This is a genomic window from Nocardia sp. NPDC004415 (assembly GCF_053602435.1).
The window spans coordinates 1-112,835 of sequence record NZ_JBSGDP010000005.1 but is presented as its reverse complement, the minus strand read 5'-3'; the positions used below and the strand labels follow the sequence as shown (position 1 = coordinate 112,835).

The following is a 112,835-nucleotide window of genomic DNA, read 5'->3' as shown; positions in this document are numbered from 1 at the left end:
CGGCATGAATGAGGGGGTCGACCGCAGCCCTCGGGACCACCGGCTCATCCGTACGCCGAGATGAGCATAGGTCAGGCTTACCTAAGTGGTCAAGTGTGCGGGTCGGCGTGTTTCCGGCACGACCGCCGCGGACTACCGTCGAAGCGCATCCAGCCCCACGACCAGGAGGATTCCGTGACCGAGACACACCTGGCCGAGGTGATGGCCGAATTGGCGGCGCTGGAAGATCCCAAGATCCGGGCGGTGAACGAGAAGCACGGGGACGAGCACGGGGTGAATCTCACCCGGTTGCGGGCTGTGGCGAAGCGGTTGAAGACGCAGCAGGAGCTGGCGGTGGAGTTGTGGGGCACCGGGGACAGCTCGGCGCGGTTGCTGGCGTTGCTGATCTGTCGGCCGAAGGCGTTCTCGCGGGAGGAGCTGGATGGGATGTTGCGGGCGGCGCGGACGCCGAAAGTGCAGGACTGGCTGGTGAATTACGTGGTGAAGAAGAGTCCGCACGCGGAGGAGTTGCGGGTGGCGTGGTTCGGGGACGCCGATCCGGTGGTGGCGAGTGCGGGGTGGGCACTGACCAACGAGCGGGTGGTGAAGAAGGCGGAGGGGCTGGATCTGGACGGGTTGCTGGATCTCATCGAGGCGGGGATGCAGGACGCGCCGGAGCGGTTGCAGTGGGCGATGAACCAGACGCTCGCGCAGATCGGGATCGAGCACGCGGAGTATCGCGCGCGGGCGATCGAGATCGGGGAACGGTTGCGGGTGCTGGCGGACTATCCGACCTCGCCGGGCTGCACGTCGCCGTTCGCGCCGGTGTGGATCGCGGAGATGGTGCGCAGGCGGCAGGGCTAGCTTTCGCCGGTTCGCTTGCTCAACACGATCGCAATACTCCATGATCATCGGTACCTCTATGTTTCCGAGGCTTGTGTCGATGTTGAGAGCTCGTTTCCAGGTCGCATCACGGCCGGGGGTGGGCGCGGCGAGAGAGGCAAGATTTCGTGAGTAGTAGTCGTATTCCCCGGTGGGCCGTGCGGGCGGCGATCTGCGCGGCGGCGGTCGGGGCCGCGGTCGCGGCGCCGGTGCAGGCCGAACCGCTGTGGCCGGGCGGGCCCGATGTTCCCGGCGTGCCCGCCATCATCCCCGAGCCCGAACCGGAGCCGGTGGTGGCGCCGTGCAGCGAGCAGGCCCGCGCGTGCCTGCAGCTGTCGACCAACAACGCCTGGCTGATGGACAACGGGAAGGTCACCTTCGGGCCGAGCCCGATGTCGCACGGCCGTCCCGGCTACGAGACGCCGACCGGGGTGTTCAAGGTGGCGTTCAAGAAGCCGTTCCACTGGAGCACCCTGCACAACGCGCCGATGGAGTACGCGGTGTTCTTCAACGGCGACATCGCCTATCACATCGGCCCCACCGAGGAGCAGTCCCACGGCTGCATCCGGTTGACGCCCGAAGGCGCGAAGGCGCACTACGACTGGCTGGAGCCGGGCGACATCGTCGAAGTCGTGCCCTGAGCGCACGCTCGTGACGACGGGGAGGCCGGGACATCCGGCCTCCCCGTTCGCGTTTCAGGCGGCCGAGGGCACCTCGAGCCGATCCTGAGGGGATCCGAAGCCGGTCCCGGCACGGTGACGTCATGACCGAACAGCCGCCCCCGGGTCCGTGTGGGACCTGTGTTGCCACGGCGGCCCGTCTGGCGCGGGTTGCGACCCGGCACAATTCTGGCGGGGCCCGGAAGACCCCACATTTCAGGTATTGCGGCTCACGCCGTGGCGGATCCAGGTACTGCGCGGCCGCGATCTCGTGGCGGGAATACCACCCCAGATCTGGCGCTCTCGGATTGAGCCGGATCGACAATTCCCAACGCCTGCGGAAATCACTGATTCTTCCTGCTGTTACGAAATATCGGCCTTTCTCCAGGTTTCGATCGCGACGCGTGCTGATACGCCGGGCTCACCGAAAAATAGCATCGGAGAACGCTTCGGGGGCGGACTTCACTCAGTCCGTCCCCGAAGTACATTTGCGTCGCAGTCATAGCTGATGAGCATCATCAAGCAGCGATCGGCGAATTGGCGAGAAGTGCCCACCCATCCCGATTCTCGTGCCCCTGAAATCAGGGTCAGCAAGCCATTCGACAACCCACTCCCACCGACGATCACCAACCGGACCCAACACCGCCAGCATGGGACCGACCACCCCGGAACAAGCCCCACCGCCCGGCAGCACATCCCGATCCACCGCAGATCAGAACTATCACCCATCGAGTCCATCCCCATTGACAGACCCACTCGAGAACACCGCCGTTCACCGCGAAAGCCGCCCGAACTGTGCCAGACAGTCGATGCAACCACAGGTCATACCCAGTTCCGCAGCGTTACACCGCAACTGACGAGCTGCTTCCATCGGGAAAGAAAAATATGAACGAATCACCGAGAGTGAAACATTCGGTTGCCACACAACGGCGACGGCGATACGTTACCGGCGTCACAGCAGCCGAGCTGATTGTGGCCAGTATCCGAGGCAAGGAGATCCACTGTGGGTTCACTGGAAGAAATCATGATCGCGGCGATCGCGGGACTCGGTTCCGCGGCGGAAGGCGATGGCCTGCTCGCCGTCTTCCTCGGCTCGGTGGAAGCGTTCTTCCCCTGATCCGGTGCACTCGCACCCGATTCACCTTTCGATAAATCAGGAGTAAAAAATGGGTTCTCTCTACGAACTTCTGCAGACCGGCGCGGGCAGCCTCAGCAATGCCGCGCTGCCCTTCGTGCAGGCGCTGATCACCGCCAGCGGCGGCACCCCCACCCCGGGCAAGTAATCCAAGGCAAGGAGTTCGATCATGGGTTCGCTGAGTGAGTTGCTGACCACGGCCATCGCGGGACTGGGTTCGGCCGCCGAGGGCGACGGCCTGCTGGCGGTCTTCCTCGGTTCGGTGGAAGCCTTCTTCCCGTAGCCACGCGCCGACCGTCGCCAGCCGGCGATCGGGGCCCGGCGGCCGATGCCGCGGGCCCCGTTCGTCATTCAGAGAAGTCAGCAGGCACCATGCACACTCCCCTCCTCCGCGGTCTCGCCGCCGCCGCGTGCGCGGTGGCCGTCGCCACGGCACCCGTCGTCACCGACGCGCCGCGGGCCGCCGCCGCGCCCGGCGCGTACCTGGTGAGCCAGACGCGCACCGGCCAGACCGTGGATCTCGCGGTCTGGTCCCCGTCGATGGATCGCACCATCGCGCTGCGGGTGCTGCGCCCGCTCGACACCGCCACCCCGGCCCCGACGCTGTATCTGCTCAACGGCGCGGGCGGCGGCGAGGATTCGGCCAACTGGCCCGGCCAGACCGACGCGGCGGGCTTCTTCGCCGACAAGCACGTCAATGTCGTGATCCCGATGGAGGGCGCGTTCTCGTACTACACCGACTGGCGGGCGCCCGATGCCGGGCTGGCGAAGAACCTGGAGAACAACGGCCACAACATGTGGACCACCTTCCTCACCCGTGAACTGCCGCCAGTGATCGACGCGGCCTTCGCCACCACGGGCGCCAATGCCCTGGCCGGGATCTCCATGGCGGGCACCTCGGTGCTGGATCTGGCCATCCAGGCGCCGCAGCTGTATCGCAGCGTCGCCTCCTACAGCGGCTGCGCGATGACCAGCGATCCGATCGGGCGTGCCTTCGTCTCGCTGGTCGTGCGGATGGGCGGCGGCGATGTGACGAACATGTGGGGCCCGGTCACCGACGCCGCCTGGCGTGAGCACGACCCGTACGTGCAGGCACACCGGCTGCCCGACATCCCGATCTACCTCTCCAGCGGCACCGGCCTGCCCGGCCCGCACGACACCCTGGCCAACCCGCGCGTGCACATCACCGGCAAGAACGCGAACTCGATCCTGACCAACCAGATGCTCGTCGGCGGCGGCATCGAGGCCGCCTCGGCGATGTGCACCGCGGCCATGGGCCAGCGGACCAGGGAGCTGGGCCGCACGAATGTCACCGTGAACATCCGGCCGACCGGCACCCACTCGTGGGGCTACTGGGAGGACGACCTGCACGCGTCCTGGCCGGTGATGGCGACGGCGCTGGGCCTGTGAACGCCGAACTGCGGGTCGGCGCCGAGCGATTGCGCCCGCGCGACGCGGTGTTCGTCTACGACGAGACCGACCGGCACCTGTCCCATATCGTCGCGGTCTATTTCGCCGACGCCTCCGCGGGCCGCGCGCCGTCCAGCGACGAACTGCTGGACTGGGCGCGAGCGCGGCTCGGGCACGCGGTGCTGTTCCACCGGCGGCTGCGGCGCGTGCCGCTGGACCTGGACCTGCCCTCCTGGGTGCCCGATCCCACGATGACGGTGCGCGAGCACGTGCGGCGCAGCACCGATGTCCACACGTGGGCCGAGGCGCGGGCGCGCATCGCCGAGATCACTTCGGCGCGCATGGATCTCACGCGGCCACCCTGGGAGATCCAGGTGCTCGACCGGGTGGACGGCGTGCCCGCGATGCCGGGCCCGACCACGATCATCGTGCTGAAGTTCCATCACAGCGTCGGCGACGGTGTCGCGACCCGCGCGCTCGAACAGCTCCTGTTCGGGACCGGCCCCGCACCCGCGCCGCGGCTCGACGAGCCGTCCACCCTGCGAACCGTGGCGCGCACCGTCACGGCGCTGGGCACGCAGCCCGTCCGCTTCGTCACCGGGCTGCGGCGTCATCGCCGCGCCGCGACGGAGCTGGCGACCGCGGTGGCGGCGGGTGACATCCACGAACCCGCCGCCCTGCGCCCGGCCACTCGCTTCAACCGCGACATCCGTTCGGCCACGACCTTCCATCTGGTGCCGATCCCGATGGCCGAGGTGCGCGCCGCCAAAGCCGCCGCGCCCCAGCGGGTCACGATCAACGATCTGATGCTGACGACGGTCGCAGGCGCCCTGGCCGACTACCTCGCCGGGCACGGCGAGCCACCCGCCGGCTCGCTCGCGGCCATGGTGCCGAGGTCGATGCGCGGTGTGGCGGACTGGGATTCGCGCAACCGGCTCACCCAGATGATCGTCGAGCTGCACACCGACATCGCCGATCCGGTGGCCCGGCTGGCCGCGATCCGGCAGTCGGCGGACCGGGCCAAGCAGCGCGCCGCCGACCCGGCCGTGCTGCGCGCGGACCGGCTGGTGGAGACCGCGCCCGCGCTGCTGTTGCGCGCCGCGGGCTGGGCCCGCGCGCAACGGCACTTCGACGGCACCGATACCGTGCCGATGTGCAACACGACGATCAGCAATGTGGCGCCGGTGAGCGACACGCTGAGCTTCTGCGGTCTGCCGGTGGTGCGCGCGGTCGGCGCGCTACCGGTGCTCGACGGCGACGGCCTGCGGCACCTGATCACCGCGCAGGGCGAGGAGATCACCCTCACCTTCACCACGAGCGCGGCGATGATGCCCGATCCCGAGCACTACGGCGAGCTGCTCCTGCGCTCGTTCCACACCCTCGCGACCGCGCTCACCGCGTCCGCGAGGAGCTGACTGGCTCAGCGTTGCAGGCACCCGGTCCGGCGCACCGGCAGACCACGCTCCTCGAACGCGCCGAGCAGCAGCTGGCCGCGCCGGGCACCCGCGCTGGCGTCGGCGCGGGCCAGGTCGGGCACGTAGGTGGCCGCGCCGACGACGGATTCGCCGACCAGCGACCAGAACCGGCGCGCGGACAGGCCCGAGCAGCGGCTCAGCACCGACTGCAGCGGGATCAGCGCCGAGGCGCAGCGCTGGGCCAGCCACACCGCCATCGCCGCCTCGCACGGCAGGGCGACGGTGCCCGGCTCGGCCGCCTCCGGATCACCGGCGACGACGCGAATCGTGGTGTCGGACAGGCCCGCCCAGTCGATGCCGCCGTCGTTGTCGTGGTGGATCCACAGATTGTCGCGGCCCGGGTCCCAGGCTTGGGCCGACATGACGAACAGCGCGGTTACGCGGCCGACCACGGCGTGGATCAGCGCGGTCGCCACCACCTCGGCGGCGATGTCGTCGTTGATCATCTCCGCGGCGTGGCGGCGGTACATCAGCTCGACGCGACCCTCGGACAGGCCGGTGGGCACATGCCACCAGCGCCGCTTGCCCTGGCCGACCATCGCCGCCACCGCATAGACCCGCGGATGCTCCGGTTGCAGCGCTTGCAACCGGGCACAGGCGCGGTCGAACGACGCAGCGGTGGTGCGGGACGTAGTGATGATGACGGGCTCGGGCATCGAACCTCCTCGAACGGTTGGTTCCCGTGACGATGATGTCAGGGAACATAGGTTAGGCTTACCAGACTTCACAAGTCGTGTCCGGCTCGAGGCAGGAGAAGTTCGTCGCCGTGATCCACCCAGGCACCGTCAGACGCCGTCGTCTGACCGGGCTTCTACTGCTCGTCGCGCTGCTCACCGTCGCGGTCGTGGCGAGCATCGCCATCGGCACGCGCTCGCTCTCGCCCGCCACGGTGTTCGACGCGCTCACCCACGCGCTCGGCTGCGACGGCGGCCCGTTCAGCTGCCCGGCCCGCTCCACCGCCGAGGAAATCGTGCGTGAGCTGCGTCTGCCGCGCACCGCGCTGGCCCTGTTCGCCGGGATGGCGCTGGGCATCGCGGGCGCGCTCATCCAGGGGTATACCCGCAATCCGCTGGCTGATGCCGGTTTGCTCGGACTCAATGCCGGTGCGGCGTTCCTGGCGGCGCTGAGCGTCTACCTGTTCGGTTTCACCGCGCCCAACCAGTACATCTGGTTCGCCTTCGCCGGCTCGGCGGTGGCGGGGCTGATCGTGTTCGGGGCCTCGTCCATCGGTGGCGGCAAGGCCAGCCCGTTGTCGCTGGTCCTGGCCGGTGCGGCGATGACGGCGTTCCTGCAGGCGATGACCAATGCCATCGTCGTGCTCGACAATGTGGCCCTCGACACCTACCGCTTCTGGGTGGTCGGCACCGTCGCCGGACGCGAGGCCGACGTGTTCTGGCAGGTGCTGCCGTTCCTCGTGGTCGGGCTGGGGATGGCCGTCGCGGCGGCGCCCTCGCTGAACCTGCTCAGCCTCGGTGACGACGTCGCGCGCGGCCTCGGCGTCGACGTGGGCCGGGCCCGCGCGTTCGGGATGGTCGCGGTGGTGCTGCTCAGCGGCGCGGCCACGGCAGCGATCGGCCCGATCGCGTTCCTGGGCCTGGTGGTGCCGCACATCGCGCGCACCATCACCGGCCCGGACAACCGCTGGCTGATCCCCTATTCCGGCCTCATCGGCGGCCTGTTGCTGCTGGTGGCCGACATCGCCGGACGCGTGGTCGCCCGGCCGGGCGAACTGCAGGTCGGGGTCATGCTGGCCGTGATCGGCGCGCCCTTCTTCATCGCGCTGGTGCGCCGCAAGAGACTGGTGAGCCTGTGAGCACGACCACCACCGACAAGTCCGTCGACCTGCGCCGAGTGCGTCCCGCGGTGCGGGTCGGCCCGTTCTCCTTCGTGCTGCGGCCGGTCATGCTGGCCGCCGTCGTGGCGCTGGCCGTGCTGGTGTTCGCGCTGTTCTGCACCGATATCGCCGTCGGCGACACGAATATCGCGCTGGGCAAGGTGCTCGACGTGCTCGGCGGCGGGGGCAGCCGGTCGCAGCGGTTCATCGTGCTCGACTCGCGGCTGCCGCGCGCGCTCACCGCCGTGGTGATCGGGGCGGCGCTCGGTCTGTCCGGCGCGATCATGCAGTCGATCCTGCACAATCCGCTCGCCGGTCCCGATGTACTGGGAATCACCGCCGGTGCCAGCGTCGGCGCGGTCGCGGTGATGGTCGGCACCGGCGGCGCGACCACCGGACTACTGGCCACCGTCGGCGGGCCACTGGCCGCGCTGGCGGGCGGCCTGCTCACCGCGATGCTCATCTATGTCCTGGCATGGGGCCGCGGCGGCGCGGGCGAACGCGGGATCACCGGATTCCGGCTGGTGCTCATCGGCATCGGCGTCAACACCGTGCTCATGTCGGTGATCACCTGGCAGCTCGCCCGGGCCACCCTCACCGACGCCGCCCGCGTGCAGCTGTGGCTCAACGGTTCGCTGAACTCGACCGACATCGCCCGGCTCGTGCCGGCCGCGCTGGCGCTGGGCGTCGTCGCGGTGGTGGCGATCGGCTCGGCCCGGACCCTGGCCGCGCTGCGCCTCGGCGAGGACTCGACCCGGGTGCTCGGCGTGCGGATCCAGTCGCAGCAGGCGCTGCTGATCGGTACCGCGGTGGTGGCGGCCTCGGTCGCGACCGCGGTGGTCGGCCCGGTCGGCTTCGTCGCCCTGGCCGCCCCGCAGATCGCCCGGATGCTGCTGCGCACCCCCGGCGAGCCGCTCATCGCCTCCGCGCTGACCGGCGCCGCGCTGGTCACCGGAGCCGATATCATCGCCCGTGCGCTGCTGCCCGTCGACCTGCCGGTCGGCATCGTCACGGCCGCGCTCGGCGGACCGTTCCTGCTCTACCTGCTCGTCCGCATGAACCGGAAGGCCACCGTCGCATGACCACCCCCGCCCACCGTCTCGCCGCCGAGGCCGTCTCCCTCGGCTACGGCGACCGGCTGATCGTCGACGGGCTCAGTCTCGACATCGCGCCCGGCGTGGTCACCACCGTCATCGGGCCCAACGGCTGCGGCAAGTCCACCCTGCTCAAGTCGCTGGGCAGGCTGCTGCGCCCGCGCACCGGTCAGGTGGTGCTCGACGGCAAGGCCATCTCGACCATGAAGACCAAGGACGTGGCCCAGGTGGTCGGCATGCTGCCGCAGACCCCGGTCGCGCCGGAGGGTCTCACCGTCGCGGATCTGGTCGCGCGCGGCAGACATCCGCACCAGTCCTGGCTGCGGCAGTGGTCGGCCGACGACGAGACCGAGGTCGCGGCCGCGCTGGCCCAGACCGGCATCGCCGATCTGGCCGAACGCACCCTCGACGAACTCTCCGGCGGACAGCGTCAGCGCGCCTGGATCTCGATGGCGCTGGCCCAGGGCACCGACATCCTGCTGCTCGACGAGCCGACCACCTACCTCGACCTCGCGCACTCGCTCGAGGTGCTGGATCTGGTCGACCGGCTGCACGACGAACTGGGCCGCACCGTGGTGATGGTGCTGCACGATCTCAACCTGGCCATCCGCTACAGCGACGAGCTCGTCGTCATGGCGGCGGGCCGGATCGTCGCCCGGGGCAAGCCCGCCGAGATCATCACCGCCGAGTTGCTCGCCGAGGTGTTCGGGCTCGAGGCGACCGTGCTCACCGACCCGGTCTCGGGCAGGCCGATGATCGTGCCGATCGGCACCCGGCACGTGCACGGCGCGGCCGGGTATGACGAATGACACACCAGCAAATCCCCCGTTACGACAATCTGTAGTACGCATCTTTGTCGTTGAGTCCGTAAAATCAGGGGATGGCAGGACTCGGCGAACTCGAAAAAGCGGTCATGGACCAGTTGTGGTCGGCCGACGAACCGCAGACGGTGCGGCAGGTCCACGAAGCACTGGCCGCGCGGCGCGAGCTCGCGTACACGACAGTGATGACCGTGCTGCAGCGTCTGGCGAAGAAGGATCTGGTGGTGCAGCGACGCGACGATCGCGCGCATCGATACGCACCGGTACACAGCCGCGACGAACTGGTCGCGAGCCTGATGGTGGACGCGTTGCAGCAGGCAGACGCCGCGGGCAGCCGCGCCGCCGCCCTGGTGCACTTCGTCGAGCAGGTGGGCAAGGACGAGGCCGATGCGTTGCGCGAGGCCCTCGCCAAGCTCGAATCCGACGACAAGAGCAGTTAGACTCCCTGGCGGCTCTCACAACGACGTGAGCGCCCCTGGCCCCACTACAGCAGTGAGCAGAGTCGATGAACGCAACCGCGGCAGTCTTCGCCGTACTCGCCTTGCTTCTCGCCGGGCCGGTACCGGCACTGCTCAGTCGCGCGAGCTGGGTGCATCGCACACCCCGCGCGGCCCTGGTGTTGTGGCAGGCCATCGCGCTGGCCGCGGTGCTCAGCGCCTTCGGCTCCGGGCTGGCCATCGCCAGCCTGCTGCTCGTCCCCGGCCCCGACGGTAGGCCGACCACCTCCCCCACCCGCGAGATCGACGCCCTCGGTCTGCCGCTGTGGACGGTGTACGTCTTCGTCTTCGCGCTGACCCTGATGGTCGGCGCGCGGCTGATGTTCTCGATCGTGCGCGTGGGCGTGCACACCCGCCGCCGTCGCTCCCGGCATCGCATGCTGGTCGATCTGCTCGACCAGAGCGGACCGGTGCGCCGCGCCGCCGACATCCGCGTGCTCGCCGCCACCGAACCCATCGCCTACTGCCTGCCCGGCCTGCGCCAGCGCGTGGTGCTCAGCGAGGGCACGCTCACCAATCTCGACGACGCCGAGGTCACCGCCATCGTCAGCCACGAGCGCTCCCACCTGCGCGCCCGGCACGATCTCGTACTCGAGGCGTTCACGGCGGTGCACGAGGCGTTCCCGCGGGTGGTGCGCAGCAAGGCCGCGCTGGGCCAGGTCAAGCTGCTGATCGAACTGCTCGCCGACGATTCGGCGGTGAAGGTCACCGGGCCCAAGCCGCTGGCCCGCGCCCTGGTGGCGTGTGCGAAGTCGACGGCGCCGCAGGGTGCGCTCGCGGCCGGTGGCCCGACCACGCTCATCCGCATCCAGCGCCTGGCCGGCGTCAACGGGGACGTGAGAGTCGCCACGGCCGCCTACCTCGGTTCGATCGCGATTCTGGTGGTGCCGACCCTGGCCGTGGCCCTGCCCTGGTTGCAGGAACTCAACCGCCTGTTCCGGGGCTGACCGGGCGATCCTCGGCCGGAGCGAGCCGACCGCGCACGGGTGCGGCCACCCGCTCGCGCCGCAGACACAACCGTTGCCACAATCGGTCGGCTGACCAGCGTGTTTACCCAACCGTGGCCCAACACGCCTATCGTGGGAGTTCGGTCCTTCCTGCTGGGCCGCACCCCGTGCACGCCGTCCGCGTATCCGGGTCAATCGGCGCCGGACCTCTTCCAGCGCGATTCGCAGCCCAACGAAAGGCCATTTTGTCTACTTCCACGCGTCCCGAACCCACGTTCGCCGACCTCGGTCTGCCCGTAGCCCTGGTGCAGGCCCTGCGCAACGCGGGCATCGAGAAGCCCTTCCCCATCCAGGCCGCCACCATCGGCGACGCGCTCGCCGGGCGTGACGTGCTCGGCCGCGGCCCGACCGGCTCGGGCAAGACCCTCGCCTTCGGCCTGCCGATGCTCACCCGCCTCACCGGCGCCTCGGCCAAGCCGGGCCGCCCGCGCGGCCTGGTGCTGGTCCCCACCCGCGAGCTCGCCACCCAGATCGAGCGCGCCCTCGACGAGGCCGCGGTGTCGCTGGGCCTGCGCGTCGCCTCCGTGGTCGGCGGGGCGCCGATCAAGCGGCAGGCCGACCGGCTCGCGCGCGGCGTCGACCTGCTCATCGCCACCCCCGGCCGTCTCGACGACCTGATCAAGCAGCGCGCCGCCGACCTGTCCGACGTGACGATCACCGCGCTCGACGAGGCCGACCACATGGCCGACATGGGCTTCCTGCCCCAGGTCACCCGCCTACTGGACCGCACCCCGAAGGACGGGCAGCGGCTGCTGTTCTCGGCCACCCTCGACGGTGACGTGGACAAGCTGGTCAAGCGCTACATGCACCAGCCGGTCACCCACTCCACCGCGCCGCCGGAGGCGTCGGTGACCACCATGTCGCACCACCTGCTCTACGTGCGCGACAAGAACGTCAAGCGCGCGGTCGCCACCGAGATCGCCGCCCGCGAGGGCCTGACCATCATGTTCGTGCGCACCAAGCACGGTGCCGACCGGCTGGCCAAGCAGCTGCGCGGTGCCGGGGTGGCGGCGGGCTCGCTGCACGGCGGCAAGGCGCAGAACAACCGCACCCGCACGCTGGCGGCCTTCGCCGACGGGTCGGTGCCGGTGCTGGTCACCACCGATGTCGCCGCGCGCGGCATTCATATCGACGGTGTCTCGCTGGTCGTGCACTTCGACCCGCCCGCCGAGCACAAGGCCTACCTGCACCGTGCCGGGCGCACCGCCCGCGCCGGTGAGGACGGCGTGGTGGTCACCCTGGTCACCGACGAGGAGCGCAAGGACGTCGCCGCGATGACCCGCAAGGCGGGCGTGCGGACCGACGGTGTCGAGGTGCGCTCGGGCGACCGCAAGCTGGTCGAGATCACCGGCGCGCGCAAGCCCTCGGGCGTCGCGCTGGCCGCCCCGGCCGCTCCCGTGCAGGCGACGGCGCCGAAGTCGTCGACCGGTGGGCGCCCGCGGCGCGGAAGGTCCGGTGGCGCAGCGGCTTCCGAGGCGGGCCAGGGCCACAGCCGTGGCGGCGGCGCCCCGCGCCGGGAACGTCCGGCGGGCGAGTCGCGCACCCGCAAGCCCGCGGGCACCGGCGGACACGCCCGCAGCGGCGACACGCCGACGAATTCGCGTCGTCGAGCAGCGCGTCCGGCCGGTGCGGCACCCCGCCGCAACCGCACGGCAAACTGACCCGGAACTGAATCACCCCGTGGCCGAACCGATTACGGTTCGGCCACGGTCGTGTTCGGAGACGCGAGGCCCGACTCGCTCACGGCGATGGGGCCTCGCGGGAGATCGATCGGCGACACTGGGCAGGTGACGAACCGTGAGATCGCCACGATCGGGTGCGCGCTGCTGGCCGCGCTCCTGTTCGCAGTGTCCTCGGTGGCGCAGCATCAGGCGGCCGCCGCGGTGCCGCAGGACGCCGGGCTGGTGCGCTCGCTGCTGCGGAACCCGCGGTGGTGGGCGGGGATCGTCGGGGACGCGGGCGGGTACGGCATGCAGGTGCTCGCCCTGGCCTTCGGCGCGGTGCTGGTGGTGCAGCCGATCCTGGTGTGCTCGCTGGTGTTCGCGCTGCCGATGGCCGCGCGGCTGAACCGGCAGCGGATCACCGGCCGGGCCGCCGGGGCGGCGCTGGCGCTGGTCGTCGCGCTGGTGCTGTTCCTGATCATCGGTGACCCCACCGCGGGTGAGGACGACGCCGCGCTGCGGGCCTGGTCGGTGCCGCTGGCGATCCTGCTCGGCATCGTCGCCGTCGCCACGCTGGCGGGCGTGCTGGTCCGCGACCGGGCGGTGCGGGCGCTGTCGCTCGGGCTCGCGGGCGGCGTGCTGTTCGGGCTGGCCGCCGCGCTCACCGACCGCGTGGTCACCCTCTTCGGTGACGGTCCCGGCAGCGTGCTCACCGGCTGGCAGACCTGGGCGCTGGTGACCGCCGGCCTGGTCGGTTTCTACCTGCAGCAGCGCGCCTACCAGGCCGGACCACTGGCCGCCTCGCTGCCCGCCGCGGCCGTCGCCGAACCGCTCGCCGCCGCTTTCCTCGGCCTCACCGCGCTGAACGAGCAGCTGCGCACCGACGGGGCAGGTCATCTCGCCATCGCGGTCTGCGTGCTCGTGATGTGCGTGGCGACGGTTGTGCTCAGCCGGGCCCAAGCCGCGCCACCGGCCACATCCTGAGGTCGCCGAGCGCGCGCACCGACCCGGACACACGTCGCCGACCGTGGAGATCCGACCGGCCGCCCTCCGCGCGGCACGGGCCCCTCCGGCCGCCGGACACCGCCGGGTGCGGTACCGCCCACACCTCGCCGCACACAGCTATCATCGAACGAGTGCGATTTCTTCCGGGACCCCAGCCGCCGTACGACCTCACCTACGACGACCTGTTCCTGGTCCCGAACCGGACCGACATCGCGTCCCGGTTCGACGTGGACCTGGCCACCGTCGACGGCACCGGCACCACCATCCCCCTCGTGGTCGCGAACATGACCGCGGTCGCGGGCAAGCGGATGGCCGAGACCGTGGCCCGCCGCGGCGGCCTCGTGGTGCTGCCGCAGGACCTGCCCATCCCCGCGGCCGCCGAGACCATCGCGTTCGTCAAGAGCCGCTCGCTCACCGCCGACACCCCCGTCACCCTGGACCCCGACAGCGCGGTGTCCGACGCGGTGGCGCTGATGCACAAGCGCGCGCACGGCGCGGTGGTGGTGGTCGAGGACGGCAAGCCCGTCGGGGTGGTCACCGAGGCCGCCTGCGCCGATGTGGACCGCTTCGCGCGGCTGCGCGAGGTCGCGGCCACCGATTTCGTCTCCGCGCCGGTCGACCTGTCACCGCGCGAGATCTTCGACCGGCTCGCCGAGGCGCACGCCCAGCTCGCCGTGCTCACCCACCCCGACGGCACCCTGGCCGGGGTGATGACCCGCACCGGTGCCATCCGCGCCGGGATCTACACCCCGGCGGTCGATGCCGCCGGTCAGCTGCGGGTCGCCGCTGCCGTCGGCATCAACGGTGACGTGGCCGCCAAGGCGCAGGCGCTCGCGGAGGCGGGTGCCGACGTGCTGGTCATCGACACCGCGCACGGCCATCAGACCAAGATGCTCGAATCCCTGCGTGCCGTGGCCGATCTGGGCCTCGGGCTGCCGCTGGCGGCGGGCAATGTGGTCTCCGCCGAGGGCACCCGCGATCTGGCCGCGGCGGGCGCGACCATCATCAAGGTCGGGGTCGGCCCCGGTGCCATGTGCACCACGCGGATGATGACCGGTGTGGGGCGCCCACAGTTCTCCGCGGTGGCCGAATGTGCCGCGGCGGCACAGGAACTCGGCGTGCACGTGTGGGCCGACGGTGGCGTGCGGCACCCGCGTGACGTCGCCTTGGCGCTGGCGGCGGGCGCGTCGAACGTGATGATCGGGTCCTGGTTCGCCGGGACCTACGAGTCGCCCGGTGACCTGCGTGTCGACCGCGACGGCAATGCCTACAAGGAGAGCTTCGGCATGGCCTCCAAGCGGGCCGTGGCCGCGCGCACCGCCGCCGACAGCGGCTTCGACCGGGCCCGCAAGGCGCTGTTCGAGGAGGGCATCTCCAGCTCGCGCATGCGCCTGGACCCCGAGCGCCCCGGTGTCGAGGACCTCATCGACCACATCACCTCCGGTGTCCGCAGCGCGTGCACGTACGCCGGGGCCCGCTCGCTGCCGGAGTTCCACGAGCGCGCGGTGCTCGGCGTGCAGTCCGCCGCCGGTTTCGCCGAGGGGAGGCCGCTGCCCAGCGGCTGGTGATCGTCTCTGCGCGGCGGCCGATCGGAACCCGGGTTCCGGTCGGCCGCTGTCGTTTCCGGAAATTCTCCGTCGTCGCCGTCCGATCACCGTGATCGAAACCGAGTAGTTCAGAATTCTGAACCCACGGGTTCAATCCGGGCCGGAACGGGCCTACTGTTCAGGCATGGCGGCAACGATCACCGAGCGCGGACGCGTCGACAAGCGGCAGGCGATTCTCGACGCGGCGTTCACCGTCTTCGCCCGTCGCGGCTACACGCGGGCGTGTGTGCAGGAGATCGCCGAGGTGGCCGGCGTCGCCAAACCGACGGTCTACAACCACTTCACCGACAAGGACACCCTGTTCCGGCACGCGCTGACGGCCGCCGCCGATGCCGTGCTGGCCACCAACCTGGCCCTGGTCGACCTTCTGCGCGACCCGCAGCCTCCGCTCTCCACGGCCCTGGCCGACCTGGCCTACCGCCTGGCCGAGGGCTGTTGCGACGAGCGTTCCCGCGCGCTGCGCTGGCTCACCTACAGCCAGGTCGCCCGGTCCCCCGACCTGATCGACGAGGTGCTCAGCCGCACCGCCGACCGCCTGGGCGACGCCCTGGCCGACCGCTTCGCCCAGCTGGCCCTGGCGGGCCGCGTGCGCATCGCCGACCCGGCCCGCGCCGCCGAACACTTCCTGGTCCTGATCACCGGCCCGCTGGAAGGCCGCTCCCGGCTGGGCACCCGCCCGGTCCCCCCGGCCGACCTGCGCGCGGTCACCACCGCCGCGGTCGACACCTTCCTGGCCGCCTACCGCACCCCCGACGAGGAACGATGACCACCTCCACCGACCTGCTCGCCACCCTCGACGCCGAGCGCGCGATCCTGCGCACCTTCCACGAGTTCTTCCGCATCGCCGACACCGGCGAGCACGAGCGCTTCACCGAATGCTTCACCCCCGACGCCCTCATCGAATACCGGATCATGCCCGGCCCGGTCCAGCGCTTCCACGGCGGCGCGGCCTTCACCGCGCACATGTGCCGGGTCCCGCGCGCGCGACGCAGCCTGGTGGCCCACGTGATCGGGCAGAACTGGATCGACTGGACCGACGGGCGCCCGCTGCTCACCGCCTACGCGACGGTCTGGCACTGGTCGACCAGCGTCGACGTCGGCCGTCCCGCCGACTGGACCACCATCGGCCTGGTCCGTGACGAGTTCACCGAACACGAGGGCCGGTGGCTGATCTCGCACCGCGACGTGCGCCCGGTCGCCGGTCTGGTCGCCACCGGCCGTGGACCGCTCTGACATGCGCACCCTGGTCATCACCGGCGACACCGACGGCATCGGCCGCCATCTCGCCGACCACTACCTCGCGCGCGGCGACCGGGTGGTGGTCATCGGCCGCGATCCGGCCAAGGGCGCGGCGTTCCGCGCGGCCGCGGGCGCGCGCGGCACGTTCCTGCGCGCCGATCTGGACTCGATCGCGCGCAATCGCGCCGTCCTCACCGAACTCCAGGACAGCCACCCGCGCATCGACGCGCTGGTCCTGTGCGCGCGCTTCTACCGGTCGCACCGCACTCTCACCACCGACGGACTAGAGGCGACCTTCGCGCACTTCTACCTGAGCCGGTTCCTGTTCGGCCACGGGCTGCGCGACGCGCTCGAGCAGACCGCCGACCCGGTGATCGTCAATGTCGCGGGGCCCGGCGCACCGCTGGCGGCGGCCCGGCTCGACGACCTCCAGCTCAGCCACGACTATCACGGCGGCGCGGCGCTCGGGCACAACGGCAAACTCAACGATCTGCTCGGCGTCGCTTTCGCCGAGGAGTACCGGGCCGGACGCACGCGCTATGTCCTGGTCCATCCGGGCGTCACCGCGACCGCGCACACCGGCGCCTACGACGCGCCCACCCGGGCGATGGTCACCGAGATGGCCCGCACGGCGAAACCGGTGGCCTGCGCCGCACGACCGATCGTCGAGGTCCTCGACGCACCCCCGCGCGAGCCGCTCACCGCCCTGGCCGAAGGGCGTCGTATCGCGGTCGACGGCCCCGATTTCGACCCCGCCGCGGCCCGGCTGCTGGCGGCGCGGACGCGGGCTCTGCTGGCCGGGCGGTGACCGCCGCCCCGCGCCGCTGACACATCATCGGTGAGGACCCACTACTATTGGCAGTGCCGATCTCGGCACCGCTCTTTCCCCACCCCGAAAGGATCCAGTTGTCACCCGCGTCCAAGGGCGCCACACAGGAGGGCTCCTCTACGGAGCCGGGTGACAAACCCGGCGTCCTCCTTTCCGCAGCGTCCGTTCGCTCGTCCGTTCTCCCGGCACCCGGGTGGTGCCGCCGATGACCATCGTGCTGACCGTGCTCAGCCTCCTCGGTTTCATCGCCCTCACCGTAGGTACCGCGCTGTTCGTCGCGGCCGAATTCTCGCTCACCGCGCTGGAACGCAGCACCGTCGAGGCCGCTGCCCGCGAGGGTGACACCCGCGCCCGGCTGGTCAAGCAGGCGCACAATTCGCTGTCGTTCCAGCTCTCCGGCGCGCAGCTCGGCATCACCATCACCACCCTGATCACCGGCTTCATCGCCGAACCGGTGCTGGCCCGGCTGCTCGATCCGCTGCTGGCCCTGACCGGGCTCGGCGAGAACGCCGCGCACGGTGTCGCCCTGGTGCTGGCGCTGGTGCTGGCCACCTCGCTGTCGATGATCTACGGCGAGCTGGTGCCCAAGAACATCGCCATCGCCAGGCCGATGGCGACCGCCCGGCTCACCTCGGGCCCGATGATCGGCTTCTCCGCCCTGTTCAAGTGGCTGATCCGCTTCCTCAACGGCGCCGCCAACTGGATCGTGCGCAGGCTCGGCATCGAGCCCGCCGAGGAACTGCGCTCGGCGCGCTCCCCGCAGGAACTCGGCTCGCTGGTGCGCACCTCGGCCCAGCGCGGCGCCATGGACCAGCGCACCGCGCAGGTGATGGACCGCTCACTCGAGTTCGGCGAGCGCAGCGCGGAGGACCTGATGACTCCGCGCGTGAAGGTGGAGTCGCTGGACCGCGACGACACCGTCGCCGATCTCATCGCCGCCTCCGCGCGCACCGGCTACTCCCGGTTCCCCGTCATCGACGGCGATCTGGACAACACCCTGGGCGTGGTGCACGTCAAACAGGCGTTCCTGCACCCGGCACACCTGCGCAAGCAGATCCCGCTGAGCAGGCTGGCCGTCGCGGTGCCGATCGTGCCCGCCAGCCTCGACGGCGACGAGGTGATGGAACGGGTCCGCGCCGACGGCATGCAGGTCGCCCTCGTGGTCGACGAGTACGGCGGCACCGCGGGCATGGTGACCATGGAGGACGTGATCGAGGAGATCCTCGGCGACGTGCGCGACGAGCACGACGAGGAGGAACGCGACGTGCGTCGCGTCTCCGACGGCTGGGACTGCTCGGGTCTGCTGCGCATCGACGAGGTGTCGCGCGCGACCGGCTACGACGCCCCCGAAGGCGAATACGACACCCTCGGCGGGCTGGTCCTGACCCAGCTCGGCCGGATCCCCGCCACCGGTGACGATGTGGTGCTGCCCGCCTCGCGCGGCACCGGCGGCGGCTGGGTCGCGCGGGTGGAACGGATGGACGGACGGCGCATCGACCGGGTGCGGTTGATCCCCGTCGACGCGGCGCACCTGGCGGCACGGGAGCACAATCATGGGTGATCTGTTCGGAATCGTCCTGACGGTGGTGCTGCTGGCGTGCAACGCGTTCTTCGTGGCCGCCGAGTTCGCCCTCATCTCCGCGCGCCGCGACCGGCTCGAGGCCCTGGTCGCCCAGGGCAAGAAGAAGGCGCAGACGGTGATCGAGGCGGGCGAGAACCTCTCGATCATGCTCGCCGCGGCCCAGCTGGGCATCACCATCTGCTCGATCCTGCTCGGCCGGGTCGGCGAACCCGCGATCGCGCATCTCATCGAGCGCCCGTTCGAGCTGCTCGGCCTGCCCGATCAGCTGCTGCACCCGGTGGCCTTCGCGATCGCGCTGACCATCGTGGTGATCCTGCACATCCTGCTGGGTGAGATGGTCCCGAAGAACATCGCCCTGGCCGGACCGGAACGCACCGCGCTGCTGCTGGTGCCGGTCCACCTGGTCTGGCTGCGCATCGCCCGCCCGCTCATCGCCCTGTACAACCTGGCGGCGAACCTGACGCTGCGGATGCTGCGCATCGAGCCCAAGGACGAACTCGACGCCACGGTGTCGACGGTGGAACTGGCCGAGATGATCGGCGAGTCCCGCTCCGAGGGACTGCTCGACGAGGAGGAGCACCGCAGGCTCACCCAGGCACTGGGCACCTCCGACCGGATCGTCGGCGATGTGATGGTGCCGCTGGCCCAGGCGCGTTCGGTGCCGTTGCGCGGCAACGGCACCACCCTCGGTGACATCGAGGCGGCCGTGGCCGAGACCGGGTTCTCCCGGTACCCGGTGCGCGCGGCGGACGGTTCGCTGGTGGGCTACCTGCACGTCAAGGACGTGCTCGACAAGGTCGCCGACGACACCGCCGGACCCGAGACGGTCATCCCGCGCACCGACATCCGGCCACTGCCCACGGTGAGCGCGGGCACCACCCTCTACGAGGCGCTGGCGCGGTTGCGCCGCACCAGCAGTCACCTCGGCCGGGTGGTCGACAGCCGGGGCAACACGGTCGGTGTGGTCGCGCTCGAGGACCTGGTCGAGGAGTTCGTCGGCACGGTGCGCGACACCACCCACCGCAACGCCGACTGAGTCACCGCGGCACCGGCAGCGCGCCCGGTCTAGTCAGGGAACAGCGGGACGATCTCCGCACCGGCGCGGCTCAGCGTCACGCAGGCGTCGCCGGCCTCGGGCACATCCGCGCGATTCACCACGATCATGCGGATGACGCCCTGGTCGGCGTCGAACAGGACATCGCACGCCGAGGTCAGCGCGCCGGGGTCGGCGAGCCTGCGTCCGGTGCGGCCCGCCACCGTCAGCTCGGTGAGAACCGCACCGGCGGCATCGAATTCGGCGGGTCTGCGCGAGGTCGAGTACACCCGCAGGTGCGCGGTGCCCAGCTGCCATTCACAGGCCCGCCACTCGTTCGCGCCGCCGATCGGCTTGCGGGTGGCCGGGTCGGCTCCGGCCCGGGTGAGCGCGTCGTCGGTCACCGTCGTGCACGGATCGAACAACGCGTGCGGCGCGGGTGCCTGCTCGGACGAGCATCCCGTCGTCACGGCCAGTGCCGCGGCCGCGATCGCGATCAGCGTCAGTCCCTGTGTCATACCGTCCTCACCCGTCGACGTCCCCGGCGGTCGAGACGCTACCGCGAACGCGGGCGGGGCCCGGGCGACGGCGGCCGACTCTGCGCGGTATCACCGTCACCCGGCCGCGGGGTTGTGATCCGCGGGGAGGATTTGTGATGTCACACGAAGTCGAGGGCGTAGTGGTGACCGGCGACCATCCGTGGCCGAAGAATTCGGTATCTGCACACTGAGTCACTCAGGACACGGAGGATGGGATGGCCGACAAGGACCTGCCCGGCGGCAGGATCATCCGCGGAACCCGGATCGGCCGCCTGGCCGCGGGCCAGGTCGCCCGCGGGGTCGGAACGCGGCTGGCGATGGTCGGCCGCACCGAGCAGGCCCGTGCCACCCTGCGGCGCCGGTCCTCGCTGCAGGCCGCCCAGCAGATCGTCACCGTGCTCGGCAGTATGAAGGGCGCGGCGATGAAGCTGGGCCAGATGGCCTCGGTGCTGGATCTGGATCTGATCCCCGAAGAGCATCGCGAGATGTTCCGGACCAAGCTCGCCGAATTGTGCGACCGCGCACCGCGACACCCGTTCGCCGAGATGCGCGCGGTCGTCGAGGGCGATCTGGGTCCGATCCGCGAGGTGTTCGCCGAGTTCGACGACGTCCCGGTGGCGGCGGCCTCGATCGGGCAGGTGTATCGCGCGCGGCTGCACGACGGGCGCGTGGTCGCGGTGAAGGTCAAGTACCCGGGCGTGGACCGCGCGATCCAGGCCGACCTGGGCAATCTGCAGTTCCTGCGCCGCCTGTGGAAGACCTTCCTGCCCTCCGCCGGTGACAGCGATGTCCTGCAGGAGGTCTGCGATTCCATCACCGCCGAGCTCGACTACCGGCGCGAGGCCGCCAACCAGCGGCGTGTGGCGAGCAGGTACCGCGGTCATCCGTCGATCGTGGTGCCGGACACGATCGACGCGCTGTGCACCGGCAACGTGCTGGTCACCGAGTTCGTCGAAGGCGTGTCCTTCCAGCACATCCGGCGGCTGCCCGAGGCCGACCGCGCCCGGATCGGCGAGCTGGTGTACCGCTTCTACATCACCGGCATGTTCCGGGACGGGGAGTACTGCGCCGATCCGCACCCCGGCAACATCCTGCTCGCCGACGACGGCCGGGTCGGTTTCGTCGACTTCGGGCTCTACCGCACGATCGAGTCCGCGGCGCTGGAGACCGAACGCCAGGTGCTGCGCGCCGCGGCGCAGCACCGGCCCGAGGAGATCCACCGGATCTGGACCGAACGCGGGATCCTCGGCCCGGACTCCCCCGTCACCGCCGAGGACTGCCTGGAATACGTCTGGGCGGCCAGCGGCTGGCACCTGTTCGACGACGAGCTCACCATCACCCCCGAGATCGCCACCAGCGCCGTGGTGCTGGCGACCGACCCCCGGGCGGGCGAGCACCGCGAGGTCCGGCGGCTGATCCTGCCGTCGGAGCACGTCTTCTCCCGCCGTGCCGAACTGTTCACCCTGACCGCGCTCGGCCAGATCGAGCCGACCGCCAACTGGCATGCGCTGGCCCGGGAATGGCTCTACGACCAGCCGGCGAGACGGGCGTGAACCCACACAGCCCGGACCGCCGAACCGTGGGATTCCAGCCCGGACAATCCGCACCGGCGATAGCGTGGCCGGTCGGGACACGGCACGATCACGACGAACGACGGAGCAGGAAACGAGGACAGTGATGCGCGATCATGGCCGGGTTTCCCGGTGGGCACGGGCGGCCGCCGGGATGGGCTGCGGACTCGTGGCGACGGCGCTGACTACGCAGCCGGTCGCCGTCGCGGCGCCCCCGGGTGCGGAGTATGTCGCCCTCGGCGATTCGGGGGCCGCCACCACCGGCGTGCAGCACCTCGACCTCACCGCGCCGCCGCTGTGCGCGCGCTCGACGGTGAACACCCCGGCCACCATCGCCGAGCAGCTGGGACTGCGGCTCGACGACCGCACCTGCAGTTCGGCCAGGATCACCCACCTGACCAGCGCCCAGGGCGCGGGGATCGCACCGCAGTTCGAGGCGCTGGGTCCGGCCACCCGCCTGGTGACCCTGCACATCGGCGCCAACGACGCGAACTTCACCCGGCACGTGGTCGCCTGTCACCTCGGCACCGTGGCAGGGCGGGACTGCGCCGACGCGGCCTGGGACGCCGAGATCGACGCCATCGCAGGCGACTACGCGGCCGCGCTGCGGCAGATCACCGCCCTGGCCCCCGGCGCCGCGATCTTCGTCGACGGCTGGCCGAGCTACACCGACGGCCGCACCTGCGCGGCGATGCTCGGGCTCGACACCGCGGGCGCGGCCCGGATCCAGGCCGCGTTCGATCGCCTCAACGGCGTGGTGGCGGCGCAGGCGCGCGCCGCGGGCGCCACCTACGTCGACACCGTGGCGGCCGCGCGCGGACACGACATGTGCGCGCCGCCGGGTGTCCGGTGGTTCGAGCCGGTCGTCGCGGATCAGACCCTGGTGCCGTATCACCCGACCGTCGAGGGCATGCGCGGCGTCGCCGAGGTGGTCGTCGCGGCGGTGCGCGCGTCGGGTTTCCGCTGATCAGGCGGTGGCCGCGGGCGGTTCGGTGACGACGAGGGCCGACCGCACGTACCAGACGTCGTGGCTGTCGGTGAGGTCGTATCCGGTCAGCGCCGCGATCCGGCGCAGCCGGTAGTCGACGGTGTTGATGTGCAGCCGCAGCGCGTCGGCCGTGCGCCGCCTGCTCATCTCGCAGTCGACATAGCAGCGCAGGGTGTGGAACAGCTCGGGGTGATCGGCCAGCGGCCGTAGCACCGCGGCCAGCAGGTCGCGGGCGGGACCGGGCCGGGCGATCTGGCATTCGAGCGCGTGATCCTCGAACCGGTGGACCCCGCCGCCGACTCCGCGCCGCCGCAGCAGGGCCAGCAGCTCGTGGGCCTGCCGTCCGGCCTCGGCCATCTCCGTGGGCCTGGCGCGGGTCACCGCGCCGAGGACCGGTGTCTGCGCGGCGCGGGCCAGCGCGTTCATGATCGCCTCCAGGTCACCGGATCTCGTCTGCGGCCACGGCAGCAGCGCGGTGCCACCGGTCGCCGACAACACCGACAGCGCGCGGCCGGTGCCCACCGCGGCGAGTTCGGCCCGGACGCGCGCCACCATCCGGTGCTCGCGTACCCGGCGGTCGATCCCCGACGCCGCGTGCGCGTCCGCGGCGTCGATACCGAGGGCGAGCACCCAGTACTGCTCGGCAGGCTCCACCCCGTATCCCCGGGCGGTCTGCGCGGCATCGGCGCCGGCGAGCAGCTTGCGCGCGAGCGCCTCCTCGGCCGCGACGAAGGTGCCACCGGTCGCCACGAGACAGCGTGCGTAACTTCCCGAGATCGCGGCCGACACCGCACCGAGCGCGGTCGTGAGAGCGGCCGCGTCGATCGCCTGGCCGGGCAGCGGGCGCAACGCGACGCTCACTCCCCGGTGCACGAGGGCCAGGACGGTGTCGACGGGAACCTGGTCGCGCGCCCACTGCGCGGCGTACCGGTCGAGCTCGCCGATCGTCGGCGCGACCGCCACACCGGCATTCAGCCCGTCGACCACCGCCAGGCACACCCGCACGATCGTCGCCAGGTGCCGGTCACCCGGCCCGATCGCCCCGGTCTCCCGGAGTTCCGCCACCAGGGCCTGCCGCAGTTCCGCGGCAGGGAAGCACGGGCCGGGTACCGCCTGCGCGGCACCGGTTCTGCTGTACCCCATCGGTTGTCCCCTCGTCCGGACGGATGTGGGATCGAGCGTGCCCGGCGATCGTGCGTACCGGCAATCGGCAGAACTACGTATTCGCCTCGCCCGAAGCCCGGTCGGGGGTGCGGGCCAGCATCCAGGTCGCGAGCCGGGTGCGATTCGCGATGCCGAGCTTGGCCAGGATGTTGCGCAGGTGGGTGTCGGCGGTGCGCGTCGCGATCACCAGCTCGGCGGCGATCTCGCGGTTGGTGAGACCCGCGGCGACCAGTGCCGCCACCTCGAGCTCGCGGGGAGTCAGCGGCACGGGTTCGGGCGGTTCGGCTTCGGCGAGCGCGAACTCGATCGCCTCGGACAGCGGCATCGTGTAACCCGCGCGATGGGCGCGAGCGAAGGCGGGCGCGCCGAGGGCGTCCTCGGTCGCGGTCCGGTACCGCGTGTGCGGCCGGACCAGGACGACCGCGGCGTGCGCGCCGAGCTTGTCCCAGGCTGCCGCGGCGATCCCGAACAGCGTCGCCGCCCGGTGGTGGCGTTCGCGCGCCGCGGCCACCCAGGCCAGCGATTCGATGTGATAGGCGTCGCCGTAGCGGCTCTCCCACCAGTGGGAGTGCCGCAGGGCCGCGACGGCGGCGTCGGCGGCCGCGTCGGGGTTGCCGCGCATGACCTCGATGAGGCTGATCGAGAACCGCAGCACACACGAGTAGTGGAAGTCCCCGCGCTCGGCGCACCGTGCGACCGCCACCCGCAGTTCGGCCAGCCGCCCGTCCGGATCGTCGGCCGCGGTCGCCAGCACCGCGATGTTCCACGCGCCCAGGGCTTCGCGCTCGTGGCCGTGCGCGCGCAACACCGTCACCGCCCGCTCGGCGAGTTCGGCCGCGCGCAGGTTGTCCAGATCGACTTTGGCCGCGAGCGCGTGGACTGCCGTGATCCGGGCCGCGGCGACCGGATCGCCGGGATCGGCGGCCGCGGCGGCCAGTTCGAGATCGCGCTCGGCGGCCGCGCGGTCCGAGATCGCCAGCGAGTGCAGTGCCGCCACCACCCGGCCACGCGAGGCGTAGGGGCTGTCCGGCGCGGCGGCCAGCGCGCGATGCAGCCACGTGCGGACCTCCCGGTTGGCGCCGGTCATCGTCCAGAACTCGTCGACGCAGGCCACCATCTGCACGGCCGCGTCCGCCTCGCCCGGGGTGTCCACCGACCACTCCAGCGCGCGCCGCAGATCCGGCTGCGCGGTGCGCAACCGGGTGACCAGCTCGTGCTGGCGGTGGCCGAGGAATTCGCGATCCGCCAGCAGCACCAGCTCACGGAACCAGTCACGATGACGACGGGTGAGCTGTTCCTCCAGCCCGGCCGCGCGCAGGTGTTCGCGGCCCAGTTCCCGCATCGACCGCGGGAGCCGGAAGTGCGCGACGTCCTCACCGCGGCGTTCCAGCACGCAGGTGTCCACCAGCGAATCGACGACCTCGTGCATCGGTGTCGCGACATCGGCTCCGGCGCAGAGGTATTCGGCGGCCTCGAGCTCGAACCAGTCCCGGAAGATCGACAGCCGCGTCCACACCGCCCGCTCGTCGGCGGTGCACAGCCGGTAGCTCCATTCCACCGTCGCGCGGACGGTGCGCTGCCGGTCGGGGACACCGTGGGACCAGGCACCGGGCAGCGCGAGCCAGCCGCTCCAGCGGTCCAGGATCTGGCGGGCCGACAGGGATCGCAACTGGGCGGCGGCCAGCTCGATCGCCAGCGGGACCCCGTCGAGCAAACGGCACAGCCGCGCGACATCGGCGGCGTTGTCGTCGGTGACACGGAAGTCCGCCCGGACCGCGCGCGCCCGATCGGCCAGCAACATCACCGCGGGACAGTCGCGCAGTCGCGCGGGGTCGGCGATGTCGGGCCCCGGGACGGTCAGCGGCGGAATCCGGTAGACCTGTTCCCCCGGCACCCGCAGCGATCCCCGGCTGGTGACCAACAGGTGCACGCGGGGGCAGCGGGCCAGCAGCTCGACCGCGACCTCCGCGACGGCCGCGCTCAGGTGTTCGCCGTTGTCCAGGACGAGCAGCACGGCGCGCGGTGCCAGTTGTCCCACCACCCGGTCCAGCGCGGAATCGTCGGCGCCGATGTGCAGCCCGAGCGCCGACGCGAGCGCCGCGGGCACCTCGGCCGCGTGCCGCAGACCGGCCAGTTCGACGAAGCAGACCTCGTCGTAGCCCGGTTCGAGAGCCACCGCGATCCTGCGGGCCAGCCGTGTCTTGCCCATCCCGCCGGGCCCGGTGATCGACACGAGCCGGACGTCGTCGACCAGACGCCGCACCGCGTCGAGATCGGCGTCGCGTCCGACGAAACTGGTCGTCACCGGGTCGAGGTCGTTGAACACCATCTGTCACTTCTGCCGGCAGGGTGCCGCGATACTACCCAGCCGCCGGGCACGACGCCCCCGGCGGTTCGGGTCGGTTCACAGCGTCCCGGCCGATCGCGCACCGAGTTCGACAACGACCGCGCAGAGCGGCCGATTCCCGCGATCGGAGCTCCTATCTTGGCCAGATGTACGCGGTGAAACACAGAGTCCGGACGCAGCTGGCGGTGCTGGCGCTGGTTCCCGGCGCGACATTGCTGGTGATCGGCCTGATCGTCGGCGCGGGGCAGCTGCGCACCGCCGGGCAGATCCGCCAGTGGAGCGAGGACCTGGAACTGATCCGGCCCGCCGCCTCCGAACTGGTGGTCGCGGTGACCGCCGAGCAGTTGCTGTCGGTGCAGGAACTCACCGGCACCGGTCCAGGCCCGGCGGGCCTGTCCGCCGCGCGTAGCCGCGTCGACGCCGGATTCACCGCCCTGATCGGCGCGGATCGGCTGCGCCACCGGCCTTCGTCCGCGATCGCGGCGTTCTGGGCGGACTACGCGCCGAAGCTGGCCCAGGCCCGCCGGGCCATCGACACCGGCGCGCTGCCACCCGCCCAGGCGTTCGCGGTGTTCCGCGCGCCGCTGACGCTGTTCGACTCCGGTTTCCGCGACGCCCAGCGACGCGCGCCCGATCCCGACACCGCGGCCCGGGTGGCGCAGTCGCGCAGCCTCATCGACGGCGTGCTCTCGCTGAGCAAGTCGGTGACGGTCGCGGTGGGATTGGCCGGTTCCGGCGGAACCGCCTTCGACACCGCGGAATTCACCGCCCACCAGGGGCACTACCGCGTCACGCTGTCCGCGCTGGCCGCCGACCTGCGCGGCCCGGAACGGGAGGCGCTGACCACGGTGCTCACCGGCGAGGCCTGGCGGGCCCTCGGTGAGCGGGAATCGGCCCTGCTCACGTGGCTGGCCACCGACCCGTCCGGCCGCCGGTCGGCCCCGGCCGAGGTGGACGAGTGGCGCACCGACTCGGCCGCGGTGCTCACCGGCCTGATGCGGGCGTACGCCGCGCTGCACCGCAGTACCGCCGCGGAGATCGACGAGTCGGTGGCGCGCGAGACCCGCCGCGGTGTGCTGATCGGCGCGTCCACGACCGTGCTCGCCCTCGGCGCCGCGGGGGTGTCGTTGCTGCTGGCGGCCCGGCTCGGCCGGCGGGTGGGCCGGCTGCGCGAGTGGTCGCTCGATATCGCCGACCACGAACTGCCCGCGCTGCTCGCCGCCGCGGGGGCGGGTGACCCGGGCCCGGCTCGCGCGGTGTCGGCGCCGCAGGTCGGCCGCGACGAGATCGGTGAGGTGGCGAAGGCTTTCGAGCACGCGGCCGACGCCGCCCTGGGCGCCGCGGTGGCCCAGCTGCGGTTGCGCGAGGGCACCAGGGCCGTCTTCGTCGACATGGCCCGGCGCAGCCAGGACACCGTCCACAGCCAGCTCCGGATTCTCGACGAGGCCGAACGCGACCAGCAGGACCCCGACGTGCTGGCCACCCTGTTCGCCCTCGATCACCTCGCGACCAGAGAGCGGCGCAACGCCGAGAACCTGCTGATCCTGGGTGGGGTCCGTCCGGGCAGGCAGTGGAGCAGACCGGTCGCCCTGGGCGAGGTGGTCCGCAGTGCGATCGGGGAGAGCGCCGACTACCAGCGGGTGCGCATCGGCCGCACCGCCGAGGTGGCGGTGCCGGGCGCGGTCGTGGCCGATCTCGCGCACCTGCTGGCCGAACTCGTCGACAACGCCACCGCCTTCTCCCCGGCCACCACCCGTGTCGACGTCACCAGCCGGGTCACCGGAACGGGCGCGCTCGTCGAGGTCGTCGATCAGGGCATCGGCATGTCACTCGAGCGTCTGGCCGAATGCAATGCCGAACTGGCGAACCCCCCGCACTTCGGCGTCGACATCCTGGCCGAAGACAGCCGCCTCGGCCTGCTGGTCGTTGCCCACCTGGCCGCCGAGCACGCCCTGTCTGTCCGCCTCCACGAGTCCCCGTACGGCGGTGTCCGCGCCGAGGTATGCCTTCCCGCCACGCTGCTCGTCACCCGGTCCTGACACCGGATGACGAGAATCCGCACGACACCGCCGCAACCACCGGGTACTCGGCACCCCCGCTACCGGCTGCTCGGCACCGCGGCGAGGTCCGCCGCGATCATGTCGACGGTCTGGGCGGCACACCGCCGGTTCTCGCCTAGTCCACCTCGGCCACCGCGCTTCGCCCACCCGACCACGTAGAGTCCCGCGATCGGCACGCCGGTCGCGACGTCCACGACCCTGCCCTCCCGATTGCTCACGGCGCCGTCGGGACCCAGCGGCACTCCCGGCACCGGCTCACAGGTGAATCCCGACGCCAGAACGACCGAGTCGGCCGTCACTTCCACGTCACCCGAGCCGGTGCGCTCGGTGTCCACGCACAGGCGCCCGGCACCCGGGCGCACCCCGGTGACGGTGCGCCCGAAGATCACCTCCACCGGCAGTCCCGACAGCCGCGAACGCCGATCTGGTCGCGCGAGTTCGGTCAGCAACTGGTCGAGGGGAGCCGACGTGGCACCGAGGCGAGCACCGCCGGTGTCGACGGTGATGTCGACGTCGAGCTGCCGCAGTTCGTGCAGCGCCGAGAAGGTGAACGACGGCCGGGAGACCGGCGAGCGGGCGAGGACGACCACCCGGGCGATCGGCGCACCCGAGCGGTCGACGATGCGCCGCCGGGCGATGTTCGCCACCACATCCAGCGCGACATTGCCGCCACCGGCGATCGCCACCACCGGTCCCGTCACCGTGACGGCCGGGACGCCACCGTCCCGCGCGACGGCGTTGGCGGCGGCCACCAGGTCGATCGCCTGGTGGACATCCGGCATCGCCGCCCCCGCGACCGTGCGCGGGGTGGTGGCGCCGAAAGCCAGGATCACCACGTCGAATCGGTCGCGCAGGGCCTCGATCGTCACGTCGACGCCGACACGGGTCCCGAAGCGGCTCTCCACCCGCGAGTCCGCGAAGGGCACATCGAACAACCGGGTCAGCTGCCCGATCCCCCGATGATCCGGTGACACCGCCGTCCGCAGGAGCCCGCCCGCCCGCGCACCACGCTCGAACACCGTCACCCGGACCGCGCTGGATCGCTGCAGGAGTTCCCGGACCGTGTACATGGCCGCCGTCCCGGCCCCGACGACCGCGATGCGCAGCTGGCCCCGCCCGGCATCCAGAGCGATGGGGATCTCGGGCCTGCCCGTGCGCCGCGCGCCCGGCAGCTCGTCGCGGGAGCCACCGGTCTGCCGCGCGTACACCCGCTCGGTGTCGGTCAGCGCCGCTTCGGGTTTGATCGCGGCCACCGGGCAGGCGTCCACGCATGCCGAGCAGCCGATACAGGCGCTCGGGTCGATGGACAGCTGCTCGGCGGCCGCGAAGTCCGGGTCACCGGGCGTGGGGCCGATGCAGTTCTGCGGACAGACCCGCAGACAGGACCCGTCCTTGCAGCAGTGTCCGAGAATCACGAAACTCACTGTCGGCGGTCCCTTTCACAGGAGGTTCGACTTGCGGTAGATGCTCCGGGCGAGACCGTTGAGCAGCCCTTCGCGGTCGAGGAATTCCACCAGCGGCGCGGTGGCCCGGCGGAACATCATCCGGTGGTGCTCGTTGCGGCCGATCTCGGTCCTGGCCACCTGCCAGTCCAGCCCGAGCCCGCGGTAGACGCCCTTGTTGATCAGGCCCTTGGCGATGATGTGCGCGCCGAAGGCGATCAGCACGGCACTGACGTAGCGACGCACCCGCGAGACCCCGCGCAGGCGGTCGCGCATCTTCTGGCGCGCGAAGCTCATGTGCCGCGACTCCTCGACCACGTGCACGTGCGAGCTGCGGCGCACTGCGGGCGCGACCCGGTCGTCGATGGACCAGTCGCGCTGCATCACGTCGAAGACCTCTTCGCCCGCGAGCACGATGCCGTAGGCGACCTCCTCCCAGGCGAAGGTCCGGAACACCCAGCCCATCAGGATCATCACGCGATCGAGGGGGCTGTGGCGTTCACCGAGGCGCTCGATCGCGCCGACGAACATCAGCGAGTGCAGGTTCTCGTCGGCGCATTCGTTGAACAGGAATTTCACGTCGGGCCGGGTCGGGTCGGCGCTGTGGTTGCGGCGCAGCAGCACGATCTGCAGGGCGATCTCGAGCCAGATGGCCACCCCGAGGAAGTGGGTGACTTCGCGCCGGGTGAGCCGTCTGCGCTCCGGTTCGCTCATCCGGGTCCAGGTCGGGGTGCCGTAGAGCGGGGACCACTCCGGGGTCATGCCGTACCGGTCGGCGTCGTCGGTGCCGGTCTGGTAGTCACGCAGGTCGAACGACAGCCGGCGGGCCGAGTCGAGCAGTTCTGCGTACAGCGTCGCGGAATCCTCCGGCTCGGGCAATGGTCGACTCCCCGGTGATATCGGCGCCGAGACTGCGACCGGGCGATCGAGCCCGGGTCCAGGGCGGTGATCTGCAACTCCAGAGCGAGATGGTGCCGACAAGTGTATCCGCGCCGGCCTGCGGAAACGGGTTGCGACATAGAGCCGTTCATGGTCGTGTCGCCTCGAGGTAGTTCCGCAACCAGCGTCACTGTTGGATACACTTCCACATTTAGAAGCTATTCCACTACAGTGAGGGGATGACCCGAACAGACGTCACCTTCCCGTCCGGCGACGGCACCTGCGCCGCCTGGCTCTACACGCCCGCCACGGACGAATCGCGGCCCGTGATCGTGATGGCCCACGGTGTCGGCGGGGTGAAGGAGATGCGCCTGGACGCCTTCGCCGAGCGCTTCGTCGCCGCCGGGTACATCTGCCTCGTCTTGGACTACCGCCACTTCGGGGCGAGTTCCGGCGAACCGCGTCAGCTGCTCGACATCGGCAAGCAGCTCGAGGACTGGCGCTCCGCCATCACCTACGCGCGCGCGATCGACGGTGCCGACCCCGACCGGGTCGTCGTGTGGGGCACCTCGTTCGGCGGCGGGCACGCCATCGTCACCGCCGCGCACGACCACCGTGTCGCCGCCGCGATCGCCCAGTGCCCGTTCACCGACGGCTTCGCCTCCGCGTTCGCCATCCCGCCGCTGAGCTCGGCGAAGGTCACCGCTCTCGCCCTGCGCGATGTCGTCGGTGCCCGATGGGGGCGGCCGCCGGTCATGGTCCCGACCTACGGGCCGCCCGGCTCGACCTCGCTCATGGCCACCCCCGACAGCGTCGCCGGTGTCACCGCGCTCATCCCCGAGGGACTGCACGTCCCCACCGACGTGGCCGCCCGCTTCGGCCTCGACATCGTGCGCCACTTCCCCGGTCGCCGCGCCCGCGAAGTGACCTGCCCGATCTTCTTCGCCATCTGCGAACGCGACACCGTCGCCCCGGCCCGCCCGACCCGGAAATACGCCGCCCAGGCCCCACGCGGCGAGATCGCGCTCTACGACGCGGGCCACTTCGACATCTATGTCGGCGCGGACTTCGAGCGCAATGTCACCGACCAGCTCGACTTCCTCCGCCGCCACGTACCCGTCACCCGTCCTCTTGGTTGAGGTTTCTACTGTTGGAATCCGCTTACACTGACGAGGTGTCCAGTACCGAAACCCGCACCCAGCGCCGAGCGGCGGCCAATCGCCGGGCCGTCATCGAGGCGGCCAGGGAGATCATCGCCGCGCAGGGCACCGGCGCGCTCACTCTCGAGGCGGTGGCCGAGCGCGCCGATGTGGCGGTGCAGACGATCTACAACCGGGTCGGTGGCCGGGCGGCCCTGCTCACCGCGGTCGCGGAACTCGCCATGGAGGAGAACCGCACCTATATGGACGCCGCCTACGCGACGCCGGGCTCCGTCGAGGAGCGCCTGCTGCGCGCGGCGGCGGAGTACGCGCGTTTCGCCCGGGAGCGCCCCGACGAGTTCCGCATCCTGTCCGATCCGCCGCACGAGCCGCAAACGCTCGAACGTATCGCCGAGCTGACCCGGGAGCAGAACGGCAAACTCGCCGCCATCCTGCGCGACGCCGTCGCCGACGGCACGGCCCGCGCGGACCTCGATCCCGATCGCGTCGCGACCACCCTGTGGGCCGCGTTCAACGGCATCCTGTCGCTGTCCTGGCGCACCGACAGCCTGCGGGCCGACAGCGACGAACTCGACCTCCTCGTCGCCACCTTCAGCACCGCCGTCGCCGACGGCCTCAGGACACAGCGGCCCGTTGACGGCCGCGACGCGTAGTACTGCGGCGCCGCGGCCGTCACCGGCTCAGGCGCGCGTGAGCGCGGGCGCGAACGCCGACCGCTCGAAGCGGCCCGCGGGCTGGAACCGGCCGAGCACATCGGCGGCGGGCACCCCGGTGACCTGCTCGATGTAGGCGCCCGCCGCTTCGGCCGAGTCGACCCCGAGGAAGGGCTGCGGATGGTGCAGCAGCCCGACCAGCGCGCTCGCGAAGCGCGGCTCCACCGCCGCGGCGGCGAAGAACTGCCCGCCGATATCGGCGAATTCCGGGTCGCTGAGGAACAACCGGGTCACCTTCGCCGCCGCATCGCTGCGGGCGGCGAGGAACTCGGCGTACCGGGCGGCGATCCAGGCCTCGTCGAACGCGCCGTCGTGCACCGCCGCGGCGGCGACCAGCCGTTGCGCCTGGATCAACCCGCTCTGCGCGCCCTGTCCCGCGATCGGGTCGTAGGCGACGGAGGTGTCACCCAGCGAGGCCACCGGATGACCACCCGCGGTGCGCCCCACTCCCTCCCGGACCACCGGCCGCACCGCGCCTTTGAGCCACGAGTGCGGATCGTCCTCGATCACCCGGGTGGCCAGCACCTCGGGCAGATCCCAGTCGATGTAGTCGCGGTACAGCTCGGTGACGATGCGGTGCGCCGACGCGGCCGAATCCGCGGCGCCGAACCGCTTCTCCCAGTCGCTGCCCGGCCGGGCCCAGCCCAGGAACGCCCAGCTCGGCCCGGCGTCCTTGTGCAGGTACGGACCCCACCAGCCCTCGCCCTGGTCGGCGAAGATGGAGAACCCGCTGTGCCCGCCACCGGCCGGGCTGCGGTGGGCGAACACGCCCGGATCGTGGTCGAGACCGGTCACCGTGACGGTGAGCAGCGACCGTTGGGGCGCGTCGTAGACGGTGCGCGCGGTGTCGACGGCGAACAGGTCCGACAGACCGCCGCGCCCGGTGGCGACGAGGGTCAGGTCGTGGGCGGCGGCGATGCCGTCGAGGGTTTCCGGGGTCACCTGTTCGACGACGAACCGGCCACCGCGCTCACGGAAGGCGGTCAGCCGCTCGTCGGCCTTGAGCCGGGTGTCGACGGCGACGCCGACATAGCCGTCGAAATCGCCGTCGAAGGCGATGAGTTCGTTGCGCTCGGGGTCGGCGATGCGGACGCTGAGCCCGGTGTGCCGGGGTGCCCGGGCGGTGTAGGTGTCCAGGCCGAGGGCCAGCTCGGCCTGTTGCGCCACCCCGAATTCCAGGGCGGTGCCGGTGGCGGGAACGTCGTTGCGGAGGGCCGGCTGGTCGCGGTCACTGTAGAGCGTGACCTCGAAGCCGGCATCGAGCAAACCTAGCGCCGCGGTGACGCCGGTCTGTCCGGCGCCGACGATCGCGGCCGAACGCGTGGAACGTGAAGCGGGATTCTGCGATGTCATAGCGAAATGGTGCGCCTTTCCGTGCGCGAGGTGCAGGGTTGCGATCAGCGGGAATCAATGGCTGTGAGCCGCACCTCCGACTCGGGCAGGGCCGTCGAATTGCGGCCGCCCACCCGGTAACTCGCGCCCCGGTGCTCGTCCGGCAGCCGGTCACCCGCGCCGAACAGCGCGTGCCGCAGCGTCCCCGGCTCGTACTCGGTGGCATAGACACCACGCGCGGTGAGCACCGGAACCACGTGGCGCACAACGTCTTCGAAGCTGCCGGGGGTGATCGCGTAGGCCAGGTTGAAACCGTCGAGGTCGGTCTCGGCGGCCCAGTCCTGCAACTGATCGGCCACGGTCTCCCCCGAGCCCACGAACACCGGCCCCATCCCGCCGATCCCGGCCCAGCGGCCGATATCGCGCACCGTCCACTCCCGGCCGTCGTCGTCGAACTCCTGGAAGGCGGCGACCGCGGACTGGATGGCGTTGCTGTGCACCTCGCCGATGGGGTCGTCGAGGCTGTAGCGCGACAGGTCGATGCCCATCCAGCCGGACATGAACACCAGCCCGCCCTCCACGCTCGCATAGGACAGATAGTCCGCGTGTTTGGCGTGCGCGGCCTCGTCGGTGGCATCGGTGACGATGGTGGCCAGCGCGTAGATCCGGGCGGCGTAACGGTCGCGACCGGCCTGTTCGAGCGCGTCCCTGATCCGCGAAACAGTCTGGGCGAGCACCCGTTTCGACGGCCCGGCGACGAAGATCGCCTCGGCGTTCTCGGCGGCGAAACGAACCCCGCGCGGGGAGGCGCCCGCCTGGTAGATGACCGGGGTGCGCTGCGGTGACGGCTCGGACAGGTGGATGCCCGGCACGGTGAAATGCCGTCCGCGGTGGCCGATGTGGTGCACCTTCGCCGGGTCGACGTAGACGCCGCGCTCGGCATCACGCACCACGGCGTCGTCCTCCCAGGACCCCTCCCACAGCTTGTAGAGCACCTCGAGATACTCGTCGGCCTGGTCGTAGCGGTCGTCGTGGTCGAGCTGGTCGTCGGCGCCCATATTGCGTGCGGCCGAGGGCAGGTAACCGGTGACCACGTTCCAGCCGATCCGGCCGTCGGTGAGATGGTCGAGGGTGGACAGCCGCCGGGCGAACGGGAAGGGATGCTCGAAGCCGGTGCCGGTGGTGATGCCGAAACCCAGATGCTCGGTGGCCGCCGCCATCGCCGTCACCAGCAGCAGCGGATCGGCAACCGGCACCTGCGCGCCCTGGCGTAGCGCGGCGACGTCGTCCCCGCCGTAGGCGTCGTAGACGCCGAGCACGTCGGCGATGAAGATGCCGTCGAAACGCCCGCGTTCGAGCAGCCGCGCCAGCTCGGTCCAGTAGCTCAATTCCTTGTACCGGTGCGACTGGTCGTCGGGATGGCGCCACAGCCCGGGTGACTGGTGGGCCACACAGTTCATGTCGAACGCGTTGAACCGGATCCGCCGGGTCATCTCAGTGCTCCCCGGCGGCCGGAACCCGTTCGCCGGCACTCCAGCCGAACGGCAGGTCGGTGCCGTTGAGCAGGTGATCGCCCACCGTCCTGGCCTTCTGGATGGCGGGATTGTGCACGGAGATGGTGCGCGCGTTGCGCCAGTGCCGGTCCAGACGCAGCTGTTCGGACACGATCGAGGCCCCACCCACCTCGAACAGCAGACTCGTCGCGGGCAGCACGATATCGATCACGGCCAGCTGGGCCTGCGCGGCCGCGAGTTCCACGGCGGTCAGCGCGGCGGTGTCGGTCGCGCCCGCGGCGAGCACCTCGTCGAGCAGATCGGCCACCGCCAGCACGCTCGCGCGGGCGGCGAACGCGGCCGCCGACAACTTGCCGATCACCTGCTGCACCAGTGGATCGTGGCGCGGCAGATCGGCCGCGGAGTGGGTGTAGCCGCGGGTGCGTTGCGAAACCCATTCCCGCACATCGGCTTCGGCACGCTGGGCGATGCCGGCGAGCACCGCCAGCTGGACCAGTTGCAGGTACCCGGTCGCGTAGGTGGGTCCGGGCACACCGTAGCCGGGGCCGAGGATCTGGTCCTCGCCGACGAGCACACCGGTGAATTCGGTGGTGCCGCTGGCGGTGAGCCGCTGCCCGAAGCCGTCCCAGTCGTCGTGCTGGCGAACACCGTCGGCTCGCGCGTCGACCAGCACCCCCACCCGTTCACCGTCACGGTCGGCGGCCACCAGGATGTGGTCGGCGTAGAGCGAACCGGTGCTGTAGTACTTGGTGCCGTCCAGGCGCCAGTGCTCACCGTCGCGGGTGAGCCGGGTCCGGTACCGGTCGACCGCGCCGACCCCGGGTTCGGTGATCGCGTTGCCCACCAGGGTGCCGTCGGCGACCGCGCGCAGCCACTGTTCGCGCGCGGCTCCCGGCGCGGCCAGCAGCTGGTCCTCCACGAAGGACCAGTGCACCCGCAGCGCCTGCGGGAGGTTCGATTCGGCGGCGGCGAGGTCGATGAGCAGCCGGAACAGCTGCCGCACGCTCGCGCCGTACCCGCCGAACTCCACCGGGACCCGCAGCGCGCCGAAGCGGGCCGCGCGCAGGGCGTCGATCTCGGCATGGGCGAGTTCGCGGCTGGTCTCGCGGGCGACGGCGCCTTCGGCGATGCGGGCGAAGATCGGGCCGAAGACGTCATCCAGTTCGGAATCGGCCACGCGTTTCGTCTCTACGGATGTCATTCACCCACCATGACGCCGTCCGCCCGCGGGCTCACCGGTTGCGCGCAGCGGGATCGCAATAGCCCCTAGCGGGGCAGCGGCTCGGCGGGTGTCGTCGCGCCGCGCGAGCCCGCCAGTGAGCGGTGCAGATCGGTGCGCAGGGTGGTCAGTGAGTCCAGCACGTAGTTCTGGCGCACCCGCCACGGCGCCCGGTCGCCCTGCCGCGGGAATTCCCCGATCGAGCGGGTGACATACCCCGAGGACAGGTCGAGCAACGGCTGTTCGGCCAGACCGGGCTCCGGGCGCGGCTCCACGATGGTGTGCCCGGTGCGCTGCATCCAGTCCAGGACCTTGCAGACCAGCCGGTGCGTCAGATCGGCGCGCAGGGTCCACGAGGCGTTGGTGTAGCCGACGCAGGTCGCGAAGTTCGGCAGCCCCGTCACCATGGCACCGTTCCACACGAACTGCTCCGCCAGCGGCACATCCCGCCCGTCGACACGCGGAGTGATGCCGCCGAAGGGCAGCAGCCGCAGACCGGTCGCGGTGACCACGATGTCGGCGCGCAGGACCTCGCCCGAGGCGAGCCGGATGCCGTCCTCGGTGAACCGCTCGATCCGGTCGGTCACCACCGTGGCCGATCCCGATTTCACCGCCCGGAACAGGTCACCGCTGGGCACCGCGCACAACCGCTGGTCCCACGGATCGTAGGACGGGGTGAAGTGCTCGGCGACCAGCGCCGGATCGCCGAGGATCCGCTCGTTCATCCGGGTCAGCAGGGCGCGGGCGCGCTGCGGGCTGCGGCGGCAGAACTGGTAGAACGCGGTGCTGAAGGCGATCTTGCGCCAGCGTGTCAGCCGGTGCGCCACGGTGGCGGGCAGCAACTCGTGCAGCCGCTCGGCCGCGCGGTCACGCGACGGGACCGCGCTGATCCAGGTGGGGCTGCGCTGCAACATGGTCACCTGCGCCGCGGCGCCCTCGCCCGTCAGCATGGCCGGAACCAGCGTCACCGCCGTCGCGCCGGAGCCGATGACGATCACCCGCTTGCCGCGGTAGTCCAGCTCCGCGGGCCAGAACTGCGGGTGCACCAGCGTGCCCCCGAAGGACTCGACGTCCGGGAACGCGGGGGTGTGCGGGGTGTCGTAGTCGTAGTATCCGGCGCACGAGTAGAGGAACCCGCAGGTCATCGTGCGGCGGCTGCCGTCACGGGAGTCCTCGATCTCGAGCCGCCAGCGCGCGGCCGCGGTATCGAAGTCCGCGGCGACGACCTTGCTCGAGTACCGGATGTGGCGGTCGATGCCGAATTCGGTGGCGGTCTCGCGGATGTAGTCCAGGATCGAGGCGCCGTCGGCGAGCGGCTTCTTGCCCAGCCACGGCTTGAAGGCGTAGCCGAGGGTGTACATGTCCGAATCCGAGCGCACACCGGGATACCGGAACAGATCCCAGGTGCCGCCCAGCTGTTCGCGGGCCTCGAGAATCGCGTAGGTGGACCCGGGCCGCAAGGTCTGCAACCGGTAGGCCGCGCCCACCCCGGACAATCCCGCGCCGACGATCACGACGTCGAGGTGCTCGGGCTCGCGGTGCTCATCGATCCGTGTGTTCGGCATGGTTCCAGTCTCGCGCCGCGACCGCCACTAGTCTTGCCCTCGGGCGACAACTATTTACCTTTGCGCGACACTCCTCGGGAGGGCACATGGACTACGTCCGATCGGCGGGCATCCGTGGCCTGCGCGCGGTCGTGGCCGAACTCGGCGGCGACGCCGAGCGCTACACCCGGCAGGCCGGCCTGCCCGCCACCGTCCTAGACAGCGACGACGTGCTGGTCCCCAGCGCCGCCATGGCCGAACTCCTGGAACTGGCCGCCGCCGACCTGAACCGTCCCGATCTCGGCCTGCGCGTGGCGGCCCGCCAGGATCTCACCATGCTCGGCTCACTCGCCATGGCCGTGCAGCACTCCCCCACCCTCGGCGACGCGCTCGACTACACCTCCCGCTACCTGCTCGTCCACGCCCGATCCCTCACCCTGACCGTCGCCGACGATCCCCTCGGCCGCCCCGGCGTGGCCGGCCTGTACTACGGCCCCGCCACCGCCACGGGCCCCGTGCAGGGCACCGATCTCGGCCTCGCGTTCACCCACCGCGCGATCACCTACCTGCACCGCGGCGACTACGGACTGCTCAGCGTCGAACTCCCCTACCACCCGGCGGCGCCCGACCACGTCTACCGCGAATTCTTCGGCGCCCCCGTTCATTTCGGCCGCTCCGCACTGCCCGTCGCGGTGCTGCGCGTCCCCCGGGCGCTGCGCGAATTCCGGCTCAGCGGCGTCAACGAGAACCTGCGCCGCCTCGCCCTGGCCTTCCTCGCCGAACAACTCCCCGCCCCCGCCACCGCCCGCCCCGACACCGCCGCGCGCGTCCGCGCCGTCATCCGCGAATCCCTCGGCACCCGCCCCATCGAAGTCGCCGCGGTCGCCGACCTGCTCGCCCTGCACCCCCGCACCCTGCAACGCCGCCTCGCCGAGGAGAACCTCCGCTTCGCCGACCTCGTCGACGACGTCCGCCGCGACACCGCCCACCACCTCCTCACCACCACCGACCTCCCCCTCGGCCAGGTGGCGGGCATGCTCGGCTTCGCCGAACAATCCGCCCTCTCCCGCGCCGCCCGCCGCTGGTGGAACACCACCCCCCGCGCCCTCCGCCGCAGCTCCCCACCCCACCGAGCAGCAAACTCCGAGTAACATTCCCGAATTCTCAGCGATCTTTCAGACAACATCTATTTCCGGAGGTTCGGACATGTTCTCTGCGAAAAAGCTCGCTGCCGGCACCATCGCCGCAACCGCCACCGCCACCGCCCTCATCGCCGGCGGCGGCACCGCCCAGGCCGACGTCCCCGTCTGGCAGGCCAACTGCCACGTCTACAACATCTTCAACACCGGCGGCATGGCCAACTGCGAACTCCCGACCTGGCACCAGGTGAAACTCACCTGCGTAGCCTGGCCCGTCCCCTTCACCTACTGGAAGTACGGCCCGATCCAATACGGCCAGAACCAATCCTGGGCCAGCTGCGACTCCTTCAACGCCCTCGTCGGCATCGAGGTCATCCAGGCGTAACCCCACCTCTGGCCCCGATTTCGGGGCCGTTCCAGCACCGCGAACCGGTGCGGGAGAATGGTCCGGTGAGCACGGACAGCACTCTCGATCAGACCCCCGACCTGCGGGTACTCCCGCAGGTCGAGTGGCGTGAGCGGGCGCGGGTGCATCGGGAGCGGCTCGATGGGCTGGTGGGGCCGTATCTGGAGCGGCGGGCGGCGGGGACCTCGCATCCGGTGATCGACTTTCTGTTCACGTACTACGGGAACAAGCCTTCGCAGTTGCGGCGGTGGCATCCGGGGTTCGGGGTGGGGTTGCGGGATGCGGGTGAGTACGAGGGGGCTCGGGGGTATCGGCGGGTGGACGGGGATGTGTATACCGCTGATGCGGCTTATCTGGAGAAGCGGCGGGGGACCGTCGAGTTCGTGGCGGGGTTGTTGGGGGCGACGGCGGGGCGGGCGGCGCAGCTGTCGTGTTTCGGGTTGCACGAGTGGGCGATGGTGTATCGGACCGAAGACGTGCGGCATCAGCAGGTGCCGTTGCGGCTGGGGTCGGCGGGGACGGATGCGGTGGTGGAGTCGATGTCGTTGCGGTGCACGCACTTCGACGCGTTCCGGTTCTTCACCCCGGACGCGGTGGGCCGCAATGCCGAACCGCTCACCCGTGACGATCAGGTGCGCCGCGAGCAGCCGGGCTGTCTGCACGCCAACATGGACATCTACAAGTGGAGTTTCAAGCTCGCGCCGCTGATCGGTTCGGACCTGATGCTCGACTGCTTCGAACTGGCCTGCGCCGCACGCGAACTCGACATGCGGGCCAGTCCTTACGATCTGCGCGAGTTCGGGTACGAGCCGGTGCGGATCGAGACGCCGGCGGGCCGGGCCGAGTACGTGCGCGGCCAGGCCGCGATCGCCGAGTCGGCGGCGACGCTGCGGGAACGACTGCGCCGGGACTGCGTCGCGCTGGCGGCGACGCAGCCCCTCGACGCCTAGTCCCGCTCGACCGTGCCGTCGCCCTTCGCGACGGTGTCCTCCGCGATCGCCTCCAGCTCCTCGGTCGGCTCGGTGACCAGCGAGAAGTCGCCCTCGTGCAGCTCGGTGCCCTTGTCGACGGCGACCTCGACGAGTTCGATCCCGCGGTCGGCGCGCAGGATCAGCGGGTCCTCGTGCAGGTCCTTGTAGAGCGACACGCACATCCCCACCATGACGACCAGGAACGGCAGTGAGACCACCGTCGTCAGCGCCTGCAGACCGGTGAGCGCTCCACCGAGATTGTCCGAATCGGCGATGACCAGCATGATCGCGGCGACCGCGCCGGTGGCGGCACCCCAGAAGATGACGGTCAGCCGGGACGGTTCGATGCTGCCGCGCTCGGACAGGGTGCCCATGACGATCGAGGCCGCGTCGGCACCGGAGACGAAGAAGATGCCGACCAGGATCATCACCACCACCGTGGTCACCGAGACGATCGGATACTGGTCGAGCAGATGGAACAGCGCGTTGTCGGAGTCGACGGTGCCGTCGGGTTCGGTGAGGTTGTGGTGCTCGGTCTGCTCGGCGATGCCCGCGCCGCCGAAGATCGCGAACCACAGCAGGCTCACCGCGCTCGGCACCAGCAGCACGCCGGTGACGAACTGGCGGATGGTGCGGCCCCGGCTGATCCGGGCGATGAACATGCCCACGAACGGGGTCCACGAGATCCACCAGGCCCAGTAGAAGATCGTCCAGCTCGACAGCCAGGCCTTCATGGCCTCGTCGCCGGCGCCGGTGCGCGAGGCCATGGTGGGCAGGAACTCGACGTAGTCGCCGAGCGAGATGGGCAGCATGTTGAGCATGAACAGGGTGGGCCCGGCGATGAAGACGAACGCCGCGATGGCCAGCGCGAGAACCATGTTGATGTTGGACAGCCACTGGATGCCACGCTCGACGCCGGAGACCGCCGAGATCACGAACGCGACGGTCAGGGCGGCGATGATCGCGACCAGACCGACCTTGCCGATCCCGTCGATCCAGCCGTTGAACTCCATGCCCGCGCCGATCTGCAGGGCGCCCAGGCCCAGCGACGCGGCGGAGCCGAACAGCGTCGCGAAGATGGCCATCATGTCGATCGCCCGTCCACCGAGGCCCTCGGCACGGCGGCCGAGCAGTGGCCGGAACACCGAGGAGATCAGCTGTGAGCGGCCCTTGCGGAAGGTGCCGTAGGCGATGGCCAGGCCGGCGACGGCGTAGATCGCCCACGGGTGCAGTGTCCAGTGGAACAGGGTGGTGGCCATCGCGACCTCGGCCGCGGCGGGGCTGCCCGGTTCGGCGGTGTGCGGGGGCGGATTCACGAAGTGCGACAGCGGTTCGGCCACGCCCCAGAACATCAGCCCGATGCCCATGCCGGCGCTGAACATCATGGCGATCCAGGACACCGTGCGGAATTCGGGTTTCTCGTCGTCGTCACCGAGCGGGATGCGACCGTACCGGCTGATCGCCAGCCAGATGACGAAGAAGACGAACGCTGTGGCGACCAGCACGAACAACCAGCCGGTGTTGGTGATGACCCATTTCTGGGCGGAACCGGCGAAGGAGGCCAGGCTCTCGTCGTCGAGGATGCCCCAGACGACGAAGGCCACCGTGCCGATCGCGGTGGCGCAGAAGACGAACAGGTCCAGCCGGGGTTTTCCCGGCGATCGACCGGCTACCGCGTCCTCGGGGCCGTCCGTGCCACCCGAGGTGCCTACGACATCGTTCGACATGGAGTCCGAGTCCTTTCCGGTCGCGGTGTCGGCGGATCGCGCGCGCCAGTCGCTACCTGAGCAACCGTACAGCGTGTCACCGACAGGAAGGCGGATTCGACCCGCCGGGCGAGCGGCCGATTCGCCGAAACCGGCCGCGCGGGTGCCGCACTCGCCTTACCATCCGAAGACGGCAACTGTCTGAGCCAGTCGGTGCCGAAACAGCTCGGTCGGGGAGGCACGATGCGCGGACGGACACTTCGTCACTGGACGGCACTGGCGGCGGTGGCCGTGTTGACCGCCGTCGGGCTGCCCTCCGGCGCCGCCGCCGATCCGGTCGCCGACCTCGCCGGGACCGTGCGGGAGTTCCTCGATGTGGGGCGCACCGCAGTGCCGCGCGCCGAGTGCGGACCGGGCTCGCTGCCCGAGACCGGGCTCCAGGGCGACGTCCCCGCGACTGACCGGGACAGTGGGCGCAGCACGCTGGGCTACCGCTGCAACATGTCGATGGTCGGCGGGTACACCGGGCGCGGGGCGGGCATCACCTCCACCAGTTTCGAGCACTGCGCCTATGTCGGGTCGTTCTTCCCCGGCACGCTGCTCGGCGAGCATCCCGGAGTGCAGGTGCTCGACGTGTCGGACCCGGCGAATCCGGTGCTGACCGCGACGCTGGGCGAGCCCGCCATGCTGGCCGGGACCTGGGAGACGTTGAAGGTCAACACCACTCGCAAACTGCTCGTCGGCACCGGTGTGCCGGTCGGACTGGGGGCGGGATATCTGTCGGTCTACGACATCTCCGACTGCGCGCATCCACGGCTGCTGAATCCGGGCACCGGATCGAATCTGCTGATGCCGCTGCCGATCACCACGCACGAGGGCGGCTTCTCCCCCGACGGGCGCACCTATTGGGCCTCGGGTCTGGTGCCCGGTTTCCTCAGCGCCGTCGACCTCACCGATCCCGCGCGGCCGCGGGTGATCTGGCAGGGGCTCACCGGGATCGAAGCACACGGGATGGGGGTGAGTCCCGACGGCAACCGCCTCTATATCTCCGCACTCGGCGGATTCACGGTGCTGGATGTGAGCGCGGTGCAGCGGCGGGACCCGAATCCGCAGGTGCCGCATCTGGGTCGCACGTTCTGGACCGACGGCTGGGCCACCCAGCACAGCGTGCCGGTCACCTACGACGGTGTGCCGCATCTGTTCACCGTCGACGAGGGCGGCTCCGGCGGGGTGAAGCTCATCAACGTGTCCGACGACTCGGCACCACGGATCCGGACGAAGGTCAAGCTCGAGATCAATCTGCCGGAGAACATCGACTCCGGAATCGGTTCGGCCATGGGCGGTTCGGCGTTCTCCTACGAATCGCACTACTGCACCGCCGACCGCCCCGCGAATCCGACGGCGCTGGCCTGCGGCTGGATCGCCTCGGGCATCCGGGTGTTCGACGTGCGCGATCCCGACGCCATCCGCGAGATCGCCTATTTCAACCCACCTGCCCGGACCGGGCGCAATCTGGAGATCTGGAATTCGCCGCACGCGCTGGCCTCGATCATCGGCATTCCGGTGATGAGCGCGCCCGCGGCGCTGCGCTCGCTGGCCGAGAGCCTGATCGATCCGGCCCAGATCCTCACGGCCAGGGCCGGTGACATCGCCTTCGGTGACCTGTCCACCGATTGGTGCCTGTCGCCGCCGGAGTGGCGCGGGGACCAGCTGTATGTCACCTGCTCGGACAACGGGTTCATGGTGTTGCAGTTCGACAACGGCGTCTACACCCCGCCGGCGGACCAGCAGTCGACGGTGGGGTCGTGAGCGCGCGGCTGCTCCGCCTGGCGGCCGGTGTCGCGGCGGCCGTCTTCCTGCTGGTGCTCGGCGCGGCGCTGCGCCCGCTGCTCATCCCCGAGAAGTCCACGCCCGCACCGGTTCTCACCGCGACCGAGCTGGGATTCGTGCAGGACATGACCGCGCATCATCAGCAGGCGCTCATCCTGGCCGAACGGCTGGACCCGGGCGCCGACCCCACCGTGCGCCGCCTGGCCGAGCAGATCGCCGACACCCAGCGGGTCGAAATCGGCACGTTGCTGGGCTGGACGCAGCTCGCCGGGGTGGCGCCGATGTCCGCGCAGCCGATGAGCTGGATGCCGGAAACGGCAGGCCACCACCATGATTCGGTGTCGACGACCATGCCTGGGATGGCCACCACCGCGGATCTCGACGCCCTGTCGGCGGCCCGCGGTGCCGAGGCCGAAAACCTGTTCCTGCAGCTGATGTACCGCCACCACGCGGGGGGTATCACCATGGCCCGCACCGCCGACTCGCTGCTCACGTCGGGGGCCGTCAAGCAGTCGGCGCGGGCGATGGCGCAGTCGCAGAGCCAGGAACTGGGGTATCTCGGGATGCTGCTCGATGCGCGGGGTGTGCGGCCCTGAGCCCCGACCGGCGCCGCGCCGGATACCCGCCTACGATGCGGTCATGAGCGGGGATGCGGGGGCGCCACCACCACTGACGGCGCGGGAGGTAGGCACGCTGCTGCTGGGCGTGGTCCAGGTGGCGCTGGGCGCGGCGGCAGGTGTGGGTGTCGCGTTCTTCTGCTATCCGAGGGTCGTGTTCACGCTCCTGGACGCGATCGGCCTCAATGGTCCGCAGGCGCCGGTCGGGCACGGCACGGATACCCCCGGCTACTGGGCTGTCTGGATTCTGTCCTTCGCCGTCGTCCCGGTGCTGCTCTGGCCGGCCTATCGCCTGCGCGCCACGCGGGCGTTCGTCGTCGCCATGGGTATCGCGTTCGTCGCGACCGGGCTGCCGGTCGCGCTGCTGATGATCAGTCTCGACAGCGGCGGGTTCGGGCCCAGCTGAGCCGGGGCGCGCGGATGTGTCCGAGTGCGCACCGGGGGCCGGGTGCCCGGGTGAGGACAACGTCACCGTAGGGCAACTGCTCAGAAAATCACAGGCAACGGGATCTATGGACGATATGTCGGATTATCGGTGCACTGTGGGCGGAGGCTGACGTGGTGGTGAGCGCACGAGTGGGCGTGGTGGCGAAGACCGATCTGGCCGAGGTGCGTGCGCGGATCGCGGCGGAACTGACGCCGATCGCGGTGCGGCAGCTGCCGGTGGCCGAGGCGGTCGGGGCGACGCTGGCCGTGGCGCTCACCGCGGGCACCCCGCTGCCACGGGTGGACAGCGCGGCCATGGACGGCTACGCCGTCGCCGGGCCCGGACCGTGGTGGCAGCTGCATCAGCAGGTGCGTTACGCGGGCCGCAACTGCTCGGTGGTGCTCGCGCCCGGCGAGGCGGTGCGCATCGCCACCGGGGCCGCCACGCCGCTGGGCACCACGGCCACGCTGCGTGACGAGCACGTGGTGCGCACGACCGTCTCGGGCAAGCAGGTCGTCATGCGTGCTCCTGAGGCGCCGCTACGTGACGACACCCGCCGTCAGGGCGAGCACTGGGACAGCGGCACCGTGCTCGCGCACGCGGGCACGCGGGTCTCGGCGGCGCTGGCCTCCGCCGCGCTCAGCGCCGAGGCCGAGACCGTCACCGTGCGGGGGCCGTTGCGCGCCGATGTGGTGATGACCGGCGACGAGATCCGGGCCGTCGGACCGCTCGCGCCCGGGGAGACCCGCGATTCGCTGGGCCCGGTCCTGCCGGAGTTCCTGCGCTGCTGCGATATCGAGAGCACCGGGCTGTGGCATCTGGCCGACAGCCAGGACCTGCTGCGCTCGTGGCTCGGCCTGAAATCGCACGCGGACCTGGTGGTCATGGTCGGGGCGACCGGACGCGGCGCCGCCGACCACCTGCGTGTGCTGCTCGCCGACCTGGGCGCCCGCGTCATCGTGGACCGGGTCGCCCTGCGGCCGGGCGGCTCCACGGTGGTGGCCCAGCTGCCCGACGGCCGGGTGCTGCTCGGTTTGCCGGGCAATCCGCTGGCGGCCGTGGCCGCTCTGCTCGCGGTCGGTCCCGCGGTCGTCGACGCGCTCACCCTGCGCACCTCCGGACCGACCATGTGGGGCCGGCTGGCCGACGCGGGGGTCATGGCGGGCGAGGCCACCCGGATCGTCCCCGTCCAGCAGCATCCCGGGGGTGTCTGGCGCAGTACCGGGCCCGCGCACACGCCCCATCTCGCGGGGCTCATCGGCTGCCAGGCGCTGGCGGTGCTGCCGCCCGGTACCGGCCGGGGTTCGCTCGTCGAGCTCCTGCCGCTCCCCTACTGATTTTCGGACCACGAGACAGGCTGTACGGCACAGGAATTCGGTGTGGTCAGCCGCTACCCGATCGCGGCGCGGTCAGCCGTCGACTGCCGTGGTGTCGGCAATGTCCGTCCGTCCCTTCGGGCGCCGCATGAAGCGATCGACCGTCCACATCACTACTCGGCAGATCAGCACCGTCGGGACGACGACCAGCAGCACGACGCGCAACACCACCAGCATCGCAGCGGCGAAGACGAACACCGGGCTCAGACCGTCAGGTGAGCCGAAGCCGTGCCGGGCGGACAGGGCCGACACGACCACGCGCAGCACGAGATAGGCCGCGACGAGGACGACGGGTAGGCGGATCGCGCGCCACCCGGTGCGCAGCAGGGTGGCGTTCATCGGGCGAGCTCCGGACCTGAAGTCAGGAAGGCCAGCAGCAGGGCGTTGCCGATCGCGCCGCCGGTGGCGAATCGCTTGCGGTCCCCGCTCTGGAGCGGCAGGCCGAACAGGTCGGTGGTGCGGAACAGGCGGGTGAACAGGTCACGGTGGCCGAAAGCACGCGCCGGGGCCAGCGCGAATCCGGTGGCCGACACCGATATTCCGAGAATCAGGGTGCCGCTGTCCATGTCCCCCGGACCGCTGTATCCGTCGCCGTATTCGTCGATCGCGCCGAAACCGAGCACGGTGCGTTCCTGCCCGAACAGGCCCTTCGCCAGTTCCTCGGCCAGCGACCGGTCCGCGAAACCCGCGAAATAGGCGGCCAATCCGGTTCCGGAGGCACGGGGTGCGTCGTGGGGGCGTCCGTCGATGCCCATGCGCTGGATGACCAGCCCGGTCGGCCGGTCGATCTGCACCGCGCGGACCCGTTCGGCCCAGTGCGTGAGGACCGCGGTGTGATCGGCGCCGGTGACCCGGCCGTGCACCGCGATCGCCGCCGCCACCGCGGCCACGTCGGTCGGGTACGCCTCGCCGGGGAAGGTGTCGAGCAGCCCGGTCGGCGAGGCGAGCAGGCGGCGTTCTAAGGCGGCGATCAGCGCGTCGTGGCGAGCCGCCAGGTCGGGTGGGAAAGCCGGGTCCACCAGCCGGGCCATTCCCAGCGCCAGAGCCGGATAGGAGAGGTAGGCGTGACCGTCCATGCTGTCCAGCTCCGCCAGCCCGTCGCGGCCGTGCCAGGCGTCGGTGAACTCGAACCGCAACTGCGGCAGCAGACTCTTCGTCGCCGCGCGCGTAACCACCGGCCCGTACCGCGCCGCCCACTCCGGATGCGCCAGCGACACCTGCGCCAGCCCCAGCGCCGTCATCTGATGCGCGAGCAGCCCCCACATCCCGACCACCCGGTCACGCCCACCCCCGGCCCGCCACCGATCGTCCTCGGCCTCGAACGCCACCATCTCCTCGGCCAACGCCCGCACCCGCCCCGATTCCCCCAGAAACCACTCGTCGGCATCACGCCCACACCACCACCTCGGCACCGTGCCCACTACCGCGACCGCCACCACCACGGCAACCACGATCGCAACCGCCCACCGAACCCCACGCCCACCCCACGCCGCCCGGCGCACACCTCCCATCCCACGAAGATACCTGCGCCACAATGTCCTTCGCCGCCCTCGAACCCCGGAGCCCTCCCTTGCCCTCGCCGCGCTACCGTCTCGGAAACGGGGAGGCTTGCATGGCAATCATTTTCGAGCTGGTGGTCAACTTCGGTGACGACATCGCCGCCGCGCGTGCGGCAGCGGAACGTATTCAGCCGGGCTCCTCACCGGTGATCCTGCGTGTCCACGACCACCGCATCACGCTGCGCCGACCCCTGATCGGCACGGCGGGGAGCCATGTCGAACTAGCGTTCCTCCCGGAACCGGTGAGCTTCGGCCTGACCTACGGAGTTCCCCGAATCCCGCTCACCGCTGCCGAATTCACGGAGCTCGGTGAGCAGCTGTACCGGCTGCTCGCGTCGATCGACGGATACCTGGCCGCGATCGTCGGCTGGGACGTGGAAGGGATGGTCGACCTCGACGAGCTGCGCGACGAGTGGTCCGAGGAACTGACCGAGGGCAGTATCGACGGGCTCGTCCTCAGCGACGGTGTACACCGCGAACTGAGCCTGGGCGACAACTATTCCGTGTTCCGGCCCGGGTTCCGCTGGATTCCGTACCGCGGCGAGCCGCCGAGCGAACTCACCGCCGATCCGGCGCCGACACCGCTCCCCGGACGAATTCCGGAACAACGCCCGGAAAACGCTTGGACGGAGCGGGCGAGGCAAATGGTGTAGAACGCCGAACGGCCCCGATGCGGAGGTGCATCGGGGCCGGTCGAGGTTGGGTCAGCCGTGTTGGGGTGGCTGCCAGGGGCGGCCGTAGGGGTCCTCCGGGCGGTGGGGAGGCTGGGGCTGGGGTGGTGGGGGTGGGGGTGGCTGGTGTTGCTGGGGTGGGGCCGGGTGTTGCTGGGGGGCGATCGGGGGTGGGACCGGGAGCGGCGGCGGGGGCTCGACGGGGGCGGTCGGTTTGGGGCGGGGGGCGTCGAGGCTGTCGACCGGGGTGCGGGCAGTGGCCTCGGCGGCGCGGACGGCCTGTTCGATCTTCGGGTCGGAGGCGGTCTCGAACCAGTCGGCGACGTCGGAGTCGTCCTCGATCTTGACCGGCGCCACCTCTTCGGTGGACGGCTCGTAGCGGAAGACGCCGTCCTCGCCCTTGGTGGCGAAGTTCTGGGCGAAACCCTCGAGCGCCTTGCCGAAATCGCTGGGCACCAGCCACACCTTGTTGGCGTCGCCGCGCGCCACCATGGGCAGTGTCTGCATGTACTGGTAGGCCAGCAGCTCGGGGGTGGGCTTGCCGTTCTTGATCGCGGCGAACACCTTCTCGATGGCCTTGGCCTGGCCCTGCGCCTGCAGGTAGGAGGCGGCGCGCTCACCCTGGGCACGCAGGATGCGGCTCTGACGCTCACCCTCGGCCGAGAGGATCGCCGACTGCTTGGCGCCCTCGGCGGAGAGGATCTGCGCCTGCTTGGCACCCTCGGCGGTCTTGATCTGCGACTCGCGGGTGCCCTCGGCGGTGAGGATCATCGCGCGCTTCTCGCGGTCGGCCTTCATCTGCTTCTCCATCGATTCCTGGATCGACGGCGGCGGATCGATGGACTTGAGCTCCACGCGGGCCACCCGCAGGCCCCAGCGGCCGGTGGCCTCGTCGAGCACGCCGCGCAGCTGGTTGTTGATCTGGTCGCGCGAGGTGAGCGTCTCCTCGAGCGTCATCCCGCCGACCACATTGCGCAGCGTGGTGACGGTGAGCTGCTCGACCGCGGCGATGTAGTTGCTGATCTCGTAGACCGCGGCCTGCGGGCTGGTGACCTGGAAGTAGACCACCGAGTCGATCTGCAGGGTCAGGTTGTCCTGGGTGATCACCGGCTGCGGCGGGAAGGAGACGACGCGTTCGCGCAGATCGACTTTCGCGCGCACCCGGTCGGCGAAGGGCACGAGGAACGTCAGCTGACCGGACACCGTGCGCGAGTAGCGCCCGAGACGTTCGATCACCGCCGCCTCGGCCTGCGGCACGAGCGCGATCGATTTGAAGACCACCACCACGACCAGCAGGACGAGGACGGCGGCCACGATCAAGGCAACCATTGGTTAAGGACCCTTCCAGACGACGGCGGTGGCGCCGTCGATCTTCATCACGTAGACGGTCACTCCGGGTTCGTACACTTCGCTCGGATCCAGCGGACGCGCGGTCCACACCTCACCGCCGAGCTTCACCTGCCCCGAATGCGCCGCCACCTCCTCGAGCACCAGCGCCGACTTGCCGGTCAGGGCATCGACATTGGTCGGAATCGGTGGGGGCGTGCCGAATCGGCGGCGCAGGACCGGGCGGACCCCGAGGAACAGCACTCCCGCGATCGCGGCGAAGACCAGCGCGTCACCCCACAGCGGCAGATCCGCGGCGGCGCTGACGCCCGCGGTGCCGAGCGCGGCCGCACCGAGCATGAGCAGCGTCAGATCCCCGGTGAGCATTTCCGCCGCCGCGAGCACGATGCCCGCGATCAGCCAGACTATTGCGGCCACCCCACCACCGTACCGTCTCGGACACCGTCGCGGCCGGACAAGAGGAAACGCCCGCGGTGCCGCGTTGGGCCGGTGGACAGTTCGCGGTAGCTTCGGGGGGTGAGTGCACGCGGCGGGTACGGCGACATCTTTTCCGGACATCAGCGCACCAGGAAGACCCCGGCACCGACCGTGGTCGCCGAGCGCGACCTGGTGGTGGAGGACGCGGCGAGCGGATTCTGCGGTGCCGTAGTGGGATTCGACCGCAGCTACGACGGCGAGTTCGTGAAACTCGAGGACGGGCGCGGCACGGTCCGGCTCTTCGCGCTGCGCGAGGCGGCCTTCCTCATCGACGGCAAGCCGGTGACGCTGGTGAAACCCACCGCCGCCCCGAAGCAGCCGACCCGCTCGGCCTCGGGGTCCACCCGCGTGGAGGGCCTGCGGGCCCGGGTCGCGCGCACCAGCCGGATCTGGGTCGAAGGCGTGCACGACGCGGCGCTGGTGGAGCGGGTGTGGGGCCACGACCTGCGGGTGGAGGGTGTGGTGGTCGAGCATCTGGAGGGCCTGGACAATCTGGGCACCCGGCTCACCGAGTTCGGGCCGGGGCCGGGCGCGCGGGTCGGCGTGCTGGTCGACCATCTGGTGACCGGGTCCAAGGAGACCCAGCTGACCACCGGTCTGGGCCCGCACGTGCTGGTCACCGGGCATCCGTTCATCGACGTGTGGCAGGCCGTGCGCCCCGCCGCGGTGGGCATCGAGTCCTGGCCGACGGTGCCGCGCGGGGAGGACTGGAAGACCGGGGTCTGCGCGCGACTGGGCTGGGGCACCCCGCAGCAGGGCTGGCGGCGCGTCTACGACGCGGTGGACTCCTTCCGCGACCTGGAATCGCCGCTGATCGGCGCGGTGGAACGGCTCATCGACTTCGTGACCGAACCCGAGTAGTCCCGGCGCAGGGCACGCGACGAACCTTTATGCTCGATGATTATGTGCTCTCCCAGTGCCACGCTGACGCTGTGGGCCGGCTCCTGGCTGGCCGGGACCAGCGCGCCCGACGACGTGCTGGAAGCGTTGCACGCCTGGGCTTCCCGGCACACCATCGCCGCGGGCGACCCGGTCACCGGCGGGCGCACCGATCTGCCGTGGACCTCACACGAGGCGGGCACCGGGTCCGGCGCGATGCCGCTGCTCAAGGTGATCCGCGAGGCCATGGCTCCCGCGGGCGCGACCCTGCGACTGGTCCTGCCCGCCCCCGGTGACGTGCGCGGACTGCCGGTCGGCACCGCCTTCGCCGCCGACGCGATCGACGCCGAGGAAGGTCTGCTGCTGGGCGTGCCCGGCCAGGAGGGCACCGGGCTGATCCCGCAGTGGGACGACGACGAAACCCTGCAGTGGACCGTGTACAGCGTGAACATCCCGCAGGTCGGCGGCCCGGACATGTCCCTCGGCGAGGCCGAGTACACCATGCGCGAATCGGTCCGCGACGCCGCCGACGCGCTCATGCGGCTGCACACCACCGCGCTCGGCGCAGGCGACGCCGACCCGCGCGAACAGATCGAAGCCCAGCTGGCCGCCTACTCCCGGCACGCCTACCCCGACTCGATCCCGTTGCGCGCCAAGCGCATTCTCGACACCGCCGATCATGTGGCGGCCATTCTCACCGTCGCCCAGCACGAGCCGGCGTCTTCGCCCACCTCGGCGAGCGCGCTGGATTCGCACGAGTCGCTGCTGCGGCCGCTGTGGAACACCCTCCGCCAGGCGCGTCTGGTGGCGGTGCACGCCGCGACGGGGCCGCTCGGCTGACCACCCGAGGGCGCTCACCGTGAATCGGTATGCCGCGGTTCAGAATCCGCCGAGGGCTGTGCGCAGGGTCGGGACCGCGAGCACGGCGAGGGTGTCGGCGCGGATGACCGGGCAGGTCCGGTCGGTGACGGTGTCGACGACATTCCGGTTGTAGGACAGCGCGGCATTGGCGACGGTGTCCTGAACCGTCCACAACTTCATGGCGCCGGTGAAGGCCACGCGGGCCACCTCGGGGCCCAGCGCCCGCCAGGTGCCGCGCTGGCCGCCGAGGATGCCGCACAGTTCGTCGACCGAGGCCTGCGAGATGGCGGGTTCGGTGGGCGCGGGCGGCTCGGTCTCGTAGCCGGATTCCTTGCCGCAGCCGGTCAGGCCCAGGGCCGCGGCGGCCAGCACGAGCACCAGGCCGTATCGGGGCGCTGTCGATCGCATCGGAAGTCCTCCGATCTGTCGAGCACAACTCCGGAAAGCCTACTCCCCCGGCTGGGGGTACCCGGCGAATGTTTATCCGGTTGTGTTCAGCGCCGGGTGGGGCGCGCGGGCAGCTCGCAGCAGCCGGGGGCACACAGCGCGCCGTCGGCGGTGCAGCCGTAGCCGGGCACGGTACCCAGTTCACGGACCGGTCCGGCGTCGGTGCGCTCCTGGATCAGCTCGACGATCATCCGGGAGAACCGCGGGTCGGTGCCGGGGGTGGCCGCGCGCGCGAAGGCCATGCCGAGCTCGGCGGCGCGGGTGGCGGCCTCGTTGTCGAGGTCCCAGATCACCTCCAGGTGATCGGAGACGAAACCGACCGGGCACACGACCACCGCGTCGACGCCCTTGCCGTGCAGCACGTCGAGATGGTCGACGATGTCGGGGTCGAGCCAGGGCACCTGCGGCGGGCCCGAGCGCGACTGCCACACCACGTCGTAGTCGGTGAAACCGGTTGCCGCGGCACACAATCGGGCGGCTTCGGCGACCTGCCTGCTGTAGAGGCGGCCGCCGTCGGCGGGCGGGCCCGCCGAGATGTCGGCCGAGACCGGGATGGAGTGCGCGGTGAACACCAGGCGCGCCCCGTCGCGGCGATCGGCGGGCAGCCGCGCGAGGGCGGCGGTGATCGCGTCGGCGAAGGACTCGATCAGCAGCGGGTGGTCGAAGTACTGGCGCAGTTTCACCAGCTCGGGCGCCTGCGCGCCGACGGCGGCCCTGGCCCGGGTGATGTCCTCGTCGTACTGGCGACAGCCCGAGTAGCCGCCCCAGGCCGAGGTGGGGAAGACCAGCGCCGAGCGCACGCCGTCGGCGGTCATCCTGGCGACGGTCTCCTCGACCATCGGATGCCAGTTGCGGTTGCCGAAATACACCGGCAGGTCCAGCCCGGCCGCGGCCAGGTCGGCCTCGAGCGCGGCGATGATCTCGCGGTTGAGTGCGTTGATCGGCGAGACCCCGCCGAAATGCAGGTAGTGCTGCGCGACCTCGGCGAGCCGTTCCGGGGGTACCCCGCGGCCCCGAGTGACGTTCTCCAGGAAGGGGATCACGTCCTCGGGGCCTTCGGGGCCACCGAAGGACAGCAGCAGCAGCGCGTCCGGCATCAGTTGGCGGTGAAGCCCTCGGGGAACCACATGTTGTGGCTGGCGCCGCCGTCGACGTAGATGATCGAGCCGGTGGTACCGGGCAGCCAGTCCGAGAGCAGCGCCACGATCGACTTGCCCACGACACGCGCGTCGGCGCCGTCCCAGCCGATCGGCGAGGCGCCGTCCCAGTACTCGTCGAGCTGACGCAGCTGCTTGGCGTCGTCGGTGGCGGTGCCGGCGATGGCCTTGGCCGCCAGGGTCTTCACCGGACCCGCGGCGATCAGGTTGGAGCGGATCTTCTTGGCGTAACCCACTTCCCGGGCCACGTAGCGGTTCACCGACTCGAGCGCGGCCTTGGACACGCCCATCCAGTTGTAGTACGGCATCGCCACGCGCGGATCGAAGTCCATGCCGACGATCGAACCGCCCTCGTTCATCACGGGCAGCACGGCGCGGGCCAGCGAGGCGTAGCTCCACGCGGAGATCTCGAAGGACTTGGCTACATCGGGGCCCGGCCCCTCCAGGAACGGCACCGCGTCCGGACCCATCAGGGTCTTGGGCGCGAACGCGATCGAGTGCAGCACACCGTCGATGCCCTCGGGGGCCAGCTCGCGCAGCGCGTCGGCCAGCGCGCCCAGGTTCTCCTCGTTGGTGATGTCCAGCGGGATCGCGGGCGGCACCTCCTGCGGGAGGCGCTTGGCGATCCGGTCGATCAGCCGCAGCCGCTCCGGGATGCCGGTGATGATCACCTTCGCGCCCTGCTCCTGCGCGACCGCGGCCGCGCTGAACGCGATCGACGAGTCGGTGATGATGCCGGTGATGAGGATGGTCTTGCCTTCGAGCAGTCCGCCCATGAGTTTTCGGTTCTCCCTGAGATCTATGTGGTGTGCCGCCACCTTGTCGGTGGCGCGGGGGGATCCGTTAGCGGATCAGTGGCCCATTCCCATTCCGCCGTCGACCGGGATGACGGCACCGGAGACGTAGCGGGCGTCCTCGGAGGCGAGGAAACTGACCACGGCCGCGATCTCCTCGGGCTGGCCGACCCGCCGCAGCGGAATGTACTTCTCGACCATGTCTTTCATGTCCGCGGGCAGATCGGCGGTCATATCGGTTTCGATGAAGCCGGGCGCGACGACATTGGCGGTGATGTTGCGCGAGCCGAGTTCGCGCGTCACCGAGCGGGCCAGACCGATGACACCGGCCTTGGAGGAGGCGTAGTTGATCTGGCCTGCCTGGCCCATCATGCCGACGACCGAGCCGAGGAAGATCATCCGGCCCCACTTCGCCCGCAGCATGGCGCGGTTGGCGCGCTTGGCGACGCGGAAGGCACCGGTGAGGTTGGCGTCGATGACCTTCTCGAACTGCTCCTCGGTCATCCGCATGAGCAGGGTGTCGTCGGTGATACCCGCGTTGGCGACCAGCACCTCGACCGGACCCTGGTGCTCCTCGACCTCGGTGAAGGCACGATCGACCGAATCGCTGTCGGTGACATCGCACTTCACGCCGAACAGACCCTCGGGCACCCCCGATCCGCGATGCGTGACGGCGACCTTGTGGCCGTCGGCGAGCAGGCGCTGGGCCACCGCGAGACCGATACCGCGATTACCGCCGGTGACCAGGACCGACCGGGATGTGACGTTCGACATAGGGTCCAACCTATCTGTTCCAGTTCGTGGGCCCCGCGTCAGGGTCGCGGCGCTGCGAGGACTCACAACGCGGGGCGGTGCGTGCTAGGGCAGGCGTTGACGATAGAGCAAACTCACCACGACACCGGCGGTGACGAACAGCATGCCCGCCAGCAGCCAGGGCCTGCTCGCGTCGCCGCGGGTGGTCTCGTAGCCGATCTGCTCTTCGAGGGTGTCGTAGACGGCGGTGAGTTCGGCCAGCGAGGAGGCGGTGTAGAAGTCGCCGCCGGAGAGCTTGGCGATCTCCTGCAGCGAGTCGTTGTCGACCGGCACCTTCACCCGCTGTGAGCCCTTGCCGTCGGAGTCCGGGATCTCGACGGTGCCCCATTCGGTGCCGAAGGAGATGGTCGAGACCGGGATGCCCTTGTTCTTGGCCAGCCGGGCGGCGGTGAAACCGTGGCGCGGGTTGTCGACGTCCTTGTCGTCGGGCACGGTCTGCTTGCCGTCGGACATGAGCACCACGCGCGCGGGCGGGGGTGTCTCGGCGCCGCCCAGTACCGCGGCCAGGGTGTCGATGGACTGCAGGGCGGTCAGGATGCCCTCGCCGGTGGCGGTGCGTTCGGCCAGTTTGATGTTGTCGATGGAGTGCTTGACGGCCTCGCGGTTGGTGGTCGGCGAGACCATCACCGAGGCGGTGCCCGCGAAGGTCACGAAACCCAGGTTGATGCCGGGGGTGAGCCCGTCGACGAACTCCTTACCGGCCTTCTGGGCGACCTGCAGCCGGTTGGGCGGCACGTCGGTGGCTTCCATCGACAGCGACACGTCCATCACCAGCACCACGGTCGCGCGGTTGCGCGGCACCTTCTGCACCGCGGTGGGACCGGCGGCGGCGATGGTGAGCAGGATCAGGCCGACCAGGATCAGCGCGATCGGCGCGTGCCGCATCGGGCTGGGCCGCGCGGGCGCCACCTTCTCGAGCACGGTCATGTTGCCGAACTGCAGCATCCGCTTGTGCCGGGCACGCTGGACCAGCACATAGCCGAGAACCAGCAGCGCGACGACGAGCAGGAAACCCAGCCAGACGACGGCCGTGAAATGCGAAATACTCACTGGCGAGGCACCCGCCCGCTCGGGGCGCCGAGGCTGTGGCGCCGGGTGGACACGAACCGGACCACATCGGCGATCCAGTCCCGATCGGTCTGCAGGGTCAGCACCGGCGCGCCGCAGCTGCGCAGCGCCTGCTGCACCTGTTCACGCTGGGCCTTGGCCGCGGCCGCGAAATCGGCCCGCAGCGTGGGGGTGACGCTGAATTCGCGGGTGCGCCCGGATTCCGGGTCGTGCAGCACCACGTCGCCGCCGTCGGGCAGGGCCACGTCGAGCGGATCGAGCACCTCGACGGCGAGCAGGTCGTGGCGCGCGGAGATGGCGCGCAGCGACCGCTGCCAGTCGACGTCACCGAGGAAGTCGCTGATCACCACGGCCAGTCCGCGTTTGCGCTGCGGACGGCGCAGCGATTCGATGCCGGCCTTGAGATCGCCGCGCACGCCGTCGCGGGCGTGCGGGGTAGTGGCGATGCCGCGCAGCATGGTCTGCGCGTGCAGGCGCCCGCTGCGCGCGGGAATGCGGACCAGGTCCTGACCGGTGGCCACGACGGCGCCGATGCGGTTGCCGCCGCCGGAGGTGAGGTGGGTGACGGCCGCGGCGGCCGCGATGGCCAGGTCGCGCTTCTGCACCCGGCCGGTGCCGAAGTCCAGGCTCGACGACAGGTCGACCACGAGCCAGGTCTCGAGCTCGCGGTCGGCGATCATCTGCCGCACGTGCGGATGGGTGGTGCGGGCGGTGACCGACCAATCCATCTGCCGCACATCGTCACCCGGCTGGTAGAGCCGGGCCTCCCCCGGCTCCGAGCCGGGACCGGGGATCAAGCCCTGGTGATCGCCGTGCAGCACGCCGTCGAGGCGGCGGCGCACCGTCAGCTCGAGGGTCTTCAGCGCGGCGGCCAACTTGGGATCGGTCAGCTCACCGGCCCGGAACGACGGCGGCGCGTGCGACGCCATGGTCACGCGGACAACGGGTTCCGGAGCACTCACTGGGGCCCGGCGTGGCCGGCGGGCTGGGACTGCTGCCCGTTCACCGGCTGCGGCACAGGCTGTTGCTGGGCGGGCGGCTGCGGCACCGGCGGCTGCTGCGGGGCAGCCTGACCGCCGACGGCCTGCGGGGCGACCTGCGGCAGCCCGACGGTCTGCAGCACCCGCTTGATGACCTCTTCCGGGGTGACCTCGTCGGCCAGCGCGTCGTAGGACAGCACCAGGCGATGACGCAGCACGTCCGGGATGACCTCGACGACGTCCTGGGGCACCACGTAGTCGCGGCCGCGGATCAGCGCCACCGAGCGGGCCGCGGCGATGATGCCCAGGCTCGCGCGCGGGGAGGCGCCGTAGGAGATCCAGCTGGCCACATCGGTCATGCCGAACTCGGCCGGGGTGCGGGTCGCGGTGATGACCCGCACGACGTAGTCGACCAGCGCGTGGTGCACGAAGACGTTGGCGGCCAGCTTCTGCAGGCGGATGATGTCCTCGGGAGCCAGGATCTGCTTGGGCTCCGGCGGGGTGACACCCATCCGGTAGATGATCTCGCGCTCTTCCTCGACCGAGGGGTAGTCGACGACGACCTTGAACAGGAAGCGGTCGCGCTGAGCCTCGGGCAGCGGGTAGACGCCCTCGCTCTCGATCGGGTTCTGGGTCGCCATGACCAGGAACGGATCGGGCATCGGGTAGGTCTTGCCGCCGATGGACAGCTTGCGCTCGGCCATCACCTCGAGCAGTGCCGACTGCACCTTGGCGGGCGCGCGGTTGATCTCGTCGGCGAGTACGAAGTTCGCGACGACCGGGCCGAGCTCGGTGTCGAATTCCTCGCGGCCCTGCCGGTAGATGCGGGTACCGATGAGGTCGGTGGGCACCAGGTCCGGGGTGAACTGCACCCGGGAGAACGACCCGCCGACGACCTTGGCGAAGGTTTCCACGGCCAGGGTCTTGGCGACACCGGGCACACCCTCGAGCAGCACATGGCCTCGCGCCAGCACACCGACGAGCAGTCGCTCGACGAGCCGGTCCTGACCGACGATGACCCGTTTGACCTCGTAGATCGCCTTCTCGAGAGTCTGGACGTCACGCTCCAGGGTGCTCGTCGCAGCCGTACCGGCGTCTTTCGCCAGCTTCGGCCCGCTCACACCTTCCGTCGAAGTCACCAACATCCCCGCTTTCGCTTTGGTCCTGTGCGTGCCGCCCCAACTATTCCAGGTAATAGCCCGGCGCGCCGCAACCGGCCAGGAGTGGACACGAATTCGTCCGCCACCCTACGCATGTGCGCGGCGGCCCGCCCGTTCGACGGCGCGAGTTCGCACTGGTCGAAGCCGCTGCGGACCATAGTTAGGTTTGACTATCCTTATTCTGAAAATGTAGCGTCCGGATTGTCGCCGGAGGTCTTCGGCGGCACCCGTTCCGAATTTCGCGGAGGAAGTGTCATGAAGAAGATCGCCGCGGTGCTCGCCGCCCTGGGTTTCACCGCCCTGCTGACGACCGGTCTGGCCGCGCCCGCGCTCGCCGACCGCTCGGTGCGCGACGCCCAGGTCGCCGACCTCTACCTGCGCGACGCGGACCCCTCGCTCGACGCCATCGCCGGGCAGTTCGCCGCGCTGTGGAACCCGAACCTGCCGATGGGCCCGAAGCAGGAGGTCAGCTACCACGGCTCGACCGTCGGCCCGGCGCTGCAGGGCATCCTGTCCCAGGGCGGGGTCTACGACTTCCTGTCCATCCAGCTGCGCGCGACCTCCAAGAACATCAGCGGCAACACCATGACCGCGTCGATGTCCGGCGTGATGGCGGGCTTCCCGGCCTCGAGCGGCACCTACACCTACGTCCGCGAGGACGGCCTGTGGAAGGTCGACTGGAAGGCCACCTGCGAGGGCATGGGCGGCTGCACCGGTAACCCCGACTTCGGCTACTGAACCACGCCTGTCCGATGACGCACTCCCCGATGATCACCGTGTCCGGCCTGTCCAAACGCTACGGCGGCAGAGCCGTCGTCAGCGAGGTCGGTTTCGAGGCCCCGGGCGGATCGATTACCTATCTGCTCGGGCCCAACGGCGCGGGCAAGTCCACGACCATGCGCATGATCGCCGGTCTGACGACTCCCGACGCGGGCACGGTGCGCATCAACGGGCGGTCGCTGCGTGAGCTCGCCGAGCCCATGCGCGAGATCCGCTTCAATCTCGACACCTTCGCCCGCAACCCGAAGCACACTGCCCGGCAGCACCTCGTGTGGCAGGCCCGCCTCGGCGGTGTCCCCGCCGCCGACGCCGACGCGGTGCTCGAGCGGGTGGGGCTGGCCGAGGTCGCCCGGCGACCGGTCGGGCGGTTCTCGCTGGGCATGCTGCAGCGGCTCGGCATCGCGACCGCGCTGCTGGGCGACCCGCGGACCCTCGTGCTCGACGAGCCGGACAACGGCCTCGACGTGGACGGCATCCTGTGGCTGCGCGAGCTGCTCACCGGCCTGGCCGCCGAGGGGCGGTCCCTGCTGGTGGCCTCGCACAATCTGACCGAGGTGGAGATCACCGCCGACCGGATCGTGATCATGGGCCGTGGCCGGGTGCTGTCCGACGCGAGCCGGGACGAGACCCTGGAACTCGGTTCCGGGCCGCGCAGGCTGGAATCGGCGTACACGACGGTGACCCGGGGCAGCGTCGAGTACCGCGGCGCCGGCACGCGCGACGACGAGGCGGAACAGTGAGTGTGACAAGGGATCTGGGCCGCGCGATCGGCAGCGAGGCCGCGAAGCTGTCCTGGCGCAGCCCGGTGTGGACGGCGATCGTGCCGATCGCCGTGCTGCTGCCGGTGGCGCTGAACGCGAGCCTGGCCGTCGCCACCCGGATGAACAAGGTCAACGGCGCGGGCGGCATGGACACCAACAACGCCGGGTACTGGGTGATGATCTTCTCGACGATCGTGCTCATGTCGGCGGGCGTGTCCTCGCTCAGCAACGAATTCAAGTACGCCACAGCGGAACTGGTCTACGGTGCGCAACCCCGGCGCTGGCTGCTGCCTGCCGCCAAGCTGGTCGTGTTCGGCCTGATCGCCGCGGTGACCACGCTGGTGACCGTGCTCGTACTGCTCGCGATGTTCCCGGTGGTGTTCTCCGATGTATGGGGCCGCGTCGAACTCACCTCCCCCGCGGGAGTGCGGCTGCTGTGGGCGCTGCCGGTCTTCGCGTTCTTCGTCAGCGCCCTCGGCATCGGCCTGGCCGGGCTCATCCCGCGCCCCGGTGTCGTGGTGGGCGCGGTGCTGCTGTGGAAGTTCGGGGTCGAGCAGTTCACGGCCATGCTGCCGGTGAAGATCGGCAATGTGGTCCAGCAGTGGATGCCGTTCAAGAACGGCGAACTCGGTGCCGGGCAGTATCCGACGATCAAGCCCGCCTTCGGCAGCCCCAACGGCGCCCTGCTGTTCTTCGCGCTGGTCGCCATCGCGTTCTTCGCGCTCGGGACGCTGCGGTTGTCCCGACGCGACCTCACCACCGACTGACGGTTCGTCAGCTGACGACGCGCACCGCGTAGGGCATGATGCCCGCCTCGCGGACCGGCGAGATCTTCACGACGTCACCGGATTCGGGGGCCTCGATCATCTTGCCGTTGCCCAGGTAGAGGGCCACGTGGGCACTGCCGCCGGGGCCCCAGAACAGCATGTCGCCGCGCTCGCGTTCGTCGACGTCGACGCGGGTGCCCGCGTTGTACTGGTAGCCGCTGTAGTGCGGCAGCGAGACCCCGATACCCGCGAAGGCGTAGAGCATCAGGCCCGAGCAGTCGAAACCGACCTTGTTGTAGTCGCCGTGCGCGTCGGCGGTGCCGCCGTCGCGGATGCCCAGGGTGGGGCCGTCCTCGTCGCCGCCGCCCCAGGCGTACTGCACGCCCAGCTGCGACATCGCCCGGTCGATCACCGTTTCGACGGCCGCCGACCCGCCGATCTGGGGCTGGGTGGGCCGGGGTTTGGTCTTGCGAGGCGAGGCGGGGGTGGATTCGAGCTGGGTGTGTGGGCGCTGGCCCTCGCCGAGCTGAGCGGCGCGGTCGCGGGCGGCCTGGTCGGCGGCGGCGCGGGCCGCGGCGGCGTTGGCGGCGGCCAGCAGGGCGGTGATCTCGGCCTTGCGCTGGTCGTCCCAGGCCAGGAACACCTCGCGCTGGCTCTGCAGACCGGCCACCGTGGCGCGGGCGGTGTCGAGGGCGGTCTGGGCGGCGGCGCGGTCGCGCTGGAGGTTGTCGCGGGCCACGGCCTGGGTGTCGTATTCCGTCTTGGCGACGGTCATGGCCGTCTGGGCGGCGTTCTTCTTGGTCTCGGCGGCACCCGCGGCGGCGTCGGCGTCGGCCTTGGCCTGGCGCGCGGCGGAGTTCTGGTTGGCCTGGGCGATCTGGGCGCGGCGCAGGTCGTCGAGCACCTGGCGCTGGTTCTTCGACACCAGCGACAGCACCTGCGCGCGATCCATGGCGGCGTCGGGGGTGGCCGAGGACAGGTAGGTGACCACCGAACTGCTCGACGGCCGCACATACGCCTGGGTGGCGACCTGGTCGAACTCGCCCCTGGCCACGTCGACCTTGGCGCCCGCGTCGGTGAGCTGGGTCTGCGAGTCGGCGACCGCGGCCGCGGCGGCGTCGGCGGCGTCGCGCGCGCTCTGCAGGTCGACCAGTGCCTGGTTGACGGCCTCGCGCTTGGCGGCGAGCACGTCGTCGAGGGCTTGCAGCTGCTGATCGGCGGCGGCGACCTGGTTGATGAGATCGCCGATCTGCCCGACCCGCGCGTCGACATCGGCGCCCGCTCCGGCGATCTCGCCGTCGGAGGGATTGGCCGGTGGCGGGGGCACCGCCGCGACCGGTCCGGCGCCGGCGAGCACAGCCAGCGCCATCAGCAAACCGATCGCTATCCGTAAGAGACGGGGTTCGTCCTGCCTGCCCGCTGCGCGCACGGCTCCTCCGAGTAACTCGACTCGACACACGTCACCGGCGCATCAGTCCACCCACAGACCACAGAAGTCGACCAATGCCCCTGTACCACTGCATTCCCACTCGCGAACACCGCAACCGTACGACACATAGTTCACAAAGGAAACATCCGCACCAGAACGACACGGGCGTAATTCGCGGATAGCCCAAAGTTAGCCTGTCGAAGGACAGGTTTCTCCCGCGATAAACAGACCGAAGGTCTGGGTATGTGACTGAAGGGAAACCAGTTAACCGGCAGATCCCGCATCGGCGTGTGCCGACAGCGTCCGGTCCTCGGCGTCCGGGCCGCGCCGGACCTTCACGACATAGAGCCCGGCGATCACCAGGGCGGTCAGGGTCAGCAGGATCGCGGTGATCACACCCCAGGACGTACCCTCGGGCTGCTCGAGCCGATCGACGAAGGCTTGCACGGCCTCCTCGGGATGATTGCCCCGGTACTTGGCCGCGTCCTCGGCCCACTCCAGCCGGACCCGGCTGATGCTGTCGCTGTAGGTGCCGATCCAGTCGTCGCTGAAGACCGCGACGGTTCCGTGGGTGCTCTCGCCGAGCTGGGTGGCCAGGTCACGTAGGCTCGAGTCGTGGCCGGGATTGCCGGGAACGACGACGACACTGAGCGGGATCCCCTCGGATCGCGCCGCAGCGACGATCGCCGCGAGTTCCTCTTGGTCCTTGCCCTTGGGAGCGGCGACGTGATTGTCGGCGAGATCGGATTCGACACTGCTCGGCACAATGTTCGGCGGCAGTTCCGCGGCCATCGGCGCAAAGGTGTAGAAGGTCATCTTCCGTCCGGTCTGTCGAGCCTCGGTCGCCTGGCGTGCGACGGGCGTCCAACACTGCAGGGTGAGCGTCACTGCTGTCTGTCCCCGACTCGCTCGACAGGCACAGTACGCGACTCCACGGTCGAACACGGCGCCACGGCACCCACAACCGCCCCCGCGTATTTCATAGGACAAGCGTACTGTTAGGCTCGTACCGCGAGGAAACCGGCGCTCACGGCGCCGGATCCCCTCCGAAGACGCGAGCCGCCGGCACAGCCCCGCCGGCGGCACACCCTCACACATGAGTGGAGCTGACGTGACGAAGATTGATACCTTCGGCGCCAAGGGCACGCTCGAGGTCGGAAGCAACTCCTACGAGATCTTCCGTCTCTCGGCCGTCCCCGGCACCGAGAAGCTGCCCTACGCCCTGAAGGTGCTGGCGGAGAACCTGCTGCGCACCGAGGACGGCGCCAACATCACCGCCGACCACATCCGCGAGATCGCGAACTGGGACCCGTCGGCGCAGCCGAACGTGGAGATCCAGTTCACCCCCGCGCGCGTGATCATGCAGGACTTCACCGGCGTGCCCTGTGTGGTCGACCTCGCCACCATGCGTGAGGCCGTCACCGCCCTCGGCGGCGACCCGAGCAAGGTCAACCCGCTCTCCCCCGCCGACATGGTCATCGACCACTCGGTCATCCTGGACGTCTTCGGCCGCGCCGACGCGCTGGAGCGCAACGTCGAGCTCGAGTACGAGCGCAACGGCGAGCGCTACCAGTTCCTGCGCTGGGGCCAGGGCGCCTTCGACGACTTCAAGGTCGTCCCCCCGGGCATGGGCATCGTCCACCAGGTCAACATCGAGTACCTGGCCCCCACCGTCATGGTCCGCAACGGCCAGGCCTACCCCGACACCTGTGTCGGCACCGACTCGCACACCACCATGGTCAACGGCCTCGGCGTGCTGGGCTGGGGCGTGGGTGGCATCGAGGCCGAGGCCGCGATGCTGGGCCAGCCGGTCTCCATGCTGATCCCGCGCGTCGTCGGCTTCAAGCTGACCGGTGAGATCAAGCCCGGCGTCACCGCCACCGACGTGGTGCTGACCGTCACCGACATGCTGCGCAAGCACGGCGTTGTCGGCAAGTTCGTCGAGTTCTACGGCGCCGGTGTGTCCGAGGTGCCGCTGGCCAACCGCGCCACCCTGGGCAACATGAGCCCCGAGTTCGGTTCCACCGCGGCGATCTTCCCGATCGACGAGGAGACCATCAAGTACCTGCGCCTGACCGGCCGCAGCGACGAGCAGCTCGCGCTCGTCGAGGCGTACGCCAAGGAACAGGGCATGTGGCACGACGCCGACAAGGAGCCCGCGTACTCGGAGTACCTGGAGCTGGACCTGGGCACCGTGGTGCCGTCCATCGCCGGCCCGAAGCGCCCGCAGGACCGCATCCTGCTCAGCGACTCCAAGCGCGCCTTCCGCTCCGACATCGTCAACTACGTCGGCGAGGGCGAGCTGACCGCGCTCGACGAGGCGGGCGAGGAGTCCTTCCCCGCGTCGGATTCGGTCGCCGTGTCCGCCAACGCCGCCGACGACACCTACACCCCGGCCCACTCGGCCGCCAAGGGTGCCAACGGCCGCCCGTCCAAGCCGGTCCAGGTGCGCTCGGCCGAGCGCGGTGACTTCGTCCTCGATCACGGCGCGGTCGTCGTCGCGGGCATCACCTCCTGCACCAACACCTCCAACCCGTCGGTCATGCTGGGCGCCGCCCTGCTCGCCCGCAACGCGGTGGAGAAGGGCCTGTCGTCCAAGCCGTGGGTGAAGACCAACATGGCGCCGGGTTCGCAGGTCGTCTCCGACTACTACGAGAAGGCCGGTCTGTGGCCCTACCTCGAGAAGCTCGGCTTCTACGTCGGTGGCTACGGCTGCACCACCTGCATCGGTAACACCGGCCCGCTGCCCGAGGAGATCTCGGCCGCGATCAACGACAACGACCTCTCGGTCACCGCCGTGCTCTCGGGTAACCGCAACTTCGAGGGTCGTATCTCCCCCGACGTGAAGATGAACTACCTGGCCTCCCCGCCGCTGGTCATCGCCTACGCGCTCGCGGGCACCATGGACTTCGACTTCGAGACCGACGCGCTCGGCCAGGACACCGAGGGCAACGACGTCTTCCTGAAGGACATCTGGCCCTCGGCCCAGGAGATCGACGACACCATCAAGTCCTCGATCAACCAGGACATGTTCCGCAACTCCTACTCCACCGTCTTCGACGGTGACGAGCGCTGGCAGGGCCTGGCCACCCCGGAGGGCGACACCTTCGCGTGGGACGAGAAGTCGACCTACGTCCGCAAGGCGCCGTACTTCGACGGCATGTCGATGGACCCGAGCCCCGTCACCGACATCACCGGCGCGCGCGTGCTGGCGCTGCTGGGCGACTCGGTCACCACCGACCACATCTCCCCGGCAGGCCCGATCAAGCCCGGCACCCCCGCCGCGCAGTACCTCGACGCCAACGGTGTGGCCCGCAAGGACTACAACTCGCTGGGCTCGCGTCGCGGTAACCACGAGGTGATGATCCGCGGCACCTTCGCCAACATCCGGCTGCGCAACCAGCTGCTCGACGACGTCTCGGGTGGTTACACCCGCGACTTCACCCAGGACGGTGGCCCGCAGGCGTTCATCTACGACGCCTCGCAGAACTACCAGGCCGCGGGCATCCCGCTGGTCGTGCTGGGCGGCAAGGAATACGGTTCGGGTTCCTCGCGTGACTGGGCCGCGAAAGGCACCAGCCTGCTGGGCGTCAAGGCCGTCATCACCGAGTCGTTCGAGCGCATCCACCGCTCCAACCTCATCGGCATGGGCGTGGTGCCGCTGCAGTTCCCGCAGGGCGAGTCGGCCGCGTCGCTGGGCCTGACCGGCACCGAGACCTTCGACATCGAGGGCATCACCGCCCTCAACGAGGGTGTCACCCCGAAGACCGTCAAGGTCACCGCCACCGCCGAGGACGGCAAGAAGACCGTCTTCGACGCGGTCGTCCGCATCGACACCCCCGGTGAGGCCGACTACTACCGCAACGGCGGCATCCTGCAGTACGTCCTGCGCAATATGATCCGCGGGTAATCACCCCGGAGTCCGGTGGTGCAGTATCGAATGATGCTGTGCCACACGGGCATCCGCACCTGGATGCCCACCTCGCGACAGCCCCCGTCTCGGAATTCCGGGGCGGGGGCCCGTGTATTCCCCGTTGGAGGACTCATGCCCAAGGTCAGCGACGACCACCTCGCCGCCCGCCGCAGCCAGATCCTCGACGGCGCACGGCGCTGCTTCGCCGAATACGGCTACGACGGCGCCACCGTGCGCCGTCTGGAGGAGGCCATCGGCCTCTCGCGCGGCGCCATCTTCCACCACTTCCGCGACAAGGACGCGCTGTTCTTCGCCCTGGCCAAGGACGACGCCGAACGCATGGCCGAGGTCGCGGCCAATCAGGGCATCGTGCAGGTCATGCGGGACATGCTCGCCCGCCCCGAGGAATTCAACTGGCTCGGCACGCGGCTCGAGATCGCCCGTCGCGTGCGCACCGACCCCGATTTCCGGGCGGGCTGGACCCAGCGCTCGGCCGAACTGACCGCCGCCACCCTGGCCCGCCTGGAACGCCGCAAGGCCGCGGGCGCGCTGCGCGACGACGTGCCCACCGATGTGTTGCTCGGCTACCTGGATCTGGTCCTGGACGGCCTGATCGCGCGCATCGCCTCCGGCCACACCGACGACAATCTCTCCGCCGTGCTGGACCTGGTCGAGGCCTCGGTCCGCCGCCGCGACTGAGAACCGCACCGCCGCAACCCTTCCGGTTAGGGTGAGGGGTGTCGGTCAGCCGCGAATTCGTCCTCGATCTCACCCGTCGAGCCGCCCGTGATCTGGGCATGCGCACCTACTGGACCTCCGGAATTCTGCTGCTGGCCCTGGTGCAGGCGTGCCGTCGTGACGCGCTGAGCCTGCCCGCCGCGGACCGTCACGACGCGCGCCGTGGCGCACTGGCCGAGGAACTCGGCGAACTCCGTGACATGGTGTGGCGCGCGGGGATCGATCCCGATCGGGCCGCCGAGACGGCCGCGGCGACCTGGCGGGCCGACCACTCCGCACCGTGCCACGAGGACGAACCGCGCCTGCGCCCGCACACGCAGGCCACCCTGGTCCTGGGCCGCATGCACGAGCGCGCCGCGGCCGATCCCCGCGCCACGGCCGGCTACGGCGCGCCCGATCCCCGTGCCGTCCACCTGTTCCTGGGTCTGCTCGACCATCCCGACGGCGCCGTCGGCACGTTCCTGCGCGAGCTCGGCACCGATGTCGTCGCCGCCAGGGAGGCGGCGGCGGTGCCGGGTGACGAGTGGGCGCTGGGCGAGGTGGTCGACGAGCGCTACGAGGTCACCGCGATCATCACCGCGGGCGGCATGGGTGTGGTCTACCGGGTCCACCACCGTGATTGGGGCGTCGATCTCGCGGTGAAGGCACCGCGCGCGGAGCATTTCGCCGACCCGTCGGTGCTGCCGATGTTCGAGGCCGAGGCGCGCGCCTGGCTCGAACTCGGCGAGCACCCGAATGTCGTGGCCTGCCGCTATGTTTCGCGCTATCGCGGGTTGCCGCGGGTGCTGGCCGAGTGGGTGCCCGGCGGCAGTCTCGCCGACGCGATCGAGGACCGCGCGCTCTACGCGCAGGGCAGCGCGACCGCGCTCGCCCGGATTCTCGACATCGCGATCCAGAGCGCGTGGGGGCTCGATCACGTGCACCGGTGCGGTCTCGTGCACCAGGACGTCAAGCCGGGCAATATCCTGCTCGCGCCCGAGCCCGACGGCCGCACGCTCGCAAAGATCACCGATATCGGCCTGGCCAGGGCGTGGACGGTGGGCGCGCCCCGGCAGGTCGAGGCCCTGCGCCGGGCGGTGGATCTGGCCGGGACGGTGGCCGCCGGATACGCCGGGTACACCCCCGCCTTCTGCTCGCCCGAGCAGCACGCCTGGTCCACCGGGACCCGGCAGCTGCTCGACCGGGCCACCGATGTGTGGTCGTGGGCCGCGACGGTCCTGGCGATGTTCCACGGGCACCGCCCCTCGATGCTCGGGACCGAGGCGCCGCGCCTGCTGGACCAGCTCGTCGACGGCACCGGCCCGGCACCACGTCCCGCACCGGATGTCCCCCCGCTGGCACCGGAGATCGCCGAGGTGCTCGCACAGTGCCTGCGGCCCTACGCCTATCGGCCGCACGACATGAACGCCGTCGCCGACCGGCTGATCGCCGCCCACCGCAGGCTCTTCGGTGCGGACTATCCGCGCGGGCGCCCGGCCGCGCCCGCACGGCGCCCGGTCGAGGCCGTGGTCAACGAGGCGCTGTCGTGGCTGGAGCTCGGTGAGCTCGGTACCGCCCGCGCGCTGCTGAGCGCCGCGGTCGAGCAGGACCCCACCCACCCCTACGCGGTCTACCATCGCCTCCGGCTGGACTGGAGGACCGGCGCGATCACCGACCTCGAGATGCGGGCGGGTGTGCTGGACGCGCAGCGCTCGGACCCGCTCGACCCGGTGTACGAGCTGTTCCTCGGCGCGGTCGCGCTGGAACGGTGTGACGGCGGCGGGTCGCGCAGGCACCTCGACCTGCTCCCCTGGCAGCTGCCCCACGATCCGATGGCCCAGCGCCTGCTGACCACGGCCCATCACCGCCAGGTCCACGGCACCGCGTCCACCGAACGGTTCGGCGCACCCATCGGGCGCCTCGACGCCGACGGAGGGGTCCACCTTCTCGCGGACGCACCCGCGACACCACCGCGTTCCGCCGCCGATCCGGCATCGCCGATCGTCGCGACCGGTACCGACGGCGCGCTGGCCGTGGTCGGCACGGCTACGGGCGCGGTGTTCCTCGCGGAGGTGTCCACCGGCCGGGTTCTGCGCACCCTGGTCACCGGGGGCCCGCCGGTGACCCACGCCGTCCTGGCCGACCGGGACACGAAGGTCGTGGTCGCGACACAGGACGGCACGGTGCGAACCTTTTACGTCTCCCGGCGCGTCGAGGCACCCCTGCTGCTGCCACCGCCGGGGTGGCGGCACCGGCAACGCGCCGTGCGCGCTGCCGTGGACCTGACCCGGCAGCTCTTCGCCGCCGGGAAACTGCCCGAGGCACGCGCCTGCCTGCGCGCGGCCGACCAGCTGCCGACCGCGCAGCGCCACCCCGCGCTGGTCCGGTTGCGGCGCGAGGTCCTCGGCCACCGGCGCGGGGAATTCCGGACGCTGTGGCCCCGGCCGCTGGGCATCCGGTCGTGCGAACGGATCCGCCTCGCCGCCGACGGCACCCGGGTCGCGGTGCTCGCTCCCCGGGACTTCGACGGGGTCACCACCCCGGGCTGGTGGTGGATCGACACCATCACCCGGGAGACGACCCCGGCCGACGGGCCGCCTGCCGTCCCGGCGGCCCTGCTGCCCGACGGGTCCCGGCTCGAGGTCGACCCGAACGGTCAGCTGATCAGGACGACAGTGGACGGGCGATCACACCCGGCCGGCGTGGAAGGCGTGGACCGGGTGCAGGTCAGCGCGGACGGGCGCACCGCCTTGCTCACCGGACGCGACGGCTCCCAGCGCGTCTGGTATCCGGACCAGGAGCGGACCGGTGCGGCCCTGCCACCCGGTCCGGTCGCCGCGGCCGCGCTCGCGGCGGATGGCACCTTCGCACTCGTGTACCGCAGCGGACTGACACTGTTCGACCTGTCCACCGGCGAACTGTCCGACGACACCTACCGTTCCCTCACCGGCCTGGCCGAGATCCAGCTGTCCGCCGACGGCCGCACCGCGATCACCCGGGAACCCACCGCGGTCACCGTCTGGGAGCTGCTCTGGGACTGATCCGCCGTCGGCGCGATCAGGTTTCCCACTCCCGCAGGAGTTCTCGTGCGATGCGGTCCAGGGCCGCGCGGTCGGCGGGGGCCAGGACCGACAGCATGGCCGTCTCGTTCTCGGTGTGCGCCACCACGACGGTGTCGACCAGGTCCCGGCCCGCCTCGGTGAGTGCCACGCGCACGGCCCGGCGATCGACCCGGTCGGCGATCCGGCGCACCAGCCCGGCGGTCTCGAGCCGGTCGATCCGGCCGGTCATCCCGGCGCGCGAGAGCATCAGCGTGTCGGCGAGCACCGAGGGGTTGAGCTCGAACGGCGCGCCCGAACGGCGCAGTGCCGCGAGCACATCGAACTCGCCGCGCTGCAGGCCGTGGTCGGCGAACACGGCTTCGATGCGCGCGGTCGCCACCGTGAGCAACCGGCCCAGCCTGCCGAACACCGCCATCGCGTCCAGGTCGAGTTCGGGCCGCTCGCGCCGCCACTGCGCGACGATCGCGTCCACCACATCCGGGTTCGGTTCATCCATGGACAAGATTCTATTCGACGGGATATAGTTCGGTAGCGAATTATAAACCGACGAACGGAATGGTCATGACGAACACCCGCGAGATCGCCCTCTGCCTGCCCGAGGACGCCGAGACCCTCGGCACCGAGTCCGTCCGGATGCGCCTGCTCACCGACGCCAACGCCAGCGACGGCGCCGTGAGCACCCTGGAGGTCACCATGACCCAGGGCGCCGACGGCGCCGCACCGCACTTCCACACCCGCTCCGACGAGCTGTTCTACGTCGCCGACGGGGAACTGCAGGTCATGGCGGGCGACCGGATCCTCACCGTCGGGGCGGGCGGTTCGCTGGTCGTTCCCCGGCACATGCCGCACGCCTTCGGCGCCACCCCCGACAGCGGCGCGCGCATCCTCATCGCGCTGATGCCGGGCGTGCAGCGCTTCGAGTACTTCCGCCTGCTCGACCGGCTGCTGCGCGGCGAGGCGGGTCACGACGAATTCGTCGCCGCCCAGGAGGAATTCGACAACCACTTCGTCGACGCGCCCGCCTGGTGGGCCGAGCGCAACGCCCAGCGCCGCTGATCATGCGACCACCGGCCACGATGTGTCCGAGATTGCACCGGAATCGGGAACATCGGCGGCGAAGCCGTCGGTTGTACACCGTATGACGTTCTCCGTACCGGTCCTCGTCCGCGGCTACGAGCTCGACACCCAGGGCCACCTCAACCACGCCGTCTACCACCAGTACGGCGAACACGCCCGCTGGGAGCTGCTGCGCGCGGCGGGCATCCCCCAGGACAAATTCCTGGCCAGCGGCATCGGCGCGGTGGTCCTCGAATCGACCATCAAGTACAAGCGTGAGCTGCGTGGTGGCGACGAGGTCACCGTGAGCTGCGCGGCCGAGTGGCGCGAGGGCGAGAAGGTCTTCCGCTTCCACCACCGCATCGTCAAGCTCGACGGCACCGTCGCCGCGGAGATCACCGTGGTGGCAGGCGCGATGGATCTCACCACCCGCAAGCTCGTCCCGAATCCGGGACAGCACTTCCGCAACCTCGCCGAGCACCCCGAGCTGCTCGGGCTCTGAACTGCGCCGACGGCGCGACGGGAATCGCTACCGGGCAATTGCCCGGCGACTCCCGTCGCGCCGTCGCCGTTTTCATTAGCTGATCAATTGCCGGATCGACAGGCGGGCGACCGCCCCGGTTGTCCGAAATTCTCTCCCCGCAAGGGGATCACGCGCCGCTCGGCGGTTTGCCCGGCGCCCCGCAAATCTGGCGAACCGGCTCGGTGGCGGTCACGTTCGCGCTATGATCCGAAGCACCTTCGGGGGTTCTGGCAAATTGTGAGCAGACGACAAGATCGGAGTGACCATCCATGACCGACGCCGTCCACCCGCCCGCTGCCGCGTCGCCCCGGGACCGGGGCCCCGCCCTGCGCGGAGTGCTGGTGGCCGAGTCCGAGCGCGACATCTCCGTCCGGGTCGAGGGAGGTACCTGGACCTTCGATCGCCGGGATGTCCTGCGGCTCATCGAGGATCGCGCCGAGGCGGGCGCCCGGGAGGTGCGCGTCGACATCCGGCCCGGCGCCACCGCCGACTTCACCCGCCGGATGCGCGTGGAACTCGTCGAGCGGCCGATCACCCTGGCCACCGACCCGTCCGAGGCCCTCGGTGACGAGCTGCTGACCCAGGCCACCCGCCGCTGGGCGGGCAAGCTCCGGATCGCCGAACGGGGCGGGACCGCGGGAGCCACGTTCACCTTCCGGGACGGCATCAACTGCGACAGTCTCGACTGAAGCGGCGCGGGCCATGGAACGCGCGACCGATGCCGTGCTCATCGTCTCCGAAACCGACGACCTGCATGCCGACGCGCTCGCGGCCACCCTGCGCGACCAGCACCGGCTCGATCCCCTGCGCCTGGATCTGCGCGACTTCCCCACCGAGACAGGCAGTTTCCGGCTCGACAAGGCGGGCACCAACCGCGCGATGTCGCACGTGCACGGTCTCGACGACGTGCGCGCGGTGTGGTGGCGCAGGCCGCATCCGTGCCGGGTGCCGCGCGGCGTGCGCGCGGCCGACGACGAGTTCCGCCAGGCCGAATGCGACGGATTCCTGCAGGGCATGCTGTGGTCCATCCCGGCCTACTGGGTCAACGATCCGGCGGCCGAACGCACGGCGGCCCGCAAGATCGTGCAACTCGAAACCGCCCAGCGCGCCGGATTCACCATCCCGGAGACGCTGATCACCAACGACCCCGACGAGGCCCGCAGTTTCGTCGAATCCCGGTGCGGCCCCGTGGTGTACAAGCGCACCGGGACCGGGCGCGGGGAGTTCTCCGAGACCAGGATCATCACCCGCCCCGAACTGAAACGGCTCACCTCGATCCGGTCGACACCGACCACCTTCCAGGAATACCTGGAGGCCGAGGCGGATCTGCGCGTGGTGTGGGTCGACGGTGTCGAGTGGGCGGTACGCATCGACTCGCAGGCGGGTGTCGGCCGGGTCGACTCCCGGCTCGACACCTCGGTCGCCTTCGCGCACGAGCGTCTGCCCGCCGCGATCAGCAAGTCCCTCGCGACGCTGATGGGCGCGCTCGGGCTGAGCTTCGGCGTGGTCGATCTGCGCCTGGGCACCGACGGCGAGTACTACTTCCTCGAGGTCAACCCGCAGGGACAGTTCGCCTACCTGGAGATCAAGACCGGGCTGCCCCTGTTCGCCAGCCTCGCGAACCTGCTGGTCCGCGGCGACGGGGCCGTGCCCGGGTGGTGACGGCGGCTCAGTCGGCCGGATTCTTGCGGCGATTGGCGCCGCCGCGCCCGCGCAGTTCGACGTGTGACTCGACCAGCACATTGTGAATGAAGCCGTACGAGCGGCCGGTGGCCCTGGCCAGGGAACGGATGCTCGCTCCCGCCTCGTACTGCTTCTTCAGCTGGGACTGCAACCGGTCACGGGACTTGCCCGTCACCCGGGTGCCCTTTCCCAGCGCGGCCTTGCCGATGGTCTTTCCCTTGGCCGACCTTGCGGCCTGTCTCGCACTGTCGCTCATGGCTTCCTCCGAGTCGCCGAGCAGCTCATTCCAGGCTAGACACTCCGCTCTCGGTGATCAACGAAAACAGTGATGAAACTCACCCGACGCCCGCGAGTTCCGTCGCGACACAGCGTTTCACGCAAGAAACGCCGCCCGCTGCGGGCCCTGACGGATCAGGCGAGGTCGATCAGCTCCGCGTACTCGTTGGACCAGTGGTCCTCGGTGCCGTCGGGCAGCAGGATCACGCGCTCGGGGTTGAGGGCCTCGGCGGCGCCCGGGTCGTGGGTCACCAGCACGACCGCGCCCGCGTAGGTGCGCAGCGCCTCGAGCACCTGCTCGCGCGAGATCGGGTCGAGGTTGTTGGTGGGCTCGTCGAGCAGCAGCACATTGGCCGCCGAGGAGACCAGACCGGCCAGCGCCAGGCGGGTCTTCTCACCACCGGACAGGGTGCCCGCGGGCTGCTCGAGCTGCGGGCCGGAGAACATGAACGCGCCCAGCAGACTGCGCAGCTCCTGCTCGCCGGCGTCCGGGGAGGCGTGGCGGATGTTCTCCCACACCGTGGCGGCGTCGTCGAGGGTGTCGTGCTCCTGGGCGAAATAGCCGACCTTGAGGCCGCGGCCCTGCTCGACGCCGCCCGAGGTGGGTGTCTCGACACCCGCGAGCAGCTTGAGCATGGTGGTCTTACCCGCGCCGTTGAGGCCGAGCACCACCACGCGGCTGCCCTTGTCGACGGCGAAGTTCACGCCGGTGAAGATCTCGAGCGACCCGTAGAGCTTGGTCAGGTTCTTGACCATGAGCGGGGTCTTGCTGCACGGCGCGGGCTCGGGGAAACGGATGCGGGCCACCTTGTCGGCCACGCGCACGTCGTCGAGCTCCGACATCAGCCGTTCGGCGCGCCGCACCATCTGGTGGGCCGCAGCGGCTTTGGTGGCCTTGGCACCGAGCTTGGCGGCCTGCTGACGCAGCGCGCTCGCCTTCTTCTCGGCGTTGGCGCGCTCGCGCACCCGGCGCTGCTCGTCGGTGGCGCGGGCGTCGAGGTATTTCTTCCAGCCCATGTTGTAGACGTCGGGCTCACCGCGCACGGCGTCGAGGAACCACACTTTGTTGACCACGGCCTCGAGCAGTTCCACATCGTGGCTGATCACGATCAGGCCGCCGTCGTGGTTCTGCAGGAAGCCGCGCAGCCAGGTGATGGAGTCGGCGTCGAGGTGGTTGGTGGGCTCGTCGAGCAGCAGGATGCGGTCGGAGCGGCCACCGCTGCCGTCGGAGGCGGAGAACAGGATGCGCGCGAGCTCGATGCGGCGGCGCTGACCACCGGAGAGAGTGCGCAGCTGCTGGCCGAGCACGCGGTCGGGCAGGCCGAGGCTGTGGCAGATGCGGGCGGCCTCGCTCTCGGCGACATAGCCGCCGAGGGAGGAGAACTGGTCCTCGAGGCGGCCGTACTTGCGGATCGCCTTCTCGCGTTCCTTCTCGTCGGCCACCTCGGCCATGAGCGCCTGCTGCTTCTCCATGTCGCGGATCAGCGTGTCCAGGCCGCGCGCGGAGAGCACCCGGTCGCGGGCGATCACATCGAGATCGCCCTCCTTCGGGTCCTGCGGCAGGTAGCCGATGTCGGTGGAGCGGGTGATCTTGCCCGCGTAGGGCTCGCCCTCACCGGCCAGGATGCGCAGCGTGGTGGTCTTGCCCGCGCCGTTGCGGCCGACCAGTCCGATCCGGTCGCCGGACTGCACCCGCAGCGCCGGCCCTGGGGCCGAGAGCAGGGTGCGGACTCCGGCCCGGACCTCCAGGTCGGTCGCCGTGATCACAGAGCTTCTCCTCGTGTCGGAACAGGATGGTCGCCGCGCAGGCCCATGGTGCACCGCCGGCCGCGGCAAGAACCACCTATTTTACCGCCGCGGCGCGACAGGACCGAACCCGGCGCCGCCGGGTGTGAGCGTGGTTACTCTCGTGCCATGACTACCGATCTTCTCGGCCGCACTGCCCTCGTCACCGGCGCCAGCCGCGGCATCGGCCTGGCCACCGCCGCCGAACTGCTGCGCCGCGGCGCGAACGTGCTGATCACCGCCCGCAAACCCGAGCCGCTCGAGGACGCGGCCGTCGAGCTGCGCGCGCTCGGCCACAAGGGCCAGGTGAGCACGCTGGCGGGCAACGCGGGTGACGCGGACGCGCGCGCCGAGGCGGTGGCCCGCGCCGTCGCCGAGTTCGGCTCGCTCGACATCCTGGTCAACAACACCGGCATCAACCCGGTCTACGGCTCGCTCATGGACGCCGACCTGGGCGCGGTCGGCAAGATCTTCGACGTGAACGTCGTCGCGGCGCTGGGCTATGTGCAGCAGGCCTATCGCGCGTGGATGGCCGAGCACGGCGGCGCGGTGGTGAACGTGGCCAGCGTGGCGGGCATCCGGTCCTCGGGCGTGATCTCGGCCTACGGCGCGTCCAAGTCGGCGCTGATCCGGCTCACCGAGGAGCTGGCCTGGCAGCTGGGCCCGAACATCCGCGTCAACGCGGTGGCGCCGGGCGTGGTGAAGACCAAGTTCGCCGACGCGCTGTTCTCCGCCGACGAGGAGCGCGCCGCGAGCGCCTACCCGCTCAAGCGCCTGGGCGCCCCCGAGGACGTGGCCCGGCTGATCGCCTTCCTGGTCTCCGACGAGGCGGCCTGGATCACCGGCGACTGTGTGCGCGTCGACGGCGGCCTGCTCGCCACCGGCGGCATCTGACCCCGCGATCGACGAGGGGCGGCACCGACTCCACAGTCGCTGCCGCCCCTCGTCGTCCGGTGACCGGTCAGTCCGCGGTCTCCCGGGAACCGGCGGCGGGAGTGAGTTCGGCCTCGGCCCTGGCGGCTTCGGCGCGCGCCTCCTCGGCACGGGCCAGCGGATCGACCACGACGATCTCCTCGGCCCTGCCCGTCACCCCGAGCGGGTCACGGACCGGGATGTCCTGGCGCAGCGCCCGGCCGCCCTCGTCCAGGCCGACGCGGTCGTGCAGGCGGCGCAGGAATTCCGGCGCGTACCAGTTGGCGTCACCGAGCAGCTTCATCGCGGCGGGCAGCAGGAAGCCACGCACCAGGGTGGCGTCGACGATGACCGCGAGCGGCAGGCCGATGCCGAAGGCCTTCATGAAGGTGATGTCGGAGGCCAGGAAGCCCAGGAACACCAGCGAGATCAGGATGGCGGCGGCGGTGACGATGCGGCCGATCCGTTCCAGCCCCAGCGCCACCGCGGTCTCGTTCTTGCCGGTGCGGTCGTATTCCTCGCGGATGCGCGAGAGCAGGAACACCTGGTAGTCCATCGCCAGACCGAAGGCCGCGGCGAACAGCATCACCGGCACCGTGGCCGACAGGTCACCGGTGACGGTGAAGCCCAGCAGCCCCGACAGGTGCCCGTCCTGGAAGATCCAGACCAGCGCACCGAAGGTCGCGGTGAGGCTGAGCGCGCTCAGGATCACCGCCAGCACGGGCAGCACCACGCTGCCGGTGAGCAGGAACAGCACGATCAGCATCAGCACGATCACGAAGCCCAGCGCCCACGGCAGCGCGTCCTCGATGGCGGCGATGGAGTCGACATTGGCCGCGGCCACGCCGCCGACCAGCAGCTCGCTCGGCACCGGCACCGCGCGCACCTGCTCGACCAGCGCGGCCAGGGCGTGCGAATCGGTGGTGGCGGGCACGATCGACAGGTACGCGGCGCGCTCGGCGCGGAAGCGGGCGTTGGCCGCGGTCGGCTCGGCCAGCAGGCCGCCCTGGGCGTAGCTGCCGGTGGCGGTGTCGACGCGGCGCACGTCGTCGAGGTCGGAGAGTTCGCGCGCGATCGCGTCCAGGCCGTCGGCGCTGTAGGCGCTCTCGGGCAGCACCGCGACCAGGGTGTTCTGGTCGCTCTCACTGAAATCGCGGTGGATGATCTCGGTGACCTGCCGGGAGTTCATCGACTCCGGCAGCGTCCGCTCGTCGGGGAAGCCGAGTTTCACCCCGAGGAACGGGGCACCCAGCAGCAGCAGGAACGCGGCAACGGCCAGGCCGATCGGCAGCGGCCTGCGCATCACGGCGGTGGCCAGCTTGTGCCAGGCGCCCTCACCGGGTGCCGGGCGCGGGGCCCGCAGGAACCACCAGCCGAGCTGGCCCTTGTCGACGCGGCTGCCCAGCAGCAGGAGGGTGGCGGGCAGCACGGTCAGCGCCACCAGCGCGGCCAGCGCGGCGACGGCGATGCCCGCGTAACCCATCGACCGGATCGCCAGCAGCGGGAAGAACAGCAGCCCGGCCAGGGCGACCGCGACGGTGAGCGCGGAGAAGGCGACGGTGCGGCCCGCGGTGCGCATGGTCGTGGCCACCGCACCGGCCGGACCGCGACCGGCGGCCAGCTCGTCGCGGAACCGGTTGACGATCAGCAGGCTGTAGTCGATGGCCAGACCGAGCCCGAGCAGGGTCGCCACATTGGTGGCGGTGACCGAGAGGGGGATGAACAGCGTCAGCAACCACAGCGTGCCCATGGTCAGCACCACGGTGACGACGGCGACCAGCAGCGGCAGACTCGCGGCGACCAGTCCGCCGAACACGAACAGCAGCGCGATCATGGTGAGCGGGAAGGCGATCGCCTCGCCGCGGGCGATATCGGTCTTGCTCTGCAGCACGGTCTCGTGCATGAGCATGGCGAAGCCGCCGACCCGCACCTGCAGCGGACCGTCCAGCCTGCTGAGATCGTTGGTGATGCCGGTGACGGTGTCGTCGATCTCGCGTTCGGTGCCGAGCACGCTGGCGACGATCAGGCCCTGTTTGCCGTCGACGCTGCGCAGCGCGGGCTGGTGGGTGGTCCAGTAGGACACCACGTCGGTGACCCCGCCGCGCTCGTGCAGGTTGGCGACCAATGCCGTTGCCGCGGAGACGGTTTCGGGATCGTCGACGGAGGATTCGGTCTGCACCAGCAGCACCAGGTTCGGCGAGCCCTGCCCGAATTCCTCGCGCAGGACGGTGAGCGCCCGGCTGGATTCGCTGCCGGGGTCGGTGTAGCCGCCGCCGTCCACCCGGTCGAACAGGGTGGCGCTGAGTGCGCCGAGCACCAGCGCGAGCACCGCGAATACGCCGAGCACCCAGCGGCTGCGCCGCTCGGTGAATTCGAACACCGGATCGTCTCCCTCACTCGTCACCCGCTGTCGCGGCACGCACCCGCCCGCATCCGATCCCGTTGCCGGGGCGGCGTGTTCGCTCGAGGATGGTAGCAACTCCCGGGCGTTCCCGCGGCCGCTCAGGACAGCCGCCCGACCCCCTCCTGGGCTACCGCCCAGTTAGCCCGAGGACCGAGGTGACGACGGTGCGGCGCAGGCGCGGCGGCACCGCCGCGAACACGCCCCGCATGGCGGCCGTGAGACCCGGCAGATCGGTGCCCGACAGGTAGGCGTGCTGCCGGTCGGCGGGCAGGCCGAAGAACACCTCGAAGAACACCGGGACCTCGGCCGGGGGCAGCGCGAGCAGGGCCCGCAGACCGGCCCGGCGCAGGGCGAGGACCGCGCGGGCCTCGGCCGTCCACAGCGGGTGCCCGGCGGCGACGGTGTCGGCGGCGGACAGCGCGGCGGCGACGCTGTACCCGGTGGCGGGATGGGTGAGGGCGCCCGCCGCACCGAAGCGACCGCCGCCGGGCCTGCCGCCCTGCACGGGGAAACGCACCCGCTCCACGGGTTCTGTTCCGGTGCGGACGACCCCCCGGGCGCGCAACCGGTGTTCGAGCCGGACGCGCAGGACCTCCGGGGTGAGGGCCGGGCGGCCCGCCAGGCAGGTCTCCTCGAGCAGCATCGTGTCCGGGCCGAGCGGCACGGCGTAGAGGAACGACGGGGGCTCGTCCGGCCCGGTGCCGTTGTCGCGGCGCCAGTCCATGAACAGCACCGGCTGGCCGGGATCGAGCACGGCCCGGTCCACGACCACGCCGTAGGCGGTCTGCTCGGCCCGGCCGGGCGCGCGGGCCAGACCGCGCGCGTCGACCACCCGCCCCCGCAAGCGCAGGCCGGACGCGGTGGTGACGGTCTCCTCCCCCACCTCGACGGCGGGCTCGGCGAGCACGTGTGCGCCGTCCAGCGTCAGCGAGCTCTGCAAGGCCGGGGTGTCGAGCACCTGGTACCGGCGCTGGATTCGGTGCTCGCGCACTGCCCAGGCGGTCGGCGCGTCGACCGTCGCCGCGATCGCCCCGGGGTCGAGCCAGCCGGGGAGTTCGTCGGCCCAGGCGGCGTAGGTGGGTGTCCAGACCCGGTCCGGATGCGGATCGATCACCGTCACCGACCGGCCCGCGGCCAGCGCGCGGTGGGCGACGGCCCGGCCCGCGGGGCCGAGTCCGCAGACGATCAGGTCGGCGTGCACCCGACGATTGGATCAGACGACACGAATTCCAGCACCGTCGGATCACGGCCGGGCACCATTTCGGTGCCGCGTGCTCGACCGTTGCCGGTAACTCGGTAATGATGGGGTGCATGAGATCGATCTGGAAGGGCTCGATCGCATTCGGGCTGGTCAATGTCCCGGTCAAGGTCTACACCGCGACCGAGGACCATGACATCCGGTTCCATCAGGTCCACGCCAAGGACGGCGGACGGATCAAATACGACCGTGTCTGCCAGGTGTGCGGCAAATCCGTGCAGTACGCCGATATCGACAAGGCCTATGTCGCGCCCGACGGCGAACAGGTCGTGCTCACCGACGCCGATTTCGCGACACTGCCCGCCGCCGAGAAACACGAGATCCCGGTACTGGAATTCGTGCCCTCCGACCAGATCGACCCGGTCCTGTTCGACAAGAGCTACTACCTCGAGCCGGATTCCACGACACCGAAGGCCTATCAACTGCTGGCGGCGACGCTGGAACGCATCGACAAGACCGCGCTGGTGCATTTCACCCTGCGCCAGAAGACCCGGCTCGCGGCGCTGCGCGTGCGCGACGGCATCCTCGTCCTGCAGACGCTGCTGTGGCCCGACGAGGTGCGCGCGGTCGATTTCCCGGCTCTCGACGAGGCGCCCGCGCCCCGCCCGCAGGAATTGAAGATGGCCGAGACTCTGGTCGAATCCATGTCGGGGGATTTCGATCCCGGCGAATACACCGACGAATACCAGATCGAGTTGCAGAAACTCCTCGACGACGCCATTGCCAGCGGTTCGGGCAAGGTCGACACTTCCGCCGCCACCGAATCGGCCGAACAACCCGACGCCGAGGTCGTCGATCTGGTCGCGGCTCTGCAGCGCAGTCTGGAGGCGGGCGGGCGCCGGGACAGCGAATCGGCGGCCCCGAAGAAATCCCCCGCGAAGAAGACCGCGAAAAAGGCCGCCGCCAAGAAGAGCACGGCCACGAAAGCCACGCCGCGCAAGTCGACGGCGACCCGCAAGGGCGCCTAGGTAGGGCACACTGGCGCTCATGGACACCGCGATCGCTGTCGTTGCGATGGGATTGGGACATCTGCGTCAAGTCCTCGATCTGGGCCACCAGGTCTTCGACACCACCACCAAGCCGTACACGTCGTGGTCGCTGACGGCGGTCGCCGAGCATCTGGACAGCCCCGACAACGCCTGCTGGGTCGCGCTGGACTCCGATCGGGTGGTCGGTTTCGTGCTCGGCTCGATGGAATTCGAGCACCGCAACGACTGGGGCTATCTGGAGTGGATCGCGGTCGCGCCGGACATGCAGGGCCACGGCATCGCCCGCAGGCTGGTGGACGTGTGCTCCACGGCGCTGTTCGCGCGCGGCGCCAAGCACATCGTCACCGATGTCGAGGACCGCAACAGCGCCTCGGCCGCCCTGATGACCAGCAGCGGTTTCGTGCCCGCCGCGACCGTCACGCTGCTGGTGCGCGCCAACCCGCGCAACGCGGGCGAGGACGCCGACCCCACCGTGCCGCCCATGCCCGCCACCACCCGGCGCGATCTGGCCCGGCGCGGTCGGCTGGCGGTGGAGCATCCCCGCCGCTGACCGCAAACTAGACGCCCGTCCAGCTTTTGGTGAGTGTTTCGTTCGTCCCGAATCAAACCCTGGCCGCGGGGAGCCCGGCCGGTTTCGATAGCCGGGTTCACCTTCGGCGAGTTTTCGGGAGTACAAGTGAAATTCCGGCGGGCACTGGCGATCCCGGTCCTGGTAGCGACCGCGGCCCTCACCCTCACCGCGTGCGGCTCCGACGACGCCGAATCGGGCACGGTGGTCCGCATCGGCACCACCGACCGGGACAAGGCCTGGGACGTGTTCGAGCAGAAGGCCACCGAACAGGGCATCACACTGAAGATCACCAACTTCTCCGACTACCAGCAGCCCAACGCGGCACTGGCGCAGAAGCAGATCGACGTCAACCTGTTCCAGCATCTGCAGTTCCTCGGCCAGTACAACGTGGCCAGTTCCGACACCCTCACCCCGATCGGTTCGACCTACATCGTGCCGCTGGGCCTGTACTCCAAGAAGCACAAGGCCCTGGCCGACATCCCCGCCGGCGGTGAGATCGCGATCCCCAACGATCCGACCAACCAGGCCCGCGCGCTGTTCGTGCTGCAGGCGGCCGGGCTGCTGAAGCTCACCGGCACCTCGGCCCAGCCGACCCCGGCCGATATCGACAAGGGCGCCTCCAAGGTGCGGGTGACCCCGGTCGACGCCGCCCAGACCGCGCTCTCGCTGGCCTCGGTCGACGGGTCGATCATCAACAACACCTTCCTCGAGCGCTCCGGTATCGACCCGCATTCGGCGCTCTACCAGGACGATCCGAAGAGCCCGGGCGCCGAGCCCTACATCAATGTGATCGTCACCCGCGCCGAGGACAAGACCAACCCGACGTATCTGAAGCTCGTCGAGATCTGGAAGGACCCGGCCGTGGCCGCCGCGCACGCCGAGGTCACCGGGAACACCGCGGTCGACGTGACCCGTCCGCCTGCGGAGCTGGAATCGATTCTCGACCGGGTGCAGCAGGGCATCCGCGCGAACAAGTGAGCGCGGCCGCCGTCGAGTTCCGCGCCGTCACCAAGGTCTTCGGCACGGGCGCCCAGCGGCACACCGCGCTCGACGGTATCGACCTGCGGATCGAACCGGGCGAGATCTTCGGGGTGATCGGCTATTCCGGGGCGGGCAAATCCACCCTGGTGCGCCTGATCAACGCGCTGGAGAAGCCGACCTCGGGCACCATCACCCTCTCCGGCACCCCCATCACCGGGGTGCCGGAGTCGGCGGTGCGCAGGCTGCGCCGCGATATCGGCATGGTGTTCCAGCAGTTCAACCTGTTCCGCTCGCGCACGGCCGCGGGCAATATCGAGTACCCGCTGAAGGTCGCGGGCTGGAAGCGGGCCGAGCGCAAGGCCCGCGTGGCCGAACTGCTCGAGTTCGTGGGACTCACCGACAAGGCGCGCGCCTATCCCGATCAGCTCTCCGGCGGACAGAAGCAGCGGGTCGGGATCGCCCGCGCGCTGGCGACCTCGCCCTCGCTGCTGCTCGCCGACGAGGCCACCTCGGCCCTGGACCCGGAGACCACCGGCGAGGTGCTGCGGCTGCTGCGCAAGATCAACACCGAACTCGGGGTGACCATCGTGGTGATCACCCACGAGATGGATGTGCTGCGCGCGGTCGCCGACCGGGTGGCGGTGCTCGCCGAGGGCCGCATCGTCGAACTGGCGTCCACCTTCGACGTGTTCGCGGCCCCGCAGGCCGCGCCGACCCGCTCGTTCGTGGCCACGGTCCTGCACAACCGGCCCGACGCGGCCGAGCTGGATCGGCTGCGCGCCCTGCACGGCGGCCGCCTGGTCACCGTCGATGTCGACGACCACTCCGGTGTCGGCGCGGCGCTGGCCACCGCGAGCGCGGCCGGGGTGCGGTTCGAGATCGTCTACGGCGGCGTGAGCACCCTGCAGGACAGGACCTTCGGCAGCATCACCCTGTCGCTGCACGGGCCGGACGACGCGGTGGACCGCGTCGTGGCCGACCTCGAGCGGAAGGCGGGCTGATGGACACCGACTGGACCAAACTGCGGCCGATCCTGTTCGAATCGATCGGCACCACCATCTATCTGGTCGGGGTGACCTTCGTGGTCGCGGGCGTGATCGGCCTGGTGCTGGGCACCGCGCTCTACACCACCCGCAAGGGCGGGCTGCTCGCCAACACGCCGATCCATCTGGTGCTCAATGTGCTGGTGAACGTGGTGCGCCCGATCCCGTTCATCATCCTGCTCGCCGCGCTGGGCCCGGTGACGCTCGAGGTGGTCGGCACGACCATCGGCGCGGAGGCGGCGCTGTTCGTGATGATCGTGGCCGCCTCGTTCGGCATCGCCCGGATCGTGGAGCAGAACCTGGTGACGGTGGACCCGGGCGTCATCGAGGCGGCGCGGGCGGTGGGGGCCGGGCCGCTGCGGATCATCCTCACCCTGCTGATCCCGGAAGCTCTCGGGCCGCTGATCCTCGGCTACACCTTCGTGGTGATCTCGATCGTGGACATCTCCGCGATGGCGGGCACCATCGGCGGTGGCGGGCTCGGCGATTTCGCGATCGTCTACGGCTATCAGCGATTCCAGTGGGAGGTGACGCTGGTCGCGGTGCTGATCATCATCGCCGGGGTGCAGGCGGTGCAGTTCTTCGGCAACTGGCTGGCGCGGCGGGTCCTGCGCCGCTGACACGAAGGGGCACGCACCGCGACGGTGCGTGCCCCTTGCCCCGCGTCGATCAGACGTTGGCCGTGCAGGCCGACAGGATGACGCCCGCCGCGCGCGGCGAGGCCGAACCCGGGTCCGGGAACGGCGGGGCGCTGAAGCCCAGCACGTCCACCGCGGCACGCTCGGCGGCGCCCAGGGTGTAGTCCCAGGCCCAGCCGAAGCGGTAGTCCGCGCCCTGGGCGACAGCGCCACAGGCATTGCGGAACTCGACGACGATCTGGCAGTCCCACACACCGCATTCGGCCAGGGCGGCACCGCGCGCGGCTTCCCAGCTGCCGTAGTTGACCGCCGAGGCGACCACGGCTTCCTGCGGCGACAGCGCCAGCGCGCCGTAGAGGTCACCGGCGGCGGCCCGGAAGCCACCGTCGCGCGAGACCGCGGTGTAGCCGGGCGCCTCGGCGATGGCCACACCGCTCTCGGCCGCGGCGGCCGGACCGGCGGTGACCACGGTGAACGCGGCGGCGGCCGACAGCGCGGCCACACCAAGGGCGGATTTGCCCACAACTGACATCAGAGAATCTCCCCATCGAAATGTCGGCTTCGCGGTCGAAGCCGGACCCATCATGAACCGCCACCGGCTACCTCGGGAAATAGCTTTCCCGCATCGCCCGGCGACCGTCCGGCGAAATCCGTGCCACCCGGACTCGTCCCGGGCACCAGCGGATTTCGTACTTTCCGACGCCCGATTCCTCCCGAACTGTGCGTCCGCCACAGACTAGCAATCCGCACCGACAGGTTTCGCGCCGCCGAAACCGTGTTCCCGCACCGGCGTTCACCCCCGCCCCGCCAGCTCCTCCCTGGCCCGCATCAACGCGAAACCCAGCAGATTCAGCCCCCGCCACGACGCCGGGTCCGTCACCCGCGGATCCCCGGCCGTCATCCCGATCCCCCAGATCCGTTCCCGCGGACTGGCTTCCACCAGCACCCGCTCCCCCGTCCCGAGCAGATACTCCCGCAACCGCTCGTCCCCACCGAACTTCGCCACACTCCCCGCCACCACGATCCCGAACCGCGCCTTCTCCCACTCCCCCTCGTCGAACCCCGAAACCTCCCGCCCCAAATTCTTCGCCTCCGCCGGATGCCCCACCCCCAGAACACGATCCGCCGTCACCGAGTCCCCGAACAACATCGCCTTGCGCCACATCATGTAATGCTCCGCCGTAGCGAACTCCACCCCCTCCACCACGAACGCCGCAGGCCACCACTGACTCAAACACCCCGCCCCGATCCCCCCGTCCCGCTGCGCCCGATGCCCCCAGAACGCCAGATACTTCGGCCGAGCCCCACCCTCGATCGCCCGGCACAACTCCCCGACAGACTCGATCATCACGACCCCTCCCAAGTTTTGGTCACACAGACCATACATCCGAGACGGGGACTGCCGCCAATGAATTCACGCCGGACGCAGCATCGCACGCACCGCGCGGAACTCGGGAATGCCGATGACGCAGGCCGCCACCGCGAACACCAGTATCGCGGCCACAGCCCCGGCCGCAGGAGCGGCGAGTCGCTCGGTCGCGGATACGGCGATCGTGAGGCGCGCCGCCACGAGAGCACCCACCCCGGCCACCCCGGCCAGAACAGTCGCCGTGACGACCCGGCCGACAGTGACCGCGACGGTGGAGAACCCGAGCAGCCCGTGCCTGCGCCGCAACATGACATGCCCCGCCACCGCGCCGACCACATAGGCCGCCGAGCCGGCGACACTCAGCATGACGATCACAGCGCGATCCCCGAGCACAGTGGCGGCCAGCACGAGCGTGCCGACCTTGACCGTCACCATGAGGAGGTTGAGCACCGCCGGCGTGCGGGTGTCGTTGTGGGCGTAGAACACCCGCATCTGCAGCATCACCAGCGCGAACGGCGCCAGGCCGAACGCCGAGCACGCGACAGCGGTCCCGATGAGCGCGGCGGAGCCATAGGGAACCTGGAACAGCAGCTCGGCGTAGGTATAGACCGAGACCCCACCGTGGTCGAACGCGATGCGCATCGTGATCACGACCCCGATCTGGCTGATCACCGCATAGACCAGCAGCCAGCCCAGCATCGGGAGACCGGCCCGAACCGGACGCAAGGTATAGGGCAACGGCCGTGCCCACCGCGCCCACCACCACGGTGACGCCGTAGAAGAAGATCTGCGGCAGCAACAGATATGCCAGCCACGTCGCCAGACGCCGCTGCTCGCCATCCGCGCACGATCCGTTGTAGGCGTCGCCGACCGCGGCGGTCCCGAGTACAGCCGCCACCACGAGCGTGCGTGCGAACCCGGTCACGCGGCTGATCACGCCCGCGATCGCGACTGTGCCACCGGACCACTCCGTGAAAACCCAGCCTACGGAGACGCTGCCGGGAGTCGCTGTCACGGAGCTGCGAACACGCCCTGTTCGACGGCTCCGGTCCAGAAGGTGTGGAGGTCTTGTTGCCAGTAGCCCCAGGAGTGGGTGCCTGCGGGGCGGAAGTCGAAGGTGGCGGGGATGGCGAGGGTGGTGAGGCGGGTGTGGAGTTGGCGGGTGCACTGGGCGGTGATGCTGTCGAGGACGCCGCCGACGAGGAGCTGGTCGGCCAGTTTCATGGGGTCGCCGCCGATGCGGGGGCCGTCGAGGGTGTCGAGGGGGCCGGGCAGGCCGTTGCCGGTGCTCACGTAGAGGCCGACGCCGCGCAGGCGTTCGGCGTGCAGGTAGGGGTCGTTGGCGGCCCAGGCGGGGTCACCGGGGGCGCCCCACAGGTTCACCGGATTGCCCTGGCGCGCGGTCACGATCGCCGACACCATGGCCTGACCGGCGGGATCACTGGTGCGCACGCAGCCGCTGAAGGACCCGGCGAGCCGGAACCGTCGCGGCTGTTCCTGTGCCATCCGGAACACCGCCGAACTGGCCATCGACACCCCGGCCACCGCGTCGCGGCCGGTGCCGTGGAAGGCGGAGTCGATGACCGGGGGCAGTTCGGCGGTGAGGAAGGTGAGCCAGCGCTGGGTGCCAAGGGCCGGGTCCTCGGCCTGCCAGTCGGCGTAGAAGGTGCCGCCCCCGCCGATCGGCATCACCACCGTGGCCTGGGCGCCGTCGAGGAAGTCCAGGACGTCGGTGCGGGTGAACCAGTTGCCGCCCGAACGCCAGTCCGCGGTCTCGGCGCCGCCGTCGACACCGTTGAGCAGATACAGCGCGCCCGCGGGCGCCGCGGGATCGGCGGCGGGCAGCACGGCCACGGTGATCGGGCGGTCCATCGCGGTGGAGAACACGGTCAGCTCGATCACCCGGCCGGGGCCCGCGGCCGTGGCGGCGACCGCGTACGAGCCGTCCGGTGCGGGCCGCGCCGCCGCGAGCGCCCGCGCCGCCACCGTCTCCGGGACCGGCTGCGCGAGCGCCACTCCGGGCAGGGCCAGTACCACGGCCGCGATCCAGCACACCAGCATGCCCCGCATCGGCGGCCACCTCCTCACACTCCGGTGGCGCCGAATCTAGGCCGAGCGCGCGCCGCCGAGTCCCGGTGCGGGACACCTCTGGGCATCCGACCGAGGCCGGTGCGTTCCGCTGGGATCGGCCACAACCGACGGGCCGGTGTGGAAGCTGCGCGCGATCATCGCCGAGCGCAGTTGCCACAGCCCCGAGGCGTGCGTCGGATCCAGCCCGGTCAGCTGCGCGACCCGCCGCAGCCGGTAGTCGACAGTGTTGGTGTGGATGTGCAGCAGCCGGGCGGTGCGCTGACGGTTCATGTTGTTGGCGATGTGCACCCGCAGCGTCTCGTAGAGCTCCGGATGACTCTCCAACGGCGCCAGCAGTTCCCCGAGCCGGGCGCGGCCCGGACCCGGCCGGGTGAGCTGGTATTCCAGCGCCAGGTCCCCGAAGCGGTAGAGCGCGGGCGGGCAGTCCAGCCGCTCGACCATGTCGAGCAGTTCGTGCGCGCGCTGCGCGGCCGAGGGGATCTCCGCCGTGGTCGCGGGCACCAGCGCCGCCATCACGTCCACCCTGGCCGCCCGCGACAGCGCCTCGATCAGCGCGTCGAGCCGCTCCTCGGCGACCAGCTCGGCGGGGATCAGCAGGGTGCCGCCGTCGACCGACAGCAGCGAGAGCACCTGCTCGCCACAGCGATGCGCCAGCTCGGCCTGCACCCGGCGCAGTTTGCGCCGCGCCACCACCGCGCCGTTGAGCCGCGGGTCGTGCTCGTCGGGATGCTCCCGGATCGACAGCGCCAGCACCGAATACGCCTCGGCGACCGCGATCCCGCACTCGCGCGCCATGGTCAGCGTCGGCTGCCCGGCCAGCAGCGCCGAGGTGAGCGTGTGCACCGCGGTGTGGTGCTCGCCGGCGATGTCGCGGTGCTCGCGGATGTAGGCGCGGGTCACCGTCGTGCACAGCTGGTCGGAAATGGCCGTCGCCCGGCGGAATCCGTCGATCAGGCCGGCCGGGTCGGAGGTGGCCGCGTCCTGGAACACCGCGTCGAACGCCAGCTGGAATCCCTCGTGGAAGGCGTGCAGGATGGTGTCGATCGGCACCCCCTCGCGCGCCCAGCCCCCGGCGGCCACGGCCAGCCGGTTGAGCTTCTCGACCTCGTCGCGCCCGTCGAGCAGACCGCTGACGAGCTCGAGGCACATCCGCGTGATCGCCGTGACGTCACCGGCGATGGCGTCCCCGGGCAGGGTCCGGCAGGTCGCCACGGTGTCGACGAAATGGCCGACCAGCCGCGGGGTCATCGTCCGGACATCGCGCAGGGGCTGCCACAGCGTCGCCCCGCTCAGTGGGATCGTCATCGTCGACTCCTCCTTCCACACCGGACCGGTGCCACCGGTGGTGGTTCTCCTCCGGAGTCGTGCCGATGTGATGGCATACACTCCGGTTTGTTCGTGATCATGACTCTAGGATGAGTGACTACTCACCTTCTACTCCTCTTTGCACCGAGGTCCACAGATGCCACCGCAAGTCGATAAGCAGCGCAAACGCCCGAAACAGGATCGGGCGAAGGAGACACGAAGCCACATTCTCGAGGTATCCGCTCAGCTTTTCGGCACTCGCGGTATCGCCAACACGTCGACCAACAAGATCGCCGCCGAGGCGGGTCTGAGCATCGGCACGCTGTACCGGTATTTCAGCGACCGCGAGGAGATCGTCAAGGAGCTCACCGACAGCATGTTCCTGCAGGTCGAGGAGCGGTACGGGCGGCTGCTGGTGAACTCGGCGGACAAGACCCCCCGCGACGCCGTCGCCGAGGTCATCCGGATCGCGGTGGAGATCCTGGTCGCCAACGGACCGCTGGTGCGCGCACTGGTCGCGGACCTGCAGTTCTACGGCAGCGGCATTCCCGAATTCGAACCGCGCCTGCGCATGATCATCAAGCTGTACCTGATCCAGATGCTCGGGCCGACGCGTGGCATCGATATCGACACGATGGCGTTCATCCTGCTCAACGCGGGTTTCGCCACCGCGCTGCGATCGGTCGGCATGGAGGACGAGGGACTCGATCGCGAGGTCGTCATCGATTCCACCGCGGACATGATCGGCGTCTGGATCGCCTCGGTGGTGGACAACCAGAGCCTCTGACGACGACAAGGCCCGGATCCCTGCGGATCCGGGCCCTGTCGGTCACGTGATGATCAGCGCGCGTTGGCGGTGCAGATCGCGTCGACCACGTGCGCGCCGCTCAGATTCGCCGAACCGGTGTTGGCCAGCATGGCGGTCGGAGTCAGCTCGGTGAGGTTCTCGTAGGCCGTGCGCTCGGCGTCGGCCCGGGTCGGGCCGGACGCCCAGGCGAGGCCCTCGTTGCTCTGGACCAGCACGCCGCAGCCGTTGGCCCAGGTCATGACCTCGTTGCAGTCGGCAAGGTGGCAGTCGGCGATCGCCGCGGCGATGGCGGCGTCGGCGCTGCCCTCGTTCACGCTGATGCCGTAGATGGCCTCGTTGTCGCTGAGCGCGACCGAGGCCCACTGGTCGCCTGCCGCGTTCGCCGAACCGGCGCCGAGCACCGACCCGGCCGCAAGACCGAGCGCCGCCACCGCGAGACCGGCCTTACCCATGAAACTCATTCGAAAGATCTCCTCTGGAAATGGATGGTGCACCGAGACGATAGGCCCGGACCCGCACCGGATCCAGACCCGATCGCTGGGGCTCTCAGCTGGCGTTGCTGGTGCAGACCGTGTCGATCAGGGTGCCGCCCGCCAGCTGCGACGAGCCGACGTTGACCAGCAGGTTCTGCGGGGTTCCCTCGGTCAGCGCGAGGTAGGCCTGCTGCTCGGCCTCGGCGCGGTCCGCGCCCTTGCCCCAGGCGATGTAGTCATCGTTCTCCACCAGGGCCAAGCACCCGTTGGTCCAGGTGACCTCGATGGCGCAGCCGTCCGCGGCGCACTGTTCCAGCGCGGCGGCCTCGGCCTCGGCGCGCGTGGAGTAGTCGATGGCGCGGCCGACGTTCGACCAGTCCGCGTCCAAGGCCAGCGCGCCCCACTGCTCGAGCGGCACCGCGTTCGCCGAACCGGCACCGAGCACCGACCCGGCCGCAAGACCGAGCGCCGCCACCGCGAGACCGGCCTTACCCATGAAACTCATTCGTAAACTCTCCTCGTGAAACCTGTTCCGGGAATCCGGAACCGCTCATTTGACCACCGACGACGCCTGCGCCCAGGTGGAAATGGCATGAATCACAGCGGGTTCGGACCGGTATCACCACCGATCACAGCCACGGCCGCAATACCCGGTGACAACGCGCCGCAGGCCCGGATCCACGAGGGATCCGGGCCTGCGGGACAGCAGTACTTAGACCGTGAAGCCGAGGGCGCGCAGCTGTTCGCGACCGTCCTCGGTGATCTTGTCCGGGCCCCACGGGGGCATCCAGACCCAGTTGATCTTCAGGTCCTCGACCAGGCCGCTGCGCACCAGCGCGTTGCGGGACTGGTCCTCGATGACGTCGGTCAGCGGACAGGCCGCCGAGGTGAGCGTCATGTCGAGGGTGGCGATGTTCTCCGCGTCCACGGACATGCCGTAGACCAGGCCGAGGTCCACGACATTGATGCCGAGTTCGGGGTCGACGACATCGCGCATGGCCTCCTCGAGGTCCTCCAGGTGCTGGACCTGCTCGGGGGTCAGCTCCACCTCGGGAGCGGCGGCTTCGGTGGGCTCGGCGGCCGGTGTCTCAGTCATCACGCTTCCCCATTTCCCATGGCAGGCTTGGCTTCTTCGGCCGAGGCGATCTGCACGACGGCGTCCTTGAACGCCATCCACCCCAGCAGTGCGCACTTCACGCGCGCCGGGTATTTGGCGACGCCCGCGAGTGCGATGCCGTCACCGATCACGTCCTCGTCGCCCTCGACGGTGCCGCGGCTGGAGATCATCTCGCTGTAGGAGTCGACCACCTTCAGCGCCTGCTGCACCGGCAGCCCGATCACCTGATCGGTGAGGATCGAGGTGGCGGCCTGGCTGATCGAGCAGCCCTGACCGTCGTAGGAGACGTCGGCGACCTCGCCGGCGTCGTCGAGGTGCACACGCAGGGTCACCTCGTCACCGCAGGTCGGGTTCACGTGGTGCACTTCGGCACCGAACGGCTCCCGCAGCCCGCGGTGGTGCGGGTGTTTGTAGTGGTCCAGGATCACTTCCTGGTACATCTGCTCCATGCGCATGGTCTATGCAACTCCGAAGAAGCTCTGAGCCTTCCGCACGGCCTGGACCAGCGCGTCGACCTCGTCGAGGGTGTTGTACACGGCGAAGGACGCCCGCGCGGTGGCGGCGACACCGAAGCGGCGGTGCAGCGGCCAGGCGCAGTGGTGCCCGACGCGGATGGCCACGCCCTGGTCGTCGAGGATCTGGCCCACGTCGTGGGCGTGGATGCCGTCGACCACGAAGGCCACCGCGCCACCACGGTCCACGTTCTCGGTGGGCCCGATGATCCGGACGCCCTCGATGCCGCGCAGACCTTCGAGCGCGGCGCCGGTGAGCGTGTGCTCGTGCGCGGCGATCGCGTCCATACCGAGGTCCTCCAGGTAGCGGACCGCGGCGGCCAGCCCGACGACCTGCGAGGTCATCGGCGTGCCCGCCTCGAAGCGCTGCGGCGGCGGCGCGTAGGTGGTCTTCTCCATGGTGACGGTCTCGATCATCGACCCGCCGGTGATGTAGGGCGGGGTCTGCTCGAGCAGCGCCCGACGGCCCCACAGACCGCCCACACCCATCGGGCCGAGCATCTTGTGCCCGGAGAACGCGGCGAAGTCCACGCCGAGTTCACGGAAGTTCACCGCCATGTGCGGCACCGACTGGCAGGCGTCGAGCACGACCAGCGCGCCGACTTCCTGTGCCCGGCGGACCAATTCGGCCACCGGGGCCACCGCGCCGGTCACATTCGACTGGTGGGTGAACGCGAGAACCTTGGTCGCGGGCGAGAGTTCGAGCGAGTCCAGGTCGATGCGGCCGTCGTCGGTGATGCCGTACCACTTGAGCGTGGCGCCGGTGCGGCGCGCGAGTTCCTGCCACGGAACGAGATTCGCGTGGTGTTCGAGCTCGGTGATGACGATCTCGTCGCCCGGGCCCACCTTGTGCGGGAACCGGTCGTCGCCGAAGGCGTTGGCCACCAGGTTCAGCGACTCGGTCGCGTTCTTGGTGAACACGATCTCCCCGGCGTCGGCGCCGACGAAGCGCGCGATGGCCACGCGGGCGTCCTCGTAGGAGTCGGTGGCCTCCTCCGCGAGCTGGTGGGCGCCACGGTGCACCGCCGAATTGCGGGTGAGCAGGAAATCGCGTTCGGCGTCGAGCACCTGCAGCGGGCGCTGCGAGGTCGCGCCGGAATCCAGGTACACCAGCGGTTTCCCGTCCCGGACCGTGCGGTTCAGGATCGGGAAGTCGGCCCGGATCCGGGCGACGTCGAGGGCGGGCACCGTGGCGGTCATGTCAGGCTCCAGCGGTCGCGGAGGTGAAGCGCACGTAGCCGTTGGCGTCGAGTTCCTCGGCCAGCTCGGAACCGCCCTCGGCGACGATCTTGCCGCCGACGAACACGTGCACGAAGTCGGGCTGGATGTAGCGCAGGATGCGGGTGTAGTGCGTGATCAGCAGGACACCACCGTTCTCGCGCTCCTTGTAGCGGTTGACGCCCTCGGAGACGATGCGCAGCGCGTCGACGTCCAGGCCCGAGTCGGTCTCGTCCAGGATCGCGATCTTCGGCTTGAGCAGACCCAGCTGCAGCACCTCGTGACGCTTCTTCTCGCCACCGGAGAAGCCCTCGTTCACCGAGCGGTCGGCGAAGGCGGAATCGATGTCGAGCTCCTTCATCGACTCCTTCACCTCCTTGACCCAGGTACGCAGCTTGGGGGCCTCGCCGCGCACGGCGGTGGCGGCGGTGCGCAGGAAGTTCGACATCGAGACACCGGGGACCTCGACCGGGTACTGCATGGCCAGGAACAGCCCGGCGCGGGCGCGCTCGTCGACCGACATCTCCAGCACGTCCTCACCGTCGAGGGTGATGGTGCCCTGGGTGACGGTGTACTTGGGGTGACCGGCGATCACGTAGGACAGCGTCGACTTGCCCGAGCCGTTGGGGCCCATGATGGCGTGGGTCTCGCCGGAGCGCACGGTCAGGTTCACGCCGTTGAGGATCTTCTTGGCCTCACCCTCGGGCGTGGTGATCTCGGCGTGCAGGTCCTTGATTTCCAAGGTGGTCATCGAATTCGGATTCCTTCGTGGGGAGTAAGTGTGTGTCAGATACCGACAGTGGCGAGCTCGGCCTCGATGGCCGCCTCGAGCCGCTCCCGGACCTCGGGGACCGCGATCTTCTGGATGATCTCGTGGAAGAAGCCGCGCACCACCAGGCGGCGGGCGACGTCCTCGGGAATGCCGCGAGCGCGCAGGTAGAACAGCTGCTCGTCGTCGAAACGGCCGGTGGCACTGGCGTGTCCGGCACCGGCGATCTCGCCGGTCTCGATCTCCAGGTTCGGCACCGAGTCGGCGCGCGCGCCGTCGGTGAGCACCAGGTTGCGGTTGGCCTCGTAGGTGTCGGTGCCCTCCGCGGCGGCGCGGATGAGCACGTCGCCGACCCACACGGTGCGCGCGTCACCCTTGGCCGAGGCCGGATCACCCTGCAGCGCACCCTTGTACAGCACATTGGACTTGCAGTTGGGCTCGGAGTGATCGACCAGCAACCGCTGCTCGAAGTGCTGGCCCGCGTCGGCGAAGTACAGGCCGAACAGCTCCGCCTCGCCGCCGGGACCGGCGTAGCGCACGGTGCCGGTGAGCCGGACCAGCTCGCCACCCAGGGTGGCCGCGAAGTGCCGCACGGTGGCGTCGCGCCCCAGCTTCAGGTGGTGCGCGGTGGTGTGCACGGCGTCTTCGTTCCACTCCTGGACCGCGACGACGGTGAGCTGGGCACTGTCCCCGAGCACGAATTCGACGTTCTCGGCGTAGGTTCCGCTGCCGCGCTGGTCGATGACCACGGTGGCGACGGCGAAGTTGCCCAGGCGGACCTGCAGGTGACCGTAGGCGGTCTTGCCCTCACCCGGGCCGGTGATCGTCACGGTGACGGGTTCGGCGACCTCGGTCTCCGCGCCCACCGAGACGACGGTGGCGGTCTCGAAGCCCGAATACGCCTGGGCGGCGACCCGATCGGCGGGAGTACCGGCCTGGCCGAGCCGGGCGTCGGTACGGTCCACGGTCTCCACCGTGACACCCTCGACCGGCGTGACCTCGACGGTGGCCTGCCCGTCACGCACGGCGGTGCCGTCGTGCAGACCGCGCAGACGGCGGATCGGGGTGAACCGCCACTCCTCGTCGCGGCCCGAAGGCACCTCGAACGCGTTCACGTCGAACGAGGTGAAGACCTCGCCCTTGTTGATCGCGGGAATGCGAGCCTCGGCGGCCTCGGCAACGTTGTCCACGGCCATCAGCCGACGGCTCCTTCCATCTGCAGTTCGATCAGGCGGTTCAGCTCGAGGGCGTATTCCATCGGCAGTTCCTTGGCGATGGGCTCGACGAAGCCGCGCACCACCATGGCCATCGCCTCGTCCTCGGTGAGGCCGCGGCTCATCAGATAGAACAGCTGGTCCTCGGAGACCTTGGAGACCGTCGCCTCGTGGCCCATGGTCACGTCGTCCTCGCGGATGTCGACGTAGGGGTAGGTGTCGGAGCGGCTGATCGTGTCGACCAGCAGCGCGTCGCACTTCACCGTCGACTTGGAGCCGTGGGCACCCTTGTTGATCTGGACCAGACCGCGGTAGGACGCGCGCCCGCCACCACGCGCCACCGACTTCGACACGATGGTCGAGGAGGTGTGCGGGGCCAGGTGCAGCATCTTCGCACCGGTGTCCTGGTGCTGGCCGACACCGGCGAACGCCACCGACAGGACCTCGCCGTGGGCGTGCTCGCCGGTCATCCAGACCGCCGGGTACTTCATGGTGACCTTGGAGCCGATGTTGCCGTCGACCCACTCCATGGTGGCGCCCGCCTCGGCCTTGGCCCGCTTGGTGACCAGGTTGTAGACGTTGTTCGACCAGTTCTGGATGGTCGTGTAGCGGCAGCGGCCGCCCTTCTTCACGATGATCTCCACGACCGCGGAGTGCAGCGAGTCCGACTTGTAGATCGGGGCTGTACAACCCTCGACGTAGTGCACGTAGGCGTTCTCGTCGACGATGATCAGGGTGCGCTCGAACTGGCCCATGTTCTCGGTGTTGATCCGGAAGTAGGCCTGCAGCGGGATGTCGACGTGCACGCCCGGCGGCACGTAGATGAACGAGCCACCCGACCACACGGCGGTGTTGAGCGCGGAGAACTTGTTGTCACCGGCGGGGATCACCGAGCCGAAGTACTCCTGGAAGATCTCCGGGTGCTCCTTGAGCGCGGTGTCGGTGTCGAGGAAGATGACGCCCTGCTTCTCCAGGTCCTCGCGGATGGAGTGGTAGACGACCTCGGACTCGTACTGCGCGGCGACACCGGAGACCAGCCGCTGCTTCTCCGCCTCGGGGATGCCCAGCTTGTCGTAGGTGTTCTTGATGTCCTCGGGCAGGTCTTCCCAGCTCTCGGCCTGCTTCTCCGAGGAGCGCACGAAGTACTTGATGTTGTCGAAGTCGATGCCGTCGAGGTTGGAACCCCAGTTCGGCATGGGCTTGCGATCGAAGATGCGCAGCGCCTTGAGGCGGATGTCGAGCATCCACTCCGGCTCGCTCTTCTTGGCCGAGATGTCGCGAACGACAGCTTCCGACAGACCGCGTTGCGCGCTGGCGCCGGCCTCGTCCGAGTCGGCCCAGCCGTAACCGTACGTGCCCAGCGAGGCGATGGTTTCGTCTTGGGTGAGCGGTTGCACCTGATCGGCGGCAGTCGTCATTCGGCACTCCTTCCGGAGTCGTTCGTTCGTCCCGCCGCGGGCTGTGCGGCGGATGGGGTGGAAGCTGTTTTCTGTACCGCGACCAACGGCACATGGGTGGTGCACGCGCAATCGCCGTTGGCGATCGTCGCAAGTCGCTGCACATGGGTGCCGAGCAGGTCCCGGAAAGCGTCCAGTTCGGCGTCGCACAACTGCGGGAACTCCTCGGCCACGTGGGCCACCGGGCAGTGGTGCTGACAGATCTGCACACCGGCACCGACCTGGCGGGTGGTGGCGGCGAAACCGGCGTCGGCGAAGGCTTCCGCGATCTCGGACACCTTGGCCTCGATCTGGGGAGCGGTGTGTTCGGCGACCGGCTCGATGCCGTCGACGATCGTGCGGACCCGCTTGCGCGCGAATTCGGTGATCGCCGCGTCGCCGCCGATCTCACCGAGCTGGCGGATCGCCGCCCCGGCCAGATCGTCGTAGGCGTGGCCCAGGTTGCCCCGGCCCGCCGCGGTCAGCTGGTACTGCTTGGCGGGACGGCCCCGCCCCTTCTGCTGCCAGGGCGCCGAGCGATTCGCCCGTGCCTGGCCTGCGTCGATGAGCGCGTCGAGGTGCCTGCGCACGCCCGCGGGCGCGAGCCCGAGCGCGGTGCCGATCGCCGTCGCCGTGATCGGCCCCTCTTCGAGCAGCAACTGGACGATGGCCGCCCTGGTCTGCCCTTCGTGCGCCGTCGCCGCGGGTAGCGCCGACGACCGGGCGCCGGTCGTCTTACGACCGGTCCCGTCCTCGCCTGCCCGCAAACCCACGGTTTTCACAACACCAGTGTGGCGGAATTACTTCCCTAAATCTAATAAGGGTCCCCTGACAAAGGGTGCCCTGACCTGCACCGAAGACCCCCACCCCACCCCCACCCCCAGCAAAACCCCAGGTGCACGCCCTCCACCCCCACCCATCCCCCACCCCGAGGTGACCCATCGCACAACCCCACCACCCCACCAGCCCCACCCCTCCCACCACCGTTGTTCGATGGTCGTCACGAGCCACCGCGTCATGAACGCCGCCCTCGACCACTTCCTCGGCGGTTGATCACCACGCGTCGGTGGCGTGATCAACCGCTCAGACGGGTGGGTGCGAGTCTGGCACGATCAACAGTGTGTCGAACCCGCTCACAGTGATGTGTTTCCGTCATCCCGACCGGCCCACCGGCCTCGCGTGCGCGCGGTGCGGACGGCCCACCTGCCAGGAATGTCAGCGGTCAGCGGCCGGTGGCCAGCACTGCATGGACTGCGCGGCGCAGGGCGAGCAGCAGGGGCGGACCATCGATGGCGCGCGGGCCGGGGGTGTGGCTGTTCCGGTCACGACCTACGGGTTGATCGGGTTCTGTGTGCTGGTCTATGTCATCACCGCCGCACAAGCGGGCAGCATCATGGACAACAGTCGCGGATCGGCACTGTTCCGGGAGTGGGTGCTGGTGCCGCGGCTGGTGGCCGACGGAGAATGGATCCGGCTGCTGGGGTCGGGGTTCCTGCACTACGGTGCGATTCACCTCCTGGTCAATATGTACGCCCTCTACGTCGCGGGGCGGGACTTGGAGCGAGCATTCGGGCGGGCGCACTTCACCGCCGTGTACCTGGTGTCGCTGCTGGGCGGATCGGCCGCGGCGATGGCGCTGACCGACCCGATCGGCGCCACCGCCGGTACGAGCGGCGCGGTCTGGGGCCTGTTCGGCGCGATCACCGTGGCGTTGATCAAGTTGCGGCAGAGCCTGACCGTGATGCTGGTGACGATCGGCGTCAACGTGGTGATCAACTTCGCGATCCTGGACGCCTCACTCTGGGGGCCGCTCGGTGGACTCGCCGCGGGTACGCTCAGCGCTCTCAGCATCCTGTTCGTGCCGGGCTGGGTGTCGACCGAGAACCAGGAGGCTGCGCAGCGCATCGGCTGGGCCGCGCTCACCGGTGTCGCGGTGATCTGCCTGGCGGTCATCATCGCGGCCGCCGCCGTGCAGCGCGGCGAACCGCCGGTGGTACTCGTCGGCGCCCCACCGACCATCGGCCAGCTCTGACGCCCGCCCGGCCGGGGCGCGACACCACCGGTTTCCGCGCTGGTCGGCGCGGCGGAGCCCACCGGCGGGGAAACAATCGGGTCCCGGCCCACTAGGCTCCGTGTTCGTGGCGGTACTGGAGGGCGCGGCGCGCAAGACACTGGCGTTCGGAAGGCGGGCTCTCGGGCTCGACGTGCCGACACCCGATCACACCGTGGCGGTCCTGCACCGCGACGAGAGCGAGGTGCCCGGGCTCGACAAGAACGAGCGGGCCCAGCTCGACCGGATCCGCCTGATGGGCGCGACCGGCACCGTCCTCATGGCGATCGCCGCGCTGGGCATCGGCGCGCAGCCCGTGCACCAGAACCCGGTCTCGGGCGTCCGGGTGCTCGGCATCTTCGCCCGCGCGCACACCGGCTCGCTGGCCATGTGCATGTTCGGCACCGTGCTGGTGATCGGCGCGTGGCTGCTGCTCGGCCGCTTCGCGGTCGGCGGACTGGCAGGCTCGCCGCTGCACCGGCTCTCGCGTTCGCAGCTGGATCGCACGCTGCTGCTGTGGATCATCCCGCTCAGCGTCGCCCCGCCGATGTTCAGCAACGACGTCTACTCCTATCTGGCGCAGAGCGAGATCGCCGCGCGCGGCATCGACCCGTACGTCGAGGGCCCGGTGGCCGGGCTCGGCATCGACAACGTCCTGACCAACAATGTGCCGACCATCTGGCGCGACACCCCCGCCCCCTACGGCCCGCTGTTCCTCTGGATCGGGCGCGGCATCGCGGAGCTGACCGGCGACAACATCATCGCCGGGGTCTGGGTGCACCGGCTGCTGGCGCTGGCCGGTGTGGCGCTGATCGTGTGGGCGCTGCCGCGGCTGTCGGTGCGGTGCGGGGTGGCGCCGGTGAGCGCGCTGTGGCTGGGCGCGGCCAATCCGCTGGTGCTGTTCCATCTGGTGGGTGGGGTGCACAACGACGCGCTGATGCTCGGGCTGATGCTGGCGGGTGTGGAGTTGATGCTGCGGGCGATCTACGGTGACGGCGGCACACCCGACCGGCTCACCGCGACGAATCTCCCACCCTTCGACGGTCGCGCCTACGCCCTGCTCATCGGTGGTGCCGTGGTGATCACGCTGTCCTCCTCGGTGAAACTCACCTCGATCATCGCCCTCGGCTTCGTCGGCATGGCTCTGGCCAGACGCTGGGGCGGCACCCCCAAGGCCATTCTCATGGCGGCCCTGCTGCTCGGCGTGATCGCGGGCGTGACGACCCTGCTGGTGAGCTCGCTGAGCGGACTCGGTTTCGGCTGGGTCTTCACGCTCAACACCGCCAGCGCCGTGCGCAGCTGGATGTCGTTGCCGACCGTCATCGGGATCATCACCGGTTTCGGTGGCGTGCTGCTCGGCCTGGGCGACCACACCACGGCGCTGTTGTCGATCACCCGGCCGATCGCCGCGCTGGTGGCGGCGTATGTGGTGGTCCGGATGCTGGTCGCCACGGGAACCGGCAGGCTGCATCCGGTGGGCGCGCTGGGTGTCGCGCTCGGCGCGGTCGTGCTGTTGTTCCCCGTGGTCCAGCCCTGGTACCTGCTCTGGGCCATCGTCCCCCTGGCCGCCTGGGCCACCCAACCCGTCTTCCGCGTCCCCGCCGTCGCCTTCTCGGCGGTCGTCTCCCTGCTGGTGATGCCGCGCGGTGCCGAGTTCCAGGTCTTCCAGATCATCGGTGCCGCACTGGCTGCCGCGGTCTGCTTCGGTCTGTTCTTCGCGCTCACCCGGCACACCCTCCCGTGGCGGGCCCAGACGGGGGTGTCGGCTCCGTCACAGCGGGCCACGGAATACGGTGTCACCTCGTGACGACACGCTCCGGACCGGCCGTCCGCGTCGACGGCGTGGTCAAGCGCTACGGCGAGACCACCGCGGTCGACGGCCTGCGCTTCGACGTCGAGCGCGCCCAGGTGTTCGCGCTGCTCGGCCCCAACGGCGCGGGTAAGACCACCACCGTCGAGATGTGCGAGGGCTTCGTGCGTCCCGACGCGGGCACCGTGCGGGTGCTCGGTCTCGACCCGATCGCCGACTCCGAGCAGCTGCGCCCGCGCATCGGCGTGATGCTGCAGGGCGGCGGCGCCTACCCGGGTGCGCGCGCCGGCGAGATGCTCGACCTGGTCGCCGCCTACTCGGCCGACCCGATCGACCCCGACTGGCTGCTGACCACCCTGGGCCTGCAGGACAATCGCCGCACCCCTTACCGCAGGCTCTCCGGCGGCCAGCAGCAGCGCCTCGCGCTGGCGTGCGCGCTGGTGGGCAGGCCGGAGATCGTCTTCCTCGACGAGCCCACCGCGGGCCTGGACGCCCAGGCGCGCCTGATCGTCTGGGAGCTCATCGACGCCCTGCGCCGTGACGGTGTGAGCGTCGTGCTCACCACGCACATGATGGACGAGGCCGAACAGCTCGCCGACCGGCTGGTGATCATCGATCACGGTCAGGTCGTCGCCGAGGGCACCCCGGCCGAGGTGACCGCGCACGGCGCCGCGGGTCAGCTGCGCTTCTGCGCCCCACCCAAGCTCGACCTCGCGCTGCTGAAATCGGCGCTGCCGGAAGGGTTCTCGCCGCGCGAGACCACGCCGGGCACCTATCTGGTCGAGGGCGAGATCAACCCGCAGGTGCTGGCCACCGTCACCGCCTGGTGCGCCAGGATGGACGTGCTGGCCACCGACATCCGCATCGACCAGCGCCGCCTCGAAGACGTCTTCCTCGAACTGACCGGACGGGACCTGCGCGGATGACCGACACCACGAGCCGCTTCGCCCCCGGCACCTTCGCCCCCGCCCCGCGCCCCGCCTCGCGCGCGGCCATGCTCACCGCGCAGACCGCGCTGGAACTGAAGCTGCTGCTGCGCAACGGCGAGCAACTGCTGCTCACCATGTTCATCCCGATCACCCTGCTGGTCGGGCTCACCCTGCTGCCGTTCGGCGATCTCGGTGAGCACCGGGTCGAGAAGATCGTGCCCATGGTGATGATGACCGCGGTGATGTCGACCGCGTTCACCGGCCAGGCCATCGCCGTCGGCTTCGACCGCCGCTACGGCGCGCTCAAACGCCTCGGCGCCACCCCGCTGCCCCGCTGGGGGGTGATCGCGGGCAAGTGCGCGGCCGTGCTGATCGTGGTGGTGCTGCAGGCGATCCTGCTGGGCGCGATCGGGATGGCGCTGGGCTGGCGGCCCGGTTTCGGCGGGCTGGCGCTGGGCGCGCTGGTGATCGCTCTGGGCACGGCGACCTTCGCCGCCATGGGCCTGCTGCTGGGCGGCACGCTCAAGGCCGAGGTCGTGCTGGCCCTGGCCAATATCCTCTGGTTCATCATGCTGGGCGTGGCGAGCCTGGTGCTCGTCGGCGACTCGCTGCACACCGCGGTGACCGTGCTCGTGCGGCTGGTGCCCTCCGGCGCGCTGGCCTTCACCCTGGAATCGGCCCTGTCCGGCACCGTCGACTGGTTCGGCGTCGCGGTGCTCGCGGCCTGGGGCCTGGTCTGCGGCTGGCTGGCGACCCGCCTGTTCCGCTTCAGCTGACAAGATCAACGACGACCTGTAGTAGCCCTGCCGGTGGGCCGGAATCCGCGGCCAGTACCATCATGACGTGCTGTATCGCGCCTTCCTGGGACTCGTCGACCGGCTTCCGCTCCCCTCGCTGCGGGTGCAGCGGCTCATCGCCTTCGCGGTGATCCTCAGCCAGGCCGGGATCTCGGTGACCGGCGCCGTCGTGCGCGTCACCGCCTCCGGCCTGGGCTGCCCGACCTGGCCGCAATGCTTCCCCGGCAGCTTCACCCCGGTCGGGGTGTCGGAGGTGCCGATCATCCATCAGACCGTCGAGTTCGGCAATCGCATGCTCACCTTCGCGGTGACGCTGTGCGCGGCGCTGATCGTGCTGGCGGTCGTGCGCGCGCGGCGGCGCAAGGAGGTGCTCGTCTACGCGTGGCTGATGCCCGGCGGCACCGTCGTCCAGGCGATCATCGGCGGCATCACCGTGCGCACCGGTCTGCTGTGGTGGACCGTCGCGGTGCACCTGCTGGCCTCGATGGTGATGGTGTGGCTGGCGGTGGTGCTCTACGCCAAGATCGGCGAGCCCGACGACGGTGTCGAGACCGTGCAGGTCCCCGCTCCCCTGCGCTGGCTGACGGCGCTCAGCGGCGTCGCGCTGGCGGGCGTGCTCGCCGCGGGCACGCTGGTCACCGGCGCCGGTCCGCACGCGGGCGACAAGAGCATCGAGCGCCAGGTCGAACGGTTGCAGGTCGAGATCGTCCCCCTGGTGCACCTGCACTCGCAGCTGCTGGTCGGCTACCTCGCGCTGCTGATCGGGCTGGCTTTCGGCCTCTACGCCGTCGGGATGACCCCCGCGATCCGCACACGGCTGTGGGTCGTGCTCGGCCTCGTCGTCGCGCAGGCGCTGGTCGGCGTCGTCCAGTACTTCACCGATGTGCCCGCCGCGCTGGTCGCGATCCATGTCGGCGGCGCCGCGGCGTGCACGGCGGCGACCGCCGCGCTGTGGGCGTCACTGCGCACCCGCGAACGGATCGACGTGCCCGCGGCGGCGGTACCGGCCGCTTCCTGACCCACAACGACGACAGCCCGCGATCTCCGGTGAGATCGCGGGCTGTTCTCGTCTCGGACGCCTACGCGCCGGCGAAGACGTCGGCGTTGCGCGCCTTCGGGAAGCGCTTCTGATGGGCCACCCAGCCGGCCATCTTCTTCCAGTGCGACTTCAGCGGGGTGACGATCGAGCCCAGCTCACGGCTCCACTCGTCGGTCTCGGCCAGCCCGTCGACCTTCTCGACCAGCGCCTTCGCGGTCGCCATATCGGCCACCACGCGGTCGCCGAGGATGCCGTCGGACCCGACCAGGGTGATGCGCACGCCCTGCTCACCGATGTACTGCAGCACGGCCGTGCCCGAACCACCGTGCTCGGCGACGAACTTCGCGACGGACTTCTCGACCTCGGCGGGCACCCGCACGGCGGCCGGGGCGTCGGTGGTAGCACTCATGGGCGAGAGTTTACCGGCCGGTAGTCGCGAGTCCACCCCCGAGTGGTGTCGAACACGGGGTGTACAAAGGAGACTCATGCGCGCCATTCAGGTTTCCGAGCACGGTGGTCCCGAGGTCCTGCGATCGGTGGAGCTGCCCGACCCGCGGATCGGGCCCGGTCAGCTGCTGGTCGACACCCAGGCCATCGGCGTGAACTTCATCGACACCTATTTCCGCACCGGCCTGTATCCGCAGGCGACGCCGTACATCCCGGGCTCCGAGGGCACCGGCATCGTGGCGGCGGTCGGCGCGGAGGTCACCGGGTTCGCCGTGGGCGACCGGGTGGCGTGGGCGTCGGCTCCGGGCAGCTACGCCGAGAAGGTGGCCGTCGACGCCGACGCCGCGGTGCGGGTGCCCGAGGGCGTCGAGCCGACCGTGGCCGCCGCCGCCCTCCTGCAGGGCATGACCGCCCACTACCTGGTCGAGTCGGTGTTCCGTCCCGAGCCGGGTGACCCGGTGCTGATCCACGCGGGCGCGGGCGGAGTGGGTCTGCTGCTCACCCAGATGGCCGCCGCCAAGGGCGCCCGGGTGATCACCACCGTCTCCACCGACGACAAGGAGAAGCTCTCCCGCGCGGCGGGCGCCGCCGAGGTGCTGCGCTACGGCGACGACCTGGCCGACCGCGTCCGCGCGCTGACCGGCGGCGCGGGTGTCGCCGCGGTGTACGACGGCGTCGGCGCGAGCACCTTCGACGCGAGCCTGGCCTCGCTGCGGGTGCGCGGCACCCTGGCCCTGTTCGGCGGGGCCAGCGGCGCGGTCCCGCCGTTCGACCCGCAGCGTCTCAATGCCGCCGGTTCCGTCTGGCTGACCCGTCCGTCCCTGGGCGCCTACACCCGCGACCGGGCCGAATTCCTCTGGCGCGCCACCGATGTCTTCGACGGCATCGCCGCGGCAACGCTCGATTTCCGGATCGGCGCCACCTTCCCGCTCGCCGACGCCGCGCGGGCACACACCGAGCTCGCGGCCCGCCGCACCACCGGCTCGATCGTCCTGCTGCCGTGAGCCGCCCGCGGCCGGCACGGCACTGACCGGGGCGGATCGCGGGCGCGTCCCGTCCGCGATCCGGCACCGCGCCTCTACATTCGGTCCATGAGCACGCCCACCTCGGCGGCCCCGGGCACGGTCCGGCGCCTGAGCTATCCGATGTTCGCCGTGATCGTCGTGGTCTACCTGGCGATCATCCAGCTCGGCGGACTCGCGCTGGAACATCTGTCCGGCGAGGACGATTTCTTCACCACCCGCGGCGTGGTCTTCGGCATGATCCTCCCGCTCGGCGCCGCACTCGCCTTCACCTACGGCGTCATCACCTACCTCGGCTGGTTGCGGCCGGTCCTGCACGACGACCGGCCCACCCGGCCCTGGGTGTGGGTGGTGCCGATCGTGTTCGTGGTCGCCATCGCCGCCGGGATCGACTACGGCGCGCTGGCCGAGAAGGGCTGGGCCCATGTCCTCGTGCTGCTGGTGGCCACCCAGTTCGTCGGCTGGGGCGAGGAGGGCGTCTTCCGCGGCATCGGCGTGACGGTACTGCGTGCGCACGGACTCACCGAGGGCCGCGTGGCGCTGTGGTCGAGCGTCGTCTTCGGCGCGGTACACCTGACCAATGTGATCGGGCACGGTCTCTCGGCGCTGCCGCAGGCGATCATCGTCAGCCTGGCGGGCTATTTCTTCTACCTGATCCGCCGGGTCAGCCGGGGTAACGCCCTCAACTCGGTCATCCACGGCCTGTTCGACTTCGCCCTGCTCAGCGGCGTGGCGATCCTGCCGGACCAGACCTTCTACCCCGGCACTCTGCTGCCGATCCTGCTCTATCCGGTGCTCGCGATCATCCTGCTGGTCAAGCGCCGCGCTATCGAACCGGTGGGCGCGACTCAGTAGTCGCGGCCGGTGAGCCCGCGGTAGACGAAGCGCGTGATCGACTCGATCGCCTCCTCGTCGGTGAGGGTCACCGCGCCCTCGCGCACCATGCGCAGCATGCCGTCCACGGCGGCGAACATCATCGCCAGGCTGGCGTCCACGGTGCCGGGGAGGGCGAGTCCGCGCGCGGGGAATTCCGCCACGTGGTCGGCGATGTCGGCGCGCTGCTCGGCGCCGAAACCCGCGATCACGCGGGCGAAGTCCGGGCTGACCTGCGCGGCCTCCTCCATCGCCCGCAAGACCGCGGCGTTCGCCCGCGCGAAGGTCCAGTACCCGCGCACGTGGTAGCGCACCGCCGCCGGATCGGTGAAGTCCGCGAGGTGGGCGGGGTCGGCCGCCCGCTCGTCACTGGCGGCGGCCAGGTCGCCCAGCAGGGCCTGGAGCAGCTCTTCCTTGCCGGCGAAGTGGTTGTAGAACGAGCCCGCCGCACGTCCGGCGGCCGCGGTGATGTCGGTGATCTTGGTGTTCAGATAGCCGCGTTCGGCGAACAGTTCGCGCGCCGCGTCCTTGAGCGCCTGCTCGGTCTCCGCCGATTTCTCGCGCCTGCTGCCTGCCACCGATGCCACCTCCTTGACAGCAGACGGTACCAAGAGTGAAACTGAATTCACATTCACTGAATTATGATTCATTCAAGAGTCTCGGAGGCTTTCCCATGTCCGACCAGGTAGTTGTCACCGGAGCGGGCCCGACCGGGCTCACCCTCGCCCTCGATCTGGCCCGGCGCGGCGTCGCGGTGCGCATCGTCGACCGGGCCGCCGTGCCGTTCGCCGGTTCGCGCGGCGACGGCATCCAGCCGCGCACCCTGGAAGTGTTCGACGACCTCGGCGTGCTCGACGCGGTCCTGGCCGCCGGGCGCGATCTGCCGATCATGCGCGCCTACTTCGGCGGCACCCCGGTGAGCGAGCGCCGGATGGCCGAACCCGTCGCCCCGACACCGGACGTGCCCTACCCGAACGCCTGGGTCCTCGGCCAGTCCGACACCGAGGCCATCCTGCGGGCCCGGCTCGCCGAACTCGGCGTCACCGTCGAATTCGGTACGGCGGTCACCGATTTCACCCAGGACGACACCGGCGTCACGGTCACTCTCCAGCACGGTGAGACGATCCGCGCCGCCTACCTGGTCGGGGCCGACGGCGGCGCGAGCACGGTCCGCAAGCGCCTGGGCATCGCCTTCGCGGGCAGCACCGACGAGTCCCTGCGCATGCTGCTCGGTGACGTCCGCGCCGACGCCCTCGATCACGAATACGGCTACTGGTTCGCCGCGTCCGCCGACCGGCCCACCGACGGCATCGCCCTGTCACCGCTGCCCGGCGGCCGCCTGTTCCAGTTCGCCGCGCCCCTGGCCGAGGATCGCGAGCCCGACCTGGCCGTCCTCCAGGAGTTGATGGACCGGCACGCGCCCGGCGCCGGTGCCGAGCTCAGCGATCTGCGCTGGATCACCGTGTGGCGCCCCAACATCCGGCTGGCCGAACGGTTCCGCGCAGGCCGGGTACTTCTCGCAGGCGACGCCGCGCACGTACACCCGCCCACCGGCGGCCAGGGCCTCAATACCGGCGTCCAGGACGCCTACAACCTCGGCTGGAAACTCGCCGCCGCCCTGCACGGCGACCCGGCGCCACTGGACACCTACGAACCGGAGCGCCGCGCGGTGGCCGCCCGCATCCTCGGCCTGAGCACCGAACTCCTGGACAAGCTGGTCGACGGCGCCGAGGACGCGATGGCCCGCGGCCCCGAGACCCGCCAGCTCGACATCAGCTACCGCTCCCCCACCGACCACGGCCCGCTCGTCGCCGGTGACCGCGCACCCGACGCACCCTTGCACGACGTGCAAGGCCGCCCGATCCGCCTGTTCGACATCTTCCGCGGCCCCCACGCGACCCTGCTCCGCTTCGCACCGGCGAGCCCCGGCGAACCACCGGCCTCCCCCACCGACAGCAGCCCGCTCTTCGGCGAGATCCGCACCGTCGAGATCCACCGGACGGGTACCGGCAACACCCCCGGCACCCTCGTCGACACCGACGGACACGCCTTCACCGCCTACGCGGCCCACCCCGGGGCCCACGTCCTCATCCGCCCGGACGGTCACCTCGCCCGGCGCTGGTGACCCCGGAAACGACCGATGGCCGGGCACCCGGCCCGGCCATCGGTTCGTCTCGAAGAATCAGAGCCCGAAGAAGCTGCCCACGGTGTCCCACCCCAGCACCGAGTCCACGGCCAGACCGCAGAACACCACCGCCAGGTAGTTGTTCGACTGCAGGAACAGCCGCAGCGGCTTGACCGACTCCCCGCGCCGCACCCCGGCGTAGAGCTGGTGGGCCATCAGCAGGAACCAGGCACCGGCCACCAGCGCGACCGCCGCGTAGATGACACCCGTCGCGGGCACCAGCGCCAGCGTGGCGAGCACGGTCAGCCAGGTGTAGATGACGATCTGCTTGGTGACCACCTGCTCGGTCGCCACCACCGGCAGCATCGGCACGCCCGCCGCGCGGTAGTCCTCCTTGTAGCGCATGGCCAGCGCCCAGGTGTGCGGCGGCGTCCAGAAGAAGATCACCGCGAACAGCACCAGCGAGGGCCAGCCGATGGTGCCGGTCACCGCCGACCAGCCGACCAGGGCGGGCATGCACCCGGCCGCGCCGCCCCACACCACGTTCTGCGAGGTCCGGCGCTTGAGGCCCTTGGTGTAGACGAAGACGTAGAACAGGATCGTCGCGACGACGAGCACGCCGCTGAGCAGATTGGCCTGCCACCACAGCCAGGCGAACGACAGCGCGCCCAGCGTCACGCCGAAGACGAAGGCGTTGCGGGTGGGCACCGCGTCGCGGGCCAGCGGGCGGCGCGCGGTCCGCTTCATCACCTTGTCGATGTCGGCGTCGGCGACACAGTTGAGGGTGTTGGCGCTGGCCGCGCCCATCCAGCCACCGAACAGGGTGACCAGGATCAGCCGGATGTCGACGTTGCCGCGGTCGGCCAGCAGCATCGTCGGGATGGTGGCCACGAGCAGCAGCTCGATGACGCGGGGTTTGGTGAGCGCGATGTAGGCCAGCGGCTTGCGCACGATCCGCGCGCCCAGGCTGTCGCCGGCGAGGCGATCGGCCAGCGCCGTCGACGAGCTACCGTGCGCACCGCTACTACCCGGCTGGTGACCGATCCGCACTGTTTCTCCTCGCACGCTGTGCTTCTCATCCGGCAATGGAACGAGCAGCGCGCGGCTGCGGCGCGGCCACTACTACAGACGATGGTAGACCCACGCCGACGCCGCTCCGCGCCAGGGCCCCGCGACCGTGCGGGTGGTCACCATCCCCCGCGTGCCGGGAACGGGCCTACACTCACACCCAGGGTTCGCGCCGGTTCGGTATAGCAGCACCTCTAGGGTATTCCTGTACATCGGTACGCACCCCGGCCGCGTGCGATCCGGATCCAGACACCATCGCCGCTGCCATGTATCGCCGTCGACGAAACCTAGGTCAGGAGAACCACGGTCGTGTCAGTCACAGACGACATTCGCGCCCTCACTCAGCGGAACTACCCCAGCGACTGGACGGACCTGGACACCAAGGCCGTCGACACGGCCCGTGTACTCGCCGCCGACGCGGTGCAGAAGGCGGGCAACGGCCACCCGGGCACCGCGATGAGTCTCGCGCCGGTCGCCTACACGCTCTTCCAGCGCACGATGCGTCACGACCCGACCGAGCCGCGCTGGGTCGGCCGCGACCGCTTCGTCCTGTCCTGTGGGCATTCCAGCCTCACCCTCTACGTGCAGCTCTACCTGGCCGGTTTCGGCCTCGAGCTCACCGACCTCGAGCAGCTGCGCCAGTGGGACTCGCTGACCCCCGGCCACCCCGAGTTCCGCCACACCGACGGCGTCGAGATCACCACCGGCCCGCTGGGTCAGGGCCTGGCCTCCGCCGTCGGCATGGCGATGGCGGCCCGGCGTGAGCGCGGCCTGTTCGATCCGGACGCCCCGGCGGGCACCAGCCCGTTCGACCACTTCATCTACACCATCGCCTCCGACGGCGACCTGCAGGAGGGCGTCACCGCCGAGGCCTCCTCGATCGCGGGCACCCAGCAGCTGGGCAACCTCGTGGTGATCTACGACGACAACGAGATCTCCATCGAGGACGACACCGACATCGCCTTCACCGAGGACGTCGCCGCGCGCTACGAGGCCTACGGCTGGCACGTGCAGACCGTCGAGGGCGGCGAGGACGTCGTCGCCATCGAGGCCGCCATCGAGGCCGCCAAGGCGGTGACCGACAAGCCGTCGATCATCATCCTGCGCACCATCATCGGCTTTCCGGCCCCGAACAAGATGAACACCGGTGGCGTGCACGGCGCCGCGCTGGGCGCCGACGAGGTGGCCGCGGTGAAGAAGGCGCTGGGCTTCGACCCGGAGAAGTCCTTCGACGTCGACCCGGCCGTCATCGAGCACACCCGCAAGGCCCAGATCCGCGGCACCGAGGCCAAGGCCAGCTGGCAGCAGGACTTCGACGCGTGGGCCGCGGCGCACCCGTCGAACAAGGCCCTGTTCGACCGCCTGCAGACCCGCTCGCTGCCCGCGGGCTGGACCGAGGAACTGCCGACCTTCGAGCCCGACCCGAAGGGCATGGCCACCCGCAAGGCCTCCGGCAAGTTCCTGGCCGCGGTCGCCGATGTGCTGCCCGAGCTGTGGGGCGGTTCGGCCGACCTGGCCGAGTCCAACAACACCACCATGCCCAACCAGCCGAGCTTCGGCCCGGAGTCGATCTCCACCGGCATGTGGAAGGCGCAGCCGTACGGGCGCACCCTGCACTTCGGCATCCGCGAGCACGCCATGGGCTCGATCCTCAACGGCATCGCGCTGCACGGCCCGACCCGCCCCTACGGCGGCACCTTCCTGGTGTTCTCCGACTACATGCGCCCGGCCGTGCGTCTGGCCGCGCTCATGCGGGTGCCCTCGATCTACGTGTGGACCCACGACTCCATCGGCCTGGGCGAGGACGGCCCCACCCACCAGCCGATCGAGCACCTGGCCGCGCTGCGCGCCATCCCGGGCCTGAACGTGGTCCGCCCCGGTGACGCCAACGAGACCACCTACGCCTGGCGCACCATCCTCGAGCGTGACTCCGACGAGCACACCTCGCACTTCCACACCTACGACACCCCGCACCAGGACGGCCCGTCCGCGCTGGCGCTGACCCGCCAGGACGTGCCCACCCTCGAGGGCACCAGCTACGAGGGCGTCAAGAAGGGCGGCTACGTGCTGGCCGAGGCGTCCACCGGCACCCCGCAGGTGATCCTCGTCGGCACCGGTTCGGAGCTGCAGCTCGCCGTCGCCGCGCGCACTACGCTGGAGGAGCAGGGCATCCCGACCCGCGTGGTCTCGATGCCGTGTGTGGAGTGGTTCGACGCGCAGGACCAGGCCTACCGCGACGAGGTCTTCCCGCCCGCGGTGCGCGCCAGGGTCGTCGTCGAGGCCGGGATCGCGATGCCGTGGTACCGGTTCGTCGGTGACGCGGGCGAGATCGTCTCGATCGAGCACTTCGGCGCGTCGGCGAACTTCAAGAAGCTCTACAGCGAGTTCGGTGTCACCGCCGATGCCGTCGTCGCCGCCGCGCAGCGTTCGCTCGACAAGGTGAAGGGGTAAAGACCATGGCACAGAACGAGAATCTCGCCGCGCTCTCGGCCGCGGGGGTCTCGGTGTGGCTCGACGATCTGTCCCGCGATCGGATCGACTCCGGCAATCTCGCCGAGCTGATCGCGACCCGTGGCATCGTCGGGGTCACCACCAATCCGAGCATCTTCCAGGCCGCGCTCAGCAAGGGTCACGGCTACGACACCCAGCTGCGTGAACTCGCGGCCCAGGGCGCCGACGCCGACGCCGCGATCCGCACCATGACCACCGACGACGTGCGCGCCGCCTGCGACGTGCTCGCCCCGGTCTTCGAACAGACCGGCGGCGTGGACGGCCGGGTCTCCATCGAGGTCGACCCGCGCTTCGCCTTCGACGCCGACAAGACCGTCGCCCAGGCGATCGAGCTGTGGAAGATCGTCGACCGCAAGAACCTGTTCATCAAGATCCCGGCCACCGAGGCGGGCCTGCCCGCCATCACCGCGGTGATCGGCGAGGGCATCAGCGTCAACGTCACGCTGATCTTCTCGGTCCCGCGCTACCGCGCGGTGATGGGCGCCTACCTCGACGGCCTGCGCAACGCCAAGATCGGCGGCCACGACCTGGCCCGGATCCACTCGGTCGCCTCGTTCTTCGTCTCCCGCGTGGACACCGAGATCGACAAGCGCCTCGAGGCGATCGGCACCCCCGAGGCGCTGGCGCTGCGCGGCAAGGCGGGCGTGGCCAACGCCCGGCTGGCCTACGCCGAGTACCAGGACGTGTTCGACGGTGGCGCGCACACCTCCACCTACAACCACCTCGCCGCCCAGGGCGCCAACCGGCAGCGGCCGCTGTGGGCGTCGACCGGGGTGAAGAACCCGGACTACTCCGACACCCTCTACGTCACCGAGCTGGTCGGCCCGAACACGGTCAACACCCTGCCGGAGAAGACCCTCGAGGCCTTCGCCGACCACGGTGCGGTCCGCGGCGACACGCTCAGCGGGCACGCGGTCGAGGCCGCCCAGGTCTTCGCCGACCTGGCTGCCGTCGGCATCGACCTGGACGACGTGTTCGCCCTGCTCGAGCGCGAGGGCGTCGACAAGTTCGAGTCCGCGTGGGGCGAGCTGATCGAGGCCACCACCGCCGAACTGACCGCGGCGGCGGGGGGCAACTGACCCGATGGCCGGCACAGCATCGACGGATCAGGCGGGGCTGTGGCAGAACCCGCTGCGCGACGAACGCGACAAACGGGTCCCCTTCATCGCGGGCCCGTGCTGCCTGGTGATCTTCGGTGTCACCGGAGACCTGTCCCGTAAGAAGCTGATGCCGGCCATCTACGACCTGGCGAACCAGGGGCTGCTGCCTCCCGGTTTCGCCCTGGTCGGCTTCGCCCGGCGCAACTACGCCGACGAAGACTTCGCCGCGGTCGTGCTGGCCGCGGTCAAACAGCACGCCCGCACACCCTTCCGCCAGGAGGTCTGGGACCGCCTGATG

General features: G+C 70.4%; 105 protein-coding genes and 1 pseudogene. 60 read left to right on the top strand and 46 right to left on the bottom strand.

Annotation, left to right across the window (positions count from 1 at the left end):
• Positions 1-201 precede the first annotated feature (201 nt).
• The 4 genes from ACWEMY_RS04110 (at position 202) to ACWEMY_RS04095 (ending at position 5,480) form a co-directional block, all read left to right on the top strand.
• Positions 202-843, top strand: coding sequence for a DNA alkylation repair protein (locus ACWEMY_RS04110; protein WP_452388836.1), 642 nt, complete (start codon positions 202-204; stop codon positions 841-843).
• Positions 844-989: 146 nt separating this feature from the next.
• A complete protein-coding gene (locus tag ACWEMY_RS04105) occupies positions 990-1,502 on the top strand; it encodes a L,D-transpeptidase (RefSeq protein WP_278264418.1) in 513 nt (170 codons plus the stop codon).
• A gap of 1,525 nt (positions 1,503-3,027) precedes the next feature.
• On the top strand, positions 3,028-4,065 hold the full coding sequence (locus ACWEMY_RS04100; protein WP_452388799.1) for an alpha/beta hydrolase: 1,038 nt from the start codon (positions 3,028-3,030) through the stop codon (positions 4,063-4,065).
• Complete coding sequence (locus tag ACWEMY_RS04095; protein ID WP_452388798.1) at positions 4,062-5,480, top strand: wax ester/triacylglycerol synthase domain-containing protein; 1,419 nt, start codon at positions 4,062-4,064, stop codon at positions 5,478-5,480. The genes ACWEMY_RS04100 and ACWEMY_RS04095 overlap by 4 nt, the downstream gene beginning before the upstream one ends.
• Before the next feature lie 5 nt (positions 5,481-5,485).
• Here the strand turns inward: ACWEMY_RS04095 and ACWEMY_RS04090 are convergent, their stop codons facing one another.
• The gene (locus ACWEMY_RS04090) at positions 5,486-6,196 is read right to left on the bottom strand and encodes a hypothetical protein (RefSeq protein ID WP_375928444.1); all 711 of its coding nucleotides are present in this window, start codon (positions 6,194-6,196) and stop codon (positions 5,486-5,488) included.
• 77 nt (positions 6,197-6,273) lie between these two features.
• On the opposite strand from ACWEMY_RS04090, the gene ACWEMY_RS04085 reads away from it, so the two are divergent.
• The 13 genes from ACWEMY_RS04085 (at position 6,274) to ACWEMY_RS04025 (ending at position 19,752) form a co-directional block, all read left to right on the top strand.
• Positions 6,274-7,353, top strand: coding sequence for a FecCD family ABC transporter permease (locus ACWEMY_RS04085; RefSeq protein ID WP_452388797.1), 1,080 nt, complete (start codon positions 6,274-6,276; stop codon positions 7,351-7,353).
• Entirely contained in the window at positions 7,350-8,456 is a 1,107-nt protein-coding gene (locus ACWEMY_RS04080; protein ID WP_452388796.1) for a FecCD family ABC transporter permease, read from the top strand. The genes ACWEMY_RS04085 and ACWEMY_RS04080 overlap by 4 nt, the downstream gene beginning before the upstream one ends.
• Positions 8,453-9,277 carry an ABC transporter ATP-binding protein gene (locus ACWEMY_RS04075; protein ID WP_452388795.1) on the top strand — a complete coding sequence of 275 codons (825 nt, stop codon included), beginning with the start codon at positions 8,453-8,455 and terminating at the stop codon, positions 9,275-9,277. Before ACWEMY_RS04080 ends, ACWEMY_RS04075 begins: the two co-directional genes overlap by 4 nt.
• A 71-nt stretch (positions 9,278-9,348) precedes the next feature.
• Positions 9,349-9,729 carry a BlaI/MecI/CopY family transcriptional regulator gene (locus ACWEMY_RS04070; RefSeq protein WP_278264410.1) on the top strand — a complete coding sequence of 127 codons (381 nt, stop codon included), beginning with the start codon at positions 9,349-9,351 and terminating at the stop codon, positions 9,727-9,729.
• 65 nt (positions 9,730-9,794) lie between these two features.
• Entirely contained in the window at positions 9,795-10,733 is a 939-nt protein-coding gene (locus tag ACWEMY_RS04065) for a M56 family metallopeptidase (RefSeq protein WP_375928453.1), read from the top strand.
• Between the two features lie 245 nt (positions 10,734-10,978).
• Complete coding sequence (locus ACWEMY_RS04060; protein WP_452388794.1) at positions 10,979-12,454, top strand: DEAD/DEAH box helicase; 1,476 nt, start codon at positions 10,979-10,981, stop codon at positions 12,452-12,454.
• Positions 12,455-12,580: 126 nt separating this feature from the next.
• Positions 12,581-13,438: a DMT family transporter gene (locus ACWEMY_RS04055; RefSeq protein WP_452388793.1), complete on the top strand. Its 858-nt coding sequence runs from the start codon at positions 12,581-12,583 to the stop codon at positions 13,436-13,438.
• A gap of 152 nt (positions 13,439-13,590) precedes the next feature.
• Complete coding sequence (locus ACWEMY_RS04050) at positions 13,591-15,027, top strand: GuaB1 family IMP dehydrogenase-related protein (protein WP_452388792.1); 1,437 nt, start codon at positions 13,591-13,593, stop codon at positions 15,025-15,027.
• 163 nt (positions 15,028-15,190) lie between these two features.
• The gene (locus tag ACWEMY_RS04045) at positions 15,191-15,832 is read left to right on the top strand and encodes a TetR/AcrR family transcriptional regulator (RefSeq protein WP_452388791.1); all 642 of its coding nucleotides are present in this window, start codon (positions 15,191-15,193) and stop codon (positions 15,830-15,832) included.
• Complete coding sequence (locus ACWEMY_RS04040; RefSeq protein WP_452388790.1) at positions 15,829-16,299, top strand: nuclear transport factor 2 family protein; 471 nt, start codon at positions 15,829-15,831, stop codon at positions 16,297-16,299. Before ACWEMY_RS04045 ends, ACWEMY_RS04040 begins: the two co-directional genes overlap by 4 nt.
• A 1-nt stretch (position 16,300) precedes the next feature.
• On the top strand, positions 16,301-17,113 hold the full coding sequence (locus ACWEMY_RS04035; RefSeq protein WP_452388789.1) for an SDR family NAD(P)-dependent oxidoreductase: 813 nt from the start codon (positions 16,301-16,303) through the stop codon (positions 17,111-17,113).
• Positions 17,114-17,339: 226 nt separating this feature from the next.
• On the top strand, positions 17,340-18,695 hold the full coding sequence (locus tag ACWEMY_RS04030; protein ID WP_452388788.1) for a hemolysin family protein: 1,356 nt from the start codon (positions 17,340-17,342) through the stop codon (positions 18,693-18,695).
• Entirely contained in the window at positions 18,688-19,752 is a 1,065-nt protein-coding gene (locus ACWEMY_RS04025) for a hemolysin family protein (RefSeq protein WP_452388787.1), read from the top strand. Before ACWEMY_RS04030 ends, ACWEMY_RS04025 begins: the two co-directional genes overlap by 8 nt.
• A gap of 29 nt (positions 19,753-19,781) precedes the next feature.
• On the opposite strand, the gene ACWEMY_RS04020 is transcribed toward ACWEMY_RS04025, so the two are convergent.
• Positions 19,782-20,267 carry a DUF3558 family protein gene (locus ACWEMY_RS04020; RefSeq protein ID WP_452388786.1) on the bottom strand — a complete coding sequence of 162 codons (486 nt, stop codon included), beginning with the start codon at positions 20,265-20,267 and terminating at the stop codon, positions 19,782-19,784.
• Positions 20,268-20,503: 236 nt separating this feature from the next.
• Here ACWEMY_RS04020 and ACWEMY_RS04015 point away from each other — a divergent pair, with 236 nt between their 5' ends.
• Together ACWEMY_RS04015 and ACWEMY_RS04010 are read left to right on the top strand one after the other, a co-directional pair.
• Complete coding sequence (locus ACWEMY_RS04015) at positions 20,504-21,841, top strand: ABC1 kinase family protein (protein ID WP_452388785.1); 1,338 nt, start codon at positions 20,504-20,506, stop codon at positions 21,839-21,841.
• Between the two features lie 124 nt (positions 21,842-21,965).
• Entirely contained in the window at positions 21,966-22,826 is an 861-nt protein-coding gene (locus ACWEMY_RS04010; protein ID WP_452388784.1) for an SGNH/GDSL hydrolase family protein, read from the top strand.
• Here the strand turns inward: ACWEMY_RS04010 and ACWEMY_RS04005 are convergent, their stop codons facing one another.
• Together ACWEMY_RS04005 and ACWEMY_RS04000 are read right to left on the bottom strand one after the other, a co-directional pair.
• Complete coding sequence (locus ACWEMY_RS04005) at positions 22,827-23,990, bottom strand: PucR family transcriptional regulator (RefSeq protein ID WP_452388783.1); 1,164 nt, start codon at positions 23,988-23,990, stop codon at positions 22,827-22,829.
• Between the two features lie 73 nt (positions 23,991-24,063).
• Positions 24,064-26,340, bottom strand: coding sequence for an ATP-binding protein (locus ACWEMY_RS04000; RefSeq protein ID WP_452388782.1), 2,277 nt, complete (start codon positions 26,338-26,340; stop codon positions 24,064-24,066).
• A gap of 164 nt (positions 26,341-26,504) precedes the next feature.
• Between ACWEMY_RS04000 and ACWEMY_RS03995 the strand changes: the two genes are divergently transcribed.
• Positions 26,505-28,397: a nitrate- and nitrite sensing domain-containing protein gene (locus ACWEMY_RS03995; RefSeq protein ID WP_452388781.1), complete on the top strand. Its 1,893-nt coding sequence runs from the start codon at positions 26,505-26,507 to the stop codon at positions 28,395-28,397.
• A 59-nt stretch (positions 28,398-28,456) separates the two neighbouring features.
• On the opposite strand, the gene ACWEMY_RS03990 is transcribed toward ACWEMY_RS03995, so the two are convergent.
• Together ACWEMY_RS03990 and ACWEMY_RS03985 are read right to left on the bottom strand one after the other, a co-directional pair.
• Positions 28,457-29,833 carry a 4Fe-4S binding protein gene (locus ACWEMY_RS03990; RefSeq protein WP_452388780.1) on the bottom strand — a complete coding sequence of 459 codons (1,377 nt, stop codon included), beginning with the start codon at positions 29,831-29,833 and terminating at the stop codon, positions 28,457-28,459.
• A gap of 24 nt (positions 29,834-29,857) precedes the next feature.
• The gene (locus ACWEMY_RS03985) at positions 29,858-30,739 is read right to left on the bottom strand and encodes an AurF N-oxygenase family protein (RefSeq protein WP_452388779.1); all 882 of its coding nucleotides are present in this window, start codon (positions 30,737-30,739) and stop codon (positions 29,858-29,860) included.
• A 239-nt stretch (positions 30,740-30,978) separates the two neighbouring features.
• Here ACWEMY_RS03985 and ACWEMY_RS03980 point away from each other — a divergent pair, with 239 nt between their 5' ends.
• Both ACWEMY_RS03980 and ACWEMY_RS03975 read left to right on the top strand, forming a co-directional pair.
• Entirely contained in the window at positions 30,979-31,878 is a 900-nt protein-coding gene (locus tag ACWEMY_RS03980) for an alpha/beta hydrolase (RefSeq protein ID WP_452388778.1), read from the top strand.
• A 35-nt stretch (positions 31,879-31,913) separates the two neighbouring features.
• A complete protein-coding gene (locus tag ACWEMY_RS03975) occupies positions 31,914-32,552 on the top strand; it encodes a TetR/AcrR family transcriptional regulator (protein ID WP_452388777.1) in 639 nt (212 codons plus the stop codon).
• 27 nt (positions 32,553-32,579) lie between these two features.
• On the opposite strand, the gene ACWEMY_RS03970 is transcribed toward ACWEMY_RS03975, so the two are convergent.
• The 4 genes from ACWEMY_RS03970 to ACWEMY_RS03955 form a co-directional block, all read right to left on the bottom strand.
• Positions 32,580-33,965 carry a styrene monooxygenase/indole monooxygenase family protein gene (locus ACWEMY_RS03970; RefSeq protein ID WP_452388776.1) on the bottom strand — a complete coding sequence of 462 codons (1,386 nt, stop codon included), beginning with the start codon at positions 33,963-33,965 and terminating at the stop codon, positions 32,580-32,582.
• A 44-nt stretch (positions 33,966-34,009) separates the two neighbouring features.
• Positions 34,010-35,437 (bottom strand): LLM class flavin-dependent oxidoreductase, encoded by a 1,428-nt coding sequence (locus tag ACWEMY_RS03965; RefSeq protein WP_452388775.1) that lies wholly within the window; start codon positions 35,435-35,437, stop codon positions 34,010-34,012.
• A 1-nt stretch (position 35,438) separates the two neighbouring features.
• The gene (locus ACWEMY_RS03960; protein ID WP_452388774.1) at positions 35,439-36,659 is read right to left on the bottom strand and encodes an acyl-CoA dehydrogenase family protein; all 1,221 of its coding nucleotides are present in this window, start codon (positions 36,657-36,659) and stop codon (positions 35,439-35,441) included.
• 65 nt (positions 36,660-36,724) lie between these two features.
• Positions 36,725-38,242 (bottom strand): flavin-containing monooxygenase, encoded by a 1,518-nt coding sequence (locus ACWEMY_RS03955; protein WP_452388773.1) that lies wholly within the window; start codon positions 38,240-38,242, stop codon positions 36,725-36,727.
• A gap of 86 nt (positions 38,243-38,328) precedes the next feature.
• Here ACWEMY_RS03955 and ACWEMY_RS03950 point away from each other — a divergent pair, with 86 nt between their 5' ends.
• The 3 genes from ACWEMY_RS03950 (at position 38,329) to ACWEMY_RS03940 (ending at position 40,716) form a co-directional block, all read left to right on the top strand.
• Positions 38,329-39,372 carry an AraC family transcriptional regulator gene (locus tag ACWEMY_RS03950; protein WP_452388772.1) on the top strand — a complete coding sequence of 348 codons (1,044 nt, stop codon included), beginning with the start codon at positions 38,329-38,331 and terminating at the stop codon, positions 39,370-39,372.
• A gap of 55 nt (positions 39,373-39,427) precedes the next feature.
• The gene (locus ACWEMY_RS03945; protein ID WP_375928498.1) at positions 39,428-39,745 is read left to right on the top strand and encodes a hypothetical protein; all 318 of its coding nucleotides are present in this window, start codon (positions 39,428-39,430) and stop codon (positions 39,743-39,745) included.
• Positions 39,746-39,846: 101 nt separating this feature from the next.
• Positions 39,847-40,716, top strand: a complete 870-nt coding sequence (locus ACWEMY_RS03940) for a 3-methyladenine DNA glycosylase (protein ID WP_452388835.1) — start codon at positions 39,847-39,849, stop codon at positions 40,714-40,716.
• Here ACWEMY_RS03940 and ACWEMY_RS03935 read toward each other — a convergent pair.
• Positions 40,713-42,464: a BCCT family transporter gene (locus tag ACWEMY_RS03935; RefSeq protein ID WP_452388771.1), complete on the bottom strand. Its 1,752-nt coding sequence runs from the start codon at positions 42,462-42,464 to the stop codon at positions 40,713-40,715. The genes ACWEMY_RS03940 and ACWEMY_RS03935 overlap by 4 nt on opposite strands.
• A 222-nt stretch (positions 42,465-42,686) precedes the next feature.
• Between ACWEMY_RS03935 and ACWEMY_RS03930 the strand changes: the two genes are divergently transcribed.
• The 4 genes from ACWEMY_RS03930 (at position 42,687) to ACWEMY_RS03915 (ending at position 46,654) form a co-directional block, all read left to right on the top strand.
• A complete protein-coding gene (locus ACWEMY_RS03930) occupies positions 42,687-44,252 on the top strand; it encodes an LVIVD repeat-containing protein (RefSeq protein ID WP_452388770.1) in 1,566 nt (521 codons plus the stop codon).
• Positions 44,249-44,869 (top strand): DUF305 domain-containing protein, encoded by a 621-nt coding sequence (locus ACWEMY_RS03925; protein WP_452388769.1) that lies wholly within the window; start codon positions 44,249-44,251, stop codon positions 44,867-44,869. Before ACWEMY_RS03930 ends, ACWEMY_RS03925 begins: the two co-directional genes overlap by 4 nt.
• 43 nt (positions 44,870-44,912) lie before the next feature.
• On the top strand, positions 44,913-45,296 hold the full coding sequence (locus ACWEMY_RS03920; protein ID WP_452388768.1) for a hypothetical protein: 384 nt from the start codon (positions 44,913-44,915) through the stop codon (positions 45,294-45,296).
• A gap of 158 nt (positions 45,297-45,454) precedes the next feature.
• On the top strand, positions 45,455-46,654 hold the full coding sequence (locus ACWEMY_RS03915) for a molybdopterin-binding protein (protein WP_452388767.1): 1,200 nt from the start codon (positions 45,455-45,457) through the stop codon (positions 46,652-46,654).
• A gap of 72 nt (positions 46,655-46,726) precedes the next feature.
• Here ACWEMY_RS03915 and ACWEMY_RS03910 read toward each other — a convergent pair whose 3' ends face one another.
• Both ACWEMY_RS03910 and ACWEMY_RS03905 read right to left on the bottom strand, forming a co-directional pair.
• On the bottom strand, positions 46,727-47,032 hold the full coding sequence (locus tag ACWEMY_RS03910; protein WP_452388766.1) for a hypothetical protein: 306 nt from the start codon (positions 47,030-47,032) through the stop codon (positions 46,727-46,729).
• Positions 47,029-48,144, bottom strand: coding sequence for a hypothetical protein (locus ACWEMY_RS03905; RefSeq protein WP_452388765.1), 1,116 nt, complete (start codon positions 48,142-48,144; stop codon positions 47,029-47,031). Before ACWEMY_RS03905 ends, ACWEMY_RS03910 begins: the two co-directional genes overlap by 4 nt.
• Positions 48,145-48,227: 83 nt before the next feature.
• Here ACWEMY_RS03905 and ACWEMY_RS03900 point away from each other — a divergent pair, with 83 nt between their 5' ends.
• Positions 48,228-48,905 carry a hypothetical protein gene (locus ACWEMY_RS03900; protein WP_452388764.1) on the top strand — a complete coding sequence of 226 codons (678 nt, stop codon included), beginning with the start codon at positions 48,228-48,230 and terminating at the stop codon, positions 48,903-48,905.
• A gap of 51 nt (positions 48,906-48,956) precedes the next feature.
• Here the strand turns inward: ACWEMY_RS03900 and ACWEMY_RS03895 are convergent, their stop codons facing one another.
• The gene (locus tag ACWEMY_RS03895; RefSeq protein ID WP_452388763.1) at positions 48,957-50,252 is read right to left on the bottom strand and encodes an SPFH domain-containing protein; all 1,296 of its coding nucleotides are present in this window, start codon (positions 50,250-50,252) and stop codon (positions 48,957-48,959) included.
• A gap of 3 nt (positions 50,253-50,255) precedes the next feature.
• Entirely contained in the window at positions 50,256-50,687 is a 432-nt protein-coding gene (locus tag ACWEMY_RS03890; protein ID WP_375928516.1) for an NfeD family protein, read from the bottom strand.
• 99 nt (positions 50,688-50,786) lie between these two features.
• Between ACWEMY_RS03890 and ACWEMY_RS03885 the strand changes: the two genes are divergently transcribed.
• Both ACWEMY_RS03885 and ACWEMY_RS03880 read left to right on the top strand, forming a co-directional pair.
• On the top strand, positions 50,787-51,608 hold the full coding sequence (locus ACWEMY_RS03885; RefSeq protein WP_452388762.1) for a DUF3097 domain-containing protein: 822 nt from the start codon (positions 50,787-50,789) through the stop codon (positions 51,606-51,608).
• A gap of 42 nt (positions 51,609-51,650) precedes the next feature.
• On the top strand, positions 51,651-52,466 hold the full coding sequence (locus ACWEMY_RS03880; protein ID WP_452388761.1) for a hypothetical protein: 816 nt from the start codon (positions 51,651-51,653) through the stop codon (positions 52,464-52,466).
• 39 nt (positions 52,467-52,505) lie between these two features.
• Here the strand turns inward: ACWEMY_RS03880 and ACWEMY_RS03875 are convergent, their stop codons facing one another.
• From ACWEMY_RS03875 to moxR1, 7 genes are all read right to left on the bottom strand, one after another.
• Positions 52,506-52,895, bottom strand: a complete 390-nt coding sequence (locus ACWEMY_RS03875; RefSeq protein WP_452388760.1) for a hypothetical protein — start codon at positions 52,893-52,895, stop codon at positions 52,506-52,508.
• Between the two features lie 86 nt (positions 52,896-52,981).
• Positions 52,982-54,031: a ferrochelatase gene (locus ACWEMY_RS03870; protein WP_452388759.1), complete on the bottom strand. Its 1,050-nt coding sequence runs from the start codon at positions 54,029-54,031 to the stop codon at positions 52,982-52,984.
• A complete protein-coding gene (gene inhA, locus ACWEMY_RS03865; RefSeq protein ID WP_375928526.1) occupies positions 54,031-54,867 on the bottom strand; it encodes an NADH-dependent enoyl-ACP reductase InhA in 837 nt (278 codons plus the stop codon). The genes ACWEMY_RS03870 and inhA overlap by 1 nt, the downstream gene beginning before the upstream one ends.
• Positions 54,868-54,942: 75 nt before the next feature.
• The gene (gene fabG1, locus ACWEMY_RS03860; protein ID WP_375928528.1) at positions 54,943-55,659 is read right to left on the bottom strand and encodes a 3-oxoacyl-ACP reductase FabG1; all 717 of its coding nucleotides are present in this window, start codon (positions 55,657-55,659) and stop codon (positions 54,943-54,945) included.
• Positions 55,660-55,743: 84 nt separating this feature from the next.
• Positions 55,744-56,748, bottom strand: coding sequence for a VWA domain-containing protein (locus tag ACWEMY_RS03855; protein ID WP_375928530.1), 1,005 nt, complete (start codon positions 56,746-56,748; stop codon positions 55,744-55,746).
• Positions 56,745-57,695, bottom strand: coding sequence for a DUF58 domain-containing protein (locus tag ACWEMY_RS03850; RefSeq protein ID WP_452388834.1), 951 nt, complete (start codon positions 57,693-57,695; stop codon positions 56,745-56,747). The genes ACWEMY_RS03855 and ACWEMY_RS03850 overlap by 4 nt, the downstream gene beginning before the upstream one ends.
• A gap of 29 nt (positions 57,696-57,724) precedes the next feature.
• Positions 57,725-58,891, bottom strand: coding sequence for a chaperone MoxR1 (moxR1, locus tag ACWEMY_RS03845; protein WP_375928532.1), 1,167 nt, complete (start codon positions 58,889-58,891; stop codon positions 57,725-57,727).
• 270 nt (positions 58,892-59,161) lie between these two features.
• Here moxR1 and ACWEMY_RS03840 point away from each other — a divergent pair, with 270 nt between their 5' ends.
• Genes ACWEMY_RS03840 through ACWEMY_RS03830 form a run of 3 tightly spaced genes read left to right on the top strand, consistent with a single transcriptional unit; the run spans position 59,162 to position 61,214 of the window.
• Complete coding sequence (locus ACWEMY_RS03840) at positions 59,162-59,644, top strand: hypothetical protein (protein WP_375928534.1); 483 nt, start codon at positions 59,162-59,164, stop codon at positions 59,642-59,644.
• A 14-nt stretch (positions 59,645-59,658) separates the two neighbouring features.
• Entirely contained in the window at positions 59,659-60,426 is a 768-nt protein-coding gene (locus tag ACWEMY_RS03835) for an ABC transporter ATP-binding protein (protein ID WP_452388758.1), read from the top strand.
• Positions 60,423-61,214: an ABC transporter permease gene (locus ACWEMY_RS03830; RefSeq protein ID WP_452388757.1), complete on the top strand. Its 792-nt coding sequence runs from the start codon at positions 60,423-60,425 to the stop codon at positions 61,212-61,214. Before ACWEMY_RS03835 ends, ACWEMY_RS03830 begins: the two co-directional genes overlap by 4 nt.
• A gap of 7 nt (positions 61,215-61,221) precedes the next feature.
• Here the strand turns inward: ACWEMY_RS03830 and ACWEMY_RS03825 are convergent, their stop codons facing one another.
• Both ACWEMY_RS03825 and ACWEMY_RS03820 read right to left on the bottom strand, forming a co-directional pair.
• Positions 61,222-62,583: an NlpC/P60 family protein gene (locus ACWEMY_RS03825; RefSeq protein ID WP_452388756.1), complete on the bottom strand. Its 1,362-nt coding sequence runs from the start codon at positions 62,581-62,583 to the stop codon at positions 61,222-61,224.
• Between the two features lie 324 nt (positions 62,584-62,907).
• Positions 62,908-63,435, bottom strand: a complete 528-nt coding sequence (locus ACWEMY_RS03820) for an Rv1476 family membrane protein (RefSeq protein ID WP_452388755.1) — start codon at positions 63,433-63,435, stop codon at positions 62,908-62,910.
• Between the two features lie 304 nt (positions 63,436-63,739).
• Between ACWEMY_RS03820 and acnA the strand changes: the two genes are divergently transcribed.
• From acnA to ACWEMY_RS03805, 3 genes are all read left to right on the top strand, one after another.
• A complete protein-coding gene (gene acnA, locus ACWEMY_RS03815) occupies positions 63,740-66,553 on the top strand; it encodes an aconitate hydratase AcnA (protein ID WP_452388754.1) in 2,814 nt (937 codons plus the stop codon).
• A 135-nt stretch (positions 66,554-66,688) separates the two neighbouring features.
• Positions 66,689-67,255: a TetR/AcrR family transcriptional regulator gene (locus tag ACWEMY_RS03810; protein ID WP_278264340.1), complete on the top strand. Its 567-nt coding sequence runs from the start codon at positions 66,689-66,691 to the stop codon at positions 67,253-67,255.
• A gap of 38 nt (positions 67,256-67,293) precedes the next feature.
• The gene (locus tag ACWEMY_RS03805; RefSeq protein ID WP_452388753.1) at positions 67,294-70,314 is read left to right on the top strand and encodes a protein kinase domain-containing protein; all 3,021 of its coding nucleotides are present in this window, start codon (positions 67,294-67,296) and stop codon (positions 70,312-70,314) included.
• Between the two features lie 16 nt (positions 70,315-70,330).
• On the opposite strand, the gene ACWEMY_RS03800 is transcribed toward ACWEMY_RS03805, so the two are convergent.
• Entirely contained in the window at positions 70,331-70,831 is a 501-nt protein-coding gene (locus tag ACWEMY_RS03800) for a MarR family winged helix-turn-helix transcriptional regulator (RefSeq protein ID WP_375928544.1), read from the bottom strand.
• Positions 70,832-70,896: 65 nt separating this feature from the next.
• Here ACWEMY_RS03800 and ACWEMY_RS03795 point away from each other — a divergent pair, with 65 nt between their 5' ends.
• The 4 genes from ACWEMY_RS03795 to ACWEMY_RS03780 all read left to right on the top strand — a co-directional run bounded on the left by ACWEMY_RS03795 (position 70,897) and on the right by ACWEMY_RS03780 (position 73,576).
• Positions 70,897-71,391, top strand: a complete 495-nt coding sequence (locus ACWEMY_RS03795) for a cupin domain-containing protein (protein WP_452388752.1) — start codon at positions 70,897-70,899, stop codon at positions 71,389-71,391.
• Positions 71,392-71,473: 82 nt separating this feature from the next.
• Positions 71,474-71,893: an acyl-CoA thioesterase gene (locus tag ACWEMY_RS03790; RefSeq protein WP_452388751.1), complete on the top strand. Its 420-nt coding sequence runs from the start codon at positions 71,474-71,476 to the stop codon at positions 71,891-71,893.
• A 290-nt stretch (positions 71,894-72,183) separates the two neighbouring features.
• Complete coding sequence (locus ACWEMY_RS03785) at positions 72,184-72,603, top strand: hypothetical protein (RefSeq protein WP_375928550.1); 420 nt, start codon at positions 72,184-72,186, stop codon at positions 72,601-72,603.
• A 13-nt stretch (positions 72,604-72,616) separates the two neighbouring features.
• Entirely contained in the window at positions 72,617-73,576 is a 960-nt protein-coding gene (locus ACWEMY_RS03780; protein WP_452388750.1) for a hypothetical protein, read from the top strand.
• A gap of 7 nt (positions 73,577-73,583) precedes the next feature.
• Here ACWEMY_RS03780 and ACWEMY_RS03775 read toward each other — a convergent pair whose 3' ends face one another.
• Together ACWEMY_RS03775 and ACWEMY_RS03770 are read right to left on the bottom strand one after the other, a co-directional pair.
• Positions 73,584-73,853 carry a helix-turn-helix domain-containing protein gene (locus tag ACWEMY_RS03775; protein WP_375928554.1) on the bottom strand — a complete coding sequence of 90 codons (270 nt, stop codon included), beginning with the start codon at positions 73,851-73,853 and terminating at the stop codon, positions 73,584-73,586.
• 155 nt (positions 73,854-74,008) lie between these two features.
• Positions 74,009-75,640, bottom strand: coding sequence for an ABC-F family ATP-binding cassette domain-containing protein (locus ACWEMY_RS03770; RefSeq protein ID WP_375928556.1), 1,632 nt, complete (start codon positions 75,638-75,640; stop codon positions 74,009-74,011).
• Positions 75,641-75,787: 147 nt separating this feature from the next.
• Between ACWEMY_RS03770 and ACWEMY_RS03765 the strand changes: the two genes are divergently transcribed.
• Positions 75,788-76,552 carry an SDR family oxidoreductase gene (locus ACWEMY_RS03765; protein ID WP_452388749.1) on the top strand — a complete coding sequence of 255 codons (765 nt, stop codon included), beginning with the start codon at positions 75,788-75,790 and terminating at the stop codon, positions 76,550-76,552.
• Positions 76,553-76,619: 67 nt separating this feature from the next.
• On the opposite strand, the gene ACWEMY_RS03760 is transcribed toward ACWEMY_RS03765, so the two are convergent.
• Together ACWEMY_RS03760 and ACWEMY_RS03755 are read right to left on the bottom strand one after the other, a co-directional pair.
• Positions 76,620-78,950 carry an MMPL family transporter gene (locus ACWEMY_RS03760; protein WP_452388748.1) on the bottom strand — a complete coding sequence of 777 codons (2,331 nt, stop codon included), beginning with the start codon at positions 78,948-78,950 and terminating at the stop codon, positions 76,620-76,622.
• Between the two features lie 151 nt (positions 78,951-79,101).
• The gene (locus tag ACWEMY_RS03755) at positions 79,102-80,175 is read right to left on the bottom strand and encodes a lycopene cyclase family protein (RefSeq protein WP_452388747.1); all 1,074 of its coding nucleotides are present in this window, start codon (positions 80,173-80,175) and stop codon (positions 79,102-79,104) included.
• A 110-nt stretch (positions 80,176-80,285) separates the two neighbouring features.
• Here ACWEMY_RS03755 and ku point away from each other — a divergent pair, with 110 nt between their 5' ends.
• The 5 genes from ku (at position 80,286) to ACWEMY_RS03730 (ending at position 84,436) form a co-directional block, all read left to right on the top strand.
• Positions 80,286-81,200 carry a non-homologous end joining protein Ku gene (gene ku, locus ACWEMY_RS03750; RefSeq protein WP_452388746.1) on the top strand — a complete coding sequence of 305 codons (915 nt, stop codon included), beginning with the start codon at positions 80,286-80,288 and terminating at the stop codon, positions 81,198-81,200.
• A 19-nt stretch (positions 81,201-81,219) separates the two neighbouring features.
• Positions 81,220-81,771: a GNAT family N-acetyltransferase gene (locus tag ACWEMY_RS03745; protein ID WP_452388745.1), complete on the top strand. Its 552-nt coding sequence runs from the start codon at positions 81,220-81,222 to the stop codon at positions 81,769-81,771.
• A 126-nt stretch (positions 81,772-81,897) separates the two neighbouring features.
• The gene (locus ACWEMY_RS03740) at positions 81,898-82,770 is read left to right on the top strand and encodes a MetQ/NlpA family ABC transporter substrate-binding protein (RefSeq protein WP_452388744.1); all 873 of its coding nucleotides are present in this window, start codon (positions 81,898-81,900) and stop codon (positions 82,768-82,770) included.
• Positions 82,767-83,774: a methionine ABC transporter ATP-binding protein gene (locus tag ACWEMY_RS03735; RefSeq protein WP_452388743.1), complete on the top strand. Its 1,008-nt coding sequence runs from the start codon at positions 82,767-82,769 to the stop codon at positions 83,772-83,774. Before ACWEMY_RS03740 ends, ACWEMY_RS03735 begins: the two co-directional genes overlap by 4 nt.
• On the top strand, positions 83,774-84,436 hold the full coding sequence (locus ACWEMY_RS03730; RefSeq protein WP_375928572.1) for a methionine ABC transporter permease: 663 nt from the start codon (positions 83,774-83,776) through the stop codon (positions 84,434-84,436). The genes ACWEMY_RS03735 and ACWEMY_RS03730 overlap by 1 nt, the downstream gene beginning before the upstream one ends.
• A 49-nt stretch (positions 84,437-84,485) precedes the next feature.
• Here ACWEMY_RS03730 and ACWEMY_RS03725 read toward each other — a convergent pair whose 3' ends face one another.
• From ACWEMY_RS03725 to ACWEMY_RS03705, 5 genes are all read right to left on the bottom strand, one after another.
• Entirely contained in the window at positions 84,486-84,986 is a 501-nt protein-coding gene (locus ACWEMY_RS03725; protein ID WP_452388742.1) for a DUF4189 domain-containing protein, read from the bottom strand.
• Positions 84,987-85,247: 261 nt separating this feature from the next.
• Positions 85,248-85,802: an NADAR family protein gene (locus ACWEMY_RS03720; protein ID WP_452388741.1), complete on the bottom strand. Its 555-nt coding sequence runs from the start codon at positions 85,800-85,802 to the stop codon at positions 85,248-85,250.
• Positions 85,803-85,868: 66 nt separating this feature from the next.
• A complete protein-coding gene (locus tag ACWEMY_RS03715; RefSeq protein WP_452388740.1) occupies positions 85,869-86,522 on the bottom strand; it encodes a lipid II flippase MurJ in 654 nt (217 codons plus the stop codon).
• Between the two features lie 312 nt (positions 86,523-86,834).
• Positions 86,835-87,893: an alpha/beta hydrolase gene (locus ACWEMY_RS03710; protein ID WP_375928580.1), complete on the bottom strand. Its 1,059-nt coding sequence runs from the start codon at positions 87,891-87,893 to the stop codon at positions 86,835-86,837.
• Between the two features lie 36 nt (positions 87,894-87,929).
• Positions 87,930-89,219, bottom strand: a complete 1,290-nt coding sequence (locus ACWEMY_RS03705) for a PucR family transcriptional regulator (protein WP_375928582.1) — start codon at positions 89,217-89,219, stop codon at positions 87,930-87,932.
• A gap of 157 nt (positions 89,220-89,376) precedes the next feature.
• On the opposite strand from ACWEMY_RS03705, the gene ACWEMY_RS03700 reads away from it, so the two are divergent.
• Positions 89,377-90,006 (top strand): TetR/AcrR family transcriptional regulator, encoded by a 630-nt coding sequence (locus ACWEMY_RS03700; protein ID WP_452388739.1) that lies wholly within the window; start codon positions 89,377-89,379, stop codon positions 90,004-90,006.
• A gap of 53 nt (positions 90,007-90,059) precedes the next feature.
• Here the strand turns inward: ACWEMY_RS03700 and ACWEMY_RS03695 are convergent, their stop codons facing one another.
• The 9 genes from ACWEMY_RS03695 to ACWEMY_RS03655 all read right to left on the bottom strand — a co-directional run bounded on the left by ACWEMY_RS03695 (position 90,060) and on the right by ACWEMY_RS03655 (position 97,548).
• On the bottom strand, positions 90,060-90,488 hold the full coding sequence (locus ACWEMY_RS03695; protein WP_452388738.1) for a DUF4189 domain-containing protein: 429 nt from the start codon (positions 90,486-90,488) through the stop codon (positions 90,060-90,062).
• Between the two features lie 85 nt (positions 90,489-90,573).
• On the bottom strand, positions 90,574-91,005 hold the full coding sequence (locus ACWEMY_RS03690; protein WP_452388737.1) for a DUF4189 domain-containing protein: 432 nt from the start codon (positions 91,003-91,005) through the stop codon (positions 90,574-90,576).
• Positions 91,006-91,212: 207 nt separating this feature from the next.
• The gene (locus ACWEMY_RS03685; RefSeq protein WP_375928590.1) at positions 91,213-91,596 is read right to left on the bottom strand and encodes a metal-sulfur cluster assembly factor; all 384 of its coding nucleotides are present in this window, start codon (positions 91,594-91,596) and stop codon (positions 91,213-91,215) included.
• Positions 91,596-92,072, bottom strand: a complete 477-nt coding sequence (gene sufU, locus ACWEMY_RS03680; protein WP_278264315.1) for a Fe-S cluster assembly sulfur transfer protein SufU — start codon at positions 92,070-92,072, stop codon at positions 91,596-91,598. The genes ACWEMY_RS03685 and sufU overlap by 1 nt, the downstream gene beginning before the upstream one ends.
• Before the next feature lie 3 nt (positions 92,073-92,075).
• Positions 92,076-93,329, bottom strand: coding sequence for a cysteine desulfurase (locus tag ACWEMY_RS03675; protein ID WP_452388736.1), 1,254 nt, complete (start codon positions 93,327-93,329; stop codon positions 92,076-92,078).
• A 1-nt stretch (position 93,330) separates the two neighbouring features.
• Entirely contained in the window at positions 93,331-94,098 is a 768-nt protein-coding gene (sufC, locus tag ACWEMY_RS03670; RefSeq protein ID WP_375928594.1) for a Fe-S cluster assembly ATPase SufC, read from the bottom strand.
• Between the two features lie 35 nt (positions 94,099-94,133).
• Positions 94,134-95,312, bottom strand: coding sequence for a Fe-S cluster assembly protein SufD (gene sufD, locus ACWEMY_RS03665; protein ID WP_375928596.1), 1,179 nt, complete (start codon positions 95,310-95,312; stop codon positions 94,134-94,136).
• On the bottom strand, positions 95,312-96,748 hold the full coding sequence (sufB, locus tag ACWEMY_RS03660; RefSeq protein WP_375928598.1) for a Fe-S cluster assembly protein SufB: 1,437 nt from the start codon (positions 96,746-96,748) through the stop codon (positions 95,312-95,314). Before sufB ends, sufD begins: the two co-directional genes overlap by 1 nt.
• Positions 96,745-97,548: a helix-turn-helix transcriptional regulator gene (locus ACWEMY_RS03655; RefSeq protein WP_336083923.1), complete on the bottom strand. Its 804-nt coding sequence runs from the start codon at positions 97,546-97,548 to the stop codon at positions 96,745-96,747. The genes sufB and ACWEMY_RS03655 overlap by 4 nt, the downstream gene beginning before the upstream one ends.
• 359 nt (positions 97,549-97,907) lie before the next feature.
• Here ACWEMY_RS03655 and ACWEMY_RS03650 point away from each other — a divergent pair, with 359 nt between their 5' ends.
• The 5 genes from ACWEMY_RS03650 to ACWEMY_RS03630 all read left to right on the top strand — a co-directional run bounded on the left by ACWEMY_RS03650 (position 97,908) and on the right by ACWEMY_RS03630 (position 103,370).
• On the top strand, positions 97,908-98,798 hold the full coding sequence (locus ACWEMY_RS03650; protein WP_452388833.1) for a rhomboid family intramembrane serine protease: 891 nt from the start codon (positions 97,908-97,910) through the stop codon (positions 98,796-98,798).
• 106 nt (positions 98,799-98,904) lie between these two features.
• Positions 98,905-100,623, top strand: coding sequence for a polyprenol phosphomannose-dependent alpha 1,6 mannosyltransferase MptB (gene mptB, locus ACWEMY_RS03645; protein WP_452388735.1), 1,719 nt, complete (start codon positions 98,905-98,907; stop codon positions 100,621-100,623).
• Positions 100,620-101,552 carry an ABC transporter ATP-binding protein gene (locus ACWEMY_RS03640; RefSeq protein ID WP_375928604.1) on the top strand — a complete coding sequence of 311 codons (933 nt, stop codon included), beginning with the start codon at positions 100,620-100,622 and terminating at the stop codon, positions 101,550-101,552. The genes mptB and ACWEMY_RS03640 overlap by 4 nt, the downstream gene beginning before the upstream one ends.
• Positions 101,549-102,331: an ABC transporter permease gene (locus ACWEMY_RS03635; protein WP_375928606.1), complete on the top strand. Its 783-nt coding sequence runs from the start codon at positions 101,549-101,551 to the stop codon at positions 102,329-102,331. The genes ACWEMY_RS03640 and ACWEMY_RS03635 overlap by 4 nt, the downstream gene beginning before the upstream one ends.
• Before the next feature lie 67 nt (positions 102,332-102,398).
• Positions 102,399-103,370, top strand: a complete 972-nt coding sequence (locus tag ACWEMY_RS03630) for a COX15/CtaA family protein (protein ID WP_452388734.1) — start codon at positions 102,399-102,401, stop codon at positions 103,368-103,370.
• 61 nt (positions 103,371-103,431) lie between these two features.
• Here the strand turns inward: ACWEMY_RS03630 and ACWEMY_RS03625 are convergent, their stop codons facing one another.
• The gene (locus tag ACWEMY_RS03625; protein ID WP_375928610.1) at positions 103,432-103,800 is read right to left on the bottom strand and encodes a hypothetical protein; all 369 of its coding nucleotides are present in this window, start codon (positions 103,798-103,800) and stop codon (positions 103,432-103,434) included.
• A 76-nt stretch (positions 103,801-103,876) separates the two neighbouring features.
• Between ACWEMY_RS03625 and ACWEMY_RS03620 the strand changes: the two genes are divergently transcribed.
• Positions 103,877-104,842, top strand: a complete 966-nt coding sequence (locus tag ACWEMY_RS03620; RefSeq protein WP_452388733.1) for a quinone oxidoreductase family protein — start codon at positions 103,877-103,879, stop codon at positions 104,840-104,842.
• 87 nt (positions 104,843-104,929) lie between these two features.
• Positions 104,930-105,715: a CPBP family intramembrane glutamic endopeptidase gene (locus tag ACWEMY_RS03615; protein WP_452388732.1), complete on the top strand. Its 786-nt coding sequence runs from the start codon at positions 104,930-104,932 to the stop codon at positions 105,713-105,715.
• Here the strand turns inward: ACWEMY_RS03615 and ACWEMY_RS03610 are convergent.
• Entirely contained in the window at positions 105,709-106,311 is a 603-nt protein-coding gene (locus tag ACWEMY_RS03610; RefSeq protein ID WP_375928616.1) for a TetR/AcrR family transcriptional regulator, read from the bottom strand. The two genes, ACWEMY_RS03615 and ACWEMY_RS03610, sit on opposite strands and share 7 nt — an antisense overlap.
• 95 nt (positions 106,312-106,406) lie before the next feature.
• Here ACWEMY_RS03610 and ACWEMY_RS03605 point away from each other — a divergent pair, with 95 nt between their 5' ends.
• Positions 106,407-107,858: an FAD-dependent monooxygenase gene (locus ACWEMY_RS03605; RefSeq protein ID WP_452388731.1), complete on the top strand. Its 1,452-nt coding sequence runs from the start codon at positions 106,407-106,409 to the stop codon at positions 107,856-107,858.
• 57 nt (positions 107,859-107,915) lie between these two features.
• Here the strand turns inward: ACWEMY_RS03605 and ACWEMY_RS03600 are convergent, their stop codons facing one another.
• Positions 107,916-108,908 (bottom strand): heme o synthase, encoded by a 993-nt coding sequence (locus ACWEMY_RS03600; RefSeq protein ID WP_375928620.1) that lies wholly within the window; start codon positions 108,906-108,908, stop codon positions 107,916-107,918.
• A gap of 327 nt (positions 108,909-109,235) precedes the next feature.
• On the opposite strand from ACWEMY_RS03600, the gene tkt reads away from it, so the two are divergent.
• The 3 genes and pseudogenes from tkt to ACWEMY_RS03585 form a co-directional block, all read left to right on the top strand.
• Positions 109,236-111,377, top strand: a complete 2,142-nt coding sequence (gene tkt / locus ACWEMY_RS03595; protein WP_452388730.1) for a transketolase — start codon at positions 109,236-109,238, stop codon at positions 111,375-111,377.
• Between the two features lie 5 nt (positions 111,378-111,382).
• A complete protein-coding gene (tal, locus tag ACWEMY_RS03590) occupies positions 111,383-112,516 on the top strand; it encodes a transaldolase (protein ID WP_452388729.1) in 1,134 nt (377 codons plus the stop codon).
• Positions 112,517-112,520: 4 nt separating this feature from the next.
• Positions 112,521-112,835, top strand: a pseudogene (locus ACWEMY_RS03585) (glucose-6-phosphate dehydrogenase); the annotation flags it as partial.

What these genes read in the sequence shown, in the direction of transcription:
- ACWEMY_RS04100 (WP_452388799.1), top strand. Translation starts at nt 3,028, where the DNA reads ATGCACACTCCCCTCCTCCGCGGTCTCGCCGCCGCCGCGTGCGCGGTG.
- ACWEMY_RS03810 (WP_278264340.1), top strand. Translation starts at nt 66,689, where the DNA reads ATGCCCAAGGTCAGCGACGACCACCTCGCCGCCCGCCGCAGCCAGATC.
- ACWEMY_RS03620 (WP_452388733.1), top strand. Translation starts at nt 103,877, where the DNA reads ATGCGCGCCATTCAGGTTTCCGAGCACGGTGGTCCCGAGGTCCTGCGA.
- ACWEMY_RS04040 (WP_452388790.1), top strand. Translation starts at nt 15,829, where the DNA reads ATGACCACCTCCACCGACCTGCTCGCCACCCTCGACGCCGAGCGCGCG.
- ACWEMY_RS03875 (WP_452388760.1), bottom strand. Translation starts at nt 52,895, where the DNA reads ATGCGATCGACAGCGCCCCGATACGGCCTGGTGCTCGTGCTGGCCGCC.
- ACWEMY_RS03870 (WP_452388759.1), bottom strand. Translation starts at nt 54,031, where the DNA reads ATGCCGGACGCGCTGCTGCTGCTGTCCTTCGGTGGCCCCGAAGGCCCC.
- ACWEMY_RS03795 (WP_452388752.1), top strand. Translation starts at nt 70,897, where the DNA reads ATGACGAACACCCGCGAGATCGCCCTCTGCCTGCCCGAGGACGCCGAG.
- ACWEMY_RS03850 (WP_452388834.1), bottom strand. Translation starts at nt 57,695, where the DNA reads ATGGCGTCGCACGCGCCGCCGTCGTTCCGGGCCGGTGAGCTGACCGAT.
- fabG1 (WP_375928528.1), bottom strand. Translation starts at nt 55,659, where the DNA reads ATGTCGAACGTCACATCCCGGTCGGTCCTGGTCACCGGCGGTAATCGC.
- sufD (WP_375928596.1), bottom strand. Translation starts at nt 95,312, where the DNA reads ATGGCCGTGGACAACGTTGCCGAGGCCGCCGAGGCTCGCATTCCCGCG.
- ACWEMY_RS03950 (WP_452388772.1), top strand. Translation starts at nt 38,329, where the DNA reads ATGGACTACGTCCGATCGGCGGGCATCCGTGGCCTGCGCGCGGTCGTG.
- ACWEMY_RS03635 (WP_375928606.1), top strand. Translation starts at nt 101,549, where the DNA reads ATGACCGACACCACGAGCCGCTTCGCCCCCGGCACCTTCGCCCCCGCC.
- ACWEMY_RS03710 (WP_375928580.1), bottom strand. Translation starts at nt 87,893, where the DNA reads ATGCGGGGCATGCTGGTGTGCTGGATCGCGGCCGTGGTACTGGCCCTG.
- ACWEMY_RS03695 (WP_452388738.1), bottom strand. Translation starts at nt 90,488, where the DNA reads ATGAGTTTCATGGGTAAGGCCGGTCTCGCGGTGGCGGCGCTCGGTCTT.
- ACWEMY_RS03765 (WP_452388749.1), top strand. Translation starts at nt 75,788, where the DNA reads ATGACTACCGATCTTCTCGGCCGCACTGCCCTCGTCACCGGCGCCAGC.
- ACWEMY_RS04065 (WP_375928453.1), top strand. Translation starts at nt 9,795, where the DNA reads ATGAACGCAACCGCGGCAGTCTTCGCCGTACTCGCCTTGCTTCTCGCC.
- ACWEMY_RS03615 (WP_452388732.1), top strand. Translation starts at nt 104,930, where the DNA reads ATGAGCACGCCCACCTCGGCGGCCCCGGGCACGGTCCGGCGCCTGAGC.
- moxR1 (WP_375928532.1), bottom strand. Translation starts at nt 58,891, where the DNA reads ATGTTGGTGACTTCGACGGAAGGTGTGAGCGGGCCGAAGCTGGCGAAA.
- sufB (WP_375928598.1), bottom strand. Translation starts at nt 96,748, where the DNA reads ATGACGACTGCCGCCGATCAGGTGCAACCGCTCACCCAAGACGAAACC.
- ACWEMY_RS03715 (WP_452388740.1), bottom strand. Translation starts at nt 86,522, where the DNA reads ATGCTGGGCTGGCTGCTGGTCTATGCGGTGATCAGCCAGATCGGGGTC.
- ACWEMY_RS04110 (WP_452388836.1), top strand. Translation starts at nt 202, where the DNA reads ATGGCCGAATTGGCGGCGCTGGAAGATCCCAAGATCCGGGCGGTGAAC.
- ACWEMY_RS03790 (WP_452388751.1), top strand. Translation starts at nt 71,474, where the DNA reads ATGACGTTCTCCGTACCGGTCCTCGTCCGCGGCTACGAGCTCGACACC.
- ACWEMY_RS04025 (WP_452388787.1), top strand. Translation starts at nt 18,688, where the DNA reads ATGGGTGATCTGTTCGGAATCGTCCTGACGGTGGTGCTGCTGGCGTGC.
- ACWEMY_RS03880 (WP_452388761.1), top strand. Translation starts at nt 51,651, where the DNA reads ATGTGCTCTCCCAGTGCCACGCTGACGCTGTGGGCCGGCTCCTGGCTG.
- ACWEMY_RS04020 (WP_452388786.1), bottom strand. Translation starts at nt 20,267, where the DNA reads ATGACACAGGGACTGACGCTGATCGCGATCGCGGCCGCGGCACTGGCC.
- ku (WP_452388746.1), top strand. Translation starts at nt 80,286, where the DNA reads ATGAGATCGATCTGGAAGGGCTCGATCGCATTCGGGCTGGTCAATGTC.
- ACWEMY_RS03835 (WP_452388758.1), top strand. Translation starts at nt 59,659, where the DNA reads ATGACGCACTCCCCGATGATCACCGTGTCCGGCCTGTCCAAACGCTAC.
- ACWEMY_RS03945 (WP_375928498.1), top strand. Translation starts at nt 39,428, where the DNA reads ATGTTCTCTGCGAAAAAGCTCGCTGCCGGCACCATCGCCGCAACCGCC.
- ACWEMY_RS03690 (WP_452388737.1), bottom strand. Translation starts at nt 91,005, where the DNA reads ATGAGTTTCATGGGTAAGGCCGGTCTCGCGGTGGCGGCGCTCGGTCTT.
- tal (WP_452388729.1), top strand. Translation starts at nt 111,383, where the DNA reads ATGGCACAGAACGAGAATCTCGCCGCGCTCTCGGCCGCGGGGGTCTCG.
- ACWEMY_RS03930 (WP_452388770.1), top strand. Translation starts at nt 42,687, where the DNA reads ATGCGCGGACGGACACTTCGTCACTGGACGGCACTGGCGGCGGTGGCC.
- ACWEMY_RS04035 (WP_452388789.1), top strand. Translation starts at nt 16,301, where the DNA reads ATGCGCACCCTGGTCATCACCGGCGACACCGACGGCATCGGCCGCCAT.
- ACWEMY_RS03650 (WP_452388833.1), top strand. Translation starts at nt 97,908, where the DNA reads ATGTGTTTCCGTCATCCCGACCGGCCCACCGGCCTCGCGTGCGCGCGG.
- ACWEMY_RS04070 (WP_278264410.1), top strand. Translation starts at nt 9,349, where the DNA reads ATGGCAGGACTCGGCGAACTCGAAAAAGCGGTCATGGACCAGTTGTGG.
- ACWEMY_RS04015 (WP_452388785.1), top strand. Translation starts at nt 20,504, where the DNA reads ATGGCCGACAAGGACCTGCCCGGCGGCAGGATCATCCGCGGAACCCGG.
- ACWEMY_RS04045 (WP_452388791.1), top strand. Translation starts at nt 15,191, where the DNA reads ATGGCGGCAACGATCACCGAGCGCGGACGCGTCGACAAGCGGCAGGCG.
- ACWEMY_RS03775 (WP_375928554.1), bottom strand. Translation starts at nt 73,853, where the DNA reads ATGAGCGACAGTGCGAGACAGGCCGCAAGGTCGGCCAAGGGAAAGACC.
- ACWEMY_RS04075 (WP_452388795.1), top strand. Translation starts at nt 8,453, where the DNA reads ATGACCACCCCCGCCCACCGTCTCGCCGCCGAGGCCGTCTCCCTCGGC.
- ACWEMY_RS03625 (WP_375928610.1), bottom strand. Translation starts at nt 103,800, where the DNA reads ATGAGTGCTACCACCGACGCCCCGGCCGCCGTGCGGGTGCCCGCCGAG.
- ACWEMY_RS03605 (WP_452388731.1), top strand. Translation starts at nt 106,407, where the DNA reads ATGTCCGACCAGGTAGTTGTCACCGGAGCGGGCCCGACCGGGCTCACC.
- inhA (WP_375928526.1), bottom strand. Translation starts at nt 54,867, where the DNA reads ATGGGCGGACTGCTCGAAGGCAAGACCATCCTCATCACCGGCATCATC.
- ACWEMY_RS03980 (WP_452388778.1), top strand. Translation starts at nt 30,979, where the DNA reads ATGACCCGAACAGACGTCACCTTCCCGTCCGGCGACGGCACCTGCGCC.
- ACWEMY_RS03920 (WP_452388768.1), top strand. Translation starts at nt 44,913, where the DNA reads ATGAGCGGGGATGCGGGGGCGCCACCACCACTGACGGCGCGGGAGGTA.
- ACWEMY_RS03995 (WP_452388781.1), top strand. Translation starts at nt 26,505, where the DNA reads ATGTACGCGGTGAAACACAGAGTCCGGACGCAGCTGGCGGTGCTGGCG.
- ACWEMY_RS03935 (WP_452388771.1), bottom strand. Translation starts at nt 42,464, where the DNA reads ATGTCGAACGATGTCGTAGGCACCTCGGGTGGCACGGACGGCCCCGAG.
- ACWEMY_RS04005 (WP_452388783.1), bottom strand. Translation starts at nt 23,990, where the DNA reads ATGGGGTACAGCAGAACCGGTGCCGCGCAGGCGGTACCCGGCCCGTGC.
- ACWEMY_RS03725 (WP_452388742.1), bottom strand. Translation starts at nt 84,986, where the DNA reads ATGTCAGTTGTGGGCAAATCCGCCCTTGGTGTGGCCGCGCTGTCGGCC.
- sufC (WP_375928594.1), bottom strand. Translation starts at nt 94,098, where the DNA reads ATGACCACCTTGGAAATCAAGGACCTGCACGCCGAGATCACCACGCCC.
- ACWEMY_RS03970 (WP_452388776.1), bottom strand. Translation starts at nt 33,965, where the DNA reads ATGACATCGCAGAATCCCGCTTCACGTTCCACGCGTTCGGCCGCGATC.
- ACWEMY_RS03955 (WP_452388773.1), bottom strand. Translation starts at nt 38,242, where the DNA reads ATGCCGAACACACGGATCGATGAGCACCGCGAGCCCGAGCACCTCGAC.
- ACWEMY_RS03800 (WP_375928544.1), bottom strand. Translation starts at nt 70,831, where the DNA reads ATGGATGAACCGAACCCGGATGTGGTGGACGCGATCGTCGCGCAGTGG.
- ACWEMY_RS03675 (WP_452388736.1), bottom strand. Translation starts at nt 93,329, where the DNA reads ATGACCGCCACGGTGCCCGCCCTCGACGTCGCCCGGATCCGGGCCGAC.
- ACWEMY_RS03965 (WP_452388775.1), bottom strand. Translation starts at nt 35,437, where the DNA reads ATGACCCGGCGGATCCGGTTCAACGCGTTCGACATGAACTGTGTGGCC.
- ACWEMY_RS04000 (WP_452388782.1), bottom strand. Translation starts at nt 26,340, where the DNA reads ATGGTGTTCAACGACCTCGACCCGGTGACGACCAGTTTCGTCGGACGC.
- ACWEMY_RS03910 (WP_452388766.1), bottom strand. Translation starts at nt 47,032, where the DNA reads ATGAACGCCACCCTGCTGCGCACCGGGTGGCGCGCGATCCGCCTACCC.
- ACWEMY_RS03785 (WP_375928550.1), top strand. Translation starts at nt 72,184, where the DNA reads ATGACCGACGCCGTCCACCCGCCCGCTGCCGCGTCGCCCCGGGACCGG.
- ACWEMY_RS03825 (WP_452388756.1), bottom strand. Translation starts at nt 62,583, where the DNA reads ATGGCGCTGGCTGTGCTCGCCGGCGCCGGACCGGTCGCGGCGGTGCCC.
- ACWEMY_RS03730 (WP_375928572.1), top strand. Translation starts at nt 83,774, where the DNA reads ATGGACACCGACTGGACCAAACTGCGGCCGATCCTGTTCGAATCGATC.
- ACWEMY_RS03705 (WP_375928582.1), bottom strand. Translation starts at nt 89,219, where the DNA reads ATGACGATCCCACTGAGCGGGGCGACGCTGTGGCAGCCCCTGCGCGAT.
- ACWEMY_RS04010 (WP_452388784.1), top strand. Translation starts at nt 21,966, where the DNA reads ATGCGCGATCATGGCCGGGTTTCCCGGTGGGCACGGGCGGCCGCCGGG.
- sufU (WP_278264315.1), bottom strand. Translation starts at nt 92,072, where the DNA reads ATGCGCATGGAGCAGATGTACCAGGAAGTGATCCTGGACCACTACAAA.
- ACWEMY_RS03745 (WP_452388745.1), top strand. Translation starts at nt 81,220, where the DNA reads ATGGACACCGCGATCGCTGTCGTTGCGATGGGATTGGGACATCTGCGT.
- ACWEMY_RS03700 (WP_452388739.1), top strand. Translation starts at nt 89,377, where the DNA reads ATGCCACCGCAAGTCGATAAGCAGCGCAAACGCCCGAAACAGGATCGG.
- ACWEMY_RS03895 (WP_452388763.1), bottom strand. Translation starts at nt 50,252, where the DNA reads ATGGTTGCCTTGATCGTGGCCGCCGTCCTCGTCCTGCTGGTCGTGGTG.
- ACWEMY_RS03820 (WP_452388755.1), bottom strand. Translation starts at nt 63,435, where the DNA reads ATGGCCGCGGAACTGCCGCCGAACATTGTGCCGAGCAGTGTCGAATCC.
- ACWEMY_RS03780 (WP_452388750.1), top strand. Translation starts at nt 72,617, where the DNA reads ATGGAACGCGCGACCGATGCCGTGCTCATCGTCTCCGAAACCGACGAC.
- ACWEMY_RS03900 (WP_452388764.1), top strand. Translation starts at nt 48,228, where the DNA reads ATGTCCTTCGCCGCCCTCGAACCCCGGAGCCCTCCCTTGCCCTCGCCG.
- ACWEMY_RS03685 (WP_375928590.1), bottom strand. Translation starts at nt 91,596, where the DNA reads ATGACTGAGACACCGGCCGCCGAGCCCACCGAAGCCGCCGCTCCCGAG.
- ACWEMY_RS04030 (WP_452388788.1), top strand. Translation starts at nt 17,340, where the DNA reads ATGACCATCGTGCTGACCGTGCTCAGCCTCCTCGGTTTCATCGCCCTC.
- ACWEMY_RS03840 (WP_375928534.1), top strand. Translation starts at nt 59,162, where the DNA reads ATGAAGAAGATCGCCGCGGTGCTCGCCGCCCTGGGTTTCACCGCCCTG.
- ACWEMY_RS03960 (WP_452388774.1), bottom strand. Translation starts at nt 36,659, where the DNA reads ATGACATCCGTAGAGACGAAACGCGTGGCCGATTCCGAACTGGATGAC.
- ACWEMY_RS04090 (WP_375928444.1), bottom strand. Translation starts at nt 6,196, where the DNA reads ATGCCCGAGCCCGTCATCATCACTACGTCCCGCACCACCGCTGCGTCG.
- acnA (WP_452388754.1), top strand. Translation starts at nt 63,740, where the DNA reads ATGAGTGGAGCTGACGTGACGAAGATTGATACCTTCGGCGCCAAGGGC.
- ACWEMY_RS03720 (WP_452388741.1), bottom strand. Translation starts at nt 85,802, where the DNA reads ATGATCGAGTCTGTCGGGGAGTTGTGCCGGGCGATCGAGGGTGGGGCT.